This is a genomic window from Paenibacillus sp. FSL R5-0701 (assembly GCF_037973995.1).
Taxonomy (GTDB): Bacteria; Bacillota; Bacilli; order Paenibacillales; family Paenibacillaceae; genus Paenibacillus.
On record NZ_CP150230.1, the window covers coordinates 1 to 115,343 of the forward strand.

Below are 115,343 nucleotides of genomic sequence, written 5' to 3' on the forward strand. Positions count from 1 at the left end.
GTGGACAGCCATACTTCTGATTTATGGCAGCAAATTTTATCAATCATACAAAACAAACTCAGCAAACCCAGCTTTGACACCTGGTTCAAAGCAACCAAAGCCACCAAGCTGAATGACCGTTCAATCGTCATTTCCGCACCAACCACGTTTGCCGTCGAATGGCTGGAGAGCCGTTACACCAAATTGGTTGGCTCGACGGTATACGAGCTGCTTGGCAAGCAAGTCGATGTGAAATTTGTCATCGAAGAGAACAAGCCTGTTGAACCGGATCCGCAACTGCCAGCACCAACGCCTACAGTTGTACAGGAAGAAGCGGTACTCAGCATGCTGAATCCGAAATATACGTTCGATACATTTGTCATCGGGCCGGGCAACCGTTTTGCCCATGCCGCATCGCTGGCGGTCGCTGAAGCGCCCGCCAAAGCTTACAACCCTCTCTTTCTGTATGGAGGGGTAGGTCTCGGTAAAACTCACTTGATGCATGCGATCGGACATTATGTTCTGGAGCATGATCCGGGCAGCAAAGTCGTTTATTTGTCGTCTGAGAAATTCACGAACGAATTCATTAACTCGATCCGTGACAACCGCGGGGAGAGCTTCCGTAACAAATACCGGAGCGTCGACATTTTGCTCATTGATGATATTCAGTTCTTGGCGGGAAAAGAATCAACACAAGAGGAATTTTTCCATACGTTTAATGCGCTGCATGAGGAACGGAAGCAGATTATCATCTCCAGCGACAGACCACCGAAGGAAATTCCGACACTGGAAGAACGTCTTCGTTCTCGCTTTGAATGGGGGTTAATTACGGATATCCAGCCTCCAGATTTGGAGACGAGGATTGCAATTTTGCGTAAAAAGGCACGTGCGGAAAACTTGGATATTCCGAATGAAGCGATGATGTACATTGCCAACCAGATTGACACCAACATCCGTGAACTGGAAGGCGCCCTGATTCGGGTCGTTGCTTATTCTTCACTGACTAATCAAGATGTAACCACTCATCTGGCAGCTGAAGCACTGAAGGATATTATTCCGTCCAGTCGTCCCAAAATGATCACTATTCATGACATCCAACAAAAGGTCGGCGAGTATTATAGCCTTAAGCTTGAAGATTTCAAAGCACGGAAACGGACCAAGGCAGTTGCTTTTCCAAGACAGATTGCCATGTATCTCTCTCGTGAACTGACAGACTTTTCTCTGCCCAAAATTGGGGAAGCATTCGGAGGACGAGATCACACCACTGTCATACATGCTCACGAAAAGATCTCCCAAGCGATTAAAAACGATCAGGATCTCTATAAAGTTATCAACAACTTAACCGAAAAAATTAAGAATCCAACCTGAACAAGTCCCAAGCCTATGCACAACGTATACACATGTGGATAGGCTTGGGTGTACGGGTTTATACCCACTTATCCACATATTCAGTGCCCCTATTACTATTATTACTAAAAAGATCTTAAAGATATCATCTCCAAAATAGCCATTTCGAAGCTTAGCCTTCGGCCTTTGAAAAACACCTTTAAACACCCCAACACCCAAAAAATCAGCTAGGAGTGAAACCATGAAAATCAGCATAATGAAAAACTACTTAAACGATTCCATACAGCAAGTATCCAAAGCGATCTCAAGCCGTACAACGATTCCGATTCTGAGCGGTATCAAATTCGACGTGAATCATCAAGGTGTAACGTTGACAGCAAGTGACACCGATATATCCATTCAATCCTTCATCCCGCTTGAAGATGGGGATAAAAGCGTAGTTCAGGTAGATCAACCCGGCAGTGTAGTTTTGCCAGCCAAGTTTTTCGTGGAGATCATCAAGAAGCTGCCATCACAGGAAGTACACATGGAAGTCAAAGAGAACTTCAACACCTTTATCTCCGCAGGTGCTACCGAGATTCAACTGGTAGGTCTTGATCCGGAAGAATTCCCGGTATTGCCAAGCATCGAAGAAAACCAAACGGTCTCCATTCCAGGAGATTTGTTGAAAAATATGATCAAACAAACGGTCTTCTCCATTTCCACACATGAGACTACTCCAATCCTGACAGGTGTACTCTGGAGTTTGGGTGACAACGAATTGAAATTTGTGGCAACAGACCGTCACCGTCTTGCTACTCGATCAGCAATGCTGGATAATGCAGAAGGTATCCGCTTCAACAACGTGGTCATTTCCGGTAAAACGCTGAACGAGCTCAGCAAAATTGTTCCGGATCAAAATACCCTTGTGGATATCGTTGTTGCAGATAACCAGGTCCTGTTCAAAATCGACCGTGTATTGTTCTACTCCCGTATTTTGGACGGAACATATCCGGATACTTCTAGAATTATTCCAACGTCATACAAAACAGAACTTGTTTTAGATACAAAAAAATTAAGTGAATCCATTGACCGGGCTTATTTGCTGTCGCGTGAAGAGAAAACAAACATCGTGCGTATGCAGACGATGGATTCGGGATCCGTTGAAATTTCTTCAAGCTCTTCCGAGCTAGGTAAAGTAAGAGAAGAAATCGAACCTGCCGAGTTTACAGGAGATCCGTTAAAAATCTCGTTCAACTCCAAATACATGCTGGATGTGCTGAAAGTTGTTGAAAGTGAGCAGCTGATGATCGCTTTTACAGGAGTCATGAGTCCAATTATCTTGAAACCGCTGGATGACAGTCACAGCCTTTACGTGATATTGCCATATCGGACGACCAACTAACGAAAGGAAGATCACAGTGAACCAAGTTACGATTCGTACGGAATATATTAAGCTTGATCAATTTTTGAAACTGGCTGATTGCATCCCAACTGGAGGTATGGCCAAAGCTCTGCTTCAAGAAGGACTTGTACGTGTGAATAAAGAGCCTGAGGAACGTCGGGGACGGAAGTTATACCCTGGGGATATCGTTGAAGTGGACGGAGAAGGCACATTCGAAGTTGCTGCAGAATAAGAAGACCAGTTCGATCCTGCTGCCTCCTGACGGACGGGATAAAAGGGAGGTTACCGCGTGTTTGTGAACAGCATTGATCTGCAGAATTTCCGCAATTATGAACATCTGAGACTGGATTCTTTTGGTCCCGTAAACTTGTTGATCGGGCAAAATGCCCAAGGCAAGACCAATCTTGCAGAGGCGATTTTTGTACTCGCACTCACCAAAAGCCACCGTACATCCCGTGACAAGGAACTGATTCGTTTCGGTGAGGAACGTGCCAGACTTGCAGCAGAGGTCGACAAAAAGTACGGATCGGTCAAGCTTGAACTATCTTTGTCGCAACAAGGCAAAAAAGCAAAGATTAACGGCTTGGAGCAGCGCAAGTTAAGTGATTTTGTCGGAGCGCTAAATGTTGTGATGTTTGCACCGGAGGATCTGGAGATTGTAAAAGGCACACCGGGGGTCCGCCGCCGGTTTCTTGACATGGAGATCGGACAGGTTGCACCAGGCTACCTGTATCACCTGCAGCAATATCAAAAAGTGCTCGTACAACGAAATAATTTGCTTAAGCAGTTATGGGGAAAAGGGGCATCAGCCCAGACCATGCTTGAGGTGTGGAACGAGCAGTTGGTGGAGCACGGTGTTAAAATCGTCAAAAAAAGGAAACAATTCATAAAGAAACTGCAAAAGTGGGCAGAAACGATTCATCAGGGGATCACCGGAGGCGGAGAAGTCTTGCGGCTGGCCTACCTTCCTTCCTTCAGCGAAGCCGCTGAGGAAGATGAAGCTGTCTTAATGGACCAATTTATGATAAAATTATCACAAATGAAAGAGCAGGAGATTCGCCGAGGCACAACCCTTAGTGGGCCGCATCGGGATGACCTGTCCTTTTTCATTAACGATCGGGAAGTACAAACATATGGCTCGCAGGGGCAGCAGCGCACAACGGCGTTGTCCCTTAAACTTGCGGAAATTGAACTGATTCATGAAGAAATCGGAGAATATCCAGTTCTGTTGCTGGATGATGTTCTGTCCGAGCTGGACCCTTTTCGCCAGACGCAGCTGATCGAAACGTTCCAGAGCAAGGTGCAAACCTTTATTACGGCTACGGGGATCGAGAGCCTGAACGTTGACAAGCTCAAAGATGCCAGTATTTATCACGTTCATGCCGGACAGGTTGAACGCTAAGGAGTGAGGGCTTATGTACATTCATCTGGGCGGTGAGAAGATCATCCGTTCTTCCGAATTGGTCGCTATTTTTGATATATCGATTGAAAAATCCTCAAAGATCTCCAAGCAGTATGTCACGCATGCCGAGCAGGAAAAAACAGTGGAACACATCGGCGAAGAGGAAGCCAAGTCCATTGTGGTGACCAAAAACATTGTGTACTACTCGCCTATTTCCTCAGCCACGCTGAAGAAGCGGGCTCACATTTTTCCGGATCTCTAGCATTGTATGGCATAAAAGATATCTCTTTTGCTGCTTGTCTTTAAATTTGGATAGCTGGCTGAAATGAAGGACGTTGCCTATTTCAGCAAACATTATTAGTTAACGCATATTTACGATATTGAATCTATAGAAGTAGGTGAAAGGCATGTCTATGAATCAACCGTCATATGATGCGAATGAAATTCAGGTCCTTGAAGGATTGGAAGCCGTACGGAAGCGTCCGGGCATGTATATCGGTTCCACCAGTTCCAAGGGCCTGCATCATCTGGTCTGGGAAGTAGTGGACAACAGTATTGACGAAGCGCTTGCAGGTTACTGCGACCATATTGAGGTCAGTATCCATGAAGACAATAGCGTAACTGTCGTCGATAACGGACGGGGTATTCCTGTCGGCGAACATACCAAAATGAAACGTCCTGCACTTGAGGTAGTTATGACTGTCCTCCATGCAGGGGGAAAATTTGGCGGCGGCGGATATAAAGTATCTGGTGGTTTGCATGGTGTTGGTGTGTCCGTTGTGAATGCACTCTCTGAAAAAGTGGTTGTAACGGTTAAACGTGAGGGACATATCTATCAACAGGAATATCGCCGTGGAGCTCCACAGTACGACCTGAAAGTGATCGGTACAACCGATGAAACAGGAACAACGGTTAGATTCCATCCGGACCCTGAAATTTTCACGGAAACAAGAGTTTATGAATATGACATCTTGCTGGCCCGTATTCGTGAGCTGGCGTTCCTGAACAAAGGTATTGGTCTTACACTGACGGATGAGCGTACAGGTGCAACCAACTCATTCCTGTACGAAGGCGGCATTATCGAATACGTCTCCTTCCTCAACCAGAAGCGTGAAGTACTGCATGAGAATCCAATTTACGTTGAAGGTTCCAGAGATAACATCCAGGTGGAAGTTGCTCTGCAATACAATGACAACTACACCGAGAATATCTATTCCTTCGCCAACAATATCAACACCCATGAGGGTGGAACGCATGAATCAGGTTTCAAGAGTGCCCTTACGCGGATTATCAATGATTATGCCCGTAAGGCAGGGGTAATCAAGGACAGCACGGGGAACCTTTCCGGGGATGACGTGCGTGAAGGCTTGACAGCTATTATTTCGGTCAAGATTCCAGAACCGCAATTTGAAGGACAGACCAAGACCAAGCTGGGCAACAGCGAAGTGCGTGGGATTGTCGAATCCTTGTTTGCCGAGAAGCTGCAAGAGTTCCTGGAAGAGAATCCTTCCGTATCCCGTCGCATTTTGGAAAAAGGACTGCAAGCAGCACGTGCGCGTGAAGCTGCCCGTAAAGCCCGTGAACTGACACGTCGTAAAGGTGCACTCGAAGTAAGCTCACTTCCAGGTAAACTGGCAGACTGTTCATCCAAGGATGCTTCAATCAGCGAATTGTACATCGTCGAAGGTGACTCTGCAGGCGGATCAGCGAAGCAAGGCCGGGATCGTCATTTCCAAGCGATTTTGCCGCTGCGTGGTAAGATTTTGAACGTGGAAAAAGCCCGTCTCGACCGGATCTTGGGTAATGCGGAGATTAGAGCAATTATTACGGCAATGGGTACAGGTATTGGTGATGACTTTGATATTGCCAAAGCCCGCTATCACAAAATCATTTTGATGACCGATGCCGACGTCGATGGTGCTCATATCCGAACACTATTGCTGACATTCCTGTATCGGTATATGCGCAAAATCATTGAGGCAGGTTATGTATATATTGCACAACCGCCATTGTTCAAGATTGAGCGTAACAAAGTGATTCGTTATGCCGGTTCCGAGAAAGAGCGCGATGAAATTATTGCAACGCTCGGCGAAAATGCAAAATTCAACGTTCAGCGTTACAAAGGTCTTGGCGAGATGAATGCCGGACAACTGTGGGAAACGACGATGGATCCGGAGAGTCGGACCATGATGCAAGTATCGATTAATGATGCCATCCTTGCTGATACCATGTTTGACACCCTGATGGGGGATAACGTTGAACCGCGTCGTGACTTTATCCAGGAAAATGCAAAATACGTGAAAAACCTCGACATTTAACATACTCAAAGAGGCGCCTGTGAGGGCGCCTTTTTTATATTAGGGAAAGTATGGAACAGATAAGTCGTATACTTAGACTTCCGTATCCCTTTGTTATCTGCGTACACGTTTTTTGGCAGACGAAGCCTGTGCTTTAGGGGATGGACGGGAGCTCTTACCCTTTTTGGAGGGCAAACGACCGTACGCAATGGCATATCGTTTGATCTTCCGGTATGCCTCCTTGTCCGGTAATAAGCCAAAGGCATAAATGCCTGGCAGTGTGTTGACTTCAAGAATCCAGGGACGCCCTGCTTCGTCTAGTGCAATATCAATACCGATCTCTTTGAGCCTTGGAAATGATGTTTGCAACTGCACAGCGGTATGAATACCTAAGCGGTACAGCTCAGTACGAAGTTTTTTGAAGCCATCCTGGTGAAGATGGGGGAGTACGAGTTCTTCATACGTGGCCAATCGTCCACCACCATGAATGTTGGTGATGATTTTGCCCGGGGCAGCAACACGTCCCAGAATACCTGTTGTTTCCCAGTTGTGTTGCAGATTTTTCTGAGTTAACACACGCAAGTCAAAAGGTAAATCTCCATGCTTCATCAGCGAGATTCCCTGTTGAATGATATAATCACGTTCCTGAATGCGATCATTCAGTGCTCGTTCGAGTTCGTCCAGGGAATGAAATGATCTCTCCTCTGTACCGTATTGGAGATGATATGTTGTTATGAGATAGGTAGCTCTGGAGATAACAGCACTTGCTTCGGGTTCATCAGGCAGGCTCCGATCATTGGTTTCTTCCGGAACCTCTGCATCTGTGGTGGAATCCTCGGAATGAACGACTGGTTCGTATAGATGGGTTGTTTTCACCCGCATGACCCCATTACCGTAAGTACCACGGTCCGGTTTGATATAGTTAGACTCAAATAACTCAGTCATTCGTTCCAGAGTTTGACGGCTATATTTTAGGGTCACTGGGATATATTCATTCACAATGCGACTGCGTTGTAACACAGCTGTTTTGGCCCATTTGCTGGAGACGCGTTGGATACCCAAGATTCATCAGTCCTTTCATGTTTTGTTCAGTTCTAAAGAGGGACAGACACGGAGAAATCAAAGGACAAGAGACGATTTCAGTGGTATAATAGAGAAATATGGCGTTTTGTGCGATGAGCTGCACAATTTGCAGTTTGATCGTAGGACGGGAATGGCTTTAGCCTCGGTAGGCACAGTACATATGCCGTTTTTCTAGCATTGTATGTGCAATTGGGGAGGAAGGCAGGGCGTATCCCCAGACACGCGGAAGTTCCCGGAAGAAAGGCTATTGCCCAGCGGACGTTTAATTGTGTAACTTTTGTGAAAGTAATATAATAAAGAGTAGCGTTCTTGCGCGGTTTTAGCCTTGTTAGGCTTTTCACATATAATCAATTTTTTTGCATGACGGAATGGAACGTTTGTTGAAGGACAAGAAGGAGGTCCAGCATGGCGGAAGAAATGAACTCTCAGATTACAGATCGGGATATAGGCGTCGAGATGCGTGAATCGTTTATGGATTATGCGATGAGCATCATCGTTAGCCGTGCCTTACCTGACGTGCGTGATGGATTGAAGCCGGTTCACCGGCGTATTCTGTACGCGATGTCAGAGCTCGGCATGACACCCGATAAACCACATAAAAAATCAGCCAGAATCGTCGGCGAAGTTATCGGTAAGTATCACCCACACGGTGACTCTGCTGTTTACGAGACGATGGTACGGATGGCACAGGATTTCTCCCTGCGTTATATGCATGTAGATGGACATGGTAACTTTGGATCAGTCGATGGTGATATGGCCGCAGCCATGCGTTACACCGAAGCACGTTTGTCCAAGATTGCTATGGAAATGCTCAGAGATATCAACAAGGATACAATTGATTTCCAGCCGAACTATGACGGTGAAGAACATGAGCCAATCGTTCTGCCTGCTCGTTTTCCTAACTTGCTTGTCAACGGGGTCGGCGGAATCGCGGTAGGTATGGCCACCAATATTCCTCCTCATAATCTGGGTGAGGTCATTGATGGTGTACAGGCCATGATTCAAAATCCGGACATTACATCCATGGAGCTCATGGATTACATTCAAGGACCAGACTTCCCTACGTCCGGCTACATTTTGGGCCGCTCAGGCATTCGCCAGGCGTATCAGACCGGACGTGGTTCAGTAACGATGCGGGCCAAAACCAACATCGAAGAGAATAACAACAAGGCGAGAATTATCGTTACGGAGCTGCCTTATCAGGTAAACAAGGCGAGACTCGTTGAGAAAATCGCCGAGTTGGTACGTGATAAGAAGATTGATGGCATTACTGACCTTCGTGATGAGTCTGACCGTAATGGTATGCGGGTTGTAATTGAGCTTCGCAGAGACGTGAATCCGGGGGTTGTCCTGAACAACCTGTACAAACATACATCGATGCAATCCACTTTCGGGATTAACATGCTTGCGATTGTTAATAAAGAACCTAAAATTCTGAACTTGCGCGAAGTGTTGTATCACTATCTGCAGCATCAGATTGAGGTTATTCGCAGACGTACGCAGTTTGAACTGAAAAAGGCTGAAGCTCGTGCACACATTCTAGAAGGTTTGCGTATTGCGCTGGATCATATTGACGAGATTATTACGTTGATTCGTTCATCCAGTAATGCGGATGCAGCCAGAGAAGGTTTGATTGAGCGGTTCTCACTCAGTCATGATCAGGCTCAAGCTATTCTCGATATGCGTCTGCAACGACTCACAGGTCTGGAACGCGAACGTATTGAAAATGAATATAACGAACTGATGGTCAAAATCAGAGAGTATCGCGAAATTCTGGCCAACGAGCACCTTGTACTTGAGATTATCAGTACAGAGCTGCAAGAAATTCGTGATCGCTTCAGCGATGATCGTCGTACGGAGATCACTGTAGGTGAAGAAAGTATTCTGGATGAGGACCTGATTCCACGTGAAGAGGTTATCATTACGATTACTCATACAGGCTACGTGAAACGTCTGCCGGTATCCACATACCGCAGCCAGAAACGTGGTGGACGTGGGGTCGTGGGTATGGATACGAAAGATACCGACTTTGTCGAGCATCTGTTTGTGACCAACTCTCACAACTACCTCATGTTCTTCACCGACAAAGGTAAAGTGTATCGTCTCAAAGCTTACGAGATTCCAGAGCTTGGACGTACCGCACGGGGAACGCCGATTATCAACCTGATCCAGATCGAGCAGGGCGAATCGGTCAATGCCGTAATTCCGGTTCAGGAATTCGAAAGTGACAGATACTTGTTCTTTGCTACCCGCCAAGGGGTTGTGAAGAAGACGCCACTTGAGGATTACACCAATATTCGCAAAGGCGGCTTGATCGGTATTTCCTTACGTGATGATGACGTTCTGATCGATGTTAAGCTGACCGATGGATTGCAAGAGATCATCATGGGTACAGCTCACGGAATGTCTATTCGATTCTCGGAAGGTAATGTACGTTCCATGGGACGTAGCGCAACCGGGGTTAAGGGGATTACATTGGATGCACAGGATGCTGTTATCGGCATGGATGTAGTTGATAAAGAGCTTGATGTTCTGATCGTTACAGCCAAAGGTTACGGTAAACGTACACCTGTCAGTGATTATCGGATGCAGACTCGTGGCGGTAAAGGGATCAAGACTATTAATGTCACAGAGAAGAACGGCTCAGTCGTCAGCCTCAAAATGGTTAAAACCGAAGAGGATCTGATGATTATCACGTCCAGCGGTACGTTGATCCGGATGAGCATGGAAGGCATATCCACTATGGGACGATACACGCAGGGTGTGAAGCTGATTCATATTCGTGACGAGGATTCAGTAGCCACAGTCAGCCGAATTGACAAAAATGAAGAGGAACCAGACGATGAGTCGCTTGAAGGCTTGGAAGGCGAGGAGTCCCAAGCTCCGGTAGTAAGCTTGGAAGAAGGCACCGTTTCTGACGCTGAGGTTAATGAAGTTGAGGGTGACGACGATTCCGGTTCGGAAGCATAAAATAGAATTTTATAAAGACTGATCTCTTGGAGATTGGAAGAAGATTGCAAGGGCTCCCATGGGGAGCCCTTTTGTTTGTAAAAAGGCAGCTCCTCTTTTATTCGTCCGAATCTGGGATGTACAGCCTGATTCCTGAGTAATATAATGGGAAATATCATGAAAAACCGGGACTATGGTCTTGTTTGTTATTAACATAGAAGAACGATGAGTGAGGGGAATATACATGGGATTAATCACCCTGTCAGAGGTCAAACCAGGACTCAAACTTGGGAGTGATGTGCAAACACTTCGCGGCAACGTTCTGCTTCAGAAGGGAAAAGTCATTTTACCCAAGGACATGGAAGTGCTCAGAGCCTTTATGATTCAACAGGTAGATATTGAACAAGAAAGATTGGGGTCGAGTAGTACAGGCAGCAAAGGTGCATCTGTGTCAGCAGGAAGTTCTGCCAATGACAACAATGGTGAACGGGCAGGGAAGACAGGGAACGTCACTACAGCTCCTGTAGTAACGTCTTTGCAGGATGAGTATGAGAAGATGGTCGGACTAACGAAAAATGCTTTCCTGTCCTCTCTGGCGGCCGAATTACCGGTCTATGAGTTACGTACACAGTTGGAGTCTGTGTTTGCACATCTCAAACAATATAATGTGCTTACCTTCACTCCACGAGTAATACAAGAACATGATTATGTATATCACCATGCCGTACTGAGTGCAATCACATCCTATCAACTGGCACAATGGATTGATCTCCCCTCCAAGGATTGGATGCAAGTGGCCTTTGCAGGCTTGTTCCATGATATTGGTAACAACAAGGTAGATCCGCAGATTCTCCATAAACCATCCACGTTGACGGCTGCAGAGCAGGAAGAGATTCGTCAGCATACGAAATATGGGTATCAGATCCTTAAACAGGCAAAGGCCATTAATGAGGGAGCCAGGCTTGCAGCTTTGCAGCATCATGAAAAAGTGGATGGATCAGGCTACCCGTTGCAGCTTAGTGGGACGCAGATTCACATTTATGCCAAGATTGTAGCTATCGCTGATATTTTCCACGCCATGACACTGGAGAAGATCTACCGCAAGGCACAATCACCTTACCTAGTCCTAGAACAGATCCAAAGTGAGGCATTTGGGAAATTGGATCCTGCAATTGTAAGAGTATTTGTTCAACGGTCGACCCAGATCCATAACGGCATCCGAGTAAAACTCAGCAATAACCAGATTGGTGAGATTGTATTCTCTGATCGAGATCATCCTACAAGGCCTATGGTGTCAGTAGAGGGAACCATCATTAACCTGATGCAGCAACGGCAGCTTCACATCCAAGAGGTTATCGGATAACAATAGATATTAAAGTAATCTTGATGAGAGGGCCCTTCTTTTATAGAAAGGCCTTTTAAGTGAGATAAATGTGGGAATGTAGAAAAACCAGTAAGATTATAGACAGATATATATAATTACTCGAAAAAAGACTTGCAATGCATATCTGTACATGGTATATTCTAATTCCGGCCAAGAAAACACAGTTTACACGGTGCGGCAAGCGAATGGAATAAGCTTCGAAAGAAACTTAAAAAAAGAGCTTGCAAAGTTGGTTCGGATGTGATAAGATATAAAAGTTACTGAGGAGAACAACACTCGGTAGCAAAATAAGTTTGATCTTTGAAAACTGAACAACGAGTGAGTAAACATTCTGCTTGCAGAATGAACGCGAAAGTTGAAACAAGCCTTGGCTTGAATCAGCTGGAGCACAAATGAGATTTTTAATCTCGTCAGATTCAAAATGAGCTTATCGCTCTTTTCAATACTTTATTGGAGAGTTTGATCCTGGCTCAGGACGAACGCTGGCGGCATGCCTAATACATGCAAGTCGAGCGGAGTTGATAGGAAGCTTGCTTCCTTGATACTTAGCGGCGGACGGGTGAGTAACACGTAGGCAACCTGCCCTCAAGTTTGGGACAACTACCGGAAACGGTAGCTAATACCGAATAGTTGTTTTCTTCGCCTGAAGGAAACTGGAAAGACGGAGCAATCTGTCACTTGGGGATGGGCCTGCGGCGCATTAGCTAGTTGGTGGGGTAACGGCTCACCAAGGCGACGATGCGTAGCCGACCTGAGAGGGTGATCGGCCACACTGGGACTGAGACACGGCCCAGACTCCTACGGGAGGCAGCAGTAGGGAATCTTCCGCAATGGGCGAAAGCCTGACGGAGCAATGCCGCGTGAGTGATGAAGGTTTTCGGATCGTAAAGCTCTGTTGCCAGGGAAGAACGCTTGGGAGAGTAACTGCTCTCAAGGTGACGGTACCTGAGAAGAAAGCCCCGGCTAACTACGTGCCAGCAGCCGCGGTAATACGTAGGGGGCAAGCGTTGTCCGGAATTATTGGGCGTAAAGCGCGCGCAGGCGGTCATTTAAGTCTGGTGTTTAATCCCGGGGCTCAACCCCGGATCGCACTGGAAACTGGGTGACTTGAGTGCAGAAGAGGAGAGTGGAATTCCACGTGTAGCGGTGAAATGCGTAGATATGTGGAGGAACACCAGTGGCGAAGGCGACTCTCTGGGCTGTAACTGACGCTGAGGCGCGAAAGCGTGGGGAGCAAACAGGATTAGATACCCTGGTAGTCCACGCCGTAAACGATGAGTGCTAGGTGTTAGGGGTTTCGATACCCTTGGTGCCGAAGTTAACACATTAAGCACTCCGCCTGGGGAGTACGGTCGCAAGACTGAAACTCAAAGGAATTGACGGGGACCCGCACAAGCAGTGGAGTATGTGGTTTAATTCGAAGCAACGCGAAGAACCTTACCAGGTCTTGACATCCCTCTGATCGATGCAGAGATGTATCTTTCCTTCGGGACAGAGGAGACAGGTGGTGCATGGTTGTCGTCAGCTCGTGTCGTGAGATGTTGGGTTAAGTCCCGCAACGAGCGCAACCCTTATATTTAGTTGCCAGCACTTCGGGTGGGCACTCTAGATAGACTGCCGGTGACAAACCGGAGGAAGGTGGGGATGACGTCAAATCATCATGCCCCTTATGACCTGGGCTACACACGTACTACAATGGCCGGTACAACGGGCTGCGAAATCGCGAGATGGAGCCAATCCCAACAAAGCCGGTCTCAGTTCGGATTGCAGGCTGCAACTCGCCTGCATGAAGTCGGAATTGCTAGTAATCGCGGATCAGCATGCCGCGGTGAATACGTTCCCGGGTCTTGTACACACCGCCCGTCACACCACGAGAGTTTATAACACCCGAAGTCGGTGGGGTAACCGCAAGGAGCCAGCCGCCGAAGGTGGGATAGATGATTGGGGTGAAGTCGTAACAAGGTAGCCGTATCGGAAGGTGCGGCTGGATCACCTCCTTTCTATGGAGAATCGTTTCCCGAGTGGAAACATTCAAAACTGCAGCTTAGCTGCAAAACACTCACTCGTTGCTCAGTTTTGAGAGCTCAAACTCTCAAACAGCTTGCTTTTGCATGGAGCTTGTTCTTTGAAAACTAGATATCGAAACGAAACAAACGCGAATTAGAACATTCCTTTTTAGCTGAACTTGTGTTAAACAAGTTTAAATAAAAACGGTAGTTAAATTGCTTTTGTGATGGTATTGAATGGGAGTGACTTTTGGCTTTGCGCAAGCAAAACAAGGGAAGCGAGCAGTCAAAACCGGAACAAAATGGTTAAGCTACTAAGAGCACACGGAGGATGCCTAGGCGCTAGGAGCCGATGAAGGACGTGGCGAACAACGAAACTGCCTCGGGGAGCTGTAAGCAAGCTTTGATCCGGGGGTGTCCGAATGGGGAAACCCAGCTGGGGTAATTTCCAGTTACACCTAACTGAATACATAGGTTAGTGTGAGGCATACCAGGGGAACTGAAACATCTAAGTACCCTGAGGAAGAGAAAACAATAGTGATTCCGTCAGTAGCGGCGAGCGAACGCGGAGAAGCCCAAACCAAAGAGCTTGCTCTTTGGGGTTGTGGGACGTCTCACATGGAGTTACAAAGGAACCGGTTAAGCGAAGAGGTCTGGAAAGGCCCGCCAAAGAAGGTAAAAGCCCTGTAGTTGAAAGTCTGTTCCCTCCGAGACGGATCCCGAGTAGTGCGGGGCACGTGAAACCCCGTATGAATCCGGCAGGACCATCTGCCAAGGCTAAATACTTCCTAGCGACCGATAGTGAAGCAGTACCGTGAGGGAAAGGTGAAAAGCACCCCGGAAGGGGAGTGAAATAGAACCTGAAACCGTGTGCTTACAAAAAGTCAGAGCCCGTTTTAGGGGTGATGGCGTGCCTTTTGTAGAATGAACCGGCGAGTTACGTTCCCGTGCAAGGTTAAGGTGAAGAGCCGGAGCCGCAGCGAAAGCGAGTCTGAATAGGGCGACTTAGTACGTGGACGTAGACCCGAAACCGGGTGATCTACCCCTGTCCAGGGTGAAGGTGCGGTAACACGCACTGGAGGCCCGAACCCACGCATGTTGAAAAATGCGGGGATGAGGTGGGGGTAGCGGAGAAATTCCAATCGAACTCGGAGATAGCTGGTTCTCCCCGAAATAGCTTTAGGGCTAGCCTCGGAAAACAGAGTCGTGGAGGTAGAGCACTGATTGGGTGCGGGGCCCGCAAGGGTTACCAAGCTCAGTCAAACTCCGAATGCCATAGACTTACTTCCGGGAGTCAGACAGTGAGTGCTAAGATCCATTGTCAAAAGGGAAACAGCCCAGACCATCAGCTAAGGTCCCCAAGTGTGTGTTAAGTGGGAAAGGATGTGGAGTTGCACAGACAACCAGGATGTTGGCTTAGAAGCAGCCATCATTGAAAGAGTGCGTAATAGCTCACTGGTCGAGTGACTCTGCGCCGAAAATGTAACGGGGCTAAACACACCACCGAAGCTATGGCTTGATGCTTTGCATCAGGGGTAGGGGAGCGTTGTATAAGGGTTGAAGGTGTACCGTAAGGAGCGCTGGACATTATACAAGTGAGAATGCCGGTATGAGTAACGAAAAGATCAGTGAGAATCTGATCCGCCGAAAGCCTAAGGGTTCCTGAGGAAGGCTCGTCCGCTCAGGGTAAGTCGGGACCTAAGGCGAGGCCGAAAGGCGTAGTCGAAGGACAACAGGTCGAAATTCCTGTACCACCGTAAGCCGTTATGAGCAATGGGGGGACGCAGTAGGGTAGTGACGCGGACTGATGGATGTCCGTCTAAGCAGTGAGGCTGATGTGTAGGCAAATCCGCACATTGTAAGGCTGAGCTGTGATGGGGAGCGAAAATTGTAGTAGCGAAGGTCATGATCTCACACTGCCAAGAAAAGCCTCTAGCCAGGTGATGGTGCCCGTACCGCAAACCGACACAGGTAGGCGAGAAGAGTATTCTAAGGCGCGCGGAAGAACTCTCGTTAAGGAACTCGGCAAAATGACCCCGTAACTTCGGGAGAAGGGGTGCCCCGGTAGTGTGAATAGCACGAGGGGGCCGCAGTGAAAAGGCCCAAGCGACTGTTTAGCAAAAACACAGGTCTGTGCGAAGCCGTAAGGCGAAGTATACGGGCTGACGCCTGCCCGGTGCTGGAAGGTTAAGGGGAGTGGTTAGGGAGTAATCCCGAAGCTGTGAACCGAAGCCCCAGTAAACGGCGGCCGTAACTATAACGGTCCTAAGGTAGCGAAATTCCTTGTCAGGTAAATTCTGACCCGCACGAATGGCGTAACGACTTGGGCGCTGTCTCAACGAGAGATCCGGTGAAATTTTAATACCTGTGAAGATGCAGGTTACCCGCGACAAGACGGAAAGACCCCATGGAGCTTTACTGCAGCTTGATATTGAATTTGGGTACGATCTGTACAGGATAGGTGGGAGCCTTTGAAGTGTGAGCGCCAGCTTGCATGGAGGCAACGTTGGGATACCACCCTGATCGTATCTAGGTTCTAACCTGGTACCGTAATCCGGTGCGGGGACAGTGTCAGGTGGGCAGTTTGACTGGGGCGGTCGCCTCCTAAAGAGTAACGGAGGCGCCCAAAGGTTCCCTCAGAATGGTTGGAAATCATTCGAAGAGTGCAAAGGCATAAGGGAGCTTGACTGCGAGACCTACAAGTCGAGCAGGGACGAAAGTCGGGCTTAGTGATCCGGTGGTACCGCATGGAAGGGCCATCGCTCAACGGATAAAAGCTACCCTGGGGATAACAGGCTTATCTCCCCCAAGAGTCCACATCGACGGGGAGGTTTGGCACCTCGATGTCGGCTCATCGCATCCTGGGGCTGAAGTAGGTCCCAAGGGTTGGGCTGTTCGCCCATTAAAGCGGTACGCGAGCTGGGTTCAGAACGTCGTGAGACAGTTCGGTCCCTATCTGTCGTGGGCGTAGGAAATTTGAGAGGAGCTGTCCTTAGTACGAGAGGACCGGGATGGACGTACCGCTGGTGTACCAGTTGTTCCGCCAGGAGCACCGCTGGGTAGCTATGTACGGACGGGATAAACGCTGAAAGCATCTAAGCGTGAAGCCCCCCTCAAGATGAGATTTCCCAGTATGTAAGACCCCTTGAAGACGACGAGGTAGATAGGCTGGGGGTGGAAGTGCAGCAATGCATGGAGCTGACCAGTACTAATCGGTCGAGGGCTTATCCAATAGCAAGTGATAATTCGCATGTTTCGTTTCGAATCTAGTTTTCAGAGAACAACACTCTGAAATGTAAGCTACGCGTTTGGTGGCGATGGCGGAGGGGTTCCACACGTACCCATCCCGAACACGACCGTTAAGCCCTCTAGCGCCGATGGTACTTGGACCGCAGGGTCCTGGGAGAGTAGGACGCCGCCAAGCAAAGAACCACTGCCGATGTTATTCGGTGGTGGTTTTTATTTGTTTACAAGGATTAAATATGATAAGTGGAAGCTCTGACATGATCGATACTGGAAGGTAACATTTTTGTTACGGATAACAGCGGCAAAACCAGTATAATAGGACTATGTTAAATATGCTAAAAGTACCTGACCACAGAGCTGGAATGTGCAGCTGTGAAAAGGAGGGTGTGTGTGTTAAGTTGGCGGAGACTTGGACTACAATCATTTCTGTTGCTTTGTTTGACCGTTGTTCTGGCAGGATGCGGTGAAGCTTCAGGATCTGTATGGACTTCATATGAAGGTGCGGTGAACGAGAAGAGTTTTCCGGTACCTAAAGTAGCGAATAAATCTGACCAGTCTGAAAATAATTCGGATATGGATTATGTTCGATATACGCTGTCTGGTATTAGTGAAAGTACTAGCTTGCCTGAGGTATATCTAGACGAGATTAAAAGCTGGGGTTGGACAGAGAGGCAAGCCAAGGGTACATCCAATGAATCCAGTACCTTGCGTGTATTTGCAAAGGAAGGACATACTGTGCATTTAGCAGTACATGATGGTTCCTTTACACTAATGGTTCCTAGAAATGATGCTACTCAAGCGACAGTTAAATCATTGGCTGAAGACGATTGAGTTGTTGCGGGTAAGGTTGTATATGATTAATTAACGTTGTGATGTTCCTTATAATATAGTAAAGCTCCCGTGTACTTGATCGGGGGCTTTTTGTTATTTGGAGAAGTAGGCTTTAGTAATGATGGGAGAACCTATGACGTATGGTGGATCAGAGGTCATACAGGTTCAGAAGGAATGAGCAGTTTCTTTGGTACACGTAAAGGTGGTATGGGTGCTTGAAGCATAGGGGAGTGTAGAGCGTTAAAAGTAGAGGGGGAGAGAGATAAGTTGTATAAAGGTATTGAAGTAATGAACGGCTGATGGAAAGCAGCTAGAAGACATATAGAGCTTAGAGTGAGCAATAGATCGCTCAAAGGTGCAAGATCTACGAGATATCTGGGGTTATGAGGATATGGAGCAGCGGGAGGAAAAGAGGAGAAGAACGGAGCCTCGAGTGGGGATAACTCATTTTAATATACCCATACTGTGGATAAGGGATAAGACGGGGACGAAAAATAAAGGTTATCCACAGTGGATAACCTTTATTTGAGCATGTGAGGCTGAGTCAACTGAACGATACACGATCATGATTTTGCACCAGATTATTCGAAGGACTCAGCGATTATGTATTACAGGTAAGTAAGGTACATTCAGTATTGCATAAATGAGGGAGCGTTATTGCAGATAGTATGAGACATCTTGTTCATTCAATTTGATGAGTCCATCTTTGCGCTCACGGGAGAGTACCATTACAACATACAAGCGAGGACCCAGCAACCACAAATGCCAGAAGATCAGCGAGAGGGTGAAGGACAATGGGGACCATATCAAACATACTGTAATGATACATAGTCCAATCCAGCTCATATTAAGATGTACCCGGACAAACATACGGAAGCTGAAATGCTGATCAGGGATATAACCTAACCAGGGCATACGCAGATTCCAGCGCCAGCGCTTGGCGTAAGAGGTACGGACCAGCAGTAATATCGTTCTGGCGATGACATAATGAATCCAGATGGTGATTGGACCTGCCAGTACAAAAAAGAAGAGGCCAGTCCAGGAGAAGGCGAGTAGATTGAATAAGAGCATGATGACCGGCAGACACAGATAGCTGTAAATGACACTGCGGGCGATAGCCTTTTTTTTCAGAAGCCGGTATTGATAAAATGTTGCTTTATTCTCCGGTTCGGCGATCATACGATTATATATCCTCCTTCGGATTCACGTTTGTGTGGGTATTCGTTTTCTTACACGAGTAAAAGGAAATGAATCATGCATGTATGTATATATGAACCTTGTATCTCACGCCATGACAATTGTACAAGTTATTGAGATTCGACGGAACTTATCTCAGTATACTCCCGAATACACGGACTGTCAGGCTTTGATATCGTTATCATGTATTATATATCGGCTGAGATTCCAAGTTTTTTTAAGGAAATTGAATATAAGTTTGATTCAGACCAAGGGATACGTGATGTTGAGGTAAATGCAATGGAATATAGGATAACTGTATATACATAAGCAGGAGATATTCTTGTAGGGGGAATGAACGTATTTTTCGGTACAGACACCCAAGAGGGGGTGGGCGAATATATATATTTTATAGAAAGAAAGCACTATGAAAATGTTTAAAATAATAGAAACTGTGCAATACTGATAGTAAACGTAAAACAAGGTGGGATGGTTCATGGAAGAACATGCCGAACACACATGTATTATCTGCGAGCAAAGAAAAAGAGAAGGCATTTTTATTGTATCTGAATTCATATGTGACACTTGTGAAGCAGAAATGGTTCATACCGACGCGCAGGATGCCAAGTACAATTATTTTATTCATCAGATGAAACAGATTTGGGTACAAAAGAACGCATAATAAATGTTGCTAATAGAAGTAGAAGCGAAACATCACATTGTTAACGATGCTGATGTGTATAGAGGCCCAATGGGCCTTTTTCTGTTTGTATGAGGAGGAGTGTCTTGTTTGCCATCTTGGGAAGGCGTATGCTGATATAATGGTATAGATCATTTGTAGTAGAGCGTGTGGAGATGGGGAAGAAGGGCGTCCCTTGGATTAGAAAGCATTTTGGAGCGCATAGGGTGCACATTATATATGTACAGGATGGTTATTTCATGGATCATAAAAATAAATCAAGTAGAGCCCCTTTATATGAAGCGTTGCTTGCGTATCGTGATTCGAAGCAGCGTTCTTTTCATGTGCCTGGGCATAAGAATGGACAAGCTTACCGACATTTGCTGGACCAAGCAGAAGCAGGGCAATTTCCCTCTAAATATATCGTCAATGAGGAACATCAACACAACGGAGAGATTCAGAGCGATGCAGGGGGGGACGTTAACCGAAGGATAGAGCAATTCAGCTCGATGGATGAACATGGGACTGATCTGGAGAGCGAGAGACGTTTTGATGGCGAAGGGAATCTGTCGGAAATAGGATTGGTGCCGGATCGTTCATTTCTGGAGATGATGGAGATGGATGTTACGGAGATTACGGGCACCGACGATTTGCATCATCCGGAAGGTGTGATCCAGGAAGCACAGGAGCTTGCGGCAGATTGTTTTGGTGCTGAGGAGAGTTTCTTCCTTGTGGGAGGCAGTACAGCAGGTAATCTGTCCTTACTGCTCACCGTATGTGATGAGCCAAACAGTATTGTACTGGTGCAACGGAATGTGCACAAATCCGTTATTCACGGGTTAATGCTGGCGGGAGCAAGAGCTGTATTTCTGGAGCCGTGGGTTGATCCTGTGTCTGGACTTGCGGTCATGCCGTCGGTGGAGACGGTTCAGGCTGCTGTCCAGTCCTTTCCTGAGGCAAAGGGCGTGTTAGTTACTTTGCCTAATTACTACGGCATGGGCGCAGATCTGACGCCCATAGCCGAGGTGTGCCACCCTGCTGGCATGCCATTGCTCGTGGATGAAGCGCATGGCGCGCATTATGGGCAGCATTCGGAGCTGCCTGTCTCTGCATTGTCATGCGGAGCAGACGGTGTCGTGCAGTCGACGCATAAGATGCTGACGGCTTTCACCATGGGTGCCATGCTGCACATTCAGGGATCACGGTTAAACCGGTCCCTGTTAAGGCAGCGCCTGGCCATGGTGCAAAGCTCAAGCCCATCATACCCAGTGATGGCTTCGCTTGATCTGGCGCGCCAGCTGCTGCACGTGCAGGGCGCGAACACCTTCACGGCGGGGCTCGCCGCCGTGAAGGCCTTTAAGCGCGGCCTCGCGGAGCTGCCGCGCTTTCAGTTGCTGCAGCCTGCACAGCCGCTGCAGCCAGAACCGCCAGCCGGAACAGCGAAGCCGGCTGGCATGTCCGTGTCCGCTGCGCAGCAGACACGGGAGGGCCTGACCGCGGCGGCGATGCCAGCTGCCGCGGGGTATACCGCTCAGGACCCATTCAAGGCCGTCATCTATGACGGCGCAGGGGTGCTGAGCGGTTATGGGCTACAGCAGCAGCTGGAAGCATGCGGCTGTGTGCCTGAGATGAGCGACGAACGGTATGTCGTCTTGCTCTTCAGCCTGGGCTCAACGGTGCAAGATGCTCAGCACCTGTTGCAGGCTTTACACCATATCAGCTCTGCCAACAGGCATGAGCAGGTTCAATCTAATGCAGAGTCATCGCAACAGCTTGCGAAAGACTCGGCCCATTATATTTCCACGTGGAACAATTTACAAGAAAACACTCGCTACTCGGAACCAATCTCCTTTACACTGCAACCGATTGTGGAGACGGATACGATCAATGTCCCGATAGAAGAAAGCGCGGGTTGTCGATCAGCCGAGATGGTTATTCCATACCCTCCAGGGATTCCGCTTGTATATCCGGGTGAGCGTATTAGTCCATCGATGGTGGCTCGTATACAACTCCTGCGGGATGAGGGTGCAAAGTTTCATGGGGTATCCGATGCATCTCTACAGTCATTGAGGGTCATGAAGGATTGAAGGACAGATGAAAAACTGAATTGCATTCACCAATAGGTAGTCTATATGCCAATACGGATAGCGATACCGGACCCTACACATGTGTGGGTCTCTTGGTCATTAATCTAGTTGCTAGGGTGTGTCTTCAAAATCAGGCATGCAATACGTTGAAGGATGTCAGGGTCCAACATCTTGAAGTCAAGGATTGCTGATTCTGGCGAATTGTCCAGACGATTTTCTAAGGAAGCGAGGACGTCTTATTTAGCTTTCGAGTCCTCCTTTTATTTTGTAAGGAACCTGAGACACATTATTAACCAAATTCACCTAACAAACACGCTGTAAAGGCTGGTTTTCCAATATACCGTGTTTCAGATTCCTTAGATTGCTGCGGGCGCTTCAAATCGCTGAATAAGACGTCACAGGGTCGTTAGCGCTCCCGCTCCGTGCCTTGCTCCAGACACGTTCAGTTTGAAGACACGCTTTAGTTCAACTTATAGAGATAGACATAAGAAAGAAGGGAACACTTTGGGTATTCCGCTAAAAAAATATACAGGAATAGTCCTGCAAGTTTTGTTGATGTACGGTTTTTATTGGATTGGAAACTTGATTCAAGCTGTATTACATCTGCCGTTAACAGGCAGTATTGTGGGCATGCTGGTATTGTTTATCACCATTCAACTGGGATGGATCAAAATGAGCTGGGGAGCAGAGGGGTCAACGTGGCTTCAATCTCATCTGCAATTGTTGTTCATCCCGCCAACTGTGGGCATTATTAATCATTTTGATTTTTTTCGAGCTAACACATTATTATTGGTTCTGGGTTTGATCGTTAGCACATTAATCACATGTCTGATATCTGCCAAATTAAGTGAGTGGCTCATGACATGGAGATCGTCTCATTCAGGCAAAAGGGAGGCGATTACTTGTCAGCATTCATCCTCGGAATTGGAATGATCGCGCTAACCATCGCTGTATATATTCCAGCCACTCTTCTATATAAAAGGTTAAAATGGCCGATACTGATGCCTGTACTCACAACGACTGCCATACTGATCCTGATCTTGGTGATCTCCAATATAAAGCTGGATACATACATGCTGGGTGGCAAATGGATACAGGAGCTCTTGGGCCCAGCAGTTGTATCTCTCGCTTTTCCCTTGTCCAGACATCTGAATGTGCTGAAGCAAAATATCATTCCAATTGTGGGTGGAACAATCGGAGGCAGTATTACAGGTGTCTCCACAGGTGCTTTAATCGCCATTCTGCTTGGCTACCCTCAAGAGATGGTCATCGCTTTATTGCCAAAATCAGTGACAACTCCTGTGGCTATTCAACTCGCTAATCAGGTTGGAGGGAATGCCTCATTCACATCGCTGTTTGTGATGATTGCAGGATTCTCAGGGATATTATTGGGGCCGATGCTCTTGAAATGGGCCAAAGTCCGCAGTAAACATGCCTATGGAATTGGATTGGGTTCTGCATCTCATGCCCTCGGCATGGCAAGGTCTTTTGAATATGGAGAGAATGCGGTAGCCCTCAGTTCAGTTTCCATGATTGTCAGTGCCATTGCCGGATCAATTATGCTTCCATTATGGGTATGGATTATCTACGGTTGAACGCTTTACTTTGTTGTTCATGTTGGAGTAACTGCTGACCTATAGTATTATAGAAAGAAACAAGCTTGTATGATCCTGGTGTTATTAATACGTACCGATATAGCTGTAGTTATACACCTCTGGGCGGGGGATATCATATCTTGTAGCAAGAGGGTCTAAGCATATTCCATTACAGCAGCAATAGATGCAATTATCGACATAGAAAGCAGGGAAGCATATGCAGGGCAGAGGTAAATTCATTACGCTGGAAGGGGGAGAGGGTTCCGGTAAAACAACGATGATCGGTAGAATAGGTTCTTATTTTGAAGAACGGGGTATACCTTACGTAGTTACGCGAGAGCCTGGCGGAATTGAGATTGCGGAGAAAATACGTTCAATTATCCTGGACCCTCTTCATACGGCAATGGATGCTCGAACCGAAGCGCTATTGTATGCAGCTGCACGCAGCCAGCATCTGGCGGAGAAAGTAGAGCCTGCGCTGAGAGCTGGAAAAGCAGTCATCTGTGACCGATTTGTCGATAGCAGTCTGGTCTATCAAGGCTACGCCCGTGGACTCGGGATAGAGAATGTATGGGCCATTAATCGCTTTGCGATTGGTGATCTCATGCCGGATGTGACCTTATATTTGGACATTGAGCCTGAAGTGGGGCTTGGCCGGATCGATGCTCATGATGGCCGGGAAGTGAACCGTCTGGATCTGGAAAATCTGGAGTTTCACCGTAAAGTCCGAGAGGGTTACTTCCTATTAAAAGAGCAGTTCCCGGAACGGATCAGGGTTATCGATGCTTCCATGAAGCAGGAGGATGTCTTGGCAGCAATGATTTTGTCGCTGGAAACAGGGATTTTGAAGGATTTTGACGAGTAATTGTCTAATATATAGACAGGGCATTTGATAAAGGTGCTTATTCTAAAGGAGGTTATGCAGGATGAAACTGATTGTTGCGATTATACAGGATAAAGACAGCAACCGATTATCCAGCGCATTGGTCAAAGCAAACTTTCGGGCAACGAAGCTTGCCAGTACGGGCGGATTTTTGAAGGCAGGCAACACGACGTTTATGATCGGTGTCGATGATGGTCAAGTCGAATCCGTAATGAACGTCATTCGCAGCAGCTGTAAGGTTCGTGAACAGCTCGTGACTCCGGTCACACCGATGAGTGGAACAACCGACTCTTACCTGCCGCTACCTGTTGAAGTTCAAGTAGGCGGAGCTACTGTATTTGTTCTCCCGGTAGATCGCTTCGAACATTTCTAATTATACCTATTGCATGGATCCCATGAGGGTCCTTCATGATCGATAGCATGTAGGAAACGATGGATGCAAGAAGAGTTAACAGAGTTCGTGCGTGCCACTTACGGAGCGCCTTTCTTGATGAGAAGAATCAGCATACTCTTTCCGGATGAGCATTTCCCAACTGAGGAATGGTTCATTTCGGGAAGAGGTTGACTACAAAGAACAAGTCCTTGATGGTGATGTGTATCTACCATTATATATAGAGTGTGATCAGCATATATAAAAGCCTCATTCTCACGCACAGGCGCAACGCGCACTGTGCTGATGGGCGATTGGCTAACTATGATAGAAAGCGGGCGTATCCATGAAAATCAATCCTGGATTCAGACCGATTCAGAGCGGGATCAGTACTACTGATTCAGGTTCCAAACCGGTTCAATCCAAAAATTTCTCTGATATGATGAATCACCAGGGGGAACGGGCCTCACAAGCTGAACTGAATCGCCGGTTTAGTGAAATCCAGCTTCAGGGGGATCGCTTGGCACGTTCCATGACGATTCGTGAACTGAAGGCGTATAAGCAACTTGTTAAAAGGTTCCTGGAAGAGACCGTTCGTCGCGGTGTATCCATGAAAGAGACAAGGGGTTGGGATCGTCGTGGCAGAGGCAAGCGGTATAAGCTGATTGATGAAATTGACTCCGCTCTGTTATCCATGGCTGATGAATTGCTGGATACAGAAGAAGGAAAAATCTCTCTATTACAACAAGTAGGCGAAATTCGGGGGATGCTTATTAATTTAAGCTTCTGAGGAGGAAGTATGTCCTTTCAACAGATTATGGGTCAACAAGCGGCCAAGCAAATGTTACAAAGCAGTTTAAGACGTCATGCAATAAGCCATGCGTATTTGTTTAGCGGTCCAGCTGGTAGCGGGCAACGGAAGACGGCAATTACCTTTGCCAAGGCAATATTCTGTACAGAGCTTGAAGATGACGCTTGTGGGCAGTGTCTTGAATGTCGTAAGGTGGATCATGGTAACCATCCGGATCTAACCATACTTGCGCCAGATGGAAACAACATTAAAATAGATCAAATCCGGGATCTGCAGCGTATCTTTTCATACCGATCAGAGGCAGGTCATCCCAAAGTATATATTATAGAACAAGCCGAGAAAATGACGGTGCAGGCAGCAAACAGTTTGCTCAAATTTCTGGAGGAACCGCAGGTACCAGCAGTCGGCATCCTGATTACGGATAATGGACAGGCCATGTTGCCAACGATCCGCTCACGCTCCCAATTGGTGCCGTTCAGTGCACTGAATCCGGAAGATATGCTGCAATCTCTGATCGAGGAAGGGCACCCTGCCAATCTGGCTCGCTCTGCCGTCCATTTAGCGTCAGGATTGGAAGCATGTAGAGAAATTCTCCAGCAGAATTGGTTTGCAGAAATTAGAAACGTAATGTTACAATTAGGGAAGGAGTCCCTGGGTAGAGGAAGCACATCATTGATCTCTGCACAGCAGAAGCTTTTTAAAACCGGACTCTCTGAACATCTGGACATGTTGCTTAGTTTGTTCCATCTATGGTTTAGGGACATGCTGTATGTTCAGTACGATAGGCATGAACATATCGTTTTTATAGATCAGTTAGACATGTTATCTCAGTTGGCACATACCCGCAGCACAGAGCAGTGGGTCTCCTATATGGATATGGCCGCAGGATGCAGAAAAAAATTGCGTTTCAACGTCAATGGCCAGCTTTGTCTGGAGCAATTTTTGATCGGTTTGGCATAAGACTGGGAGAGGGCAGAGTTAGCTCCAATCATATGCAAACGGTTATAACTTCGGCCGGTTCCCTAAGAAGACAGGGCTTCAGACGAAGTGGGGTTGGCTTACAAGGGGGTTAATTTTTTGTACAGTGTAGTGGGTGTCCGTTTCAAAAAAGCGGGCAAAATTTATTACTTCGATCCCCTGGACCTTCCCATTGAGAAAGAAAACTGCGTTATCGTGGAGACAGCGCGGGGGGTTGAGTACGGTAAGGTTGTCGTAGGTAAGAAGGAAGTGGGCGAGTCCGATGTGGTGTTGCCGCTGAAGAAAGTCATCCGCGTTGCGGGCGAGACAGATGCTCGTGTGGTTGATGAGAACAAGCGTGCAGCCAAAGAAGCATTCGGTACTTGTTTAAATAAAATCAAAGACCATGGCCTCAAAATGAAGCTGGTCGATGTGGAATTTACGTTTGATCGCAATAAAATTATATTTTATTTTACAGCTGAAGGAAGAGTTGATTTCCGGGAGCTGGTCAAGGATCTGGCAAGCATATTCCGGACACGAATCGAGCTGAGACAGATTGGTGTACGTGATGAAGCGAAGATGCTTGGCGGAATCGGACCTTGCGGCCGTGTGTTGTGTTGTTCTTCCTGGCTGGGAGACTTTGAGCCGGTATCAATCAAGATGGCTAAAGATCAGAGCCTGTCACTGAATCCGACGAAAATTTCAGGGTTGTGCGGAAGACTCATGTGCTGTCTGAAATTTGAGCATGATAACTATGAAAGTGTGAGAGAAGAACTGCCAGCTGTAGGCAAATTGGTCGTCACCTCATTGGGTGAAGGAAAAGTTGTCGGAATTAATGCCGGTAGCCGCACAGTCCATGTTCAACTGTTCGACATCAGTAAAGTCAAAGAACTTCCGCTGGATGACGTCGTTATCAAGTAAACCATAAAGGTTGCTTCGGGGTGGAAACTTGGAAAAGAAAAATCTGTTTACGCACATTCATGAAATGGAAACCCAACTGGGTCAGTTGCACGGTGATTTAGGAGAGTTAAAAATGATTGTGAAGGAGCTGCTTGAGGATAATCAGCGGCTTACCATCGAGAATGAGCAGTTACGTAAACTGCTCAAACGTGAGGCTCCGGCAGATCTGCCAATCTCCTCAGCACTCGCTCCTGTAGCAAGGCCAGCAGGTCCGGCTACAGGCGAGGATGTTGTGGGTGAAGGGTATGATAATCTGGCTCGGTTGTATCACGAAGGCTTCCATATCTGCAACGTCTATTATGGACATTTGCGGACGGAAGGCGATTGTCTGTTCTGCCTGTCTTTTTTGAATAAATGAAGTGACCGTAGGGATCCCCTACGGTTTTTTTTCAAGGTTATAAACCTAAACTAAACGAACATGAGATATAGAGTACCGGAGGATGAGCGTAACATATGAAAGCAAATGAAGTTGTGTTACATGAGTCAGAGCGGATTGATGATCTGCTCTCTCATGATCTGAGAATCATTCAAAGTGATGAAGTGTTTAGTTTTTCGATGGATGCCGTATTATTAGCCCGGTTTGCTTCCGTACCTAAACGGGGGCGTGTACTTGATTTGTGTACGGGTAACGGGGTGGTTCCCATTTTGCTTACAACGCGTACGCAGGCCAATCTGGAAGGGATCGAGATTCAGCCACGTTTGGCTGATATGGCGCGTCGAAGTGTGCAATTGAATGAACTGGACGAGTCGATTATGATTCGTGAAGGTGATTTGCGAGAATTGGTGAAAGAAACAGGACATGCTGTATACGATGCAATAACGGTTAATCCTCCATACATGCCTTTGAATGGCAGTGATCTTAAAATGAACACACATCAGGCCATGGCACGTCATGAGATCGGATGTACGCTGGAAGAAGTAATTCAGGCTTGCAGTCGACTTGTTCGTAATGGCGGAAAAGTATCGATGGTTCATCGTCCACAACGCCTTGCAGAGATTATCTCGCTCATGCGCGAATATAAGCTGGAACCCAAACGGATTCGGATGGTGCATCCCCGTGCTCATTTGGAAGCCAACATGGTATTAATTGAAGGAATGAAAGATGGTAAACCCGAAGTTAGGATGCTTCCTCCACTCATTGTCTACAATGAAGAGGGGACATACTGCGAAGAGATTATGGATATTTACTATGGTCAGCAACATGCTGAGCGTACTACGAAAGGAGGGCTTTAGATGACTTTGCATATTCAAAAAAGCTATGCGGAGCAGCCTGAAGGATCAGGCAAGCTATATCTGGTTGGAACACCCATTGGTAATCTGGAGGACATGACCTTCCGGGCGATCAAGACATTGCAGAGTTGCGACATCATTGCAGCAGAAGATACACGCCAGACCCGAAAGCTGCTTACGCATTTTGAAATTACACCTTCGATGCTGTTTAGTTATCATGAGCATAATAAGGGGGCGAGTGGACCTGAACTGATACGCTATATAATAGAAGGAAAAAATTTGGCACTCGTCAGTGATGCCGGTTTGCCAGCCATTTCGGACCCTGGTTCTGACCTTGTACAGCTTGCACTGGAGGCCGGAATAACGGTCATTCCCATCCCTGGACCCAACGCTGCGTTGTCTGCTCTGATCGTGTCCGGATTACCGACGGAGCGTTTTACATTCGGCGGTTTTTTGCCGCGGGAGAAAAAGGACATGCGAAAAGTGCTGGAGGCTTTTGACGAATCCAACGGGACTTTGTTATTCTATGAATCGCCTCACCGTATTCGGAAAACATTAGTCCACCTCGAAGAGATTCTGGGTGATCGTTCGATTGTCCTGGCTCGTGAACTAACCAAGCGTCATGAGGAATTCGCAAGGGGCACCGTGAAGGAATGTATAGACTGGCTTGAAGAACATCCGCCTCTTGGCGAGTACTGTTTGCTGGTAGAAGGCATTAAGGAAGAGGAGCGTAAGGCTGAGCGCGAAGCATGGTGGCAGCTCATGTCACTCGCGGATCATGTCAGCCATTATGAGGATGAAGGACATAACCGCAAAGATGCAATGAAAAAAACGGCTACTGATCGCGGTCTGACGAAGCGTGATGTATATAATGCATTAATTGAGCAGTAATCTAACCAAATATCTTCTGTTGTGGGGAACATAACCTGAAAAGAAGCTTATAACCAACCTTAGTGGAATATTAAAAAGAGCAGAGTGACTCAAAAAAATTTCATCGTTTCTTCCGGTTCTCGTGTGACAGAATTATTTTGGATAATGGAACCCATAACAAGGCAAAAAAATACCTTCCTCGGTGGGGTTCACACCGGGAAGGTCATTAAGGAATATTAAAAAGGTTAGAAATAACAATTTAGATAAGTCCAGTATACCTGTATTTTTTATTTTGCTACAGGTGCAGGGATTTCGGAAATACATTCGTTACAAACAATTTTACCTTTGAAGTAAGTAACGTTCTCTGCATTACCACAGAAGATACAAGCAGGCTCGTATTTTTTCAACATGATGCGCTCGCCGTCAACGTAGATTTCCAGAGCATCTTTTTCACCAATACCGAGCGTACGGCGCAATTCAATTGGAATAACTACCCGTCCCAGTTCGTCCACTTTTCTTACAATACCTGTTGATTTCATCATTATAATCAGTGCTCCTCTCAGCTAACTATCATTGTCATTATTCGACATTATTTTATGTTTTATGATACTCATCATACCAACGATTCCCAAATCAGTCAACCTTAAAATTAGCTTAAAATTAAGGCTGTTTTTCACAAGGTTACGGGTGGTAAGGGATTGGAAGCTGTTTTTCGCATTTAAACCTCAATGTCAGCTTTGTCGATTTGGAAAACGACAAAACTACTTCATTCGACAAAGTTCGTCATGTTGTGTCGAATCCTAGGTGAATCGTAGAGCTCAAAGCGTTAATATAAAAGAAATTAAAGGAGTGAGTCGACATGGAACAACGTTTAACGGAAGAGAAAGTATTCAAAGATCCGGTACATAATTATATCCACGTGCAAGATCCGGTTATATGGCAGTTAATTAACACCCCGGAATTTCAGCGTTTACGCCGGATTCGTCAGCTGGGTACTTCTTACCTTACCTTTCACGGAGCAGAGCATAGTCGGTTCTCACATTCACTAGGTGTTTATGAGATCACACGCAAGATCATCTCTCAATTTGAAAGAAGTCATTATTCGGATTGGCCGAAGGAAGAAAAGATTGTAGCTCTGTGTGCAGCTCTGCTTCATGATCTCGGGCATGGGCCATTCTCTCACTCCATCGAGGAAGCTTTTGACATGAATCACGAAGATTGGACTTGTCGCATCATTACAGGTGATACCGAAGTAGGGGCGATCTTAAGACGGTATGCTCCTGATTTTCCTGAGAAAGTAGCATCTGTCATTCAAAAAACGTATGAAAAGCCGATTGTTGTGAACTTGGTGACCAGTCCGCTTGATGCAGACCGAATGGATTATTTGCTCAGGGATGCCTATTTTACAGGTGTAAATTACGGCACGATTGACCTTGATCGTATCCTTCGGATGCTGCGTCCTTATCATGGGCGGATTGTAGTCAAGGAGTCAGGCATGCATGCTGTGGAGGATTACCTAATGTCTCGGTATCAGATGTATTGGCAGATTTACTTCCATCCGGTAACTCGTAGTTCTGAAATTATATTGCGGCAAATATTCAAGCGAGCGAAAACACTCATACAACATGGTTTTCAATTCCGCTTCATGATTGATCCACTCCCTCAACTATTTGAAGGGGAATTATCCGTAGATGAATATTTGCAGTTGGATGAAGCATTAATTCAGACGGCATTTACGCAGTGGCGCAAGGAGGACGATACTGTTCTGAGTGAGTTATGCGAACGTTTTATGGATCGCAAGTTATATAAGTATGTAGAGCTTGAACAGGTCGACTTGACAATGATGGAAGAGATTCGGGAAGCTTTTGTACAGGCTGGCCTCGATCCCGAATATGATCTTGAAATTGATTTTCCTTCGGATAATCCGTATGATGTGTTTCGTCCGGATGAATCCACAGATAAGCAGATTCTTCTTCTGGATCGACAGGACAATTTACGTGAGTTGTCAGAAGTATCTGACATTGTCCGTTCCATCAGTGGGCTTCACCGAGGGAAACATCATTTGTATTACCCGCAAAACAAGGTGGATGCGATTATTCACGAATTACCGTCACATATACGCCCCTATTTCTTGTAATCGTGTGGGTATAATCCGATGAAGAATTTTGATATCAAAACACTTTCCAAAAGAGCTATTTTCCATGATACAGTAATCTGCTTTAATGGGGAGTATATGTAGATCGACATAATTTTGTAAATGCAAGTTGGTAGAATGAGCCTAATCAGCAATATATAGATCAGAATATCTGTATATCTTCTATATATTGTAGTTGTGAAGAAACAAACGTGATGATGTAATACACAGATTACCCAAAATGTTTTATGTACGAGTCATTAAATTATTGGATTTTACAAATTGAATTTTCAAAAAGAAGATAGTCGTTATTTCGACATGAAGGGAGATACAGACATGATGCTGTTCGACACACATACACATCTGGATGCACCACAATTCGACGAGGACCGCGAGGACATGATTCAGCGTGCTGTGGATGCAGGAGTTGGTCGCATGATCAACATTGGCTTTAACCGGGAGACGATTCCAACCACAATGAAACTCGCTGAAACATATGATTTTATATATGCAGCTGTAGGGTGGCATCCCGTAGATGCGATCACAATGCAGGAGGGCGATTTGGAGTGGATTGCATCTTTATGCAAGCATGAAAAAGTGGTTGCGATTGGTGAGATTGGATTGGATTATCACTGGGACACTTCACCAAAGGAAATACAGCATCGCGTATTACGACAACAAATTGCTTTGGCGCGTGAAGTGAAGATGCCGATTGTCATCCATAATCGGGATGCACATGAGGATATTATAAGAATTTTGCGTGAAGAGAAAGCTGGTGAGGTTGGTGGTGTGATGCACTCCTTCTCAGGCAGCTGGGAAACGGCAAAAAATTGTCTCGATATGGGCTTCCATCTCTCCTTCGGAGGACCAATCACATTCAAAAATGCAAAGCAGCCCAAAGAGGTGCTGGAGAAGGTTCCTATGGACCGGTTTTTCATTGAAACAGATGCTCCATATTTGACACCTCACCCTTATCGTGGGAAGCGAAATGAGACAGCGCATGTACGTCTGGTTGCAGAGGCAGCTGCGGAAATTAAAGGCATTTCGGTGGAGGAAATTGCTGCAATAACAACCAAAAATGCCATGGAACGATTTGGAATTCGTTAAAAAAACGAGTAAATGAGGTGAAAAAGGCAGGTAAGCGGAGTTAATTTGCCCTTTGATCCAAATAAATCAAGAATATTACAATATTTTAACCAAATATTCAGAAAAACGTACTTGATCAACGCTTTACAACATGCATCAAAACAGGATATCATCTTTTCAGTGAATTGTTGTGCGGAAAATTGGACAGATGTTCGGGGGATGAACAAAGGGACACTTTCCGATGAAACAACATTACTTTCATGAATCAGTCTCGCTGAGTCTCCGTTAACGGAGAGCGGGGGAACCAATAGGGCTTAAACATCGGTGTATTTGGCCGATGCGCAACGTTCGCTGACCCAAAAGCAGCGAAGGGAACTGCGAAGCCGTATTTGATTTCTTCTTTGGGTCTCGGGGTGAATTCAAGGGCGTCCGCCATGAGCGGGTGACCCAAGATAGGGCGGCTCTCTTTCGCCCGAACCCGACAGCTAACCTCGCAAGCGGAAAAAGAGAGGCAACCTCGTGCATGAATTTCCGATATTCAAAATCATTCGGAAGCCACGAAAGAGTTCCTCTTACACTCTTTCTTTGGCTTTTTTGTTTTTGAATAAAAGAAATATTGTCATCATACGGTAGGTATTCAGGAGGATGACATCATGTTGCGAAGATTGATTCATGGTGCAGAACCGGATTATGTTGGTCCAATCTGTGTTCTGTAGAAAATTTGGTATAGTCACGTCAAAGACATCATGCATTACTTTAGACGGCGAGGCTATGAAGGAGGACGGAGAAGTGGGCACATTCCAACCAGAAGAGACCCATGAGTCACGATCATCCAGTAAGTCTTTCGCGTTGCGGTGGAAGCATGAGAACATGCGTCAAATGGCATTGATCGCGATTTTCTCAATTGCGCTTACAATCATGATCTTGTTAGTCGTTTACGGTCAGGCCGGGAAACAAATTTCGCTGGTTATTGATGGCAAAGCTCAGGTGGTAGAGACTCGTACAGGAATGCTTCAGGAAATGCTGGAGGAGCAGTCGATCACAGTCAGCCCTCACGATAAGGTATCCATGTCCATGAATGGGGCGATTACAGATGGAGACCGAATCGTTATTGAGCGGGCCGTTCCAGTTAACATTACGGCAGACGGAGACACCAAGACTCTGTATACAACCGATTCATCGGTAGAAGATGCAATTCAAAAATCAGGTATTCAAGTTGAAAGTAATGATAAAGTGTATCCGGCGCTCGGAACTGCGATCAAAGCGGAGATGAAGATCCGTGTAGTGCGCGTAACAAAGCGTACAGTGGAAGTAGAGCAACCGATCGCTTACAAAGTTATTAAAACGGCTGACCCTAGCTTGTACAAAGGGGATAACCGTGTCGTTGTAAACGGCAAAGAAGGCACACTTGTACAGCATATCGAAAAGGTATTTCAGGATGGAGAATTGGTCTCCAAAAAAATGGTCGGCAAATCTGTCGCGAATAATCGTGTAGATAAAGTGATCGCTGTCGGCACCAAAGCAAAACCGGTCGTGAAAGAACCTGAGATTCAGACCGTATCGGCTCAAACTTCAACAACCAAAAAGGCTACAACAACGAACTCGAAGAAAACATCTGCCTCGGGCAGCAAAGTGATTACCGTATCCGGGACTTCTTTTAAATACTCCAAAGTACTTAAAAATGTATCCATGACTGCCTACTCTTCCGAAGAGCCTGGCATTGGTACAAAAACAGCTTCCGGTACTCGTGTAACGGAAGGTCGCACCATTGCGGTTGATCCCAAAGTCATTCCAATTGGCTGGTGGGTATATATCGAAGGTCTGGGATTCCGTCGTGCAGAAGATACAGGCGGTGCCATTAAAGGCAACAAAATTGATGTATATTATGACAGTGTGAAGCATGCCCTGAATTTTGGACGTAAGAAAGGCAAGACGGTCTACGTGATCGGTCCGGTGAAGCCGGAAGCGAACTAAAATCGTTTTACTTTGAAATGGGAATGCTATAAAATAGTTGCATGAATGGTTCATGCGGAATATGCGGCGGAGGAGTCTGAATTCAGTCTCCCCCGCCGTTTGGCAGAGAAGAGGATATTCCTCTTCTTTTTGCGTTAGAAAGGAAGAAATGGAACATGATAAAAGAAGTCATTGTGGTGGAAGGCCGTGACGATACGGTAGCTATCCGTCGGGCCGTTGAAGCCGATACAATAGAAACAGGTGGATCAGCAATCAACCAACGCATTCTGAAGCGAATTGCGCTTGCTCAGGAGAGACGGGGAGTCATTGTACTGACAGATCCGGATCATGCTGGCGAACGCATTCGTAAAATTATTGCAAACAAGGTGCCTGGCTGCAAACATGCCTTCATTCCGGAAGCCGATGCAACGCGTAAAGGGGACATTGGGGTGGAGAATGCCTCACCTGAAGCGATCCGTCATGCTCTGGCGCGCGTACATACTTCATACGAAGGTGCTCCGAGCCTGATCGATTGGGAGGACCTGATCGCGGCAGGACTTATCGTGCATCCGCAGGCTGCTGCACGTCGCATGGAGATGGGCAATCTGCTGGGCATCGGTTATTGTAACGGTAAGCAGTTCCACAAACGTCTCAGTGTATTTCAGATTACACGGGAAGAGTTCTCTACAGCATTAGCGCAAATTGAACGTGAAGGAATGTGAGCATATGAAGGATATGGAAGAGACGATAGAAATTGCAACGCCCAAACGAACCAAAGAGATTATTCAAAGACACGGATTCTCATTCAAGAAAAGTCTGGGTCAGAACTTTCTGATCGATCAAAATATACTGAACAAAATCGTTAATGCAGCCGACCTGGACGAGTCCAAGGGCGCGTTAGAGATCGGGCCGGGTATTGGAGCCCTTACGGAGCGACTGGCTCGGGTAGCAGGTCCTGTCACAGCCGTAGAGATTGATCAGCGCTTGATCCCAATCCTGGGAGAAGTGATGCAGCCTTATTCGAATGTACGTGTTCATCATGGGGATGTGTTGAAGCTTGATCTGGCTGAATTGTTTAATACGGATTTTGCATCCGTGGACAAAGTCAGTGTCGTGGCTAACCTGCCTTATTATGTAACGACTCCAATCATGATGAAACTGTTGGAAGAGAAGCTGCCGGTAGACAGTATTGTTGTCATGATCCAAAAAGAAGTGGCTGAACGCATGGCTGCTGCACCAGGATCAAAAGACTACGGCAGTCTGAGCATCGCAGTTCAGTACTACAGTATGCCGGAGCTTGTGTGTATTGTGCCGCCTACGGTCTTCATTCCGCAACCTAATGTGGAATCAGCTGTCATTAAGCTGAAAGTGCGTGAGCAACCACCAGTGGAGATTCCGGATGAAGCACACTACTTCGAAGTGGTACAGGCTTCTTTTGCCCAACGGAGAAAAACAATCTCAAACAACTTGAAGGCACGTTTCTTCACAAAGGAGAACCGGGAACAGGCAGACATTCTGCTGGAGCAGGCAGGTATTCAACCGTCCCGACGTGGAGAGACGTTGAGTCTGCAAGAGTATGCCACACTCAGCACCGTAATGTGGGAAGCAGGGGTACGTGCAGCGCTGTAAAATTTGAATGAACCAAACCGGGTCTCTGCCCATACGATGGGGTAGAGGTGATTACGTTGATGAATATCGGAGACTTGGTCGTTCGGAAGTCATACGGCGGCGATGTGACTTTTCGGGTGGAAGGCCTCCAGTTGGATGCTGCGGTCATTAAAGGGACTGAGTTCCGGCTGATTGCCGATTCCCCGGTGGATGATTTGATACAGGTTCCTTACGAACCACAAAGCGCCAAGACTAGACAGGCGCATATTAAAGCACATCAGACCCTGTCCCGTCTGCAGCAGAATCGTATGGAACAGGCTGAGCGGAATCGGGAAGGTCTGGTACAGGATTGGTCTGCTCAGCAGGAACCGGCTTATTTTGAGATGCCTGGAAAGGTGCTTCATCTGGATGGAGATCCGAACTATTTGAAAAAAAGTATGGATCTCTATGAGCAACTTCGCGTGCCCGCAGAGGGACAATATGTCCATGAATCGGCAATGGCAGATACCCTATACCGTTTATTACCCAAAGTACGTCCGGATATCGTAGTCATTACGGGTCATGATGGGGTCCTAAAGACACGTCAGCCCTATGACTTATATAGTCTTGGTAGCTACAAGAATTCGCAAAATTTTGTGTCGGCCATTCAGGTGGCCAGACAATATGAACGCCATCTGGATGCACTGACTATTGTGGCAGGGGCCTGTCAGTCCCATTTTGAGGCACTGCTGCGCGCTGGAGCGAACTTTGCCAGTTCTCCAGGCAGAATTCTCATTCATGCACTTGATCCGGTCTATGTGGCTGCCAAGGCCTCCTTTACCTCTGTGCGGGATACGGTCAACATGAGTGATGTTCTGCACAATACCATCAGTGGCAGCCAGGGTGTGGGTGGTGTCGAGACACGGGGGAGTTACCGGGTAGGTCTGCCTGGGCTGAATGATTTATCTACGCTAAAAGTGAACCCCTCGGCAGTCTGATGTAGGCCATTTAAAGTCCCAATTTGGGGCTTTTTTTGTTTGCAAAAAAATTCATTGACAACAACTTTTTGATGCTGATATAATAATTAGTTTTGATTTGACAATGACTGTAAAAACCGGTATAATGGACAAGAAAAGAGGTGGTCGTCGACAATGGCTAAAAACACGCTGTTGGATATCAAACGCAATCTCGATGCACATATTGGTCAGAAAATTATGTTGCGGGCTAATGGTGGCCGCCGTAAGACCATTGAGCGTACGGGTGTATTGGAAGAAACGTACCCTTCTGTTTTTATTGTTAAGCTTGATGAGGAGCAAGAAACCTTCAAGCGAGTTTCTTATAGTTATGCGGATATACTTACGGAGTCGGTGGAAGTCATGGTTTATGACCCGGGCAGCCAGACGCATAGCTCCTATATGGAGACGTAAGTATCGATTTACAGGCGATTCGCCCCACAAGGCGGGTCGCTTTTTTGTTTTTTTAAAATCAATTCGCCCTCTAACGTAACCCATACATACTCAGGAATGAGCAAGGAACGGTCGCGGCATACTATATGGACAGGGTAAAGATTCAGTTTCTGAAGCAATGCAGGGAAACTGAATTTGGCCTGATGGCAAGATGTCCAAAACGTGAACGAACTCATCACATTATGAAGGATACTTTGGAGGAGGATGGTTTCATGAGTCGCAGAAGAAGAAGTGTCATGTCAGAGGATCTGAAGAATGAACTTGCGAAAGACCTGGGCTTCTACGATACGGTCCAACAGGAAGGCTGGGGTGGAATCAAAGCCAAGGATGCAGGAAACATGGTGAAAAGAGCCATTCAACTCGCTGAGCAGGCTGCCCGCAAATCTTAATCTGGTTCAAGCTGACAGAAAAGCGGGGGAAATCCATCAGGAACTACCCCGCTTTTTCCCCTTAGATGCGGAATAGAAATGACTTGACAGCCCCATTTTGATATAATATGTTAAGTTGTCTTAGGGAAAAGGTGAGGACGGGTGAACGCCTTGAAAATTTACGAAAAAGCGCCTGCTAAAATTAATTTGATGCTGGACGTTTTACATAAAAGAAGCGATGGATTCCATGAAGTTGAAATGATCATGACCATGGTCGATCTGGCTGATCGGCTGGAAATGTCGGAGCTGCCGCGAGATACTATTTTCATCTCCAGTCAGGCGGGGTATATCCCGCTCGACGAGAAGAATCTGGCTTTCCAGGCAGCTCGGCTTATTAAGGAACGCTATAACGTGCGCACGGGAGTTCATATTCATCTGGACAAAAAGATTCCAGTTGCAGCTGGACTTGCAGGCGGTAGCAGTGATGCAGCAGCAACTCTGCGCGGATTGAACCGTCTCTGGCGGCTCAATATACCGGATCACGAACTACAGGAGCTTGGAGCTGAACTTGGTTCGGATGTTCCATTCTGTATCACAGGAGGGACAGCGCTCGCTACAGGACGTGGTGAGAAATTGACGCCCATGCCTAATCCGCCGCAATGCTGGGTTATTCTGGCCAAGCCTCCTATTAATGTGTCTACAGCCGATGTATACGGACGGTTTCGTAGTGACAAGATTGTTCGGCATCCGAGTGCGAAGAAAATGGAGCAGGCTATTCGTGACCAATCATTTACGGATGTATGTAACCAGATGGGCAATGTGCTTGAAGATGTAACGTTGAAGCTGTATCCGGAAGTTCAGCATCTGAAGGATGCCATGATTCGTCTGGGTGCAGACGGTGTGCTGATGTCAGGCAGTGGTCCAACGGTATTTGGTTTGGTGTCGAAAGAATCCAAGGTTGCCCGGATATACAATGGTCTGCGCGGCTTCTGCAAAGAAGTGTACGCTGTACGTATGTTGACGTAAAATTCGCTTTTATAATGTACAAACACGTATAAAGGTGGTATATTTTTAAATAATTATTCGGATTTAGATGTTTCCGTGATCGTGAGGATGGATCTCTGTGAAGAAGTTAAAACGAAGCGCAAGGCTGGTTGAAATGACGCAATACTTATTGTCCAGACCGCATACGGTTATTCCGCTCACCACATTTGCCGAACGCTATGGAGCCGCGAAGTCTTCGATTAGTGAAGATTTGGCGATTATCAAGGAAGTGTTCGAAGAAGGTGGGTCAGGAGAACTGAATACACTGGCTGGAGCAGCCGGGGGAGTTAGATGGATTCCGAAGGTGTCCCGAGAGCTGGCATTGGCTTTTGCAGAGCGACTCTCGACCCAGCTCGCGCAGCCTGATCGGATCTTGCCTGGAGAATACCTGTACATGTCTGATCTGCTCGGACAGCCCGCATTGATGAATGAAGCCGGCAAGATCTTTGCAACGGCCTTTGGCAACATGAATATTGATGTGGTTATGACGGTAGAAACCAAGGGAATTCCACTGGCTTATGCGACCGGAGCCCAGCTCAACCTGCCTGTTGTGCTCGTACGCAGGGACCATCAGGCTACAGAAGGATCGGCCGTAAGTATCAATTATGTATCGGGGTCCCATAAAAGTCTGCACACCATGTCCCTGTCTCGCAGGGCGATGCGTGAGCACTCCAGAGTACTTATTGTGGATGACTTCATGAAGGCTGGGGGTACGGTGCAAGGAATGATCGATCTTTTGGCCGAGTTTAATGCTACGGTAGCCGGGGTAGGGGTACTGGTTGAATCTGGTTCTGTAGATTCAGAAGAACGCCTGCTAACAGATTACGTATCTCTGGCGAAACTGACAGCGGTTGATGCCAAGAGCAGACAGATTTCCGTCAAGCCGGGCAACTATTTTGACCTGTAGAAAGATGACGAATGTTATGTCGTTAAAAGGTCTTTTCCATCGACCTGGCACTAACGTTGTCGAATTGTGTATTAAATAAAAAAATTCCTGAAATTAGGAAATTTTTGTGGTTATAAAAAGAAGGAGTTCGTATATGCTGTGTGGAATTATACACCAAGTTCTGATGGAAAAAGGTGGTGAACACACACATGCAAATTACGGATGTCAGACTCCGCCGTGTTAACTCGGAGGGGAGAATGAAGGCTATCGCATCCATTACCATCGATAACGAATTCGTCGTTCATGACATTCGTGTCATTGATGGTAACAACGGAATGTTTGTTGCTATGCCGAGCAAGCGTACTCCTGATGGAGAGTTCCGTGATATCGCCCACCCGATCTCTTCCGGTACGCGTGAGAAGATTCAGGCAGCAGTTTTGACTGAATACGATCGTGCAGCAACTGAGGAAGAAGTCATTGAAGAAGGTGCCTGAGAACATTATTGGGGTTCGAAGGAAAAGAGAGCCATGTCTTATGGCTCTCTTTTCTTTTTGACCGGAATAAGATATATTCAGTATTGAGTTTATTAGCAGAGAACAAAAAGCGCATCGTGCGCTTGGTGGCAGGGCGGCATCTTAGGAATCATTGGGATTCGGTTAAGCTCGCAGGTACACGGCGTATACATATAGGTCACGATTCGTTGGTGTCCGCGTTGTTACGTGTGATTACAGAGACAGCAGGCGATGAACAGGACCGGCTTGAAGCCGGCTGAACGATACTCATTGGATATGGATCAGCAATGCATTTCAATGGGATTTTCAGAACAGGAGGTCGTTAATTTTGAAACGAATGGCAATCGTTCTTGCCGCAGGGCAAGGGAAACGAATGAAATCAAAATTGTACAAAGTACTGCATCCCGTATGCGGTAAACCTATGGTTGGACATGTGCTGGATGCAGCACTCAGCGCAGGCGTTGAACGCAGTGTAGTTGTAGTCGGTCATGGTGCCGAAGCGGTGCAGTCATTTTTGGGTTCCAGAGCAGAGTATGCACTCCAGGCAGAACAACTGGGTACAGGTCATGCAGTGAAGCAGGTTAAATCTTTGCTTGGCGGCGAAACAGGCTCTACAATTGTGGTCTGTGGAGATACACCGCTTGTAACCAGTGAGACGTTGGAAGGTCTGATGAAGCTCCATGAGAGTAGCGGAGCAGCAGCGACAGTTCTTACGGCTCAGTTGGACAATCCCAAAGGTTATGGCCGCGTTATTCGCGGAGAAGATGGATCTGTACAACGGATTGTGGAACAGAAGGATTGCACGGAGCAGGAAGATGCTGTGAATGAGATTAACACGGGCACATACTGTTTCGATAATGCAAAATTGTTCGCTGCCCTGGAGAAAGTGACGAACCAGAACGCTCAGGGAGAGTATTATCTCACAGACGTAGTTGGCATTTTCCGCAATGATGGAGAAGTAGTTGAAGCTTACATGTCGGATGACATCGCAGAATCCATCGGGGTTAATGACCGACTCGCACTTTCGCAAGCCGAAGCCTTCATGCGTGAACGTCTTGCCGCACGTCATATGTTGAACGGTGTTACGATCATTGATCCGTCATCGACATATATCGGAGCGGATGTTACGATTGGATCAGATACAGTTTTGTATCCGGGGACGATTCTCAAAGGCACAACTTCCATTGGTGAAGCATGTCATATTGGTCCTCAGGCAGATGTGGAAGACAGCGTTATTCAGGACGGAGTTACGATTAAACATTCGGTAGTATCCAATGCCGAGGTTGGTTCTGATGCAACGGTTGGTCCATTTGCTAATTTGCGTCCAGGGACTAAACTGGGTCGCAACGTAAAAATTGGTGACTTTGTTGAAGTGAAAAATGCTACAATTGATGAAGGTTCCAAAGTATCTCATCTCAGCTATATTGGAGATGCCAAAGTAGGGAAAAACGTAAATGTTGGATGCGGGGCAATAACTGTCAATTATGATGGTTATAATAAAGCTGTGACAACGATTGAAGATGATGCTTTTGTAGGCAGCAACGTCAATCTGATTGCACCGATTACGGTAGGAAAAGGCGCTTATGTGGTTGCTGGCTCCACCGTTACCCATTCCGTTCCCGAGAATGATCTGGCCATTGCTCGTCCACGTCAGGAGAATAAACCTGGTTATGCGGAGAAGATTCGCGGACGTGCCAAAGCCAAGAAACAAAATGCCAAACCCCAATAAGGGGTTTTGATAACAAGATTGCCTCCCGAAAATCGGGGAGGTGCCGACATGTCGCAGACGCTTATTGATTCCAATGAACCAGCACGGAGGGTTTTTATTTTATGACTTATTTTGATTCGAAATTAAAAATATTTACTTGCAATTCTAACCCCAAGCTTGCCCATCAAATTGCTGATTATATCGGGATCCCTATGGGTGAATCTCACACAACCAGCTTTAGTGATGGCGAGATTCAAGTGAAACTCTCCGAGAGTGTTCGGGGTTGTCACGTTTATATCGTGCAGTCCACTTGCTTGCCGGTTAATGATAACCTGATGGAAATGCTCGTTATGATTGATGCACTCAAACGGGCATCTGCCAAGACGATTAACGTCGTTATTCCTTACTATGGCTATGCAAGACAGGATCGCAAGGCACGTTCGCGTGACCCGATTACAGCGAAACTGGTTGCCAACCTTATTGAAAAAGCGGGTGCAACCCGTGTCATCGCGATGGACTTGCATGCAATGCAGATCCAGGGATTCTTCGACATTCCGGTTGACCATTTGCTCGGCGTGCCAATTCTGGCTCAATATTTCCGGTCGAAACAGATCGAAAATCCAGTTGTTGTGTCGCCTGATCACGGTGGCGTAGTGCGCGCACGTAAACTGGCTGATTTCCTGAATGCGCCCCTGGCGATTATCGATAAACGTCGTCCTGAGCCAAATGTGAGCGAAGTGATGAACATTATCGGTAACATCGAGGGTAAAACAGCCATCCTGATCGATGACATTATTGACACGGCGGGAACGATTGTACTGGGAGCGAATGCTCTGATGGAAGGCGGCGTAAAAGAAGTATACGCGTGCTGTACTCACCCGGTATTGTCCGGACCTGCGATGGAACGTTTGGAGAATGCACCGTTGAAGGAAGTCATCGTAACGGATACCATTCCAATTACGCATGCTAATCCGACAAGCAAACTCAAAGTGTTGTCTGTAGCGCCTTTGCTCGGAGAAGCGATTATCCGGGTTCATGAGGAATTGTCAATCAGCAAGCTGTTTGAAATTGAATAAGGATGTCTGCATAAAGTAGTAGAGGGGTTACGTTTTCCGGTTCAATGGAAAATGTAACCCCTGTCGGCGTGCCGTTTTATTAAAAGTGAAACAGACGCTGGTCAGTCCATATAATTTGAACTACTAATTTACACAATAATGGAGAGGGCAGAAAAGAACTGAAGAAGTGAAGTTAAAAGCTTTCTGAAAGAAAGCTGCTTCGAAGCATATGCTTCGACTTAACAGCGATCGGAAGATGTTTCTGCACGCGCAGTAATCCAGTGTAAAATGGTTCGTTCATCTTATATGGTTAATACCCGGGGCGGGAGATAAATCGGAAACGACGCCGATGAAAAAGCGTGTCAGCAATTTCGACGAATTGATTATCGAAACGTGTGATTAGACCAATCTCAATATGGGTGTCGCGGTCGTATACCTGTACAGGTACGTGATATTCGAGATGATAGATAAAATCGCTATGTTGAGTCAGTTGTCCATTGTCTTCGCGCAAAACCCGCTCACCTTCCTGGGTCGATAAAATATTAACTGTGAACACTACAGTAAATCGATCTTTACTTTCTTGATATTATATGAAATATAACATTCGAAGTCTATGCCTCACCTCAGGCTAATCCGAAGGAGGGAACAAGATGAAGTGGATTGTTGGACTTGGAAATCCAGGCTCGAACTATGCCAAAACTCGTCATAATATCGGTTTTATGGCATTGGATCGGTTGGCTAATCGTCATAATATCTCCATTACACAGAATAAATGTAAGGCGCTGATTGGAGAAGGCAATATTGGCGGTGTGAAAACCGTACTGATCAAACCAATGACCTATATGAACTTGTCTGGTGAATCGGTTCGAGCCTATATGGATTTTTATAAAGTTAGTCTTGAAGATCTGATTGTTGTGTATGACGACATGGATACAGAGATTGGCAAAGTCAGATTGCGTTATCAAGGTAGTGCAGGCGGACATAATGGAATCAAGTCCATTATTCAGCATACCGGTACACAGCAGTTTAACCGGGTACGCATGGGAATATCCCGGCCCGAACCAGGACATGCCATTGTTGATTATGTACTGTCAACATTCATGAAGAAAGAAAAAGAAGCCCTGGATCAGACCATTGAGCAAACGTGTGATGCCTTGGAGCATAGCTTGACTCATACGTTCGAACAAACAATGGCGAAGTTTAACGGTTAATTTTGTAAGACATACTTGGTAAAATGATCATAAAAGACGGGTTCGATTCAGCCATACTGGACATACTGGATGTATAAACCATGTTCAGGAGGCATAAACATGTCAGTGAATTACGTATGTAGGCATTGCCGTACCTTTATTGGACGAATCGATTCTGCCCAGATAACGGAAGTAGAGCTCGGCTTTCATTTCTTGACCCCCGACGAGCGGAGGGATATAATAGCGTATAATTCCGGTGGTGACATTACCGTTCGGATTACATGTGATTACTGTAAGGAAGCCCTGGAGCATAATCCGGAGCTTAGCCTGCTCGCGAGTCCGCTTCAGTAGACATCGCCTGCACAGGATCGAATGACAGTTGAGGGTGGTTGCGTAATAACGCTCCACCTTTTATAGCCTTGGCAGCCTGCTGAGGCTTCTTTTCAGTTGGCATGAAAGCCATAGCTATCTCGAAATCAGGCTCAGCCGCATCAACAGATGTGGCAATGTTGCGAGTAATCCGATATGATGAAACAGGACAAAAAGGAATTTGTATCCATTTTAATAGTGATGCTACGCGTATGCGTGAGATAATCAAGTAAGTTATAAGAGAGGTGCCCCTTTTGTTACAAGCACTTATACAGGCTTTTTCCAAAGATCCGGACTTCGGGTCCATTACAGCCGGAATCAAGTCCGGCATGAAGGAACAATTGGTTTCGGGTCTATCCGGCTCGGCGCGTCAGATTATGCTGGCTGCTCTGCATCAGGAAATGAACCGACCATTGCTCGTAGTAACACATAATATGTTTTCAGCTCAAAAAATTGCAGAAGATTTACAGGAAGCGCTTTCACCTGATCAGGTGTTGATCTATCCTGCCAACGAACTTGTCGCTGCTGAAGCTGCTGTTTCCAGCCCGGAAACATTGGGTCAGCGCATTGATGTGTTGGTCCGCTGCGCCCAGGGATTCAGGGGCGTTGTTGTTATTCCTTTTTCCGGGGTAAGACGTTATGTTCCGCTTCCGGAAGTGATGGCCAATGCTCGAATTTTGATTAAACAAGGCAACACACTTCAACTGGACTCCTTCCTGCTGGAGATGGTAAAGCTCGGATATGAGCGTGTGGAACGCGTGGAATCTCGTGGTGAGATGAGTGTACGCGGAGGTATCATCGACTTCTATCCGGTTACTTCATCGATCGCATATCGGGTGGAGTTATTTGATGATGAGATCGACTCCATTCGGACATTTGATCCAGCAGATCAACGTTCGATTGAACGGATTGAAGAAATTACGGTTTTACCATGCAAGGAGTTAATTGCAGATCGTGAACGTATGGAAAAGGCTGCCGATGCGGCTGCTCTTTTGCTGGAGCAACAGCTGGAGAAAATGACGGACCGGCAGGCGAAGCTGCGTCTTCGTGAAGAAATTCACCGGGAGATCGAGCTTTTGCGGGAACACGTGTATTTCTCCGAAATGTACAAATATATTTCTCCGCTCTATCCGGAGAACAAAACGATCTACGACTATATGCCGGAAGATACCCTGCTGGTACTAGATGAGCCTGCCAGACTATCGGAGACATCGAAACAACTGGACCGTGATGAATCGGAGTGGAACCTGCATTTGATGCAAAACGGAAAAACACTTCCGGATCTTCCATTATCCGCAGAAGGTGATGAACTCTTGTATGAGCGTCCATTCCAGACGCTGTTTATGTCGATCTTTTTGCGCCAAGTTCCACACACTCAACCACAAAACATTCTGAACTTCATCAGTCGTGGCATGCAGGATTTCCATGGACAGATGAACGTACTTAAGGCAGAGATGGAGCGTTGGCAGAAGGCCGGAGTCAAAGTGCTCATGCTGGCGAACGGTGAAGAGCGACTCGAGCGGATGCGCCGGGTACTGATGGACTATGATATTCCAGAGCCAGAGATGATGATCGGTAATTTGCAAACGGGATTTGAAATGCCGTCCATTCATTTGGCTGTTGTGACCGAGGGCGAGATGTTCTCGCAAAAACAGCGTAAAGTACGCAAACCGATTCGGAATGTAGATAATGCTGAACGGATCAAATCCTATAGCGAGCTAAAAGTGGGCGATTATGTCGTTCATCAGAACCACGGGATTGGTAAGTACCTTGGGATCGGCACGCTCGAGGTTGGCGGTATTCATAAGGACTACATGCATATTCTCTATGCGGGTGGAGACAAACTGTCTGTACCTATTGAGCAGATCGATCTGATTCAGAAATATGTTGGTTCCGAAGAGAAAGAACCGAAAATATATAAGCTGGGCGGCAATGAGTGGACACGGGTTAAAAATAAAGTCCGCACATCCGTACAGGATATTGCTGATGATCTGATTAAGCTGTATGCAGAGCGTCAGACCTCCAAAGGTTTTGGATTCGACAAGGATTCCGCGGAGCAGCAGGAGTTTGAGGACATGTTCCCTTACGATGAGACGCGTGATCAGGTACGTGCGATTGAAGAAATCAAGAAGGACATGGAACAAAACCGTCCAATGGATCGTTTATTGTGTGGGGATGTTGGTTACGGCAAAACTGAGGTCGCTATTCGAGCTGCATTTAAGGCAGCTATTGAAGGTAAACAAGTGGCTGTACTTGTTCCAACAACCATTTTGGCACAGCAGCATTTTGAGACATTCCGTGAGCGCTTCTCCGGTTATCCGTTCAACATTCATGTGCTTAGCCGGTTCCGCTCCCGTAAAGAGCAGAATGAAACAGCCAAAGGCATCAAGGCAGGCACAGTGGATATTGTCATCGGGACGCATCGATTGCTGTCGCAGGATCTGGTGTTCAAGGATCTGGGACTACTCATTGTTGATGAAGAACAGCGCTTCGGAGTAACTCATAAGGAAAAACTGAAGAAGCTGAAAACCAATGTGGACGTGCTGACGCTGACGGCAACGCCGATTCCGCGTACGCTTCATATGTCCATGCTGGGTGTGCGTGATCTGTCCGTTATCGAGACTCCGCCAGAGAATCGGTTCCCGGTACAGACCTATGTGGTTGAACACAGCCAGGCGCTTGTCCGCGAAGCGATTGAGCGTGAACTTGCCCGTGGTGGGCAAGTGTATTACCTCTACAACCGTGTTCAGGGAATCCAGGAGATGGCTGCCGAAATTTCTGAACTTGTGCCTGAGGCCAAAGTTGGTGTGGGACATGGTCAGATGTCGGAAACAGAGCTGGAGAAAACGATTCTCGACTTCCTGGATGGTGAATATGACGTGCTTGTGAGCACAAGTATCATCGAGACCGGGGTAGATATTCCGAACGTAAATACACTGATCGTACATGATGCGGATAAAATGGGACTCTCCCAGCTGTATCAGCTGCGCGGACGTGTGGGTCGTTCCAATCGTATTGCGTATGCCTATTTTACGTACCAACGGGATAAAGTCCTTACTGAAGTTGCTGAGAAACGTCTGCAATCAATCAAAGAATTTACCGAACTGGGTTCAGGATTCAAAATCGCCATGCGTGACTTGTCGATTCGTGGTGCGGGAAATCTGCTAGGAGCGGAGCAGCATGGTTTCATCGCTTCCGTCGGGTTTGATCTGTATTCCCAGATGCTCGCAGAGGAGATCAACAAACGCAAAGTTACGATGCTTGGCGAAGAGCCGGTACTTTCAGACCAGTGGAACACAACTCTGGATCTCAGTATCGATGCCTACTTGCCGTCCGATTATATCTACGACAGCATTCAGAAGATTGAGATCTACAAAAAAGTGGCGGTCATTGCATCCTTCGACGATGCGATGGAGTTGGAAGACGAATTGGTTGACCGATTCGGTGATCTTCCGGAGGCCGTTATCAACCTGCTGGCTGTTGCACGGATGAAAGTATACGGCAAGATCTACGGTATTGAGTCGATTTCCCAACGTGGTGAGGACATTACCGTGAAGTTCTATGAAGGGCGTGAACATGCCTTTGAACTCTCGAAAATCGCGCACATTGGAAATCAGTTCGAAAGACGTGTACAATTTGAACAAGGACCCCATATGCTGATTCACGCTAAAGGCAAGGGGCTTGGGGATAAGCAACTGATGGAGCTGGTAGAGAAAATTCTGGAGTCCATGAAAACTGCTTTTAAATCAAAGGGGGAACTAAAGGATGTTACCAAAGTATAAAAAAGTAGGAAAAGTACTGTCTGTGAGCATGGTCGCAGTACTATCCTTATCACTGCTTGCTGCATGTGGCAAGAAGGAAGAAGCAAAAGCACCTGAATCGACGGATACAAGTGCTGTAGTCGCTACGTATGATGGTGGTACCATTACAGCCAATGAATTCGACATGGAGCAACGTGTCATGAAATTCCTTTATCCGGAGTATGCACAAATGATGGATATGGATGATTTCAAAGAGTATCTGGTGAAACAGGAAGTTGCTTATGAATATCTGAGTGGCAAAGCAAGTGAAGAAGCCAAAACAGCAGGTACCAAAACAGCAACCGAGCAATTTGATAAAATGAAAGCTTCTGTTCAGGCAGATCAATGGACTGAGATGCTGAAAGCTCAGAACCTGACTGACCAGAACATTAAAGATTATATGACTCGCATCATGACGGTAATCAAAGACAAAGAAACAGGCGTTACGGAAGATGCCATCAAGGCTGAGTTTGAGAAAAACAAAGATCAGTTCACTACGGCTTCCGTTCGTCACGTGCTGATTAACTTCACAGATCCAAAAACGCAAAAAGAACGTAAAAAAGAAGATGCACTTAAAATTGCAAAAGAAGTAAAAACCAAGTTGGATGGCGGAGCTGATTTTGCTGAAATTGCAAAAAAATATTCCGAAGATCCAGGTTCTGCTGAAAAGGGTGGACTGTATGAAAATACACCTGTAGGCAGCTGGGTAGAGGCATTTAAGGAAGCTGCAAAAACATTGCCACTGAACAAAATCAGTGATCCAGTAGAGACAGAGTACGGTTACCACGTCATGAAAGTGGAAGCTCGTACAGAAGCTGACTTTGCCAAATTGACGGCTGAACAAAAAGAAAGTTTGAAGAGCCAATTGGCTGCAGCCGAAATCGATACGTTCATGCAAAATGAATTGGACAAAATCGTAAAAGAAGTTAAACTGCCAAAAACAGAAAAAGCTGAAGAAGGTAAGACTGAAGGCACAACTGAAGGCACTACGGGTACAGGAACTGAAGGAGAGAAAACAACCGAACCAAAAACGGATGACTCCACAGGTACGGATACCAAGACTGACCAAGGTACGACTGGAACAGACAAAGATGCAACTACAGATGAAGGTACAAGCAGCAAGTAAGCTGGTAAAATTGCTGTGTTAGCATACGTTCAGGGGTTAAATTTGCCCGAATGAATGCTTTGTATGACGCAAATATGGACAACCATACAGAGAAGCAAGGGGAGGACTTAGGACCTCCTTCTTGCTTCTTCTTTTATATATTCAAGTCGTATGGGTACATGGTCGCCTTCTTCGAAAGTTACACAACTATATTCTCCGAAGCATGTATAAGGAAATGGGAACAGATGAATACTATGGTCAAGATATCACACTAAACGTTCTGGGACTTTCCTCTACCCATTAAGGAACAGTAGTTGAAAAATCTTCTCGAGAAAGTGGGGCAACATGTGAAATGAAAGCTACTGGTATTGTCCGCCGTATAGATGACCTTGGTCGTGTGGTCATTCCAAAAGAAATCCGCCGTACGTTACGTATTCGTGAAGGTGATCCACTGGAAATTTTCGTGGATCGTGATGGAGAAGTTATCCTTAAAAAATATTCGCCAATTGGTGAACTTGGTGATTTTGCCAAAGAATATGCAGAATCCCTGTATGAAAGTACAGGACATGTAACGATGATTTCGGACCGTGATACTATTATCACGGTGGCAGGAGGCTCCAAGAAAGAATATTTGGACAAACAGGTGGGTCAACTGTTGGAAGGTTGTATGGAAAACAGAAAGACCATTTTGGAAACAAACAATGGTTCTTATGAGCTTAGCAAAGATCATGACGAGACGTTATCCTCTTTTGTTATTGCGCCGATTATTTCAGGTGGTGACCCCATCGGAACGGTTATTTTGTTCAATAAGGACGAATCAGTTAAGATGTCTCAAATGGAAGTGAAGATGTCTGAGACGGCTGCTGGTTTCCTTGGCAAGCAAATGGAACAATAGACCGCAGACCAACTCCTGGTGCCCTGTCTTGGGCATACGGGAGTTTTTGCATTTTAAAGGTACAAAGAAGTAGATCCGGCTGATTGTGATGGGGAAGGGTTAGTCTGTGTGCCTTCAGGCAGGTATAATAGCAAGGTATGCTTAAAAGGATTACGCAGGAGGGACTTATGAAACAGCCGTCTACAGGCTCAAGGCTGCTACAGGGTGCATTTATACTTGGGTTTGCTGCCATTATCTCTAAAATTATTGGTGCTTTTCAGAAGATTCCGCTGCAGAATCTGGGGGGAGACGGTGTATTTGGCATCTACAATACGGTATATCCGTTATATATGCTCATTATCACACTTGCTGCTGCAGGACTGCCGCTGGCCGTATCCAAATTCGTAGCAGAACAGAACGCACTCGGAAGACCAGACGAGAGCAGAAGAATTATTCGATTATCTTCCCTTCTGCTCGGGGGAATTGGAATTATAATGGCGCTCTTGATGTATGCAGGTGCGCCGCTGATCGCTGACATGATTGGCAACCGTCATGTGGTTCCATCGATTCGTGCAGCTTCATGGGCCTTGTTGTTCGTACCGGTGATGACAGGGCTGCGTGGATATTTTCAGGGATTACAGCAGATGGTGCCAACAGCGGTATCACAAGTGGTGGAGCAGACGATACGTGTTACCGTCATGATTGTTCTGCTTCTGTGGTTGATGAGACGGGACGCTTCGCTTGAGACTATTGCCGCTGGTGCCATGATGGGCTCTGTTGCTGGTGGAATGGTTGGTCTGTTAACCATGTTAGGGTACATGGCCCGACATCGGCGGAAAGACAAGGAAGTGGTCACAGGGCAATTGAATTCGGAATGGAGCAGCAACGTTGGAGAGGTTGGATCAGATAGGCATGAACGTCAGGAGCATAGGTCGGTTACGCCGCAGAAGAAAACGGTAAGTACTATTAATCCCGCTCTGGGAGAACGGTCACGATCCAACGGGGAATGGATCAGGACGTTGCTCATGTATGCCATTCCAGTCTGTCTCGGTTCACTGGCTGTGCCGCTGATGAATCTGGTGGATACTTTCACCGTGCCACGGCTGCTGCGGGGAGAAGGACTGGATGAGCTTCAGTCGATGGTTTCCTTCGGCATCTACAACCGTGGATTGCCGCTGGTTCAACTGGTGACGATGCTTGCCACGTCACTATCTGTGCTGTTTATTCCGGCGATGGCGGAAGCCCGATTAAAGGGCGGGCCAGAAGCCGTCCGGCAGCAAGCAGGCCTCGCGCTGCGCTGGTTCTGGTTGATCGGCCTGGCGGCATCCGCGGGTCTCGCGGTGCTGGCGGAGCCGATTAACCGCATGCTGTACGGAGATGCCGCAGGCACCGAAGCACTGCGGTACATGGCGCTGACGGCTGCGGGCAGCACCGTCAGCATCATTGCAGCGGCGCTGCTGCAAGGCCTCGGCGCCGTGCGTGCACCCGCGTTCAGCATGCTGGCCGCCGCAGGCGTCAAGGCGATGCTGAACGTCATGCTTGTGCCGGCGCTGGGCATCAGCGGTGCGGCTCTTGCAGGCGCAGTCGCCTACATGCTGGCGGCTGGCCTGAATGTGGCGCTGCTGGCGCGACTTGTCGCCCTGCGCCCTGCCCCTGGCGCCGTCCTGGCGAAGCCAGCGCTGGTGATCGCCGCCATGAGTCTGGCGGCGGTAGGCACGGCCTGGGCCGCCGAAGCGGTACTCGGCGGCATGGGTATCGCGGCTGATCGCAGGCTGGCCGCGATGGGCGTGAGCCTGCTGGGCATTGCCGCAGGCTCGGCCGTGTTCTTGCTGGCGGCGGCCCGGACAGGGTTACTGACCGCCGCGGAGCTGGCGGCTGTGCCCAAGTTGGGGCCTCGCCTTGCCAAGCAGCTGCGCAGACTGCGTGTGCTGCGCTAGCTCCATGCTCACGGTGCTTCTACACCTGGCACAGCGAATATGCAATTATAGGATATCGAATGATTCTGGTATAATACGTGTAATTAGTCCTGTTCAGACACGATGATTATGAGCCTGGACAGGATAGTCCGGATGGAGGTTTACGTAATGAGTGCAGCTTTAACCGTAGTGGGTCTTGGATCTGGAGATGCAGACCAACTGACCGTAGGTATTATCAAAAAAATGAAACATGCAGCTACACTGTATGTACGTACCCTGGATCATCCCGTATTGAATGATCTGCAACAAGAGGGGCTGGAGATGACATCATTTGATGCTATCTATGAGGCGAAGTCCTCCTTCCCCGAAGTATATGATGAGATCGCGAATCAACTGATAGAAGCCGCTCGCAAGGGGGAGGCCGGAACGGAGATTGTGTATGCCGTACCCGGTCACCCGATGGTGGCAGAAGCAAGTGTACGCCTGCTCAAAGAACGTTGTCCGCAGATGGGTATCTCATTGCGTGTCATGGGCGGGGAGAGCTTCCTAGATGAAGCTTTTATACGACTTGGATTCGATCCAATCGAAGGGTTTCAACTTCTGGATGCCAGCAGCTTGAACACAGAACTGGTACAACCACAGCTACATACGTTGATCGGACAAGTCTACGATGTGTTCACTGCTTCGGATGTGAAGTTATGCCTGATGGAGGTTTACCCGGATGATTATCCCGTATTTGTGGGTCACGCGTTGGGTGTGCAGGGTCAGGAGGTCATTCACAAGATCCCATTGCATGAACTGGACCGGATTGAAGGATATGGAAATCTGTCACTGATCTATGTACCGAAGAACACCGATGATGCCTTGCGTCGCAGATCCTTTGCGCGTTTGCATGAGATCGTCAATATTCTTCGCAGTCCGGGTGGCTGTCCATGGGATCAGGAGCAGACACATCAATCCATTCGCAAAAACCTGATTGAAGAGACCTATGAGGTCATTGAGACGATCGATGAGGATGACCCCGACCATATGAAAGAAGAGCTGGGTGATCTGCTGCTGCAGATTTTATTGCATTCCCAGATGGAAGAAGAAGTCGGCACATTTAATGTGTATGATGTCATCGAAGGTTTGAATGATAAGCTGATCTTCCGCCATCCACATGTTTTTGGTGATAATCAGGCAGAAGATGCGAATGAAGCTCTTCAGAACTGGGAACAGATGAAGGCAGAGGAGAAGAAGCGCAAAGGCCAGGATCAGCAGAGGGTTTCCGTGCTGGATGGTATACCGCGTGACCTGCCTGCATTGATGAAGGGATACAAGTTACAGAAGAAAGCAGCCAAAGTAGGCTTTGACTGGGATGATGTTGAAGGTGTGTTTGCCAAGATCGAGGAAGAACTGGCAGAGTTGAAAGAAGCGGTGCAACAAGGCCAGTCTGCAGAAGAACGGAAGCTCGAACTGGGTGATTTATTATTTGCAGCTGCAAACGTTGCAAGATTCATCGATACGGACCCGGAAGAGGCACTTGCTGCGACCAACCGCAAGTTCGTCGGGCGGTTCCAGTACATCGAGGAGCGTTTACGTGAACAGGGAAGAACACCAGCAGATAGCAATGTAGAAGAGATGGAGCAATTCTGGCAGGATGCGAAGAAGGCAGGATTATAACGGTCTCAATTTTCTGGGAAATACCGATAAACCTTATTCCATCATGTTATGCAGTGTGTTATGATAATACGAACATGTGTTCATCTGTGTAAACTGAGGTTGGTGTTTAGCGACAGATGGTTTCGGGTACTGGTCTTAGACTGTCCCCTGCGGACCATCGACAAAAAGCTAAAAAAAGTCGCGGACTAAGGCAGGATTTCAGATACCAAGCCAGAATACATGTGTAGTGACCTAACGCGAATCAGCGGCAATCAATGTATTGTCAGGAATCGCAGATACTTTTTTTTCAATTTGGGAGGCTTTTAAAAATGAACAAAACAGATCTGATTAACAACATTTCAACCAAAAGTGGTTTGACTAAAAAAGACGTTGAGTCCGTATTAAACGGCTTTTTGGGAGAAATTACAGATGCACTTGCCAGCGGAGACAAAGTACAATTGATCGGCTTTGGCACTTTTGAGACCCGCAAACGTTCCGGTCGTACCGGACGTAACCCACAAACAGGGAATGAAATTGTGATTCCTGAGTCCACTGTTCCTGCATTCAAAGCAGGCAACAAACTTAAAGAAGCCGTAAAATAATGCGTCTTGATAAATTCCTGAAGGTCTCCCGGCTAATCAAACGCCGCACTGTGGCCAAGGACGTCTCTGAACAGGGACGTGTTCTGGTGAACGGACGTGAAGCAAAGCCCAGCGCCGCTGTCAAAGTGGGCGATGAGCTGACGGTTCAGTTCGGTCAGAAACTGGTCACCGTGAGGGTGGAACGAATTGCCGAGAGTACCAAGAAGGATGAGGCGAGCAGCCTCTACACCTTGGTGAAGGAAGAGCCGATCGCCAAGGATAACGGAATGAACTGGTAACAGTACATCTGGTATTAAATATTCATTCAATGCAAGTTGAATCGAAACGTCCTCCTGTAACAGGGAAGGGCGTTTTTGTTTTTACTAGATGCTGGGTTATTTGTTCAACAACGCTGGTTCTATTCCAACCTCCACACCCATAAGCTAGGTGTAAGAAGGAGGGGTACATGCCATGGTTGAGCACGGTAAGGCCAAACAGCATCATCTGAGCATGCAGAATCGGAAACTGCTGGATCTGACGGGTGTCTCCAACGTGGAGAGCTTCGACAGTGAGGAATTTTTGCTGCAGACTGAACTTGGGCATCTGACCATCCGGGGGCACAATTTACATATCAAAAACCTGAGCCTGGAGGAAGGTTTGTTATCCATTGAAGGCACAGTCAGTTCGCTCCAATATCTGGACCCCGGTTCCCAGCCCAAAAATGGTAAGGGCCTGTTTGGCAAGATGTTCCGATGAGTCCGGATACTCAATGGATCACATTGATGTGGATGCTTACCTCGGGGGTCGTGATGGGAATGGCCTACGACAGTTACCGGGTACTGTCCGGACAGCTGCGGTTTCCGAGATGGAGTATTCACACGCTCGATCTGTTGTACTGGGTTGCTTCCGCGCTGTTCGTTTTTCGGATGCTATACGCCGGAAACCACGGACAGTTGCGGTTTTATGTCTTTTTGGGGCTGATTATAGGGGTTTGCTTCTATTTTTGGCTTTTAAGTGTTACAACCCAGCGTTTTGTGGTAATGTTAATTAAACTCGCAAGAACGCTGATTCATTGGTGTGGACATATCCTTAACATCCTGATCGTTATGCCGGCTAAAGGAATTTATAAGTTAATTCGCGTATTATTCGGTTTTGTAATTGCGATACTACTATTCCTGGGCAGGCTGGTGCTGCAGTGTTTGGTACCTTTCGGCAAGTTGTTCCGCTGGATGTTTAGGCCGCTCCTGAAACATTGGGTAACGCCACGCTTCATGATCCGTGTGGGTACAAGAATTGCAGCGATATGGAAACGCTGGTTTTAAGGAGGTCCGTAATGGGTAAAACACCTGTGGGCAGATCAAAGGCTCCAACTAACCAAGGAAAATCTGCCGGTGCAAAAAGGCGCCTCATGCTTTGGATGACGTTTATGATTGTATTTGTAATATGGGCAGGATATACATTCCTTGTGCAGACTGCACAAATTTCGGACAAGAGTTCTCATCTGGCCACTCAGCAAGCTTCAAAGGAAGATACGTTGAAGAAGCTGGAACAGTTGAAGTACGAAGTCAGCCGGTTGAATGACCCTGAATACATAGGACAGCTGGCACGGAAAAAAGGATATTATCTTCCTGAGGAAACGCCGATCCAGGTTGAAGAGTCAGGGAACTGATGGAATTCGGTCCATTACCGAGCTAGGTTTGTTATCCGTGTGTCTGAAGCCGTTAAACCGGAAAAAATAGGCTCTCTGACGGGGTAGTGTTCAGTTGACCTTGGTTTACGGCATAAGGTATAATTACATTAGCGCAGCATTGATTTTGGCATTCAAAAAATCGGGTTGTATATTTTTAAGGGAGGATCATTTTATTCTATGGCAATTGAAGTGGGCACCAAGTTAGAGGGCAAGGTGACAGGAATCACGCATTTTGGAGCATTTGTGGATCTGTCAGGAGGTGTCACGGGTCTCGTTCACATCTCGGAAATCGCCGACAATTACGTCAAAGATGTCAACGACCACCTGAAGCTGAATGACCTCGTTACAGTGAAGGTTATCAACGTTGACAAGGATGGCAAGATCGGACTTTCCATTAAGCAAGCTGTTGACAAACCGGTTGAGCAACAAACCCAATCTAGACCCCCGAGAGCTCCTAGACCGGAACGCAGTGGAGGAGATCGCGAACGATTCAGCGGCGGAGGCCCAAGTGGTGGCCAAGGTCGTGGTGGTGGTGGCGGCGGTGGATTTAACCGTGGTGACCGCGGAGGCCGTTCTTTCAAGCCCGCAGCAGGCAAACCTTCATTTGAGGATAAAATGTCACGCTTCCTGAAAGATAGTGAAGAGCGGATCTCTTCGCTTAAGAAGAACACAGAAGGCAAACGCGGAGGCCGCGGAGCCAAGCGTGTGTAATCTGTCTCAACCTCAACCTGATCTAAACATATAAGTAAAACCGTTAGCCCATGGGCTAACGGTTTTTTTGCGTTTCTATCACAGATAAGGAGTTGGATAGCTTTTTTTGTAAGGTGAAGCTCCATATCCCCAGTTTTTCTGCACGGCAAAATGGAACCATAAGAACATTTGTCGTCTACCATTTTTTACCGACAGGTTTCCGTGGCATTCCACAGTTATCCTGCTCAAATGATGGCGAGACCAAACCATCGCCGGTTCAAAATCAGACATTCCGATTGTCGGAATCAAGTAGGAGAATGAATGAAACCACAATAAGGCCGGGGGTTTCGCTCCACCGCGCCAGGCTTGTTTCTTTTGTCGTAAACTTTTTGGACCCTGCCCACCTATTCTGACAAACTACGTCTTCTAATCTATCTATAATCAGAACCATCGAGAACGAAACACGAAAATTCAAATTAATCGAATGGGGTGCCTTGAGGATGATGGAAAAGTGGAATGTCATTCAATTTCCGGGAATGAAAGCAGGTAAAGGAGGTACGGAAGCTCGGGAGGAGCTGTCGGTACGTCTGAAACATTGGCTTGGCTCCCGCAAGGCTGTCCAGATGGTTGCTTCCCGCAAATGGGTACTGCTGCTCACATTCATGGGATTTCTGCTCGGAAAGGCGATGATCCTAAATGAGTTATCTCCCTTTGCCATTGCTTATTTCGCTGTAATTGCTTTCATGCGCAGGGATTACATCATTCCGGTAGGCGCTGCACTTCTCGCAGGCAGTCTCTTTGCACCGTTTCCGGTACCACTCATTGTTGCATCGGAGATCGCCATCTTTTATCTGCTCTTCCGTGGACTGGAATCGTATGATCGTGCTGAATTATCTTATGCGCCAACGATGGTGTTTACGACTACATTTATGGTCAAATTATTCGCGGTTGTGATTGGACCATCCTTCAGCTGGTACGCGATGCTGATGCTCACGATGGATTCGATATTAAGTTTCGTGCTCACCCTTGTTTTTATACAAGCCATACCGATCTTCACCTACCGCAAAAAAAAGTTCAGCCTAAAGAACGAGGAGATCCTCTGCCTGATCATATTGCTCGCTTCCGTTATGACGGGAGCCGTAGGGTGGACCATTCAGTCCTTATCCGTCGAGCATATGCTCTCCCGTTATCTCATATTAATCTTTGCGCTGGTGGGCGGAGCCCCCCTCGGAGCCTCAGTTGGGGTTATTACCGGCTTGATTCTGAGTCTGGCTGACATGTCAGCGGTGTATCAGATGAGCCTGCTTGCTTTTGCCGGGATGCTGGCGGGTATGCTTCGAGAAGGCAAACGTGCGGCGGTTGCACTAGGCATGCTGCTGGGTTCGTCCATTCTATCCATATATCTGGGCGGACCGGGTGATGTTATGAACTCATTATGGGAGACGTGTGCAGCTATCGTACTATTCATGTTAACACCTAAAAGCCTGATGACGGCGATATCCAAATATGTACCGGGTACGCAGGATCATACGAAATCCCAGCATGAGTATGCCAAACGTATACGGGATATCACGGCAGAACGGGTAACCCGGTTCTCGCAGGTATTCCGTCAATTGTCACGCAGCTTTGATCAGATGTCCGGTGCAGGGGAGCAGGTACAGAAAGAAGGTGGAATGGACCATTTCATGAATGCGGTTGCCGAGGGCACATGTGCAAGCTGCTTCAAGCGTACACAATGCTGGGATGCGAAGTTTATTCAAACCTACAAATATATGACGGACGTGATGAGTACAATTGAAGGAAACCCGGAGATCTCAGGCAAGCAGATTCCAGTGGACTGGAACAGGGTGTGTGCAAAACCGGAAGAGGTCCTTGAAGTCATGCGTGCCCAGTATGGACTGCATCAACATAACATGCAATGGAAGCGTCAAATTATCGATAGCCGGCAGCTGGTTGCAGAGCAATTGTCCGGTGTATCTCAGGTCATGGAGGACCTGGCCAAAGAAATTCAGCGGGAAAGTGATGAGATGGTTCAGCAGGAGGAGCAGATTCGGGACGCACTGGAGTCATTGGGCTTGTCCATTCACTCCATTGAGATCATCAATCTGGAAGCGGGCAATGTAGAGATTGAGATTGTACATGCATATACACGTGGATTCGATGAGTGCCGTAAAATGATAGCTCCGCTGATCTCGGATGTACTGGACGAGCATATTGCTGTCTTGCATGAGACCATGACTGATCCTCGTCAGGGATTGGCGACCGTTACGTTTGGTTCAGCCAAAACGTTCGAGGTAACCACGGGTGTTGCTGCCGCCGCAAAAGGGGGAGATGTGATGTCAGGCGACAGCTTCAGTACGGTTGAGTTAGGCAACGGTACATTCGCGGTGGCGCTTAGTGATGGAATGGGCAATGGGGAACGGGCACGCATGGAGAGCAGCGCGGCTCTGAACATATTGGAACAGTTGTTACAGTCCGGCATGGATGAGAAACTGGCGATCAAATCCGTGAACTCCGTTCTGATGCTGCGATCCCCTGAAGAGATGTATGCCACAGTGGATATGGCGCTGATCGATGAATATACGGCAGAGACCACGTTTATGAAAATCGGATCGACGCCAAGTTTTATCAAACGAGGACAGGAGGTTATTCAGGTTTCGGCCAGCAATTTGCCAATCGGTATTATTAAAGATATTGAAGTGGATCTGGTAACGGTACAGCTTCAGCCGGGGGATATCCTCATTATGATGACGGATGGCATCTATGACGCACCGGGGTATGCGGTGAACAAAGAGTTATGGATGAAAAGGCTCATTCAAGAGATTGATACAGAGGATCCGCAAGATTTGGCCGATTGCCTGCTTGAAAGTGTTATAAGATATCAGCAGCATGAGATTTTGGATGATATGACCGTTGTTGTTGGAAAAGTAGAGCATTTCCGCCCTGAATGGGCCACACTGCGTGTGCCTGGCATCAACCGGATGGAGCGTCCACGGACCGTCAGTTAATTGCATATTCTTCTGTTTGAAGTCTCTTCATTCTGGCAATGCTAGTCATAGAGTTGGAGAGTAACGAATAACGGAGGGATATCGGATGAAGCAAATCTTATTGATCACCGACGGTTGTTCCAATGTAGGACCAAGTCCGGTGCTGGCAGCGGCCGAAGCGCTGGAAGAGGGGATTACGGTTAATGTGGTTGGCGTGATTGATTATGGAACCATTGGTGAGCTGGGTAGTCGGGAGATTGAGGATATTGCCAGAGCCGGAGGTGGAATCAGCCAAATTGTAGGTACACGTCAGCTTGCCCATACCATGCAGATGATGACAAGGAAAACGGTGGTTCAGACTATTCAGCAGGCGGTTAATAGAGAGTTAACACAAATTTTGGGAGAGAAGGAGCCCAAAACGGTAACGGATCTGGAGCCTTCACAACGCGCCCGGGTCGTGGAAGTGATGGATGATATGGCTGAAACTACAGCCTTACAGGTTATATTGTTAATCGACGTAAGTGCCAGCATGAAGCCCAAACTGGCTGCGGTAGAAGAAGGCATTCGTGATTTAATGTTAAGTTTGCAGGCGCGTATAGGTCAGAGCAAGCTTTCCGTATTTCATTTTCCGGGGCGACACAGTGGCGAAGATGCGGTAATGGATATTGACTGGACAACGGATCCAGGCCGTGTTCGGTCCTTGTTTGGAAGGTTGCAGATGAAGGGTGCAACGCCGACAGGTCCTGCAATTCAGAAGGTGATTGATTTTTACCGTTATGGTACACTGGAGAAACAGCAGGAAATAGAAGGGAACTATCGCATTGAAAGAGAAGGGATGCTCGGTGACAACGTTGTCTGACGCCTCTTTCCCGCCAGGAACAGTGGTTACAGGGAAATGGAATCGCAGTCGTTACACGATTCGGAAACTACTGGGCAAAGGAGCTAATGGCATCGTTTTTCTTGTCCAACGGGGTGAAAATGGCAAACACTACGCGCTAAAAATGGGATTTGATCCGGTTGATCTGCAATCGGAAGTTAATGTACTCAAATCCTTTCAACTACAGCGTAATCATGAGGCCCTTCGGCAGAGCGGCATTCCTTCCTATCTTAAAGATGTGGATGACTATGCCGTTCGTGGCCGGGATATTCCCTTTTATGTGATGCGTTACGTTCGAGGTGAGGCACTTCATCACTTCATTCGGCGTCAGGGAACAGACTGGACACTTCTGGTGGGACTTAGACTCTTGCAGAAGCTGGCACAGTTGCATCAGGCGGGATGGGTGTTTGGTGATCTCAAACCTCAGAATGTGTTGGTATCCGACTATGGGCAGGTGGAATTGATCGACTACGGCGGAGTTACGTCGATTGGTCGAAGCGTCAAACAGTTCACCGAATGGTATGATCGGGGCTTCTGGAATGCAGGCAGCCGTACGGCAGATGGTACCTATGATGTATTTGCATTTGCATTATTATTGATTCATGTACTTGAAGCAGACGCGCTCAAGGCACTGGCGGCCGAGGGATTACCGCAACTGCGAAGTGTGAATCAGCTCGTAGCGCTGGTGGAGCGCAGTGAACGACTGGGTCCTTTTCGCAATTGGACGACTCAGGCATTACGAGGTCAGTTTCGTGATGCAGGTCATGCGGCACAAGGGTGGAAGGAAATGATGGCACGCCCCACGCCTCTCCGCCGTCGTTCCAAAAGTACAACACCGCGCTGGCTTAAAAATGCATTCGCTGTATCTGTGATATTACTTATTGGAGTGCTCATCTATGCACTACTTTTCTGATCTGTGAGAGTGCATATACATAACGCAAGGAATGAGGAACAGGTATGGAGGCTTTACGCTGGAACATGCTGGTGAAGAATGTGCTGGATGCAGCGGAAGAGCATCAGTTATGGGTTCCCGGGGATCGGATTGTTGTCGCAGTATCGGGCGGGCCGGACTCGGTAGCTTTTTTGCATATCATGCACGAGATCAGCAAGCGGCATGTGCCACTTGAATTGATCTGTGCCCACGTGCATCATGGCTTCCGGAGTGAATCTGATGATGAAGCGGAGAAAATGATGGAACTGGCACAGCAGCTTGGTATTACATTTGAATGGACCAAGGCCGATGTACCTTCATATATGGAGCTTACGGGTCAAGGACCACAGGAAGCGGCACGCAACAAGCGATATGCCTTTCTGCACGAAGTGGCTTCCAAATATAATGCGGCAAGCATCGCTTTGGCACATCATGCCGATGATCAGGCGGAGACGGTCATGCTTCATTTGCTTCGTGGAACCGGCTTGTCGGGACTCTCAGGAATGAAGTTTAAAAGACGAGAAAAAAATGTGGAACTTATTCGTCCATGCCTTCGTATAAACAAGACAGACCTTGTAGAAGCTTGTAATACCCAGGGTTTTATGTATTTCAATGATGAGAGCAACGCCCTGCGTAAATATCGGCGTAATGCCATTCGCTTGGATGTGCTTCCTTTTTTGGGGCAGTATAATGGACAACTCACGCCGTCATTGAATCGGCTTGCCGAAATTGTGGGTGATGAAGACGATTTCATGGAGCAGAGTGCATATGACACATACAGGTGTCTAGTGCAGGTGAACGGCGGAAGGCAAACCTTTGAGGTGCCTTCCTTCTTGAAGTTACATGTCGCTTTACAACGAAGGTTGATTAAACTAATATTGAATTATCTGCCTTTGGACAGTGATTTTGTCGACTTTACCCGTATAGAAACCATTCGACACAAGGTCATGGAGACCCATGTGACGACCTGGAGCCTGGATATAGGACAGACACTCGCCTGTACTCGGGAGTATAATCTGATTTCTTTTGGCATACGGACGGACGTACAGGATCAATCTTACGAGTATCGTCTTGCGCAATGGAGTGGAACTTATGAGCTTTCACTCACCCCAATTAATCGGTATATTCGGTTGATGACGGTGAGTCCCGAGGACTATCATGTACCGGAATCGGCGGATCAAGCCGCGTTTGATGCGGATCAACTGCTTATGCCGCTGGTTGTGCGTTCACGGTTACCTGGAGATACCATGAAAGTGATGGGATTAAACGGAAGCAAAAAGGTGAAAAATATTTTCATCGATGAGAAAATCCCCCCATCTGTCCGTCCACGTATTCCTGTGGTATGTGATGGAGCAGGTCAGATCATCTGGTTACCGGGTGTTCGACGGTCCAATGTGGCTCCTGTCAGGGAGGGCACTTCCGCAATCCTGTACATGACTGTAGGCGATTCAGCGATTCAGGGGTAGTGGTTATGGTTCAGGTAAGGCTTTCATAGTATAACTTAGGAGGTTCGCACAGTTGCAGAACGACATTCAGGAAGTATTGATCAGTGAAGAAGAAATTCAGAGTAAAGTCAAGGAATTAGGCGCAACACTAAGTGCCGAATATGCAAATCGCAATCCTTTGGTCATTTGTGTGCTCAAGGGTGCGTTTATATTTATGGCTGATTTGGTTAAAAACATAACGGTACCTGTTGAAATGGATTTTATGGCGGTATCCAGTTACGGCGCTTCCACCAAGTCATCAGGTGTTGTCAAAATCATTAAGGATCTGGATGTATCCGTTGAAGGACGGGAAGTTCTGATTGTCGAAGATATTATCGACAGCGGACTTACACTCAGCTATCTGATTGAACTGCTAGAAAACCGCGGTGCTGAGTCGGTGCGTGTGGTTACGCTGTTCGACAAGCCTTCAGGCCGTAAAGTTGAGTTGGAAGCTCATTACACAGGCTTTGACATTCCTGACGCGTTCATCGTTGGTTACGGTTTGGATTTTGCCGAGAAGTACCGGAACCTGCCCTATATCGGGATTTTGAAGCCGGAAGTCTATAGTAGCTAATATCCTGCCCGACCCAAGCCTTGAGCTGTTCTTGGCTTCTGTTGAGAAGCCATGTCGGGCTATGTTAAAATAATTAAAGTGTCTCGAGAGGAGGTAGGGGATGAATCGGTTCATCCGGAATTCTGGTTTTTATTTGATTCTTTTTTTAGTTGTGGTGGGGATAGTCCAGTTCGTCAGCAATGGCGGCGAAGCCACCGATAATCCTAGATATGATCAGTTGCGTGCAGCGATCAAAGCCAACAATGTCTCTGAATTGACGGTTCAATTCAACGGTCAAACGTATCTCGTGACCGGTCAATACAAGAAGGCACCTGATGGCGCCAAATCAGAAAATTTCTCAACGTATATTCCTCCTACGGATGAGGCAATTAGTGAGCTTGTAGCTGCAAGTGAAACTAACAATTTCCAATATCATCAGGAGCCAATGAAAGGTGACAGCATCTGGTTGACGTTGCTGACTTCCTTTATTCCTTTGATCATTATGTTCCTGCTGTTCTTCTTCCTGTTTAATCAGGCTCAAGGCGGCGGCGGTAAAGTAATGAACTTTGGTAAAAGCCGTGCTCGTCTCTACAACGAAGAGAAGAAGCGGGTTACATTTGAAGATGTTGCGGGTGCTGACGAAGAGAAACAGGAACTTGTTGAGGTTGTAGACTTCCTCAAGGACCCTCGTAAATTCGCAGCAGTAGGTGCGCGGATTCCTAAGGGCGTATTGCTCGTAGGGCCTCCAGGTACCGGTAAAACATTGCTCGCTCGTGCCGTAGCCGGTGAAGCGGGTGTACCATTCTTCACAATTTCAGGTTCCGACTTCGTGGAAATGTTTGTCGGTGTCGGTGCATCACGTGTTCGTGATTTGTTTGAAAATGCGAAGAAAAATGCCCCATGTATCATCTTTATCGATGAGATTGATGCTGTAGGACGTCAGCGTGGTGCTGGTCTCGGTGGTGGTCACGATGAACGTGAACAGACACTCAACCAGTTGCTTGTTGAGATGGACGGATTCGGAGTTAACGAAGGTATTATCATCATAGCCGCAACAAACCGTGCAGATATTTTGGACCCTGCCTTGCTGCGTCCTGGACGTTTTGACCGTCAAATTACGGTTGACCGCCCTGATGTAAGAGGTCGTGAAGCTGTCCTGAAAGTACATTCCCGTAATAAACCACTGACCAAAGATGTGAAGATGGATATTATCGCGAAGCGTACAACGGGTTTCTCTGGTGCGGATTTGGAGAATCTCTTGAACGAAGCGGCATTGCTTGCAGCGCGTCGTAACCGTAAAGATATTTCCATGAAGGAAGTTGACGAAGCGATTGACCGTGTCATCGTTGGTACGGAGAAGAAAAGCCGTGTCATCAGTGATCGCGAGAAACGAATCGTTGCTTATCACGAAGCAGGTCATACCATTGTAGGATACTTCCTCGAACATGCTGATATGGTACATAAAGTGACCATTATTCCGCGCGGACGTGCGGGTGGATATGTAATCATGTTGCCAAAAGAAGACCGTATGCTGGTTACCAAGCAGGAACTGCTGGATAAAGTAACCGGACTTCTCGGGGGTCGTGTAGCTGAAGAATTGTTCATCGGAGAAATTGGTACTGGTGCATACAGTGACTTCCAGCAAGCGACAGGTATCGTTCGCAGCATGGTTATGGAATACGGTATGAGTGAGAAATTGGGACCTATGCAATTCGGAAGTTCACAAGGACAGGTATTCCTTGGTCGGGATATCGGTCATGAACAGAATTACTCGGATTCCATTGCTTACGAGATTGATCAGGAAATGCAACGCTTTATCAATGACTGTTATGAGAAGTGTAAGGACTTGCTTGTTAAACATTCAAAAGAGATGCACCTGATCGCTCAAACTTTGCTTGAGGTTGAGACTTTGGAAATGGATCAGATCAAGCAATTGATCGAAACAGGTTCTTTGACTCCAAAAGCAGAGAATGACAATGATGGTGAAGGCACACCAACTGAAGGCGGAGAGCCAATCATCGACACCATCGGTGATGTGCGTGTTCGTATTCAAGGTAAAGATGAAACGCCTGAGCCACCAGCCGGAGATATTCCAAACGAAGCTCCGAATCTGGAAAAGGGTAATAACAATAACCCGGATGATGGCGGAACGAAGCCAACGTCTTAATGCACAATACATCTGGCTATGATAGCAGGTGAAATCAAGAGAGCCCTCGAGGCTCTCTTTTTTTATCCATTATTTTAAAAGAGGATAGATAAAGATAAACGGGAGTTAGATGGCGAACCAGTTAGCAAACAGGTGGTTACAGCGGTGTTCCGGGTCTTTTTCATTTATTGACAGAGTCGTGAACGTTGTGTAAATTAGTTGTTAAACCGCTTGTGATTCGTTTCTCAAGCGAAGATAACGACTTAGGTTAGCCCACGAAACAGCGCATGACGCTGTCCCGATAAAGGAGAGGATCACAGGTGGAAGCTCTGGCTTTAGAGCGCAAGGCTGAGATGAACCGCGAGCTGCGTGCGCGGCTTATGGAGTTGAAGAAGGAACGTAACGCCATTATTCTTGCCCATTATTATCAACGTGACGAAGTACAGGAGGTTGCCGACTTCCGTGGAGATTCGTTTCTATTAGCCCAGAAGGCAGCCCAAACAGATGCAGATGTGATCGTTTTCTGTGGTGTTCATTTTATGGGTGAAAGCGCTAAAATTCTTGCGCCAAATAAAACAGTTATTATCCCGGACGAACGTGCGGGCTGCCCAATGGCAGATATGGTGAATGTGGATGGACTACGCAAATTAAAAGCACAACATCCTAATGCCAAGGTGGTTACGTATATCAATTCCTCTGCTGAGATCAAGGCAGAGACTGACATCTGTTGTACATCGGCGAACGCAGTCCGGGTTATTCAATCGGTGGATTCCGACGAAATTATCTGGGTACCGGATAAAAATCTTGGACATTATGTACAGCAGCATACAGACAAGAAAATGATTATCTGGGAAGGTTACTGCAACACTCATGATATGCTTACAGTCAAAGATGTGGTAGAGATGAGAGCTAAGCACCCCAATGCAGAGTTTGTTGTCCATCCAGAGTGTCGCCCTGAGGTTGTGGAAATGGGTGATTTTGTAGGCAGCACAACAGCTATTCTGGAGTATTGCAAAAATTCATCAGCGAAGGAATTTATCGTAGGTACCGAAGATGGTACAGGATATCAGCTTCGTCTGGATAGTCCGGGTAAACAGTTCCACTTTGCTACCAAGTTCCTCGTATGTCCCAACATGAAGGTGAACAACTTGAAGAAACTGGTGAAATGCCTGGAAACGATGAAGCCGCAAATCTACGTGCCACCGGCCGTTGCCGACAAAGCCAGAGAATCACTAGAGCGCATGTTGTTGGTAAAGTAGGATGCGCTACTCTTGCTCCAAGACAGGTGAATAACATGATACCGCAATATTTAGTTGATTTTGATCTGTCTGCGCTACCCATGGTAGAGACGGATGTACTGGTTATAGGCTCTGGGATTGCTGGTTTGTTTACTGCCATTAAGGCAAGTGAACAACAACGTGTATTAATGATCACGAAGAAGTCATTACTTGAAAGTAACACCAGATATGCGCAGGGAGGCATCGCTGCGGTTATTGCTGAGGATGATTCACCTGCTTACCACTTGCAGGACACACTTGTAGCAGGAGCGGGCTTATGCCGCTCCGAAGCGGTAGAGGTATTGGTGAATGAGGGTCCGGACGGAGTGAAGGAACTGATTCGTTTGGGTACTTTATTTGATCTGGAGAACGGCGAGTTGGCGTTGACGCAGGAAGGTGCGCATAGCCACCGCCGTATTTTGCATGCCAATGGAGATGCAACGGGATATGAGATTGTACGTGCGCTTGCTGTTGAAGTGAATGAGCATCCCGGGATTGAAGTATGGGATGAGCATTTTGTTGTTGACCTGATTACAGATCGAGATCGAGGGGAGTGCATTGGCGCTCTGGTTCAGAAGGATGACGGATCACAAGTGATCGTGAAGGCACAGGCAACTGTTCTTTGCTCTGGTGGGGCAGGACAACTATACCGATACACGACGAATCCCGATGTAGCTACTGCCGATGGTGTAGCCATGGCCTATCGGGCTGGGGCTATTGTTCGTGACATGGAATTTATCCAATTCCACCCTACCTCTCTTTGTTACCCGGGGGCCCCGCGTTTCCTGGTGTCAGAAGCCGTACGCGGCGAAGGCGCATATTTGCGCAATGTGAAGGGCGAGCGCTTCATGGATCGTTATCATGTCCAACTTGAACTGGCCCCACGCGATATCGTGGCACGAGCGATTGTTAGTGAAATGGAGTCCACCAACAGTACCTTTGTGTACTTGGACATTACACATGAACAGCCAGAGATGATCAAGCATCGGTTCCCTACCATATATGAGACTTGTATGCGTTATGGATTAGACATGACAACGGACTGGATTCCCGTTGCACCTGCTGCCCATTACATGATGGGTGGAGTGAAAACGGATTTAAGTGGAGAGAGCAGCATCTCCCGATTATTTGCTTGTGGCGAGGTATCTTCTACAGGAGTGCATGGAGCCAACCGCCTGGCAAGCAATTCTTTATCAGAAGCGATTGTATTTGGGCGGAGAATTGTTGATCGTATTCAATCTCTCCCTCCGCTTGGTTTATTACAAGCAAGAGGAGGGGCGCCTTCGTCTGTGGATATGAATAACAAGATCAATAAGATCACGGAAGAGCAAAAGCCGGTATCCGAAAGACGCTTACGGTTACAGAAAATGATGGTTCGTCAGGTAGGCTTGCGCCGGAATGGTGAGGATTTGCAGAAGGCTATGGACAAGCTGCAACAGGAATTGCAATTTTTTGATCAGACTCTCACTCATAAGGAAGAGCTGGAGTATGCCAACCTTCTGACCTGTGCCTGGTTAGTTACCAGCGGTGCATTACATCGCGAGGAGAGTCGGGGGGCTCACTATCGTGAGGATTTTCCGGCACGTGATGATATCGTGTGGCAGAAGCATAGTCTGCAGCAGCGAGAACAAGCGATTGTGGAGGAATTGATGTCATGATACTGAATGGATATAATGAAGGGCTTATCGAATCAATCAAAAACTGGCTTCGTGAAGATGTTGGTGCAGGTGACGTTACAACAAGTGTGACGATTCCAGCAGGCAACCAATCCAAGGCCATTATACACGCCAAAGACAATGGTGTTATTGCAGGCATGACCGTAGCTAAACTTGTATTTCAAGTCGTTGATCCTGATCTTGTATTTACACCGAAGGTAACAGACGGAGACAAGGTTACACATGGCACGATTTTGGCCGAGGTAGAGGGAAGTACACATTCACTGCTTACGGGGGAACGACTGGCACTTAACTTGCTGCAACGTATGTCCGGAATAGCTACGCGTACGCGTGCCTACGTGGAGGTGCTGGATGGTCTTGAGACCAGGCTCGTGGATACACGTAAGACAACGCCGGGCCACCGACTACTTGAGAAATACGCAGTGCGCGTGGGTGGCGGAGCGAATCATCGATTTGGACTGTACGATGCCGTTATGATTAAGGATAACCACATCAAGGGTGCAGGCGGAATCACCGAGGCGGTACAGCGTGCGCGAACCGTTATCCCACATACGATGACGATTGAAGTGGAGACTGAAAATCTGGAGCAGGTGAGAGAAGCCTTGCAAGCCGGGGCAGATATCATTATGCTGGATAACATGCATCCAGAGCGGATGCGTGAAGCGGTTGAACTTATTCGTGAACAGGCTCCTCATGTGAAGGTTGAAGCATCCGGTAACGTGTCTCTTCAGACCATTCGTGGCATTGCAGAGAGTGGTGTGGATGTAATTTCGGTTGGCAGGTTAACCTATTCCTTTGAGAGCCTGGATATTAGTCTGGATTTAAATGAAAAGAAAGAGGGGTGAACCTCTTTGATTCTAGTTGTAGACGTGGGGAACAGCAATATGGTGCTCGGCGTATATCAAGGCCGGGAATTGCTGCACCACTTTCGTCTGAGTACATCACGTCAGTCAACAGTGGATGAATACGGCGTATTGATTTATAATTTATTTCATATGTCCGGCATCAGGGCAAGTGACATCGAAGGTGTCATCATCTCATCTGTGGTTCCGCCACTGGTGAATGTAATCGAAGCGATGTGTGAGAAGTATGTAGGCAAAAAAGCCTTGCTCGTTGGGCCTGGTATCAAAACTGGCTTGAATCTGCGATACGAGAACCCTCGTGAAGTGGGTGCAGATCGTATTGTTAATGCAGTGGCAGCCGTTGAGAAGTATGGCGGTCCTCTCGTCGTGGTCGATTTCGGTACTGCAACGACCTTTGACTGTATTGACGAGAAAGGTCACTACCTGGGGGGAGCTATTGTACCCGGCATTCAGATTGCCACTGAAGCGCTCTATGAGCGGGCATCCAAGTTGCCTCGTATAGAGCTGGAGAAACCTAAAAAGGTCATTGGCCGTAATACTATTCATGCCATGCAAGCGGGTATTATATTTGGCTATGCAGGGCAGGTAGATGGTATTGTAGAACGTATTCGCGAGGAGATGGGGGCGAAGCCCCGAGTTATCGCGACAGGTGGTCTCGCTACACTTATCGCAGAAGAAACCCGTAGTATAGAGGAAGTTGATCCGCTGCTTACGCTTGAAGGGCTGCGTATTATATATGAGCGGAACCGGGAAAGGTGAGCATAGTGACGGCATACAGCGGGCTGAGATTACAGCTTAAGTGTTGTGCCGTTTTTTCTGTGTTACGACTATTATGGCGATACGCCAAAGGAGGCTGAATGACTTGGAAAACAACAACAAGCATGACCGGTTAATTCGTGGTACAGCAATGAATGGAAAGGTAAGAGCCTTTGCTATCCAGACTACGGAACTGGTTGAGGAACTACGCAGAAGACACGATACGTTTCCCACGGCTACAGCTGCCATGGGGCGTACGGTTACAACAGCAGCCATTATGGGTGCAATGCTCAAAGGTGAAGAGAAGTTAACGGTACAAGTCAACGGTGATGGGCCCATTGGACAGATTGTAGCTGATGCCAATGCGAAAGGCGAAGTACGAGGATATGTTTCTAATCCGCATGTACATTTGCCAAGCAATAGTGTGGGAAAACTGGACGTTGCAGGCGCAGTTGGAACGGAAGGTTTCATCAACATAACGAAGGATTTGGGACTGAAAGAGCCATATCGTGGCAGTGTGCCTATTATTTCAGGAGAACTGGGCGAAGACTTTACGTACTACTTTGCTCAATCGGAGCAAACCCCTTCTGCTGTAGGCGTTGGTGTGCTCGTTGATACGGATAATTCCGTTATTGTCTCAGGTGGATTCATTATGCAGCTGTTGCCGGGATTGACAGATCCAGAGATCACGGCGATCGAAAACGCCATTAGTACGTTGCCGCCAGTGACGACGTTGCTGGAGCAGGGACTTGAATTGGAAGAGTTGCTTCGCCGATTGTTGCCAGATGTACAAGTGATGGAAGGATTGGATATTCATTTTAGCTGTGAGTGTTCACGTGAGCGGGTAGAGAAGACACTAATCAGCCTGGGCCAAACGGAGATGGAGCAATTAATTGAAGAAGAGGGCCAGGCTGAAGTGGTCTGCCAATTCTGTAATGAAGCCTATGACTTTAACAAAGAACAACTTGAGACCATCCTAGAGCAAGCCAAGAACTGATCTATGCGGGGACGGGATGCGGAATGACAAGACAGGAAAAAGGGTTGTGGACGGCTGTAATTGTCTTGACGCTAGGTATGCTGGTCATGGGTAGTGTGATGGCTATGCATGGTCTCAGACAGGGCAAAGACGAGGCAGATGCATCCCATGATGCTAATACGGAAGAAGGAAGCACCGTAGCGACGATCAACGGAGAAGTTATCACGGACAAAGAGTGGACCGATGCGCTGAAACGACGTTACGGCAGTGAGTTATTACTCCAGATGTTAAACCGTAAAGCAGTATATGCCGAAGCAATCGAACGCAAGCTGATCGTCACTCCCCAAGAGATTGCAAGAGAACTTGCCGCCGCGATGGATGGGTATGATTCAGAGAAATCATATTTTGACGAAATGAGGTCTCAATTGGGCCTGTCGAAACAGGAACTTGAGTTGGAAGCCGGCTACAGGCTGCTGCTTGAGAAAATCGCAACGATCGGCATACAGATCAAGGATGCAGATATTGAGCATTACTGGACTGAACACCGTGAGGATTACGTTTCCCCCGAGAAATATGACTTGTCCATCATCGTAGTGAAGGAAGAAGATGAAGCCGATTCCTTACTGGATGCGTTGGAGAAGGGGGAGGACTTTGAAGAAGCTGCTCGCAAGCAATCGACAGACAGCTTCTCTCGTGATGCTGGTGGGAGGCTGGGGTGGATTGAGCGGAATGATCCATTCCAGTCAGAAGAAATCCTTCAACTTGCTGCCGGGCTGGATGTAGGCGATATTGCCGGACCGGTTCGAGTGGAAGAAGGCTATGTTATTATCAGACTTAATGATAAAGAAGAACGCCAGGTGCAATCGGCCGAAGAAGTCCGTGAGGAGATTCGAATGGAACTGGCTCTGAGTCAGGCTGATCCGTTGCCGCAGGTAGAGCAAATGCTGCGTAACAAGTATGAAGCCGTCATCCTGTCCGAGATTCCTGCCTCCTGAATGCAAAGGAAAAGATTGTATCGTACTGCTGCATCTTAATAAAAATACTCTGTCTGCGGTCTTAGGGCCAAAGGCAGAGTATTTTTTTGAGTACTCATATTGACAATAAGGGTTAACGTTGATAAGATGAAAATAATAAATACCTACTCGTTTACTCGGATATAAAAGATTTATTTATGAACAAAGAAACTTTCGGAAACCTCCGCCCTGCTAGAAATCTTGGCAGTAAGGGATAGGATCAACAGGATTTCCGCAGTTCTTCTATAACAGCTAGAGGCTATCGGCCGCACAGTATAGGTTAACAGGACTCAAGTTTTATTCATCCACTAAGGAGGGCATTCATATGGCTAAAGTAGTTAATAACGTAACAGAACTCATCGGAGGTACTCCGCTTGTTCGTCTGAACCGTATCGTACCTGAAGGCAGTGCTGAAGTATTCGTGAAGCTGGAGTACCAGAATCCAGGTTCAAGCGTGAAAGATCGTATCGCAATTAGCATTGTGGAAGAAGCGGAAAAAGAAGGCAAGCTAAAACCAGGTGATACCATTATCGAAGCAACAAGTGGTAACACGGGAATTGGACTCGCGATGGTGGCTGCAGCCAAAGGCTACAAGTCCGTTATTGTAATGCCTGAGACGATGAGCTTGGAGCGTCGCAACTTGCTTCGTGCGTATGGTGCCGAGCTTGTGCTTACACCTGGAGCCGAGGGTATGAATGGTGCTGTTAAGAAAGCCGAAGAACTGCTGAAAGAAAACCCTTCCTATTTCATGGCTGAGCAATTTAAAAATAAAGCCAACGTGAAGATCCACCGTGAAACGACTGGCCCTGAGATTGTTGAAGCAATTCAATCTGTAGGCGGTACGTTGGATGCTTTTGTTGCGGGAATCGGTACAGGTGGAACAATTACAGGTACAGGCGAAGTGTTGAAAGAAGCTTTTGCTGGTATTAAAATTGTTGCAGTTGAGCCAGCAGCTTCGCCAATTTTGGCGGGCGGCAAACCAGGACCACATAAGATCCAGGGGATTGGTGCCAACTTTATCCCTGAGATTCTGGATCAGGAAATCTATGATGAGATCATTCACATTGAGAATGATGATGCATTCGAGACGGCTCGTCAGGTAGCGAAGGAAGAGGGCATCCTGTCCGGTATTTCTTCCGGTGCGGCGATCCGTGCAGGTCTTCAGGTTGCGAAACAGTTGGGTGAAGGCAAGCGCGTTGTGGTAATCGTGCCAAGTAACGGCGAACGTTACCTCAGCACACCTCTTTACAACTTCGAAGGCTAAGTCTACAAATGACAAAACCAATCCTCCTTGCCCGTATGACGGGTATGGAGGATTTTTGGCGTAATGCTTTTAAAAGGCGCGACGCTTTAGTATACTATCAGACAATAGAACTAGCGACAGATGGAGGGCGGCACACCGCAATGACACACCTGATGACAACATACGCCGACTGGATGGAGTGGGCTGAACAAGGCTGGACCATGATGCCTTATATCACCAAGTCGGATGAGGGGCCGTATCATGGCGGTTTACCGTTATCGTGGGAGGCAGCCTGGGAGCAGGCGTCACCATACGCAATTGTGCTGGAGAATGGCAAAGGCGGGAGATATACATTTCTGGGGTTAGACCCCGTATCCGTTATTTCCGGTAAAGGTCAAGAAGCGGTTATTCATGATGTGACGCAAGGAACCACCTCGACGGACAGCGGCAAGCCGCTTGATGTATTGAAGAGATGGACTGCCCCGTATAACGCACCCAAGGTTAATGGGGCTCCGGACTTTGGGGGTGGATACGCAGGTTATCTCAGCTACGATGTAGCAAGATCATTGGAGAAGCTCCCAGATTTGGCTGAAGATAATCCGTCCCTACCGGATTATTGGTGGATGCGTTTTGAAGAAATATGGGCTTATGACCATGAGCAGCAGGCGCTTTTCTGCATGGTTCATCTGGCTATAGAGCCTAACCGGAACGAAACTGATATCCGTAGTCTATATTCAGCGGCAGAAGCACGAGCGACAGCGATGCAGCAACGTTGGCTTCACATTATGGGATTTGCACAGGCCGAGGAACAGCAGCAGGCAATGGAACGTCGCAACAAGCGGGTCAATCGTACCCCGCAGCCTGAAGATGCGGAAAGGGAATCGAAAGGATGGGAGACCTCCTTTCCCCAGGAGGACTTTGAACAGGCTGTACGCACGGTGCAGGAATATATCAGGCAGGGTGACGTGTTCCAGGTGAATCTGTCCTTGAGACAGGAGAAGCGGCTTCATTCGAGCGCTGAGCATATTTATGAATGGCTGCGCCTTGTGAATCCATCGCCGTATATGGGTATGCTGCGTAGTCCAGACTTCCAACTGGTAAGCGGATCTCCCGAGCTTCTGGTCAAAGTGGAGAATGGCAAAGTCAGTGCACGTCCCATTGCAGGGACCCGAAGAAGGGGCCGGGATGAAGCAGAAGATAAGGCTATGGCGGATGAACTGCTCAGCAGTGAGAAAGAACGGGCGGAGCATATTATGCTCGTTGATCTGGAACGTAATGATATCGGACGGATTGCGGCCTATGGTTCGGTTCATGTACCTGAATTGATGACCATCGAGAAGTATTCCCATGTCATGCATCTCGTTTCCCAGGTGGAAGGCAGGCTGGCAGAAGGGTTATCCGTATTTGATGTGATCGCTGCGACATTCCCGGGTGGAACGATTACCGGAGCGCCGAAAGTCCGCACCATGGAGATTATCGAGGAACTTGAGCCTGTACGGCGTGGGCCTTATACGGGTTCCATCGGGTGGATGGATTACAGTGGGAATATGGAATTGAACATCGTCATTCGTACACTTGCCATTAAGGGCGGTATTGGTTATGTACAGGCCGGGGCAGGGATTGTTATTGATTCCGATCCATATCGGGAATACAAGGAATGCCGCAACAAGGCAAGAGCCATGATGAGAGCTGTGAATTACAGCGAAGAGGCGGAAGCTGTTAAACTAAAATAAAACGAAGCAACCGTCACTTGCATTGACGGAAGATGAGGAGGAGCAGGCATATGATACTGGTTATCGATAATTACGATTCCTTCACGTACAACCTGGTTCAATATCTGGGTGAACTGGGTGAGACGGTGGAAGTTCGCCGCAACGATGAGATTGATCTGGCAGGCATAGAGGCACTGGCACCTGATCATATTCTGATCTCTCCGGGCCCGTGTACACCGAATGAAGCAGGCATTAGCTTGGCAGTCATTGATCATTTCAAGGGAAGCATTCCGATCTTTGGTGTTTGTCTGGGGCATCAGTCCATTGGACAAGCGTTTGGTGGCAATGTCATTCGTGCGGAGCGCATGATGCACGGCAAAACATCCGATATGCACCACAATGGAACATCGGTATTTGCCGGATTGCCATCCCCATTTACAGCTACCCGTTATCACTCCCTGATTGTCGAGCGCAGCAGCTTGCCTGACTGCCTGGAGATTACAGCGGAGACAGCTGAAGGTGAAATTATGGGTCTGCGCCACAAAGAATATGCGATTGAAGGTGTTCAGTTCCACCCGGAGTCCATTATTACAGACCATGGTCATCAGATGCTTCGTAACTTTTTGTCCCAACAAGTGAAGGTATAACATGCAATATGCCGCGATAAATGGAGAGTTGGTCAATATGGCGGCGGCCGTGGTTCCTGTAACGGATCACGGCTTTTTGTACGGACTGGGACTGTTTGAGACGTTCCGGACGTATCGAGGTGTCCCATATCTTTTGGAACGGCATCTGGAGCGCATGGCCTCGGGGTGTAAGGAACTGGGCATTCCTTTTACAACGACCGCGGCAGAGGTGACAGATTGGATTCAACGTTTGATAGATGCGAACGGACTTCGGGATGCGTATGTACGTTATACGGTATCAGCCGGTGAAGCACCGCTAGGCCTACCTTCTGGTGATTATTCGAAGCCAAATCATATCGTACTGGCAAAAGCATTACCTGAACCATCTCCTTCTTTATATGAGTGCGGCAAAATGCTTCAACGGTTGTCTACACCTCGCAACACGCCCGAAGGGGAAGTTCGGTTCAAGTCGCTGCATTACATGAACAGCATTCTGGCAAAACGGGAGCTTAATGGGTACGGGAAGCATGTGCAGGGTGCGGAAGGGTTACAATTAACCCGGGATGGTCATATAGCGGAAGGGATCGTCAGCAATGTGTTTTGGGTACGGGAAAATGTGCTCTACACGCCAGCACTTTCAACCGGCATTCTGCCGGGTATCACGAGAGCTTTGGTACTGGAAATTGCCTCGCAGCAAGGAATCCCCTGTATAGAAACGTTAGATGCCTGGGAGGATCTCCTGCAAGCAGATGAAATATTTCTAACAGGCTCGGTGGCTGAACTGGTTCCGGTGACAACTCTGCGGGATCAGGACGGAGCCGAAACGATAATTAGCAACGGACATATTGGCCCGGTTACAGCAGTCCTTCTGGGTATGTACCGGCAGGAAGCGGGGTATACTTCATGACACTTACACCTGTCATCTATGAACGGAAATATGCATGGGGGCCAGCTGAATTAAAGCTGGGTACAAGAACACAGATTATGGGCATTCTTAACGTCACGCCTGACTCATTTTCAGATGGTGGAAGTTATACCAACGTGGAGCGGGCGGTTGCCCATGCCAAGCAGATGATGGAGGATGGAGCGGACCTGATTGATATCGGCGGGGAGTCTACCCGGCCAGGTTCAGATGTCGTGAGCGCCGATGAAGAGCTTAGCCGGATTATTCCGGTTATTGAAGCATTGCATCAGCAAGCCCCACACATTCCGATATCGGTAGACACGTATAAAGCCGATGTTGCACGTCAGGCTATTCTGGCAGGTGCTCATATTATTAATGATGTGTGGGGTGCCAAGGCAGATCCAAATATGGCCCGCACGGCAGCAGAGCTGGGGTGTCCCATCATTCTGATGCATAATCGGCAGAAGCGAAACTATACCGATTATCTGAGTGATGTCGTCAGTGATTTGCAGGAGAGCATACAGATTGCATTAACAGCCGGCGTGAAAGCAGAGCAAATTATCCTGGACCCGGGCATTGGTTTTGTGAAGGATCTCGGAGAAAATCTGAAGCTCATGTCATCGCTCGGTTTGCTCAATGAAATGGGGTATCCCGTTCTGCTAGCCACCTCACGCAAAAGATTCATCCAGAACACCCTGAATGTCGGGGCGGATGATGCGCTGGAAGGAACGGCTGCCACCGTTGCATTTGGCATTGCCCAGGGCTGCCAGATGGTTCGGGTTCATGATGTGAAGCCGATTCGGCGGACGGCAGACATGTGTGATGCCATGTTGTATGCTTCTCCGGGTCTACGGAGGAAATAATGCTGGGGGATCCGAGTGACCCGTCCAGTGAAAGCGAAGCGTTTTTCAAAGGCGAAGCTAAGGGATGACTTCAAATAGATTAAAATTTCAATATATATAGAGGGCAGGCGGACGTATGGATAGAATGGTATTGCATCGTATGGAGTATTACGGATATCATGGCGTTTTTGCAGAAGAACGGAAGCTTGGGCAGCGGTATTATATTGATCTGGAGATTGATATGGACCTGGGTGAGGCTGGACGTAACGATGATCTGACCAAAACGATTAATTATGCGGAGATCCATGAGCTGGTAAAACAGATTGTAGAGAATAAATCATTCCAGTTAATTGAAGCTTTGGGCGAACATATTGCATCTTCTTTACTAGACACTTATACTATTATCAATGCATTGACAGTCAAGGTGACGAAGCCACATCCGCCATTCGATATTCATTTTGAGGGCGTAACGGTAGAGCTTCGCCGCACAAGAAAGTGAGAACCGATCATGATTGCACATTCGACCTCTGAATTCTCAGAGGCTTATATTGCTTTAGGGGCCAATTTGGGTGACCGGGAACAGACGCTGTTTGAAGCATTGTCTTTGCTGGATGAACACCCTCATATATCCGTTCTGCGTTGTTCTGCACTATATGAGACGGAGCCTGTAGGATATGTAGATCAGCCTGCGTTTCTGAATATGGCAGTCGCCGTACAGGTGATGCTGACACCAGAGCAATTGCTCACGGAATTACTGGATATCGAGAACCGGCTTGGACGTGTTCGTGATATTCGCTGGGGACCGCGCACCGTTGATCTGGATCTGCTCTGGATGCAAGGTGAGACGCGAGATATCGAATTACTTCAATTGCCTCATCCCCGTATGGGAGAACGCGCTTTTGTACTGGTGCCACTGTCGGATATCGTGCCGGAAGGCGAGATTTCAGGTTTGTATACCTTTGTACACTCATCGTTGTCTGTACTGGATGGAAAGGATGGAATTCAGCTTTGGAAAACATGCAATTGGCCAATCGAATCCGGGCATTCCGGAAGCTGAAAGGTTTAACACAACATGAACTTGCGGCCGAGACCGGCATCTCGCTGGCCATTCTGGGAACCATTGAACGGGGAAACCGTAAGGTATCACAGCAAGAGCTCGATCGAATTGCTGGTGTGCTGGCAATCAGTATCGAGGAGTTGCGGGGCAACTAGGACCGTTTCGGTTCCTCATGTTACAACAACCAAGACACTGATCGAACTTAATATCGTGATATATACAGAATTAAAAAAGGAGTGGAACGACTACCGTGCTTAACATTGGTGGCATTGAAATGAAAAACCAGGTCGTACTTGCGCCGATGGCTGGCGTATGTAATCCGGCTTTTCGTTTGATCGCAAAAGAATTCGGAACAGGCCTCGTATGCGCGGAGATGGTGAGTGGCAAAGCCATTGTCCATGGCAACCAGCGTACACGTGAGATGTTGTTTGTAGATGAGCGTGAGAAACCGCTGAGCCTTCAAATTTTTGGGGGAGATCGTGATTCCCTCGTAGAAGCAGCCAAAATCGTGGACCAAGAAACCAATGCAGACATCATCGACATTAACATGGGATGCCCTGTGCCAAAGGTAACGAAATGTGATGCAGGCGCACGTTGGTTGCTTGATCCAAAAAAAATCTATGAGATGGTATCGGCTGTCGTGGACGCAGTTGAGAAGCCGGTGACGGTCAAGATGCGCATCGGCTGGGATAACGAGCATATCTTCGCGGTGGAGAATGCGCTCGCGGTTGAACGTGCTGGTGGACAGGCGGTAAGTGTACATGGACGTACGCGTGAGCAACTCTATACAGGCACAGCGGACTGGTCACACATCAAAGATGTAAAAGAGGCTGTCTCTATTCCGGTGATCGGCAATGGTGATGTCCATACACCAGAGGATGCACGCCGTATGCTGGATGAAACGGGTTGTGACGGAGTTATGATCGGCCGTGCCGCCCTGGGTAACCCCTGGATGCTGTATCGTACCATTCAATACTTAAGCACGGGTGAATTGCTTCCTGACCCGAATGGCGAAGAGAAGATCCGTGTTGCCATCCTGCATATGGATCGCCTGATCGCATTGAAGAATGAGACGGTTGCTGTACGCGAGATGCGCAAACACTTGGCTTGGTATTTGAAAGGCTTGAAAGGATCTGCTCGCATCAAGGACGTTATTATGGAAGGTACCAAGCGTGATGAGATGGTACAGATTCTGGAGAACTTTGTGAGTCAGCTGAAAAGCGAAGGCAATTTGGAGTCAGAACCGGTAATTGCCGGAAGTGCATCGTAATTAAGACTGTAAAACGTTTACAGCTATAGAGGACGTAACATTGACTTTTCGAGATCGTTCCCCTATACTTTCACAGTATAAATTCGCCATGTGCGTTAATTAAAGGCTAGTCATCAGGAGGAATATTCTATTTCTCTGGAGAACTTCATATAGTTTTGAAGATGTATGCGGGCGGAGCTATGTAAGTAGCACTGATTCCGTTGCCGTACAATCCAAATTATTCCCATGACAGGAGAATCGGTTGAGATGAGCGACAAGGAAGTTATCCTTACACCAGAGGGACTTAAGAAGCTGGAAGAAGAACTGGAAACATTGAAATCAGTGAAGCGCCGCGAAGTGGCTGAACGGATTAAGGTAGCCATCGGGTATGGAGATATCAGTGAGAACTCTGAATACGAAGATGCCAAGAACGAACAGGCTTTCATTGAAGGTCGTATTATTACTTTGGAGAAAATGCTTCGGAACGCACGCATTATTAACAGTGATGAGATTGACACCGATGTCGTTAGTGTAGGTGCAACAGTTACTGTGGAAGATTTGGAATTTGGTGATATCACAGAATATACAATTGTAGGTTCTGCTGAATCTAACCCGCTTCAGAACAAGATCTCAAACGAAAGCCCTGTTGGTAAAGCGATCCTGGGCAAGAAAAATGGTACAGTGGTTGATGTAAGTGTGCCTGCTGGCGTAATTCAATATAAAATTGTAGATATTAAAAAGCTATAGTAACGAAGCAGTTGGGCACGGTAAACAAAAGCTTCCCTTGGGAAGCTTTTTCAACATTTGAGGAAGAGTGTCCTCACGGGATGCCTGCAATGTAAATAAGGAGATGAATACAGATCATGACGGATGAAGTCTTGAATCAGGAAACCGAACTTAGCGAGCTTTTACAAATTCGCCGTGACAAATTGGACGAGCTCCGCAAATTGGGAATCGACCCTTTTGGCCAAAAATACGTACGTACCGAAGAAGCCGGCTCCATTCTGAAGAAGTATGAAGAACTGACCAAGGAAGAGCTGGAAGAGAAGCACATCGAAGTCAGTATTGCCGGACGGATTATGGCGAAGCGGGGAATGGGTAAAGCAAGCTTCGCACATATTCAGGACCTGAGCGGCAGAATCCAGATCTATGTTCGTCAGGATAGCGTGCCTGAAGACAAGTATGCGGCATTTAGCCTGCTGGACCTTGGCGATATCGTTGGGGTAACGGGTGTGATCTTTAAGACCAAAACAGGTGAAACTTCTGTCAAAGTTAAAGATCTTGAAGTGCTGTCCAAATCGCTCTATCCGCTTCCGGATAAATTCCATGGTCTCACCGACGTAGAGCTGCGTTACCGCCAGCGTTATGTTGACCTGATTATGAGCCCGGACGTACAACAGACCTTTATCGCACGTTCCAAAATCATTCAATCGATGCGTCGTTATCTGGATTCCCTTGGATATCTGGAAGTGGAAACACCTACGTTGCATACCATCGCAGGAGGAGCGGCAGCACGTCCGTTCATCACACATCACAACGCGCTGGATATGGAACTGTACATGCGGATTGCAATTGAACTTCACCTGAAACGTCTGATTGTTGGCGGACTGGAGAAGGTATATGAGATCGGTCGTGTATATCGGAATGAAGGTATGTCCACACGTCACAATCCGGAGTTCACAATGATTGAATTGTATGAGGCATATGCCGACTACAAGGATATTATGCAATTGACGGAGAATTTGGTTGCTCATATTGCACAGGAAGTACTGGGTACGCAAGTGATCCAGTATGGAGATTATGAAGTGGATCTTACGCCGCAGTGGCGCCGTGTTACGATGGTGGATGCAGTTAAGGAAGTTGTGGGTGTAGACTTCTCCGTACACATGACGGATGAGGAAGCACATAACTTGGCGAAGGAACATAAGGTTCCGGTTGAGAAACATATGACATTTGGTCATATCCTGAACGCGTTCTTTGAAGAGTTTGTAGAAGAAACGTTGATTCAACCGACGTTCATCATGGGACATCCTCTTGAAATCTCACCACTGGCGAAGAAAAATGATGTAGATCCACGCTTCACGGATCGCTTCGAATTGTTCATCGTTGGACGCGAGCATGCCAATGCCTTCACAGAGCTGAATGATCCAATCGATCAGCGTCAGCGCTTTGAAGCACAGATGCTGGAGAAAGAACATGGGAACGACGAAGCTCATGAGATGGATGACGACTTCATCCGTGCGCTCGAATATGGTATGCCACCAACAGGCGGATTGGGAATCGGAGTTGATCGTCTGATCATGCTGCTTACTAACTCCCCGTCGATTCGTGACGTACTGCTCTTCCCACACATGCGTCCTCGTACGCAAGATTAAATAAGGAACGTAGAATACGTTCATAATAGAAGAGGAACCTGCCGTTCAGTATCATGCTGGGGCAAGTTCCTCTTTAGGTTTACATAGACGCTAAAAATAAAGTTTGTCAGATGGCCCTTGCTCTCAGCACACCATTAGGGTAACACCGCGTCTTGAATTTGTTAGATTAACCTGTTCGTATTTTGTTAAAAGAGGTGCCCTTCATGAAGTTCAGGCTTCACTTTGCCAAATTCTTATCTCCTCCGTTAATTCTGGTCGGTGGTTTTCTGCTTATCATTGCGATGGGAACGGTGCTTCTCATGTTGCCAATCTCCAACCAAAGCGGTATGCATTTGGCGTTTATTGATGCGCTCTTTACATCAACCTCTGCCGCTTGTGTGACTGGACTTGTCGTTGTGGATGTAGGGACGACCTTTAATTTGTTTGGTCAGATCGTCATTATGGTATTAATGCAGCTTGGTGGACTCGGCTTCATGACTATGGCTACTCTCTTTGCGCTAGTGTTGGGCAAACGAATCTCGCTCAAGGACAGGCTGTTGCTCAAAGAAGCCATTAATGCAGACAGTATGGAAGGGATAGTACGCATTATCCGCAAAGTTTTGATTTTCTCCTTTACCATTGAAGGGGTGGCTGCCGTCATACTGGCGCTGCGCTGGGCAACGGAGATGTCATTTGGTCAGGCTATATACTATGGAATATTCCATTCCGTTTCCCTGTTTAATAATGGCGGATTTGATCTGTTCGGCAACAGCTTCCAATACTACACCGGAGACTGGCTATTCAATGTGACTGCTTCTGTGCTCGTTATCTCTGGTGGACTTGGATTTGTAGTATTGAATGATCTATTTGAGTATCGCAAACGCCGCCGTCTGTCTCTTCAGTCGAAACTGGTGCTGTCTGTATCTGGAGGACTGATTGGTATAGGAGCGATTGTGTTGTTTGTTTTCGAATTCACCAATGGACATACACTGGCTTCACTCACCTGGAGCGAGAAGATCTATGCGTCCTTCTTCCAGTCTGTCTCTACACGTTCGTCGGGAACAAGTACAATCGATATCACGGAGATGAGGCAGGCTACCCAATTTTTCTTCATTCTGCTGATGTTTATCGGGGCTTCCCCGGGATCGACAGGGGGTGGGATCAAGACGACTACATTCCTGATCATGATTGGTGCAGTGTATGCCATGATTCGGGGAAATAAGGATATTGTGTTTTTCCGCCAGCGTGTTCCGAAAGAACTACTAATGAGGGCGCTGACCATTATTATGGTTTCTCTGATCATATTCATGATCGTGGTGATGCTTCTGCTTACGACAGAGGATGCGCCATTCCTTTCACTGATGTTTGAAGCTGCATCCGCAATCGGTACCGTGGGTCTTTCTGTAGGAGTGACTGATGAGTTGACCAATTGGGGCAAAATCATTATTACCTTTACCATGTTTGTAGGTCGGATTGGGCCATTAACCATCGCGTATGCCCTTCGTCCGCGCAAAGAGAAGAAACTGTATCGTCATCCGGAAGGCCGGATCATTATCGGATAAAAAGAAAAACCGCCAGACATTCAGAACTAACTCCTGTTATCGTAACGGGCCTTAGTCACAACGAATGTGCTGCGGTTTTTTTTGGTTTAACGACACAAGGAAGCAAGATGTAAGGTGAGAACATCGTCCATGAGCCTGCCATTCATCTGATCTGGTCTAAGCACGGTATGGATACCCAAGCCATCCACCAGTGCATACAATCTCTCGATCTCCAGTTCTTTGTCCAGATCAGGTTTGGAGAGATCGAGTTTAATCAAGTAGGTGATAACAGAACCTACAGCTTTTCTAAGTTCATCATATACGGTATTAGCAAGTCCCTTGAGTGCAGGATCGGTTTTCGATCTGGCTGTAAAAGCGTACCACACCTCCATTTCGGCCAGTTTTTCTTCCGTGTTTGGTAAGAACTCGAGCAATAAGCATTTCATATTGTCCATGGGAGAGCCGGTGAAGGACATTTGTTGGACTCGATGAGACACCCGTTCAGATACCAAATTCATAGCATATAGTAGTAATTCCGATTGAGTAGAAAAGTAGTGACGCATCGAACCGACCGAAACTCCAGCTTCTTCAGCGATATTCCGAACAGAGGCTTGTTCCATGCCATCTCTCCGTATAATACGCCATGCTGCCTCGGCTACGAGCATACGCTGTTTATCGTGATCAACAATTTTAGGCATAGGCATAGTATATCACTGTTGATTATTATAGTACACACGTGCTAAATTATATTTAATACATTTGTATCAAAAAAAGGAGAGGCTGAAATGATTGGTTATTTCATTATAGGTTGTGAGATTGCCTTTTGGGTGTTTGTGTTCACGGGTCTGAGTGTAAGGTATCTCCTTGGTATGAAGCGGTTAGGTATCGGTTTGTTAATGGCGACGCCGGTTATTGATCTGTTATTGCTGGTAGCTACAGTTATGGATCTACAGCGAGGAGCTACAGCAAGTATGATTCATGGCATAGCTGCGGTGTATATAGGAGCAAGCATTGCTTATGGTCACCAGATGATCGCTTGGGCGGATCGATATTTCCTATATTGGTTCAAGGGTGGAGAGAATCCTCGCAGAAACAAGTTATATGGTAGAGAACATGCGAGTCGTGAGCGTAGTGGATGGTTTAGACATCTATTGGCTTGGGCTATAGGAAGTGCTTTTCTATTCGCCATGATATGGTGGATCGGAGATGCTGAACGTACAGCTGCCTTCGATAATCTGATCAGAGTGTGGGGAATAATACTCGGAATCGATTTTCTGATAAGCTTTAGTTATAGTTTATGGCCAAGAAAGGTTCCTGCTAGAAATGTTAAACATTAAAAAGCTGGGTGAGCGTGCATACGAACTGGCTAAGTTGGGAGAATCCCGTATGTACGCCCCGTATTAAATCGAACCGATTGTTAATATAGATTCAAAAAAAGACTTGCAATGCAAATCTGTACATGGTATATTCTAAATCTGGCCAAGAAAACACAGTTTACACGGTGCGGCAAGCGAATGAAATAAGCTTCGAAAGAAACTTAAAAAAAGAGCTTGCAAAGTTGGTACGGATGTGATAAGATATAAAAGTTGCTGAGGAGAACAACACTCGGTAGCAAAATAAGTTTGATCTTTGAAAACTGAACAACGAGTGAGTAAACATTCTGCTTGCAGAATGAACGCGAAAGTTGAGACAGGCCTTGGCTTGGATCGACTGGAGCACAAATGAGATTTTTAATCTCGTCAGATTCAAAATGAGCTTATCGCTCTTTTCAATACTTTATTGGAGAGTTTGATCCTGGCTCAGGACGAACGCTGGCGGCATGCCTAATACATGCAAGTCGAGCGGAGTTGATAGGAAGCTTGCTTCCTTGATACTTAGCGGCGGACGGGTGAGTAACACGTAGGCAACCTGCCCTCAAGTTTGGGACAACTACCGGAAACGGTAGCTAATACCGAATAGTTGTTTTCTTCGCCTGAAGGAAACTGGAAAGACGGAGCAATCTGTCACTTGGGGATGGGCCTGCGGCGCATTAGCTAGTTGGTGGGGTAACGGCTCACCAAGGCGACGATGCGTAGCCGACCTGAGAGGGTGATCGGCCACACTGGGACTGAGACACGGCCCAGACTCCTACGGGAGGCAGCAGTAGGGAATCTTCCGCAATGGGCGAAAGCCTGACGGAGCAATGCCGCGTGAGTGATGAAGGTTTTCGGATCGTAAAGCTCTGTTGCCAGGGAAGAACGCTTGGGAGAGTAACTGCTCTCAAGGTGACGGTACCTGAGAAGAAAGCCCCGGCTAACTACGTGCCAGCAGCCGCGGTAATACGTAGGGGGCAAGCGTTGTCCGGAATTATTGGGCGTAAAGCGCGCGCAGGCGGTCATTTAAGTCTGGTGTTTAATCCCGGGGCTCAACCCCGGATCGCACTGGAAACTGGGTGACTTGAGTGCAGAAGAGGAGAGTGGAATTCCACGTGTAGCGGTGAAATGCGTAGATATGTGGAGGAACACCAGTGGCGAAGGCGACTCTCTGGGCTGTAACTGACGCTGAGGCGCGAAAGCGTGGGGAGCAAACAGGATTAGATACCCTGGTAGTCCACGCCGTAAACGATGAGTGCTAGGTGTTAGGGGTTTCGATACCCTTGGTGCCGAAGTTAACACATTAAGCACTCCGCCTGGGGAGTACGGTCGCAAGACTGAAACTCAAAGGAATTGACGGGGACCCGCACAAGCAGTGGAGTATGTGGTTTAATTCGAAGCAACGCGAAGAACCTTACCAGGTCTTGACATCTGAATGACCGGTGCAGAGATGTACCTTTTCTTCGGAACATTCAAGACAGGTGGTGCATGGTTGTCGTCAGCTCGTGTCGTGAGATGTTGGGTTAAGTCCCGCAACGAGCGCAACCCTTATATTTAGTTGCCAGCACTTCGGGTGGGCACTCTAGATAGACTGCCGGTGACAAACCGGAGGAAGGTGGGGATGACGTCAAATCATCATGCCCCTTATGACCTGGGCTACACACGTACTACAATGGCCGGTACAACGGGCTGCGAAATCGCGAGATGGAGCCAATCCCAACAAAGCCGGTCTCAGTTCGGATTGCAGGCTGCAACTCGCCTGCATGAAGTCGGAATTGCTAGTAATCGCGGATCAGCATGCCGCGGTGAATACGTTCCCGGGTCTTGTACACACCGCCCGTCACACCACGAGAGTTTATAACACCCGAAGTCGGTGGGGTAACCGCAAGGAGCCAGCCGCCGAAGGTGGGATAGATGATTGGGGTGAAGTCGTAACAAGGTAGCCGTATCGGAAGGTGCGGCTGGATCACCTCCTTTCTATGGAGAATCGTTTCCCGAGTGGAAACATTCAAAACTGCAGCTTAGCTGCAAAACACTCACTCGTTGCTCAGTTTTGAGAGCTCAAACTCTCAAACAGCTTGCTTTTGCATGGAGCTTGTTCTTTGAAAACTAGATATCGAAACGAAACAAACGCGAATTAGAACATTCCTTTTTAGCTGAACTTGTGCAAACAAGTCAAGTGTATAAAGGTAGTTAAATTGCTTTTGTGATGGTATCGGGTGAGAGCGACTTTTGGCTTTGCGCAAGCAAAACAAGGGAAGCGAGCGACCGAAACCGGAACAAAATGGTTAAGCTACTAAGAGCACACGGAGGATGCCTAGGCGCTAGGAGCCGATGAAGGACGTGGCGAACAACGAAACTGCCTCGGGGAGCTGTAAGCAAGCTTTGATCCGGGGGTGTCCGAATGGGGAAACCCAGCTGGGGTAATTTCCAGTTACTCATAACTGAATACATAGGTTATGTAGAGGCATACCAGGGGAACTGAAACATCTAAGTACCCTGAGGAAGAGAAAACAATAGTGATTCCGTCAGTAGCGGCGAGCGAACGCGGAGAAGCCCAAACCAAAGAGCTTGCTCTTTGGGGTTGTGGGACGTCTCACATGGAGTTACAAAGGAACCGGTTAAGCGAAGAGGTCTGGAAAGGCCCGCCAAAGAAGGTAAAAGCCCTGTAGTTGAAAGTCTGTTCCCTCCGAGACGGATCCCGAGTAGTGCGGGGCACGTGAAACCCCGTATGAATCCGGCAGGACCATCTGCCAAGGCTAAATACTTCCTAGCGACCGATAGTGAAGCAGTACCGTGAGGGAAAGGTGAAAAGCACCCCGGAAGGGGAGTGAAATAGAACCTGAAACCGTGTGCTTACAAAAAGTCAGAGCCCGTTTTAGGGGTGATGGCGTGCCTTTTGTAGAATGAACCGGCGAGTTACGTTCCCGTGCAAGGTTAAGGTGAAGAGCCGGAGCCGCAGCGAAAGCGAGTCTGAATAGGGCGACTTAGTACGTGGACGTAGACCCGAAACCGGGTGATCTACCCCTGTCCAGGGTGAAGGTGCGGTAACACGCACTGGAGGCCCGAACCCACGCATGTTGAAAAATGCGGGGATGAGGTGGGGGTAGCGGAGAAATTCCAATCGAACTCGGAGATAGCTGGTTCTCCCCGAAATAGCTTTAGGGCTAGCCTCGGAAAACAGAGTCGTGGAGGTAGAGCACTGATTGGGTGCGGGGCCCGCAAGGGTTACCAAGCTCAGTCAAACTCCGAATGCCATAGACTTACTTCCGGGAGTCAGACAGTGAGTGCTAAGATCCATTGTCAAAAGGGAAACAGCCCAGACCATCAGCTAAGGTCCCCAAGTGTGTGTTAAGTGGGAAAGGATGTGGAGTTGCACAGACAACCAGGATGTTGGCTTAGAAGCAGCCATCATTGAAAGAGTGCGTAATAGCTCACTGGTCGAGTGACTCTGCGCCGAAAATGTAACGGGGCTAAACACACCACCGAAGCTATGGCTTGATGCTTTGCATCAGGGGTAGGGGAGCGTTGTATAAGGGTTGAAGGTGTACCGTAAGGAGCGCTGGACATTATACAAGTGAGAATGCCGGTATGAGTAACGAAAAGATCAGTGAGAATCTGATCCGCCGAAAGCCTAAGGGTTCCTGAGGAAGGCTCGTCCGCTCAGGGTAAGTCGGGACCTAAGGCGAGGCCGAAAGGCGTAGTCGAAGGACAACAGGTCGAAATTCCTGTACCACCGTAAGCCGTTATGAGCAATGGGGGGACGCAGTAGGGTAGTGACGCGGACTGATGGATGTCCGTCTAAGCAGTGAGGCTGATGTGTAGGCAAATCCGCACATTGTAAGGCTGAGCTGTGATGGGGAGCGAAAATTATAGTAGCGAAGGTCATGATCTCACACTGCCAAGAAAAGCCTCTAGCCAGGTGATGGTGCCCGTACCGCAAACCGACACAGGTAGGCGAGAAGAGTATTCTAAGGCGCGCGGAAGAACTCTCGTTAAGGAACTCGGCAAAATGACCCCGTAACTTCGGGAGAAGGGGTGCCCCGGTAGTGTGAATAGCACGAGGGGGCCGCAGTGAAAAGGCCCAAGCGACTGTTTAGCAAAAACACAGGTCTGTGCGAAGCCGTAAGGCGAAGTATACGGGCTGACGCCTGCCCGGTGCTGGAAGGTTAAGGGGAGTGGTTAGGGAGTAATCCCGAAGCTGTGAACCGAAGCCCCAGTAAACGGCGGCCGTAACTATAACGGTCCTAAGGTAGCGAAATTCCTTGTCAGGTAAATTCTGACCCGCACGAATGGCGTAACGACTTGGGCGCTGTCTCAACGAGAGATCCGGTGAAATTTTAATACCTGTGAAGATGCAGGTTACCCGCGACAAGACGGAAAGACCCCATGGAGCTTTACTGCAGCTTGATATTGAATTTGGGTACGATCTGTACAGGATAGGTGGGAGCCTTTGAAGTGTGAGCGCCAGCTTGCATGGAGGCAACGTTGGGATACCACCCTGATCGTATCTAGGTTCTAACCTGGTACCGTAATCCGGTGCGGGGACAGTGTCAGGTGGGCAGTTTGACTGGGGCGGTCGCCTCCTAAAGAGTAACGGAGGCGCCCAAAGGTTCCCTCAGAATGGTTGGAAATCATTCGAAGAGTGCAAAGGCATAAGGGAGCTTGACTGCGAGACCTACAAGTCGAGCAGGGACGAAAGTCGGGCTTAGTGATCCGGTGGTACCGCATGGAAGGGCCATCGCTCAACGGATAAAAGCTACCCTGGGGATAACAGGCTTATCTCCCCCAAGAGTCCACATCGACGGGGAGGTTTGGCACCTCGATGTCGGCTCATCGCATCCTGGGGCTGAAGTAGGTCCCAAGGGTTGGGCTGTTCGCCCATTAAAGCGGTACGCGAGCTGGGTTCAGAACGTCGTGAGACAGTTCGGTCCCTATCTGTCGTGGGCGTAGGAAATTTGAGAGGAGCTGTCCTTAGTACGAGAGGACCGGGATGGACGTACCGCTGGTGTACCAGTTGTTCCGCCAGGAGCACCGCTGGGTAGCTATGTACGGACGGGATAAACGCTGAAAGCATCTAAGCGTGAAGCCCCCCTCAAGATGAGATTTCCCAGTATGTAAGACCCCTTGAAGACGACGAGGTAGATAGGCTGGGGGTGGAAGTGCAGCAATGCATGGAGCTGACCAGTACTAATCGGTCGAGGGCTTATCCAATAGCAAGTTGTCATTCGCATGTTTCGTTTCGAATCTAGTTTTCAGAGAACAACACTCTGAAATGTAAGCTACGCGTTTGGTGGCGATGGCGGAGGGGTTCCACACGTACCCATCCCGAACACGACCGTTAAGCCCTCTAGCGCCGATGGTACTTGGACCGCAGGGTCCTGGGAGAGTAGGACGCCGCCAAGCAAAGAACCACTGCCGATGTTATTCGGTGGTGGTTTTTATTATATAGTTATATTATGCAGTATGGGATTAAAATACAGATTGAATTAGGTAATTTATCAGCACAATAGTATGTATAAAAGTAACGTTATTCGATAAGAATAGACGTTTTTTTGCGTAATAACTAGACTTGTCCGCTCTGGAAAAACAGTTGTGTTCATCAGGCAATACACCTGATATAACCAAGTACTTTTCCTTGACAGTCTAAATATCGCTTTGCTAAGATGGCAATAATAAATTTTTCAGAAAACGTATTTTCGGCGTAAAATACAGCCTGGAATCTTCGGGTTTTGGACCGTAAAGCTGAGCAAACATAAGGAGGAACACTTGCGTGTGGGAAGATAAATTTGGTAAGGAAGGCCTCACCTTTGATGATGTATTGCTAGTGCCACGGAAATCCGAGACACTGCCTAAAGAAGTAGATGTATCTATTCGTTTGAGCGATACTGTAAAGCTAAATATTCCTTTGATCAGTGCGGGTATGGATACGGTAACTGAAGCGACATTGGCTATTGCCATTGCACGTGAAGGCGGTATCGGTATTATCCATAAAAATATGTCGGTTGAACAACAGGCAGAAGAAGTAGATCGTGTTAAACGTTCGGAGAGTGGTGTTATTACGAATCCATTCTCACTGACAGCAGATCATCTGGTATCTGATGCGGAAGCAGTAATGGCGAAATATCGGATCTCCGGTGTACCTATTATTGAAGGAGATCAGAAGCTGGTTGGTATTTTGACCAACCGCGATTTGCGTTTTATCCATGATTACGGCATCAAAATTAGCGAAGTCATGACTCGTGAGAATCTGGTCACCGCTCCTGTTGGCACCACATTACAAGAAGCTGAAGGTATCCTTCAGAAGCACAAGATTGAAAAACTTCCATTAGTTGATGAGACGAACACATTGAAAGGTCTTATCACCATTAAAGATATTGAAAAAGCCATTCAATTCCCTCATGCAGCCAAAGATGCTCAAGGCCGTTTGTTGGTTGGTGCAGCGATTGGTATCTCCAAAGATACATTCGAACGTGCAGATGCTTTGGTACAAGCTGGTGTCGATCTGATTACGGTAGACTCGGCTCACGGACACCACATCAATATCATTGAAGCTGTACGTCAGCTTCGTGAACGTTTCCCTAGCCTGACCATCGTTGCAGGTAACGTCGCTACTGGCGCAGCCACTCGTGACCTGATCGAAGCAGGGGCCTCAGTAGTCAAAGTGGGTATTGGGCCAGGTTCGATATGTACAACACGTGTAATCGCTGGTATTGGTGTACCTCAAGTAACTGCAGTCTACGACTGTGCAACAGTGGCACGCGAATATGGAGTTCCGATTATCGCGGATGGCGGAATTAAATATTCTGGTGAGATTACGAAGGCGCTGGCTGCAGGCGCACACGCGGTGATGTTGGGAAGTTTGTTTGCCGGCACAGCGGAAAGCCCGGGGGAAACTGAAATCTTCCAAGGACGTAGCTACAAAGTATACCGCGGTATGGGTTCAATGGCTGCAATGAAACAAGGTAGTAAAGACCGTTACTTCCAAGATGATGACAAGAAACTGGTTCCGGAAGGAATCGAAGGTCGTGTCGCTTACAAAGGACCACTGTCTGATACAATCCACCAACTGATTGGTGGTCTGCGTTCGGGTATGGGATACTGTGGTACAAGTAACTTGGAGCAACTTCGTAACGATACAGGCTTTATCCGAATTACAGGTGCGGGACTGCGCGAAAGTCATCCCCATGATGTACAGATTACCAAAGAAGCACCTAACTACTCGTTGTAATCGGAAGAGAGTTAATCATTTCCAGGACAGGCTCGGTGATTTTCACCGGGTCTGTCTTTTTTTGCAGATACCCCTGTGATAGAATAGAACAAGCGGTGACGATCCAAGGGTGGATTAAGGCGTTGCGGCGGCTATTTGACGTTAATCTATGAATATGGTTTTGAAAAGCAAATGCAGTGCCAGAAAAGGCTGCCAGTTAAACAGAAGCGCGGACGTCCTTTTACATAAGCATTTGCAAAATGCGGACTAAGTGACAATCGATAACGAACTTTAGGAGCAATAATATTGCTCGTTCGATACAGCGCATATAGTACACATCTCATACATCAACCACGCAGGTTAGGGAACAAGAATATCGCAGCATAAGCTGCACTGAAGCAATTAACAATGCTTTGGATCGAAGGGAGTATTCATCATTGAAAGCCAAACACATGAATAAAAAGAAACGCCAAATGCTCAAAAAGAGCGTAGCCTCGGTAATGCTAATTAACATGCTTTGCATGTCTGCAGTAATGCCGGTCATGGCTGCTGCCGATAACTCCGGTCAGGTTCTGACTGCTGCGGCAACAACAACGAAGACGGAGAAAGCTGTGCAAGTCCCTGGGGTAGACTCACTTGGGCTTGAAGTTAGATCAGCGGTGCTTATGGAAGCCTCAACGGGACAGATTCTACTAAATGTTGATGCGGATAAAGCGATGCCACCTGCAAGTATGACCAAGATGATGACAGAGTACATTGTCGCAGAACAGGTCAAACAAGGTAAATTCGGCTGGGACGATATTGTAACTGTCAAAAAGAATGCTGCACAAAGTATCGGGTCGCGAATTTTCCTCGCGGAAGGTGACCAGCACACAGTTAAGGATCTCTATATTGCTATGGCTGTTGGCTCTGCCAATGATGCTACGGTTGCTTTGGCTGAACATGTTGCCGGTTCGGAAGAAGCTTTCGTGAAAATGATGAATGATGAAGCGAAGCGTATGGGCATGAAGGATACGTTCTTCATCAACTCTTCCGGTCTGGATCGAGCAGATATGCCTGCTGATTTCCGCCCAGCTGAAGATAAAGAAACAGTGATGTCCGCTCTGGATGCTGCAATTCTATGCCGATACATCATTATGGATCACCCGGACTACAAAGATTTTACAACCATTCAATCCTACAAGTTCCGTCCCAATGATAAAGCCCCAATTATCAATTACAACTGGATGCTGGAAGCGAATAAAAATATAACCAATTTCAAAAGCTATGCCTATGAAGGTCTGGATGGAATGAAAACAGGCCATACCACGAACGCAGGTAATAACTTTACAGGTACAGCAGAACGTAACGGTATGCGTCTAATTAGTGTTGTTATGGGCACAGATTCGGAATCCGCACGTTTCAGAGAAACTAAAAAGGTATTGGACTATGGATTTAACAACTTTGAAGTGAAGCAGGCTGTTGCAGGCAAGACCAAAGTGACGGGCTGGGAAGCGGTACCTTTGAAAAAAGGGAAAGAAACAACGGTTCCTGTTGTAACAGATAATGCGGTAAGTTTCGTTGTTCCCAAAGGTACTCAGAACCTGGATGTGACGTTCAAAGCCAACGTAACTGAGGCTGACAAGCTGGTAGCACCAATCAAGGCAGGTACAAAGGTTGGTACAGTAACGTACACGTATAAAGCAGAAGGAATTGAATCTCAGGAAAAAACAGTGAACTTGATCACTGCTGAAGAGGCTGAAAAAGGCGGATGGTTCCGCTTGTTCTTCCGTGCTGTGAAAGATTTCTTCGTGGATCTCTTTGACGGAATCAAAAATCTCTTTTAGTCCATATTTCCGACCGGATGGATTGTATATTTACGATTTTTCCGGTAAAATATCAAGTTAGAATTCACGTATGATGAAATAAAAAAGTACAATGTTCGTTTACCATATGCAAGATCGTGGCTGGTAAAAGAAGGGGAATGAGCGTATGAAGATCGGCGTTTTAGCACTTCAAGGAGCTGTAACAGAGCATATTCGAAGTATTGAACGTGCTGGAGCAGAAGGTATAGCTATCAAACAGGTCCAGCAATTGGAGGACTTGGACGGTCTTATCCTTCCTGGCGGGGAAAGCACAACGATCGGTAAACTGATGCGCAAGTATGGGTTTATGGATGCCATTCGCGCGTTTGCTGCTGAGGGCAAACCGGTATTTGGTACCTGTGCTGGCTTGATCGTTATGGCTAAACACATTGCTGGGCAAGAAGAAGCTCATTTGGAGCTAATGGATATGACTGTATCCCGAAATGCATTTGGACGGCAGAGAGAAAGTTTTGAGACGGATTTGCCAGTCAAAGGCATTGAGGAAACGGTAAGAGCTGTATTTATACGGGCACCCTTGATCGAGAGTGTCGGAGACCAGGTCGAAGTTCTCTCCACATACAAGGATGAGATTGTTACGGCTCGTCAGGGGCATTTGCTGGCTTGCTCCTACCATCCGGAATTGACGGATGACTATCGTCTGCATACTTATTTTGTAGACATGGCCAGATCCTACAAACATACGGTAGACTCTAAATAATACATGATGTACAACCTATGATCTCCCGGTCATCGGATCACTTCCCCAGAAGCCTTGTAAGGCCACTGGATGGCAGTTGCATCTGAACGGATGCCTGATGTTGCCTGTATCTGCTTCAAAGCGGGAATCGCAGCGGAGGGTGACACCGGGGATATAGGTTGTTTTTTGGGTTACAGGTTCCGATAAGTATATAGTAAGGTATGTACAGTAAAGTTTTGAGAATGGAATTAACATAAGGCTTCACGTTGTGAGGTTATTTAGGAGGGGTATATCGTGCTTGATGTGAAAATATTGCGGAATGAGTATGCACGTGTAGAAGAAGCATTGACTAAACGTGGCAAATCGCTGGATCTTATCGCTGGATTTACCGAGATGGATGCCAAGCGTCGGGAATTGCTTCAAGAGAGTGAAACGCTGAAGAGTCGTCGGAATACAGTCTCCGCGGAAGTTGCTAGACTGAAGAAGAATCGTGAGAATGCTGATGATCTGATTGTGGAGATGCGCGAAGTCTCTGATCGAATCAAAGCTATGGACGAAGAAGTTCGGGAACTGGAAGTGAAGATCAATGATCTCACAATGGCGATTCCGAACATTCCTAACGAAACTGTACCTACTGGAGCTTCTGAAGACGACAATGTTGAGATTCGTCGTTGGGAAGAGCCGAAGTCATTTACTTTTGCACCGAAAGCACACTGGGAAATTGCGCAGGATCTCGATATTCTTGATTTTGAGGCGGCTGCCAAAGTAACAGGTTCCCGTTTTACCTTTTATAAAGGTCTGGGTGCGCGTCTGGAACGTGCATTGATTAACTTCATGATGGATCTGCACAGTGATCAACATGGATATGAAGAGATTCTGCCTCCATACATCGTTAATCGGGACAGCTTGTTTGGAACAGGTCAACTGCCTAAGTTTGAAGAAGATCTGTTCAAGTTAAAAGATACTGAATATTATCTGATCCCTACTGCTGAAGTTCCGGTAACGAACTACCATCGCGAAGAGATTCTGAATGTAGATCAATTGCCTAAGCACTTTGTGGCATACAGCTCTTGTTTCCGCTCTGAAGCCGGCTCCGCTGGACGGGATACACGTGGATTGATTCGTCAGCATCAGTTTAACAAAGTAGAGCTGCTCAAGCTCTCTACTCCAGAGACTTCGTATGAAGAGCTGGAGCAAATGACTCAAAATGCGGAGCGTGTGCTTCAATTGTTGGGCTTGCCGTATCGCGTTCTGACATTGTGCACGGCTGATATGGGCTTCACTTCAGCTAAAACGTATGATATTGAAGTATGGTTGCCTGAGAGCAATACCTATCGTGAGATTTCTTCGTGCTCCAACTGTGAGGACTTCCAGGCCCGTCGTGCCAATATCCGTTTCCGCAGAGAGCCAAAAGCCAAACCGGAATTTGTTCATACATTGAACGGGTCAGGATTGGCCGTTGGACGGACGGTAGCTGCTATCCTGGAGAACTATCAACAGGAAGATGGTACGGTTGTTATTCCTGAAGCATTGCGTCCTTATATGGGCGGCACAAGTGTAATTGCACGTCGCTCTTAAGCGTTAGTTAACCACCCTCATCAAGAGGAATACAAATTCAATCCGTCATTTCTGAATGGCGGATTGGAGTGTTTTGTATAACGGAGGCAGTTGTCTGATACAGGATCATCATTTTTAATATAAAAAAGGTTGCATTATAATGTCGAGATGTGGTATGATACTTTTCGTGGCAAGTTTATAAAAGTTAATTCCCTGGAGAGGTACCGAAGCGGTCATAACGGGGCGGTCTTGAAAACCGTTAGGGGGCAACTCCACGTGGGTTCGAATCCCACCCTCTCCGCCATACTACACTTATAACAAGGACTCGAGCGATCTCGCTCGGGTCCTTTTTTGCGTTGTGAGTTTGTTAAACGTAGTGAGTATACAGGTTGGTGACTGATGTATACGTTGCACAGTACAACGTTATATTTTGAATAAGCTTAATATGTATAAAAACATCCTCATCGCCGCACTTTATAGGAGTGGAGGTGGTAAGATGAACCGCGAGTTAAACATCAATCAGACAGAGCTTGTAGGGGCTTGGCAAGAACGTTTGCCTCAAGTCCTGAATGTTGGAGACCAGGCTCAGGTAATGGCCGATGAAGCCGATCAGCAGGCGATTCGGATACACATTGCTACAGCTGGGCACGAGATGTACTCTTTTGATTTCAAATGTGCATATGTTGATTCCCGTGAAGTCAGCGTACAGCTGATTGATGTGGAACGGGATGGACGAACGACGGATGAGCGTACAGAACCGATTCAGGAACTGGCTCACGATTATACACGGCACATTCATGAATGCGCCCAGTCGTTACAATCCCAGACGAGATAATAGCCTGAAATCTGAAGGAGTGAACTCAATTGACTAAAGCCAAAGCGGGAGTAGACAAAAACCTGCAAAATGTAGTCGATGATCTGGAGCAGCCTGCCGTAAACAGTCATCATGCCCAGCAAATTCAGCAAGATATCAATGATCGCCGTCATCAGGATGCACTGAATCATGACAAAACGGAAGATAGGGACCCATCCCATTCCTAACAATGATGAGGGGGCAATAATATGAGCAAACCAAAAACAATTCCCGTACCGGAAGCGCAAGCATCCGAACAGCATCGTCATTCATCCAAACGCTCTTCCATGCAGGAACCATTATCCGGTTCCAAAAAAGTAAAAAATCAAAATCATGTGGATCATTTGAATCCCCAAGGTTAATAGAAGAAACATATTCACGCAAAAGTCCCTTGTTACCTAACAGGGGGCTTTTGCGTATTCATACATATATAAAGACAAGGACATGCTTATTCCCAAAGCTGACATAGGTCTTTGTAGCCATTTTAAAGAGGAAAGATCACATTTTTCCCAAATTAGGTTTCGGTATCTGACGATATGGTATATCATTGATATTGAATTACTTTTTTTGGGGTTATCACGAGAGGAGAGAAACAAATGACTAAACGTATGGGGGCGCTTCTTCTTACGTTGCTGTTGACCGTATCTATGGCATTGACAGCATGTAGCAGCAAGCAGGAACCAAAAGAGGCATTGAAGACGGCTGCGGCCAATGCTTCCAAATTGACTTCGTATGAAATGAGTTCCAACTTTACAATTAATGAATTGAGCTATAAACCTGGGGACACTTCACAAACTGATCCTACTATGACTCAGTTTATGAGCATGCTGAAGGATGCTCAGTTGAATGTAACAGGTGTATACCAAAGTGAGCCAATGCAGACCGAGATGACTCTTGGCATCGAGCTTAAAGGTGATATGGGTATGACCTTTAACATTCCAATGGTGATGACGGCAGAGAAACTCTATGTGAAAGTGCCGAATATTCCGTTCTTCCCGATTCCGGAGAATGTTGTAGGCAAATTCCTGGAACTTGACCTGAAAGAACTGGCTGAGCAAGAGGGTACGGAATGGAACCCGGATGCTATGGACGCAGCCAAAACGCAAAAGCTGAGCAACGAAGTCATGGACGCAGTGCTGAGCGAGTACGATCAAGCTAAATTCTTCAAAAATCTAGACACCAAAGATGCACAACTTCCTGAAGGTGTAGATGCGAAGCAGGTTGTACAATTCTCGGTGAATAATGACAATGTTAAAGAAGCAGTTACTGTACTGGTAACAAAAGCTATGCCTAAAGTATTGGATATTCTGTCCAAAGAGGAATATCGTGAAATGCTGCAAATGGATCAGGCTGATATCGACAAAGCTAAAGAAGATCTGAAGATCACTGAAGCAGATCAGGCTGAAATGGCTAAAGACTTGGACAAATTGAAAGATGTTCTGACAATTAACCAATTCAACATCGATTTCGCATTGGACAAAAACGACTTCCCGGTATATCAAAAGATGGTCGCTGATGTGCTGATCAAGCCAGAAGATACAAAAGACGAAGTGAAATTGGCATTTACCGGTTCCAATACGTACACCAAGATTAACGAAAAAGCAGCATTCAAAATCAACATCCCTACTGGCGATGACGTAATTACTATGCAAGAGTTCGAAGAACTGATGAACGCTTCATACGGATACTAATCTCGCTGAGTTCAAACCGTCTGTGATTCAAGTGAGGGATAATCTCCTTCCGCTTGGGTACAGGCGGTTTTTTTTGCTACACAGCGTAAGGGGATATCCGCAAAATAATTGATCTTTGAAGTTGAATCGTGGCTGGTGATCTATACAAATAAAACCGCACCCTCTTCTACATAACTAGAGTAGTGCGGTTTTGTACATTAAATTTTTATATTGTTGAATTGGAAATGCAGACCGTTGTGCGGGGAGCTCCTAAAATTAGTTTGTAAGTTCATCCAAGTCTTCAGCAAGTACAGCGTAGATCTGATGATCCTGATATTTGCCGTTGATCTTGAGGTATTTGCGAGCAGTACCTTCAAACTGGAATCCGTTCTTCTCCAGTACGCGCTGTGAACCTTTGTTGGAGGGCAATACCGCAGCCTGAACCCGATTTAACTTCAGTGCACGGAAACCATAAGCTACGGCCAGTTTAACCGCTGCTGTCATTCGTCCGCCACCCTGATAATCTGGATGGATAAAGTAACCCATATCCGCATAATTGGCAACGCCCAGTACGACATTGTTGATACTTACTTGTCCAATCAGCAGACTGTCTTTAATGGTATAGATTCCAAATTGATATCCTGTACCTTCTTCCGCTGCCTTGACCCGATCCTCAATCCGCCGAGTCTGAGCATCCAGTGTATAGAATTCATCGTCTCGCACGGGTTCTACAGCCTGGTATGGGACGCGTGTGACCTGAATCAGGTCCAGATAGGACTGTGTATCCTGGGGTGTGAGCAACCGAAGGCTTATGCCGTGGGCTGTATCATAGAGTGTTAGTGCCATTACAGCACACTTCCTTTCCGATTGGAATGTCGATATTCAATGATTAGTGTTATTTTTTACGCAGACGTCTGAAAAATTGAGTTAGCATCGTGGAGCATTCAGGCTGAAGGATATCCGGGATCACCTCAGTGCGATGGTTAAAACGAGGCTCCTGTAGCAGGTTCATCAGTGTACCTGCACAGCCTGCCTTGGGATCAGCCGTTCCATAGATTACGCGGGGGACCCTGGATTGTACAATTGCACCTGCACACATCGGACAAGGTTCCAGTGTGACGTACAGAGAACAATCCAACAAACGCCAAGCTCCGATGGTCTCACTGGCCTGACGAATAGCCACCATCTCTGCATGGGCGGTGGAATCCAGTGTAGTTTCACGCAGATTGTATCCCCGACCGATAATTTGGTTATTTTGTACGATTACAGCTCCAATCGGCACTTCCCCAAGAGCCTCAGCTTTGTAGGCCTCGGCAATGGCCTCCCGCATCCAGTGCTCATGTTGAGCCTCCTCCGATAAATTCCCAAGATAGGGCTGGAGAGAATGGTCAGTCATTACTATATAACTCCTTCCAAAATCGTTTATTCAGCGAACAAGTATTCGGGTTGTTAACATGTTGTGTATAGAATTGTGGATAACCGTGTAGTTGCTCACATAGTTATAAACAAACTATCCACAAGCCTGTGGGTATGTGGATAAATATAGTGATTCATTTCATTGTAGAGTTCGAAAATGCAAAAAACAACGAATTTCGAGCTTTTCAGTCATTCGGTAACTTTTGGGCACAGGTCAATTATCCTTTTCAAAAAGACATACAAGCGTTATGATGGAGATAGGTTTTGCCATATATCGCCAGAGGGTACAAGCCGAGAGGTGAACAAAAAAACTTGTCTATTAAAACGAAATTATCCATGATTATGTCGTGCTCAGTGCTCGTTATTTTAGTGTTGAATATCGCACTGAGTTATTATACTACAGAAGAGAATCTGAGGCAGGACAGTGAAAACAAGATGGTGCTCACTGCAAAGCAGATTGCAATTTCTGTCGAACAGAATCAATACAGTTCGGATTATGTAAAACGGCAGATTGGAAACAATCTGTGGCTTGCTGCTGTCATGGCAGCGGAAGAGTTGGACCCGGATATTAATAATATCACAAATGAAGAACTTGTACGCTTGAGCCAAAAGGTCGGCGTCTCACATATATCGTTAATGGAGCAGACGGATGATGACATCGTTGTTAGCCGCTCTTCGGATCCGAGAGAAATCGGGCTGTCCACCAAATCCATGACCTATTGGTATCAGGCCTTTAAGCAGTTGTTTGAAAAACAACAGGTGACGATTCCCCAAGGGCAGAAGTTGGAGCATTTCTGGTCAGATGGATTCGAATATTCAACCTCCAGTCCTTCGGATATTGATATCTGGGGTTACTACCATGATGGAAAGAGAAACTACATAATCAATCCTTTCTATAATAATACGGAAGTTGATGACTATGTGAAAATCTCTAGTTCGGATGAGATTTTAAATAAAATTCGTGAGGTCAATCCCTCCATTCTGGAGATTACAGGCATCAATCCGTTGACTTTTGGCAGCCCGAACATGGGTGATGACGGAAGAGATTCGAACTTTAGCAAGTTGAATAACAGACCGATTCGTTTTGGTACATACCAGTATGGTTCTACGGATGAGGATCATCGTGCTGTGGTGCGCGCCATTCGAACAGGGCAAAATGTATCTTTTGTCAGTGAAACGCACGAACAGAAGGTATTGAAGAGTTTTATTCCCATATTCACACCCAATCAGTCTTCCTATGTGATCAGTATTGTCATGGACTATAAGCAAATATCCTCCATGGTATCTGAGCAGTTGGTGAGCCATGCCTCCATATCCTTGGTTTTGCTGGAGATCGTGATCTTTGGCAGCTATCTGCTCGCAGGGTATATTACGCGTCCGATCCAATCCATACTGGGCAAAGTGAATGATGTAGCGGAAGGGCACTTTGATTTCCGTCTGAAAGTCCGGAGGAAGGATGAACTTGGTCAACTGGCCAATCGTATTAATGCCATGATTCGTAATCTAGGCCATTATACGAGCCGTCTGAAACAGATGTATGAAGAGAATCGGGCGGTGAAAGAACATCTGGAGTCCATTATCAATCAGACAGCGGATGCCATTCACATTACGGATCTTGAAGGAAAGGTGCTTCGGGTTAACCGGGCATTTGAACAATTATATGGATTTCGAAGTCGTGAAGTGGAAGGTCGTAATCTGAAGATCATCCCGCCAGAAGCAGAAGAAGAAATGAAACGTCAGCATGCCCAACTCGTTGAAGGGATGTCCATTACGTCCAACGAAACCACCTGGATGAAGAAAGACGGGACCCGAGTAGAGGTCAGTGTCAGTACGGCTCCGGTGCGAGACGAGGCTGGAGAGATTACCGCGCTGATTAGCGTCTCCAGGGACATTACAAGTCGTAATCGGATGGAAGAGTTGCTCAGGCGTTCTGAGAAGCTAACAACCGTGGGCCAGCTTGCAGCAGGTGTGGCACATGAGATTCGTAATCCACTGACCACGCTGCGTGGATTCCTACAGTTACAGCAAGAGAGCAACAAGCTGAATCATCGTCATCTGGATCTGATGTTATCGGAGCTGGATCGAATCAACCTTATTGTTGGTGAATTTCTGATTCTGGCAAAACCGCAGGCGGTTCATTTTCAGAATCGGGATATTCGTTTTATTCTTGGCGATGTCATCTCATTACTGGATAGTCAGGCGCATCTGCATGGTGTAGAATTTGTACTGCGTGCCTCATCCGATTCGGCTATGGTACACTGTGAAGAGAACCAATTGAAGCAGGTATTCATCAATTTGCTGAAAAATGGTATGGAGGCCATGCCAAATGGAGGAAGCATCCATATCAAGCTCAAGCATGACGAGCAGTTGAAACGCGTCAGAATTGAGATCAGGGATGAAGGCATTGGTATCCCGGAAGAGATGATGCCCAAGCTTGGGGAGCCTTTCTTTACGAACAAAGAGTCTGGGACAGGGCTTGGCCTGATGGTCAGTCAGCGCATTATTCAATCACATAAGGGCATGATGGATATTAAAAGCATCATGAACAAGGGAACAACGGTTATTATTGAACTGCCTGCATCCGAGCAACAACCGGAAGTTATTGAGGTAGATCAGATAACGGATGAACCATTTACAGATGAAGAGAAATAGATGAGGTGAGATTACCTTTTGCGTATTAATAAATTTATTAGTGAAACAGGTTACTGCTCCCGGCGCGAAGCAGATAAGTTGGTGGATAGTGGTCAGGTAACCATTAATGGAGTTAAGGCTGAACTGGGCAGTCAGGCAGAAGAAGGCGACGATGTACGAATCAACGGCAAGCCAATCAAGGAAAAGAGAAAACACGTATATATCGCGCTGAATAAACCGATCGGGATCACAAGCACAACCGAGCAGCATATTCAGGGCAATATCGTTGATTTTGTCGGACACGATGAACGTATCTTTCCAATTGGGCGCCTGGATAAGGACTCAGAAGGTTTGATCCTGATGACCAATGATGGTGATATCGTTAACCGGATTCTTAGATCAGAAGGACGCCATGAGAAAGAGTATATCGTTACTGTTGATCGATCTGTAACCCCGAGTTTCCTTAGAGGTATGAGCACTGGGGTGAAGATCCTGGGTGAAATGACCCTGCCTTGTACAGTGACCCGGATGACGGATCGAGTATTCCGTATCATCCTGACTGAAGGAAAGAACCGTCAGATTCGGCGGATGTGTAGTGCCTTTGGCTACGAGGTTCGTAAGTTGAAGCGTGTTCGGATCATGAACATTCATCTTGGAGAAATGGCGACAGGTTCATGGAGAGAGCTTACCGCTGCTGAAAAAGCGGAGCTGGGCGGTCTGTTGGACTATTCACTGGAATAGTTGATTCGACTTTGACTAAATACTGATTGAAGCCCTGCTTTCCGAAAAGGAGCGCAGGGCTTTTTGGTATAGGGTCAATGACGACAGGTGAATCTTGCAAATAGTGTGAAAAAATGTAGAGATAAACCAAAGCATAAGCATTATATAAACCAAAAAGGCCGTTCTCCTTGTACCTGGAGAACGGTCTTTGGTTAATGAATCGCTGCAGGCCGCTAGTTTCCTTCGCCAACGGCTTTTACATTTGTATTGTTACTTTGATACTTCCGAATGATAGATACCTCTACACGGCGATTCTGTGCCCGTCCGGTATTGGTGTCATTGCTGGCAATCGGGTGATACTCTCCATAACCACTTGGTGTGAATTTGGAAGGGTCCAATTGCGTGTTCAGCAACAGGATTTTCAGGAAGTTGAGCGCACGATCTGCGCTTAGATCCCAGTTATCCTTATATTGGTTGTTCGAAATGGGAATATTATCGGTATGACCGGATACAACCACTTCATATTCAGGGAACTCCTGCAGCATGCTTGAGATTGCTTTGGCCAGGGATCGTGATTCAGGCTTCACATCTGCTCGGCCTGAGGAGAACAGGGCGTTATCACTGATGGTGATCTTCAATTCAGACTGATTCAGCTTGGTGTTCAGCTGGTCCGAGAGCCCGTTCTTCGAGATATATTTGTCGAGTCGCTCTTTGAGTTTCTCCAGGTCTTCTTGTTCTTTCTTAGCCATCTGTGCATCTGTAATCTGAGCTGGTGTTTTCTTGGTGATTTCTGTAGGTTCCTGTTTGTTCTTACCCAAATCAGCACCTGGCGTATCCGGATTCATGGACGAATGGTCCAGAATTCCGGAACCTCCATTTAATGCACTGTTTAGTGCGGAAGCCATCTGCTCAAACTTAGCTGCATCGATTGAACTCATGCCGAACAATACAATAAACAGAGCGAGCAACAAGGTCATTAAGTCGGAATAGGGAAGCAACCAGCTCTCGTCTATATGCTCTTCATGTGGTTCGTGCTTCTTAGCCTTTTTCACCTGATGATCCCTCCTTCTCTTCCAGTTGTTTACGTTCGGAAGGTGTCAGGAATACGGATAACTTTTGGTTGATGGCGATGGTGGAGACACCGGATTGTATGGATAACAGTCCTTCAACCATCATCAGCTTGATCTCCATTTCTTGCTTGGACATCCGTTTCAGCTTGTTAGACATCGGGTGCCATAACACGTAACCACTAAATATACCAAGGAGTGTTGCGATAAATGCTGCCGCAATCGCATGGGAGAGTTTCTCCATGTCACTGAGATCGGCAAGTGCTGCGATGAGACCTACAACGGCCCCGAGAACCCCGAGCGTTGGTGCGTACATCCCCGCCTGAGCGAAGATCAAGGCACTGCCACGGTGGCGCTCCTCTGTAGCATGAATATCTTCCATGAGTACATCACTTACAAATTCCTGATCGTTGCCGTCTATAATCATACGCATACCGCCACGAAGGAACTGATCGTCAATCTCTTCTACTTTTGATTCCAGTGCAAGCAAACCTTCACGACGGGTAGTGGAAGCCCAATCCATAAATGTGCCGATCAGGGATACGCGATCAATAAGTACTTGATTTTTGAAAACAATCCCGAAAAGCTTAGGGATTTTTTTAACTTCAGACATCGGAAATGCGATAAAGATGGTTCCTGCCGTACCAACAAAGATAATAATGTAGGCTGCGGGATTGTTAACCAGGTTGATTAAGGGCGCACCCTTCAAGAACATACCAAATACAAGGGAGACCAGCCCCAAAATTAGTCCAATAATCGTTGAAATGTTCATCATACACCTCATCCATGAGATAAAATTGAATCCTTTCAAGCGGCCGTGTTCGGGCTTCCGGACGAATTTTTGGCCGCAATCCGTTCAATGTTAGGCATTCCTTACGGTTGCTAAAACAGTTAAAACGGTCATATATGTATTTATCGACCAGAAGGCCTTTTTTTTTAAGGGCTATTTTCAGGTATAATAAGATCAAATCCGCTCCTTAGGGGCCGAATAGGAGTGAAAAGCCAATGGGCGTAAAGCATGGACGGGATTATGAAGGAATTTTGACAGATCTGACAACGGCAATCGGGCGCATACCGGATCGGTATGTTTTCTTTGAAATGGACTCGGAAGAGTGGGAGAGACTGGCTGCAACTGACCAACTTGAAGTGGATGAGGCATTGGCGGAGGATTTGTTCTATGCGCTGGGCGAGGAGTCTGTTATTCCGGTTGGAAGTGGCGTGGTCATCCATGATAAGGAGCAGCACCGCATTCATATTTTGATCGGGGAAGAAGAGTTGACGTTTGTACCTTTAATTTAGTATGTTTATATGCATTTTCAGGGGTATAAATGGAACTGGAGTTTTCCTCAAAGCCTTATGGTTATTGGTTCTATGCCATGTAGGTGATTGGATTTTGAAGCTTGTCCGTGGTAAGATGTTAGTCGTGAAATGGGCCAACCGCATGGCGGTGAGCCTGGCCTTTGAGGTTGCTGTTGATCGCACCGAAGGTGTCGGTGGTTATACGGAGATACGTCTGTAATGTACCATCCTATGGGGAGGAAGATAACGCATGGTTTTTTCGCAAGAGGAAGTCGAAGCTCATCTAGGGAGGCTGGAAGGCTGGGAACTGGAAGAGGGACGGTGGATTGTACGTAAATTCGTGTTCTCCAACTACATGAAAGGGATTGCATTTGTGGATGAGGTCGCTGCGATCTCGGAAGCATTCAATCATCATCCTTTTATTACGATTGACTATACAACGGTTACGCTGCGTCTGACGTCATGGGATGCGGGTGGTATCACATCTGTAGATATCAAGGAAGCAGGACAATATAACGAAGCTTATGACAAAATGAGGTCGGAATAACGAGGTCAGTTATTATCGCGCGGCCAGAAGTGAGTGAACCATACATGTCAGACTATAATCAGAAACAACCTCTCATTGCTGTCGTAGGCAGTCTCAATATGGATCTCGTGGTGAAGACAGACATGATTCCGGAAGAGGGAGAGACGGTGAGCGGTGAGGAACTGCATTATCTCGCTGGTGGCAAAGGGGCCAACCAGGCTGTTGCTGCTGCGCGTCTGGGTGGACAGACTACGATGATTGGTGCGGTGGGATCGGACGGTTTTGGCGAACGTCTGCTGCACAGTCTGACGGAAAGTGGTGCAGATGCCTCGCAGGTTCGCGTATTGGAAGACACGGTTACAGGGACGGCGTCCATTTGGCTCTCTAGGGGAGACAACCGGATTATTGTTATTCCTGGTGCGAATGGGCAAGTGGTGCCTGAGATGCTGGAAGAGGCGGATACGGTAAAAAGCCTGACTGCAGCCGCAGCGGTGCTGCTACAGCTGGAGATCCCGCTGCCAGCGGTTACCCGCGCCGCCCAACTGGCGGCTGAAGGCAGCGCACTGGTGGTGCTCAACCCGGCTCCCGCGGTGCCGGGTCTGCCCCAGGAGCTCCTGCGGTGCGTCGACGTTGTCACGCCGAACCGCAGTGAGCTTGCCGTGCTTACCGGCCGGGATCATCTCCGGCCGGAAGACCTGGATGCGGCAGTCGCAGAGCTCGCCGCATCCCTCGGGGCCGCTGTCGTCACGACGCTCGGCCCCGAGGGGGCTGTATACGCGGCGGCGCCTGGTGGCCGCGTACAAGCAGGGCGTGCCGGCGCGTGCCGTGCGCCCGGCTACGCCGTAAGCGCCGTCGATACGACCGGCGCGGGCGATTGCTTCAACGGCGCGCTGGCGGTAGCCCTCGCGCGCGGTGAGACTTTGGACGCGGCCGTAGGCTTCGCCATGGGTGCGGCCGCGTTATCCGTGACGAAGCTCGGCGCCCAGTCCGGGATGCCGTCCGCAAGTGAAGTTGAGGCCTTTCTGGCTGAGCACGCGGCAGATGCCTAATAATTGGTATAACAAAGAGGCTCTTATTCTCCCAAAAGGGGATTAAGGGCCTCTTCATTATGTAGTTCGTGCAGAGATTATTTCTTCTCTGACAGCCACATGGCGATATTTGCAATCTCTTCATCCTGCAGTTTGCCCTTGAAGGAAGGCATACCACCTTTACCTTTGACAATCGTAGAATAGATCTTCTCCAGATCATCCTGACTGCCGATGTTTGCCAGAGCAGGTCCTACGCCACCTTGAAGCTGATCCCCGTGACAGGAGATACAATTGGCTTTGACCAGTGCCTCAGCCTGTCCGGCATCCAATGTTACTTCCGGCATGGTTGGTTTGGCTTCTTCAGCCACTTCTTCTTTCCCTGGAAGCGTAAACATTAAAACAATAGCTAAAGCGCATGCTGCAAAAAATACTCCGCTCATGATCCATTTGTGCATCCCTTATGTCCCCTCCAGAATGAAAGATCATCTAACCTGAAACTATCCATATCATTATAACGGAACCTGTACTGACATCATAGCATTTTGTGGGAATTTTTTGAACTAATCACATAACAAGGGGCAAATTTGGTTGTTTTGCAATGGATTCTAACCGCGAGGCCCTTCATAAACCATACAGTGAAAGGGCTTCAAGCCGCTTGGGGTCTGTCGTTCGTATGTATCCTGGGTGACAAATCCACTCTTCAGATAGACTTGAATGGCACGAGCATTCCAAGTGAGTACTTCCAGATCAATCTCATTCGTGGGATTTCGGCGAATGGCTTCCTGTACAATGGCAGTGACAAAAGCTGTCCCTTGACCCTGACCACACAGCTCTGGATGCATGCCAAGGCCAATCCGGGTTACCCCTTGAAGTGGGAAGTATTGAGCGAACCCGAATATACGATCGTTCTGATCCAGGACGATTGCATATTGCTCCTGCCGCAGCTGTGCATCTCCGAATTCGACTTCCAGAGCTTTCATCTGCTCCCAGGGGAGCCAGCTGTAGATATTGTAAGGCGGATCATACTGCCAACTGCAGATAAGCTCCGCATGTTCTTCTCGCATGGGTACAACGTGAAACGTCACAGGGGTTTCCTTCATACACCTGCATGCTCCTTTCCTTGAAACAGAACTCTTTGTCCACTCTACAAAAGTGATGTTCATTTAGCAAGTCTTCCTTCCCTAGAAAAAAATGAAACAAAAGTTCCGGTAATTTCGTTTATATTATAACGGGATGGGTAAAAACATCATAAGGGCACGGACGAACGAACGCAAAATGAACCTGTTGATGTCGCAGGATATGCCCCGAGTATAACTTGCAACATGAATAAGGATTGAAGCACAAAAAAACCGCCGGATACATTCCTGCGGAGAATGTACCGGGCGGTTCTGTTATGCTTCTTGCTTCGTTCCAGTATGGTTAATGGTTACAGCATCATGTTGCTCAGCTTGTCCCTAGTCAAGGGCCAGTGATTCATATGCGTCCGTGCTCATAATCCGTTTCGCGCCAACATAACGATTGGCCCAATAGTTTTCACTCAATGCACTGATCGTAACGCCTTTGGAAGAAGAGGAGTGTGCAAACTTTCCATCCCCTACAAAGATTCCTACATGAGATACGCCTTTACCTGTTGTATTAAAGAACACCAGGTCCCCAGCTCTCATTTCCATGCGGGATACGGAATCGCCCATGTCGAATTGGGAACTGGATTGGCGTGCCAAATCAATACCCAACTTGTCGAATACATACCGTGTAAATCCGGAGCAGTCAAAGCCGTTAAGCGTTGTTCCCCCACTTTTGTATGTAGTTCCCATTGCTGAATCAATTACTGTGTCCATCTTTGAATCTGCGAATGCGCTACCTGCACCAAGTGATAATGCGAATGTGATGCTAAGTACAGCTGCGGTTAATTTCTTCTTGAACAAGAGATATTCCCCTTCCAACGCCTGCGAGGTTAGCTTAAGGATTCGGTTGAAGGTCCCCTATGACCCCTCTGTAGCAAGATCAATTCACCCATAACTGGTTCCCCCGCTTCCCAGGTGCCAGGAATTTGGCTATGCTAGTTATGCACCTGCGAAATCAAGAAATGACGATTTAATTTTAAGTAGTTACAAATATGAATGTAAAGATTACAAAGTTGTTACTAAAAACTCACTGCGATTATTGTAACAGAGGAGTACGGCTTTGGCAACGTTTAGCAACAAATTTAGCAAAAAAAACCTCGACCTTTGACGGGGAAAGGTTGAGGTTTGCCTATTTATAAGTGCATTTTAGGCCATGAGTTTAACATGTGATGGTAACAATTTTTAAACTATCTGCTCTCACCTTTGGATATTTTGGACTGCCATAATCGAAAATGGCTGCATATTTTCCACAGACTCAATAGACATCTGGCAAGTGGATACGTCTGTTGTAGTATAAGTCCGGTAAGTCCCGTTAATAACCATGAGGCTGAAGTGAAGGCCCCAAAGACGAGCAGGTGTACTCCGCCCAGCAGGAGTGCAATGCCGATTACAGCGATGAGATGACGCATTGCAATCCAGAGTGCTTTGAGGGTACCGTGAGCCCCGCCTTCTCCTTCTGGTGCCGACACACCGAACTGCATGTAGAGTATGGCATGGTGGATGATCCAACCATATACAATCCAGGCAGCAACATAAGGTATACCAGGCAACAGTAATTGAAGGGAATGAAATCCGTCCATGAGAATGGAGTAGAGCTTCGGTATGAGCCAGTAGGCGGGCAGAAGTATCAATAATGTACGTATAGTGTGGAGAAGCAGCATCGGTTTCCACAGATTTTTGATTCCGCGGACAAAGGGGATGCGCTCTTCTGTAGAATTAAAGTGCTGAAGTGAGTAGAGCAGTCCTGCCTGAATGAGGGGGCTGATCAACATGCGAACTAGCAGCATGCCCCCTAGAATCCATAGATAACGATGAACCTCCGGATGGGTAGACAGGTTAAGTTGACTTTCCATTTTGAACAAAAGTGTACTCAGCTCACCGGCATCAGCATCTGGATAGCGAAGGAGTAGTGGGATGACCGCCGACTGTACCATTCGATAGAAGAAATATCCCCAAATGAGTTGATAGAGAAATAAGAGTGCGGCAATGAACATATGCTGACGGACGAGAAACCAGCCTTCACGTATTTTCGCTTTCACCGTTTCCACCTCACCATGACAGACCTCCGAATATGGCTTCTATTAGTTTGGTTACACTCATGCTCCAGCGGGACTTTGCCTGCTCATCCAGTCCGGATTTCAGGAAATTGTTCATATGGCGGTTCTCCAGCACGATCGAGTACAGGGGATCGGTCATGGCCCAGGATACGGGGGATGTGTGAGTTAATTTATACGTGATGCGATCTTCTTGTCCATTCCATTGCTTGGTGAGGATATGCCCGTCTTCAAAAGCAATGCGAACAGGAACGGCGCTGTAATCACTGCCCTTTTTTGCGATCGTCACGGATGACTCGTACAATGTTTGACCGTCTTTCTGTACGGGCGTAACACGAATCTTCTCTACAGCAAAGTCAGCCATCCCGTTACCATAGACGTATTGATCAAAATAATCAGACCAGGAAGTGCGGGTCACTTGTTCCACAACGTTCTGGAAATCAGCCGAAGTGGGATGTTTGAAGCGGTATTTCTTCACATAGGTAGAGAGAATGCGTTCCATCTTTTTGGCACCGACTTGATGTTCGATACCAAGCAATACAAGCTTGCCACGTGTATAGACATTGGCGGCGTACTCATTCTGTGAATCGAACTTCCAAGATTCTTGTGTTAAGGATGAAGGAGACGTAATCAGTCCCGATTGTACCGGCAGATTCGGAATCAATCCGTATTCCTGCTCCATCAGTTTGTCTTCTGCATAAGAGGTGAATCCCTCATCCAGCCAGGCCTCCTCGAATTCGTTGCTGGCAACCATGCCGTAGAAGTACTGGTGTCCGATCTCGTGGATTACGGTACGTTCCAGGTCATAACCTGGCGTAGTGTCATCGGCTCCAAAGGCCGTAACTAGCGTAGGGTATTCCATACCTCCAGCACCGTTCCCCGCTTTGGGTGGAACTACGATGGATAAGGTAGCGTAAGGATACGGGCCAAACCATTTGCTATAATTGGCTAGAGCGGCCTTCGCAGCATGGAAATAACGTTCTTTCAGATCCTGATGAGCTGGGTCCAGATATAACTTGATTCGTACACCAGGCACATTGGGTGCGGAGAATGGCTCCTCTGCGTACACAAAATCGGGTGAGGCTGCCCATGCGAAGTCATGCACATCATCGGCGTAGAATTGATAGACTTTTTCTCCGTTCTTCACCACGGCTTGCTGCGTCGGAAATCCGGTAGCAGCCACTTTGTATGTTTCAGGCACCCGAATACGCACACTATATATACCGAAGTCGGCGTAAAACTCTGAATTGCCATGGTATTGGTGCAGATTCCAGCCTTCTGTTGTTCGTCCACGCCTGCCTACAGGTTCATAGGCACTTAATTTGGGAAACCATTGACCTGCCATGACAAAATGATCAGCAGTTCCCATCCGGGCAAAAATCTTTGGCAGATTCACTTCAAATCGGGTGTGGAGTGTGATACTTTCCCCGCCTTTGACGGGTTTGGGCAGGCGTACTTTAATGAGGGTGGTGTCCTTGATATTTCCGTCATCTGGTTGCACATACTGCATCCGGTGCAGGAGAGAGAGCCCGTCCTCCGTTTTCATTTCGGTAATGTTCATGGAGCCGTAACCATTGGTAGGCATGACATCACCCCGAAGCTTTCCGCCGGATTCCTTCATAAAGGTGGTGTCAGCAGAAGAGAAGGCGTTGGGATACATATGAAAGTAAAGCTCGTTGACGGTTTTTTTGCCTGGATGAGTCCAGGTGATCGTCTGAGTCCCTTCCAATACGTTTCCTTCGACCAGCTTCACATCCATGTGGTATTCCACAACACGGTTGCTGTACACTTCGGCTGTAGGGGTCTGTACACTCTCTGGAGGTGCTGGAATTGGAGCTATTGCCTTGGGCTTGCCCGATTCGGGGGCGAGTACTGGCAATTCGGAATGAGTTGAGCGATTATAACCCAGAGTGATCCATATCCCTCCGGCAAGTACACACAGGGCCAGGGATGCAGTGAGCCAGCTCTTGGCGCGTCGTGGAATCATCGTTAAATACCTCCCGTTGACAAGCATCTACAGCATGTATATGTTTGCAATGGGGCAATTATTAGTTAAAATATTTGTATCAACCCTTGGAGGCTATAAACATGGACCAAAACGAGCAAAACGGCAAAAAACAGATTGCCTTGAATATCGTTAGTGCAAAAAGCAAGCATAAAGGCTTCGGTGCAGGTTCCATTGAACTGAATAACCTTTCCCCGGTCATTATTGATAATGGCGAAGCCAAAATCGATATTGGTGCGATGCATGCGAAGAGCAAAGTGGAACGCAATATCAAGTTCTCTACCAATCGTGAGGATGTGCCCAACGGACGCCAGGTATGGCTGGTGTGGGTAGCTGTCGATCGCACGGAGGAAGGCCAACTGTATGGTGGAGCAACGGCATGTGAGATGTGGATTGATACGGAAGCAAGACGCGGATGGAAACTGTTGGCGGAACATGTGAATCGCATGGATTATGCCTTGAAGCGTCGCTTCATGCTGGATGAGCTTGGACCTGAAGCTCGAGCTGCACTTAAGACACTGTTGATCTCACACAACGAAGACTGGTGGAATGCTTCTCCGGACGTATTGAAGGAAGCACTTGCCTAAGTTAGATCATTCAACACAGTATAAAAGAAAAAAAGCAAAAGGCCCTTTAACCGGAAAATTCGGTTGGGGCCTTTTTGCTTGTTCATTAACAGTATTCATCGATCCGAATAATTATGAGTTTTCATCCGAAGTGAATTTCCAAATGATCAATATAATCAGAGGTCAAAGGTGACGTAACTAAGTCATCGCGTATTTGCGTCATTCTACCCACCAACGTTTGAAATCTCCCCACCAGGAATGTTTCTCTTCCTGTATGCCTTGTTGATTCTGTACCTGACGGGTCTTCTCATCTTCTCCAGAATCCGAATCATCCGCCGTACCATGACATACCTCTGTCGGTTCAGTGCCATCAATAAAAACTTCCAATCGTTTCTCTTCACAACCGTTGCCTGCCAGCTTGCCGGATTCCGGATCAATATAGACACTTACGACATGATCAGGTACGGTGAAAATTTTGGGTGGTACGCTCGCAAGAGCCTGCTCTGTGAATTGGGCAAAGATCGGCGCCGCCCGGCGACCATCCGAAGTCGAGATGGCTTTGCCTTGGTCGTACCCTACCCATACAGCGGTGGAGAGCTCGGGTGTGAACCCAACCAGCCAGGCATCCGTATTGGTCGTTCCCGTCTTTCCGGCAACCGGACGTTTGATCGCCTTAGACACCCGGTTACCCGTTCCTCCATTTTCGAAGACACTTTCCATTAAACGAGTCAGGACATAAGCTGCTGCAGGTTCCACGACGGTCTCAGCCTTGGTTTGAGGCGATTCATAGAGTACACGTCCTGCGGCATCTGTTACTTGCAGAATGGCGACAGGTGGCGTCCGTTGTCCACCAGCAGCAATGACGGAAAAGGCTGACGCCATCTCCAGCGGACTGACAGGTGACGTTCCCAGTGCAAGAGAAGGTACGGCGCTCAGGTTGCTTGTAATGCCAAGGTTTTTCGCCATACTCACAACCTGTTCAGGACCGATCTGCATAATGGTGTTCACCGCATAGATATTATCTGAAGCGGCGATCGCTTGTCTTAGATCAATCTCACCCAGATACTTGTCTCCAAAGTTGCCGGGTTTATAGGTTTTGCGGTCATTGTCATAGTGAAAAAGGGTAGGTTCACTGTTAAATATGGATGCGCTGGTGAGCTGCTTGGATTCCAGGGCTGCCAGATACATAATGGGTTTAAACGCCGAACCTGGCTGGCGTGTGGTCGCCAGTACATGGTTAATCTGATTGGTGCGGTAATTCTTGCCGCCTACCATGGCTTTGATGTAGCCTGTACGAGGGTCGATGGACACGAGAGCCGTCTCCAGCTCGCTTTTGGCATCCATACCCTTCGCTATGGCGTCTTCAGCTGCTTTTTGTACACGCAGATCCAGGGTGGTGTAGATATTTAATCCCCCATGATCCAGCATCGCTTCACTGATTCCCAGCTCTTTGATGGCCAGACTCCGGATATAGTC

Annotated in this window: 103 protein-coding genes, 1 tRNA gene, 6 rRNA genes and 2 riboswitches (1 of these 112 running past the window's edge); of the genes, 95 read left to right on the forward strand and 15 right to left on the reverse strand. The window is 47.3% G+C overall.

The features are described 5' to 3' along the window. The 6 genes from dnaA to gyrB all read left to right on the forward strand — a co-directional run bounded on the left by dnaA (position 1) and on the right by gyrB (position 6,430). On the forward strand, positions 1-1,347 hold the full coding sequence (gene dnaA / locus MKZ13_RS00005; RefSeq protein WP_062327668.1) for a chromosomal replication initiator protein DnaA: 1,347 nt from the start codon (positions 1-3) through the stop codon (positions 1,345-1,347). Positions 1,348-1,567: 220 nt separating this feature from the next. Next, positions 1,568-2,710, forward strand: a complete 1,143-nt coding sequence (gene dnaN, locus MKZ13_RS00010) for a DNA polymerase III subunit beta (protein ID WP_017691408.1) — start codon at positions 1,568-1,570, stop codon at positions 2,708-2,710. A gap of 16 nt (positions 2,711-2,726) precedes the next feature. Continuing rightward, complete coding sequence (yaaA, locus tag MKZ13_RS00015) at positions 2,727-2,942, forward strand: S4 domain-containing protein YaaA (RefSeq protein WP_036611994.1); 216 nt, start codon at positions 2,727-2,729, stop codon at positions 2,940-2,942. A gap of 57 nt (positions 2,943-2,999) precedes the next feature. Continuing rightward, positions 3,000-4,112 (forward strand): DNA replication/repair protein RecF, encoded by a 1,113-nt coding sequence (gene recF / locus MKZ13_RS00020; RefSeq protein ID WP_017691406.1) that lies wholly within the window; start codon positions 3,000-3,002, stop codon positions 4,110-4,112. A 13-nt stretch (positions 4,113-4,125) separates the two neighbouring features. Next, on the forward strand, positions 4,126-4,374 hold the full coding sequence (locus MKZ13_RS00025; RefSeq protein WP_017691405.1) for an extracellular matrix/biofilm biosynthesis regulator RemA family protein: 249 nt from the start codon (positions 4,126-4,128) through the stop codon (positions 4,372-4,374). A 145-nt stretch (positions 4,375-4,519) separates the two neighbouring features. Continuing rightward, the gene (gene gyrB, locus MKZ13_RS00030) at positions 4,520-6,430 is read left to right on the forward strand and encodes a DNA topoisomerase (ATP-hydrolyzing) subunit B (RefSeq protein ID WP_076216622.1); all 1,911 of its coding nucleotides are present in this window, start codon (positions 4,520-4,522) and stop codon (positions 6,428-6,430) included. A 93-nt stretch (positions 6,431-6,523) separates the two neighbouring features. Here the strand turns inward: gyrB and MKZ13_RS00035 are convergent, their stop codons facing one another. Then, positions 6,524-7,471, reverse strand: coding sequence for a YheC/YheD family protein (locus MKZ13_RS00035; protein WP_339180949.1), 948 nt, complete (start codon positions 7,469-7,471; stop codon positions 6,524-6,526). 426 nt (positions 7,472-7,897) lie between these two features. Here MKZ13_RS00035 and gyrA point away from each other — a divergent pair, with 426 nt between their 5' ends. From gyrA to MKZ13_RS00065, 6 genes are all read left to right on the forward strand, one after another. Next, complete coding sequence (gene gyrA / locus MKZ13_RS00040) at positions 7,898-10,462, forward strand: DNA gyrase subunit A (RefSeq protein ID WP_339180952.1); 2,565 nt, start codon at positions 7,898-7,900, stop codon at positions 10,460-10,462. Positions 10,463-10,685: 223 nt separating this feature from the next. After that, entirely contained in the window at positions 10,686-11,804 is a 1,119-nt protein-coding gene (locus tag MKZ13_RS00045; RefSeq protein ID WP_339180954.1) for an HD-GYP domain-containing protein, read from the forward strand. A gap of 468 nt (positions 11,805-12,272) precedes the next feature. Then, positions 12,273-13,825, forward strand: a 16S ribosomal RNA gene (locus MKZ13_RS00050). 310 nt (positions 13,826-14,135) lie between these two features. Continuing rightward, positions 14,136-17,063 (forward strand): 23S ribosomal RNA (locus MKZ13_RS00055). 75 nt (positions 17,064-17,138) lie between these two features. Continuing rightward, positions 17,139-17,255, forward strand: a 5S ribosomal RNA gene (gene rrf, locus MKZ13_RS00060). The 16S, 23S and 5S rRNA genes sit together here, the layout of an rRNA operon. A 212-nt stretch (positions 17,256-17,467) precedes the next feature. Then, positions 17,468-17,908: a hypothetical protein gene (locus MKZ13_RS00065; RefSeq protein WP_221825878.1), complete on the forward strand. Its 441-nt coding sequence runs from the start codon at positions 17,468-17,470 to the stop codon at positions 17,906-17,908. Between the two features lie 654 nt (positions 17,909-18,562). Here MKZ13_RS00065 and MKZ13_RS00070 read toward each other — a convergent pair. Then, a complete protein-coding gene (locus MKZ13_RS00070; RefSeq protein ID WP_076216777.1) occupies positions 18,563-19,087 on the reverse strand; it encodes a hypothetical protein in 525 nt (174 codons plus the stop codon). A 493-nt stretch (positions 19,088-19,580) separates the two neighbouring features. Here MKZ13_RS00070 and MKZ13_RS00075 point away from each other — a divergent pair, with 493 nt between their 5' ends. The 12 genes from MKZ13_RS00075 to rsmI all read left to right on the forward strand — a co-directional run bounded on the left by MKZ13_RS00075 (position 19,581) and on the right by rsmI (position 29,547). After that, a complete protein-coding gene (locus MKZ13_RS00075) occupies positions 19,581-19,766 on the forward strand; it encodes a sigma factor G inhibitor Gin (protein WP_017691396.1) in 186 nt (61 codons plus the stop codon). Positions 19,767-20,023: 257 nt separating this feature from the next. Further along, positions 20,024-21,850, forward strand: coding sequence for an aminotransferase class I/II-fold pyridoxal phosphate-dependent enzyme (locus MKZ13_RS00080; protein WP_339180958.1), 1,827 nt, complete (start codon positions 20,024-20,026; stop codon positions 21,848-21,850). A 555-nt stretch (positions 21,851-22,405) separates the two neighbouring features. Then, entirely contained in the window at positions 22,406-22,783 is a 378-nt protein-coding gene (locus MKZ13_RS00085; RefSeq protein WP_339180961.1) for a CidA/LrgA family protein, read from the forward strand. Next, the gene (locus tag MKZ13_RS00090; RefSeq protein ID WP_339180964.1) at positions 22,753-23,445 is read left to right on the forward strand and encodes an LrgB family protein; all 693 of its coding nucleotides are present in this window, start codon (positions 22,753-22,755) and stop codon (positions 23,443-23,445) included. The genes MKZ13_RS00085 and MKZ13_RS00090 overlap by 31 nt, the downstream gene beginning before the upstream one ends. Positions 23,446-23,662: 217 nt before the next feature. Further along, complete coding sequence (tmk, locus tag MKZ13_RS00095) at positions 23,663-24,310, forward strand: dTMP kinase (protein WP_221825861.1); 648 nt, start codon at positions 23,663-23,665, stop codon at positions 24,308-24,310. Between the two features lie 61 nt (positions 24,311-24,371). Next, positions 24,372-24,701 carry a cyclic-di-AMP receptor gene (locus MKZ13_RS00100; RefSeq protein ID WP_017691391.1) on the forward strand — a complete coding sequence of 110 codons (330 nt, stop codon included), beginning with the start codon at positions 24,372-24,374 and terminating at the stop codon, positions 24,699-24,701. Positions 24,702-25,044: 343 nt separating this feature from the next. Beyond that, a complete protein-coding gene (locus MKZ13_RS00105; protein ID WP_076216772.1) occupies positions 25,045-25,488 on the forward strand; it encodes a YaaR family protein in 444 nt (147 codons plus the stop codon). A gap of 9 nt (positions 25,489-25,497) precedes the next feature. Next, the gene (gene holB / locus MKZ13_RS00110; RefSeq protein WP_339180967.1) at positions 25,498-26,469 is read left to right on the forward strand and encodes a DNA polymerase III subunit delta'; all 972 of its coding nucleotides are present in this window, start codon (positions 25,498-25,500) and stop codon (positions 26,467-26,469) included. Between the two features lie 117 nt (positions 26,470-26,586). Then, positions 26,587-27,387, forward strand: coding sequence for a stage 0 sporulation family protein (locus MKZ13_RS00115; protein WP_053778939.1), 801 nt, complete (start codon positions 26,587-26,589; stop codon positions 27,385-27,387). 28 nt (positions 27,388-27,415) lie between these two features. After that, positions 27,416-27,784 (forward strand): DNA replication initiation control protein YabA, encoded by a 369-nt coding sequence (gene yabA / locus MKZ13_RS00120; protein ID WP_017691386.1) that lies wholly within the window; start codon positions 27,416-27,418, stop codon positions 27,782-27,784. A 95-nt stretch (positions 27,785-27,879) separates the two neighbouring features. Next, positions 27,880-28,659, forward strand: a complete 780-nt coding sequence (locus MKZ13_RS00125; protein WP_237178562.1) for a tRNA1(Val) (adenine(37)-N6)-methyltransferase — start codon at positions 27,880-27,882, stop codon at positions 28,657-28,659. Then, positions 28,660-29,547, forward strand: coding sequence for a 16S rRNA (cytidine(1402)-2'-O)-methyltransferase (rsmI, locus tag MKZ13_RS00130; protein ID WP_221825848.1), 888 nt, complete (start codon positions 28,660-28,662; stop codon positions 29,545-29,547). Between the two features lie 266 nt (positions 29,548-29,813). Here rsmI and MKZ13_RS00135 read toward each other — a convergent pair whose 3' ends face one another. Continuing rightward, the gene (locus MKZ13_RS00135; protein ID WP_017691383.1) at positions 29,814-30,068 is read right to left on the reverse strand and encodes an AbrB/MazE/SpoVT family DNA-binding domain-containing protein; all 255 of its coding nucleotides are present in this window, start codon (positions 30,066-30,068) and stop codon (positions 29,814-29,816) included. 317 nt (positions 30,069-30,385) lie between these two features. On the opposite strand from MKZ13_RS00135, the gene MKZ13_RS00140 reads away from it, so the two are divergent. The 14 genes from MKZ13_RS00140 to MKZ13_RS00205 all read left to right on the forward strand — a co-directional run bounded on the left by MKZ13_RS00140 (position 30,386) and on the right by MKZ13_RS00205 (position 43,346). Beyond that, positions 30,386-31,663, forward strand: a complete 1,278-nt coding sequence (locus MKZ13_RS00140; protein ID WP_237178564.1) for an HD domain-containing protein — start codon at positions 30,386-30,388, stop codon at positions 31,661-31,663. A gap of 333 nt (positions 31,664-31,996) precedes the next feature. Continuing rightward, positions 31,997-32,767 (forward strand): TatD family hydrolase, encoded by a 771-nt coding sequence (locus MKZ13_RS00145; RefSeq protein WP_339185273.1) that lies wholly within the window; start codon positions 31,997-31,999, stop codon positions 32,765-32,767. A gap of 241 nt (positions 32,768-33,008) precedes the next feature. Then, a riboswitch (cyclic di-AMP (ydaO/yuaA leader) is annotated at positions 33,009-33,262 on the forward strand. A gap of 273 nt (positions 33,263-33,535) precedes the next feature. After that, positions 33,536-34,720: a ubiquitin-like domain-containing protein gene (locus MKZ13_RS00150; RefSeq protein WP_339180974.1), complete on the forward strand. Its 1,185-nt coding sequence runs from the start codon at positions 33,536-33,538 to the stop codon at positions 34,718-34,720. Between the two features lie 155 nt (positions 34,721-34,875). Next, the gene (gene rnmV / locus MKZ13_RS00155) at positions 34,876-35,421 is read left to right on the forward strand and encodes a ribonuclease M5 (RefSeq protein ID WP_076216767.1); all 546 of its coding nucleotides are present in this window, start codon (positions 34,876-34,878) and stop codon (positions 35,419-35,421) included. A 4-nt stretch (positions 35,422-35,425) separates the two neighbouring features. Beyond that, positions 35,426-36,328, forward strand: a complete 903-nt coding sequence (gene rsmA / locus MKZ13_RS00160) for a 16S rRNA (adenine(1518)-N(6)/adenine(1519)-N(6))-dimethyltransferase RsmA (RefSeq protein WP_272907837.1) — start codon at positions 35,426-35,428, stop codon at positions 36,326-36,328. 59 nt (positions 36,329-36,387) lie between these two features. Then, a complete protein-coding gene (yabG, locus tag MKZ13_RS00165) occupies positions 36,388-37,284 on the forward strand; it encodes a sporulation peptidase YabG (protein WP_017691377.1) in 897 nt (298 codons plus the stop codon). A 153-nt stretch (positions 37,285-37,437) separates the two neighbouring features. Next, positions 37,438-37,713, forward strand: coding sequence for a Veg family protein (locus tag MKZ13_RS00170; protein WP_017691376.1), 276 nt, complete (start codon positions 37,438-37,440; stop codon positions 37,711-37,713). Positions 37,714-37,964: 251 nt separating this feature from the next. Then, positions 37,965-38,141: a small, acid-soluble spore protein, alpha/beta type gene (locus MKZ13_RS00175; protein ID WP_017691375.1), complete on the forward strand. Its 177-nt coding sequence runs from the start codon at positions 37,965-37,967 to the stop codon at positions 38,139-38,141. Between the two features lie 150 nt (positions 38,142-38,291). Next, positions 38,292-39,146 (forward strand): 4-(cytidine 5'-diphospho)-2-C-methyl-D-erythritol kinase, encoded by an 855-nt coding sequence (ispE, locus tag MKZ13_RS00180; RefSeq protein WP_339180979.1) that lies wholly within the window; start codon positions 38,292-38,294, stop codon positions 39,144-39,146. Between the two features lie 97 nt (positions 39,147-39,243). Then, the gene (purR, locus tag MKZ13_RS00185) at positions 39,244-40,071 is read left to right on the forward strand and encodes a pur operon repressor (RefSeq protein WP_076216765.1); all 828 of its coding nucleotides are present in this window, start codon (positions 39,244-39,246) and stop codon (positions 40,069-40,071) included. Positions 40,072-40,259: 188 nt separating this feature from the next. Then, a complete protein-coding gene (spoVG, locus tag MKZ13_RS00190) occupies positions 40,260-40,544 on the forward strand; it encodes a septation regulator SpoVG (RefSeq protein WP_017691372.1) in 285 nt (94 codons plus the stop codon). An 83-nt stretch (positions 40,545-40,627) separates the two neighbouring features. Further along, positions 40,628-40,822 carry a hypothetical protein gene (locus MKZ13_RS00195; protein ID WP_124118801.1) on the forward strand — a complete coding sequence of 65 codons (195 nt, stop codon included), beginning with the start codon at positions 40,628-40,630 and terminating at the stop codon, positions 40,820-40,822. A gap of 68 nt (positions 40,823-40,890) precedes the next feature. Then, positions 40,891-42,291 carry a bifunctional UDP-N-acetylglucosamine diphosphorylase/glucosamine-1-phosphate N-acetyltransferase GlmU gene (glmU, locus tag MKZ13_RS00200; RefSeq protein WP_339180982.1) on the forward strand — a complete coding sequence of 467 codons (1,401 nt, stop codon included), beginning with the start codon at positions 40,891-40,893 and terminating at the stop codon, positions 42,289-42,291. Positions 42,292-42,392: 101 nt separating this feature from the next. Then, the gene (locus tag MKZ13_RS00205) at positions 42,393-43,346 is read left to right on the forward strand and encodes a ribose-phosphate diphosphokinase (RefSeq protein ID WP_017691370.1); all 954 of its coding nucleotides are present in this window, start codon (positions 42,393-42,395) and stop codon (positions 43,344-43,346) included. Between the two features lie 289 nt (positions 43,347-43,635). Here the strand turns inward: MKZ13_RS00205 and MKZ13_RS00210 are convergent, their stop codons facing one another. After that, entirely contained in the window at positions 43,636-43,836 is a 201-nt protein-coding gene (locus tag MKZ13_RS00210) for a hypothetical protein (protein WP_024633712.1), read from the reverse strand. Between the two features lie 139 nt (positions 43,837-43,975). On the opposite strand from MKZ13_RS00210, the gene pth reads away from it, so the two are divergent. The 37 genes from pth to MKZ13_RS00395 all read left to right on the forward strand — a co-directional run bounded on the left by pth (position 43,976) and on the right by MKZ13_RS00395 (position 84,269). Beyond that, positions 43,976-44,536 (forward strand): aminoacyl-tRNA hydrolase, encoded by a 561-nt coding sequence (pth, locus tag MKZ13_RS00215; RefSeq protein ID WP_221825843.1) that lies wholly within the window; start codon positions 43,976-43,978, stop codon positions 44,534-44,536. A gap of 99 nt (positions 44,537-44,635) precedes the next feature. Beyond that, on the forward strand, positions 44,636-44,866 hold the full coding sequence (locus tag MKZ13_RS00220; RefSeq protein ID WP_210110415.1) for an anti-sigma-F factor Fin family protein: 231 nt from the start codon (positions 44,636-44,638) through the stop codon (positions 44,864-44,866). A gap of 272 nt (positions 44,867-45,138) precedes the next feature. Continuing rightward, the gene (gene mfd / locus MKZ13_RS00225) at positions 45,139-48,666 is read left to right on the forward strand and encodes a transcription-repair coupling factor (RefSeq protein ID WP_339180986.1); all 3,528 of its coding nucleotides are present in this window, start codon (positions 45,139-45,141) and stop codon (positions 48,664-48,666) included. Further along, positions 48,650-49,810 (forward strand): peptidylprolyl isomerase, encoded by a 1,161-nt coding sequence (locus MKZ13_RS00230; RefSeq protein WP_221825827.1) that lies wholly within the window; start codon positions 48,650-48,652, stop codon positions 49,808-49,810. The genes mfd and MKZ13_RS00230 overlap by 17 nt, the downstream gene beginning before the upstream one ends. Positions 49,811-50,141: 331 nt before the next feature. Then, entirely contained in the window at positions 50,142-50,684 is a 543-nt protein-coding gene (spoVT, locus tag MKZ13_RS00235) for a stage V sporulation protein T (RefSeq protein ID WP_036606123.1), read from the forward strand. A gap of 167 nt (positions 50,685-50,851) precedes the next feature. Next, positions 50,852-52,600, forward strand: coding sequence for a polysaccharide biosynthesis protein (locus MKZ13_RS00240; protein ID WP_339180991.1), 1,749 nt, complete (start codon positions 50,852-50,854; stop codon positions 52,598-52,600). 147 nt (positions 52,601-52,747) lie between these two features. Next, on the forward strand, positions 52,748-54,241 hold the full coding sequence (gene mazG / locus MKZ13_RS00245) for a nucleoside triphosphate pyrophosphohydrolase (RefSeq protein ID WP_339180995.1): 1,494 nt from the start codon (positions 52,748-52,750) through the stop codon (positions 54,239-54,241). 308 nt (positions 54,242-54,549) lie between these two features. Beyond that, a complete protein-coding gene (locus MKZ13_RS00250) occupies positions 54,550-54,822 on the forward strand; it encodes an HU family DNA-binding protein (RefSeq protein WP_017691362.1) in 273 nt (90 codons plus the stop codon). Further along, positions 54,822-55,100 carry an RNA-binding S4 domain-containing protein gene (locus MKZ13_RS00255; RefSeq protein WP_017691361.1) on the forward strand — a complete coding sequence of 93 codons (279 nt, stop codon included), beginning with the start codon at positions 54,822-54,824 and terminating at the stop codon, positions 55,098-55,100. Before MKZ13_RS00250 ends, MKZ13_RS00255 begins: the two co-directional genes overlap by 1 nt. A gap of 172 nt (positions 55,101-55,272) precedes the next feature. Continuing rightward, positions 55,273-55,557 carry a sporulation protein YabP gene (gene yabP / locus MKZ13_RS00260; RefSeq protein ID WP_076216757.1) on the forward strand — a complete coding sequence of 95 codons (285 nt, stop codon included), beginning with the start codon at positions 55,273-55,275 and terminating at the stop codon, positions 55,555-55,557. Beyond that, positions 55,554-56,123, forward strand: coding sequence for a spore cortex biosynthesis protein YabQ (yabQ, locus tag MKZ13_RS00265; protein WP_237178573.1), 570 nt, complete (start codon positions 55,554-55,556; stop codon positions 56,121-56,123). The genes yabP and yabQ overlap by 4 nt, the downstream gene beginning before the upstream one ends. Positions 56,124-56,134: 11 nt before the next feature. Continuing rightward, positions 56,135-56,470, forward strand: a complete 336-nt coding sequence (locus tag MKZ13_RS00270) for a septum formation initiator family protein (RefSeq protein ID WP_017691358.1) — start codon at positions 56,135-56,137, stop codon at positions 56,468-56,470. Positions 56,471-56,668: 198 nt separating this feature from the next. Next, complete coding sequence (locus MKZ13_RS00275) at positions 56,669-57,202, forward strand: S1 domain-containing RNA-binding protein (protein WP_237178574.1); 534 nt, start codon at positions 56,669-56,671, stop codon at positions 57,200-57,202. 479 nt (positions 57,203-57,681) lie between these two features. Beyond that, on the forward strand, positions 57,682-60,189 hold the full coding sequence (gene spoIIE, locus MKZ13_RS00280) for a stage II sporulation protein E (RefSeq protein WP_339181002.1): 2,508 nt from the start codon (positions 57,682-57,684) through the stop codon (positions 60,187-60,189). Between the two features lie 85 nt (positions 60,190-60,274). After that, complete coding sequence (locus tag MKZ13_RS00285; protein ID WP_221825814.1) at positions 60,275-61,027, forward strand: VWA domain-containing protein; 753 nt, start codon at positions 60,275-60,277, stop codon at positions 61,025-61,027. Beyond that, positions 61,011-61,958, forward strand: a complete 948-nt coding sequence (locus MKZ13_RS00290) for a protein kinase (RefSeq protein ID WP_036668459.1) — start codon at positions 61,011-61,013, stop codon at positions 61,956-61,958. Before MKZ13_RS00285 ends, MKZ13_RS00290 begins: the two co-directional genes overlap by 17 nt. A 44-nt stretch (positions 61,959-62,002) precedes the next feature. Beyond that, a complete protein-coding gene (gene tilS / locus MKZ13_RS00295) occupies positions 62,003-63,442 on the forward strand; it encodes a tRNA lysidine(34) synthetase TilS (protein ID WP_339181006.1) in 1,440 nt (479 codons plus the stop codon). A 52-nt stretch (positions 63,443-63,494) separates the two neighbouring features. Then, on the forward strand, positions 63,495-64,034 hold the full coding sequence (hpt, locus tag MKZ13_RS00300) for a hypoxanthine phosphoribosyltransferase (RefSeq protein WP_017691352.1): 540 nt from the start codon (positions 63,495-63,497) through the stop codon (positions 64,032-64,034). A 100-nt stretch (positions 64,035-64,134) separates the two neighbouring features. Beyond that, positions 64,135-66,180 (forward strand): ATP-dependent zinc metalloprotease FtsH, encoded by a 2,046-nt coding sequence (ftsH, locus tag MKZ13_RS00305; protein ID WP_036606115.1) that lies wholly within the window; start codon positions 64,135-64,137, stop codon positions 66,178-66,180. Positions 66,181-66,479: 299 nt separating this feature from the next. Next, on the forward strand, positions 66,480-67,418 hold the full coding sequence (gene nadA, locus MKZ13_RS00310; RefSeq protein WP_339181009.1) for a quinolinate synthase NadA: 939 nt from the start codon (positions 66,480-66,482) through the stop codon (positions 67,416-67,418). 35 nt (positions 67,419-67,453) lie between these two features. Further along, entirely contained in the window at positions 67,454-69,094 is a 1,641-nt protein-coding gene (gene nadB / locus MKZ13_RS00315; protein ID WP_339185275.1) for an L-aspartate oxidase, read from the forward strand. Beyond that, on the forward strand, positions 69,091-69,957 hold the full coding sequence (nadC, locus tag MKZ13_RS00320) for a carboxylating nicotinate-nucleotide diphosphorylase (RefSeq protein ID WP_221825805.1): 867 nt from the start codon (positions 69,091-69,093) through the stop codon (positions 69,955-69,957). Before nadB ends, nadC begins: the two co-directional genes overlap by 4 nt. Positions 69,958-69,963: 6 nt before the next feature. After that, positions 69,964-70,734, forward strand: a complete 771-nt coding sequence (locus MKZ13_RS00325; RefSeq protein WP_026081372.1) for a type III pantothenate kinase — start codon at positions 69,964-69,966, stop codon at positions 70,732-70,734. A 73-nt stretch (positions 70,735-70,807) separates the two neighbouring features. Further along, positions 70,808-71,728 (forward strand): Hsp33 family molecular chaperone HslO, encoded by a 921-nt coding sequence (gene hslO, locus MKZ13_RS00330; RefSeq protein WP_047844508.1) that lies wholly within the window; start codon positions 70,808-70,810, stop codon positions 71,726-71,728. Positions 71,729-71,751: 23 nt separating this feature from the next. Continuing rightward, the gene (locus MKZ13_RS00335) at positions 71,752-72,702 is read left to right on the forward strand and encodes a peptidyl-prolyl cis-trans isomerase (protein ID WP_339181016.1); all 951 of its coding nucleotides are present in this window, start codon (positions 71,752-71,754) and stop codon (positions 72,700-72,702) included. 343 nt (positions 72,703-73,045) lie between these two features. After that, positions 73,046-73,984 (forward strand): cysteine synthase A, encoded by a 939-nt coding sequence (cysK, locus tag MKZ13_RS00340; protein ID WP_036668448.1) that lies wholly within the window; start codon positions 73,046-73,048, stop codon positions 73,982-73,984. Between the two features lie 140 nt (positions 73,985-74,124). Then, entirely contained in the window at positions 74,125-75,696 is a 1,572-nt protein-coding gene (locus tag MKZ13_RS00345; RefSeq protein ID WP_339181021.1) for an anthranilate synthase component I family protein, read from the forward strand. Between the two features lie 50 nt (positions 75,697-75,746). Next, positions 75,747-76,322 carry an aminodeoxychorismate/anthranilate synthase component II gene (pabA, locus tag MKZ13_RS00350; RefSeq protein ID WP_339181024.1) on the forward strand — a complete coding sequence of 192 codons (576 nt, stop codon included), beginning with the start codon at positions 75,747-75,749 and terminating at the stop codon, positions 76,320-76,322. Position 76,323: 1 nt separating this feature from the next. Then, positions 76,324-77,208: an aminotransferase class IV gene (locus MKZ13_RS00355; protein ID WP_339181027.1), complete on the forward strand. Its 885-nt coding sequence runs from the start codon at positions 76,324-76,326 to the stop codon at positions 77,206-77,208. Then, positions 77,205-78,068 carry a dihydropteroate synthase gene (gene folP / locus MKZ13_RS00360; protein ID WP_221825802.1) on the forward strand — a complete coding sequence of 288 codons (864 nt, stop codon included), beginning with the start codon at positions 77,205-77,207 and terminating at the stop codon, positions 78,066-78,068. Before MKZ13_RS00355 ends, folP begins: the two co-directional genes overlap by 4 nt. 115 nt (positions 78,069-78,183) lie before the next feature. Next, positions 78,184-78,546 (forward strand): dihydroneopterin aldolase, encoded by a 363-nt coding sequence (gene folB, locus MKZ13_RS00365; protein WP_036606103.1) that lies wholly within the window; start codon positions 78,184-78,186, stop codon positions 78,544-78,546. A 9-nt stretch (positions 78,547-78,555) separates the two neighbouring features. Continuing rightward, complete coding sequence (gene folK, locus MKZ13_RS00370; RefSeq protein ID WP_339181029.1) at positions 78,556-79,104, forward strand: 2-amino-4-hydroxy-6-hydroxymethyldihydropteridine diphosphokinase; 549 nt, start codon at positions 78,556-78,558, stop codon at positions 79,102-79,104. After that, a complete protein-coding gene (locus tag MKZ13_RS00375) occupies positions 79,056-79,259 on the forward strand; it encodes a helix-turn-helix transcriptional regulator (protein ID WP_047844502.1) in 204 nt (67 codons plus the stop codon). The genes folK and MKZ13_RS00375 overlap by 49 nt, the downstream gene beginning before the upstream one ends. Before the next feature lie 95 nt (positions 79,260-79,354). After that, positions 79,355-80,374 carry a tRNA dihydrouridine synthase DusB gene (gene dusB, locus MKZ13_RS00380; protein ID WP_076216744.1) on the forward strand — a complete coding sequence of 340 codons (1,020 nt, stop codon included), beginning with the start codon at positions 79,355-79,357 and terminating at the stop codon, positions 80,372-80,374. 246 nt (positions 80,375-80,620) lie between these two features. Continuing rightward, entirely contained in the window at positions 80,621-81,100 is a 480-nt protein-coding gene (gene greA / locus MKZ13_RS00385) for a transcription elongation factor GreA (protein ID WP_076216743.1), read from the forward strand. Positions 81,101-81,216: 116 nt separating this feature from the next. Continuing rightward, on the forward strand, positions 81,217-82,728 hold the full coding sequence (gene lysS, locus MKZ13_RS00390; protein WP_047844500.1) for a lysine--tRNA ligase: 1,512 nt from the start codon (positions 81,217-81,219) through the stop codon (positions 82,726-82,728). Positions 82,729-82,931: 203 nt separating this feature from the next. Next, positions 82,932-84,269: a TrkH family potassium uptake protein gene (locus tag MKZ13_RS00395; RefSeq protein WP_237178589.1), complete on the forward strand. Its 1,338-nt coding sequence runs from the start codon at positions 82,932-82,934 to the stop codon at positions 84,267-84,269. A gap of 86 nt (positions 84,270-84,355) precedes the next feature. Here MKZ13_RS00395 and MKZ13_RS00400 read toward each other — a convergent pair whose 3' ends face one another. Continuing rightward, entirely contained in the window at positions 84,356-84,946 is a 591-nt protein-coding gene (locus MKZ13_RS00400; RefSeq protein ID WP_221825794.1) for a TetR/AcrR family transcriptional regulator, read from the reverse strand. An 87-nt stretch (positions 84,947-85,033) separates the two neighbouring features. Here MKZ13_RS00400 and MKZ13_RS00405 point away from each other — a divergent pair, with 87 nt between their 5' ends. The 13 genes from MKZ13_RS00405 (at position 85,034) to MKZ13_RS00465 (ending at position 99,452) form a co-directional block, all read left to right on the forward strand. Next, on the forward strand, positions 85,034-85,585 hold the full coding sequence (locus MKZ13_RS00405; RefSeq protein ID WP_221825791.1) for a hypothetical protein: 552 nt from the start codon (positions 85,034-85,036) through the stop codon (positions 85,583-85,585). A gap of 439 nt (positions 85,586-86,024) precedes the next feature. After that, a 16S ribosomal RNA gene (locus MKZ13_RS00410) occupies positions 86,025-87,577 on the forward strand. Between the two features lie 309 nt (positions 87,578-87,886). Continuing rightward, positions 87,887-90,814: ribosomal RNA gene (locus MKZ13_RS00415) — 23S ribosomal RNA — on the forward strand. Between the two features lie 75 nt (positions 90,815-90,889). After that, positions 90,890-91,006, forward strand: a 5S ribosomal RNA gene (rrf, locus tag MKZ13_RS00420). Positions 91,007-91,373: 367 nt separating this feature from the next. Then, positions 91,374-92,831, forward strand: coding sequence for an IMP dehydrogenase (gene guaB, locus MKZ13_RS00425; RefSeq protein ID WP_017691330.1), 1,458 nt, complete (start codon positions 91,374-91,376; stop codon positions 92,829-92,831). Between the two features lie 416 nt (positions 92,832-93,247). Next, positions 93,248-94,636, forward strand: a complete 1,389-nt coding sequence (locus MKZ13_RS00430) for a D-alanyl-D-alanine carboxypeptidase family protein (protein ID WP_339181037.1) — start codon at positions 93,248-93,250, stop codon at positions 94,634-94,636. A gap of 145 nt (positions 94,637-94,781) precedes the next feature. Then, positions 94,782-95,372, forward strand: coding sequence for a pyridoxal 5'-phosphate synthase glutaminase subunit PdxT (gene pdxT, locus MKZ13_RS00435; protein ID WP_036671585.1), 591 nt, complete (start codon positions 94,782-94,784; stop codon positions 95,370-95,372). Between the two features lie 273 nt (positions 95,373-95,645). After that, positions 95,646-96,929 carry a serine--tRNA ligase gene (serS, locus tag MKZ13_RS00440; RefSeq protein WP_339181041.1) on the forward strand — a complete coding sequence of 428 codons (1,284 nt, stop codon included), beginning with the start codon at positions 95,646-95,648 and terminating at the stop codon, positions 96,927-96,929. Positions 96,930-97,123: 194 nt separating this feature from the next. Then, positions 97,124-97,212 (forward strand) — tRNA-Ser (locus tag MKZ13_RS00445). 192 nt (positions 97,213-97,404) lie between these two features. Next, complete coding sequence (locus MKZ13_RS00450; protein WP_339181043.1) at positions 97,405-97,743, forward strand: hypothetical protein; 339 nt, start codon at positions 97,405-97,407, stop codon at positions 97,741-97,743. Positions 97,744-97,772: 29 nt separating this feature from the next. Further along, the gene (locus MKZ13_RS00455) at positions 97,773-97,949 is read left to right on the forward strand and encodes a hypothetical protein (RefSeq protein WP_017691325.1); all 177 of its coding nucleotides are present in this window, start codon (positions 97,773-97,775) and stop codon (positions 97,947-97,949) included. A 21-nt stretch (positions 97,950-97,970) separates the two neighbouring features. Continuing rightward, the gene (locus tag MKZ13_RS00460; RefSeq protein ID WP_036607296.1) at positions 97,971-98,123 is read left to right on the forward strand and encodes a small acid-soluble spore protein P; all 153 of its coding nucleotides are present in this window, start codon (positions 97,971-97,973) and stop codon (positions 98,121-98,123) included. 234 nt (positions 98,124-98,357) lie between these two features. Then, entirely contained in the window at positions 98,358-99,452 is a 1,095-nt protein-coding gene (locus MKZ13_RS00465; RefSeq protein WP_150364088.1) for a hypothetical protein, read from the forward strand. Between the two features lie 255 nt (positions 99,453-99,707). On the opposite strand, the gene MKZ13_RS00470 is transcribed toward MKZ13_RS00465, so the two are convergent. After that, positions 99,708-100,277, reverse strand: a complete 570-nt coding sequence (locus tag MKZ13_RS00470; protein WP_221824805.1) for a GNAT family protein — start codon at positions 100,275-100,277, stop codon at positions 99,708-99,710. A gap of 49 nt (positions 100,278-100,326) precedes the next feature. Further along, positions 100,327-100,827 carry a tRNA adenosine(34) deaminase TadA gene (gene tadA / locus MKZ13_RS00475; RefSeq protein ID WP_221824806.1) on the reverse strand — a complete coding sequence of 167 codons (501 nt, stop codon included), beginning with the start codon at positions 100,825-100,827 and terminating at the stop codon, positions 100,327-100,329. Positions 100,828-101,159: 332 nt separating this feature from the next. Between tadA and MKZ13_RS00480 the strand changes: the two genes are divergently transcribed. After that, entirely contained in the window at positions 101,160-103,499 is a 2,340-nt protein-coding gene (locus MKZ13_RS00480) for a PAS domain S-box protein (protein ID WP_339181050.1), read from the forward strand. 18 nt (positions 103,500-103,517) lie between these two features. Beyond that, positions 103,518-104,219, forward strand: a complete 702-nt coding sequence (locus tag MKZ13_RS00485) for a pseudouridine synthase (RefSeq protein WP_221824808.1) — start codon at positions 103,518-103,520, stop codon at positions 104,217-104,219. Positions 104,220-104,431: 212 nt separating this feature from the next. Here MKZ13_RS00485 and motB read toward each other — a convergent pair whose 3' ends face one another. Next, positions 104,432-105,250: a flagellar motor protein MotB gene (motB, locus tag MKZ13_RS00490; RefSeq protein ID WP_237178619.1), complete on the reverse strand. Its 819-nt coding sequence runs from the start codon at positions 105,248-105,250 to the stop codon at positions 104,432-104,434. Further along, positions 105,237-106,037: a flagellar motor stator protein MotA gene (gene motA / locus MKZ13_RS00495; RefSeq protein WP_211085594.1), complete on the reverse strand. Its 801-nt coding sequence runs from the start codon at positions 106,035-106,037 to the stop codon at positions 105,237-105,239. Before motA ends, motB begins: the two co-directional genes overlap by 14 nt. A gap of 233 nt (positions 106,038-106,270) precedes the next feature. Here motA and MKZ13_RS00500 point away from each other — a divergent pair, with 233 nt between their 5' ends. The 4 genes from MKZ13_RS00500 (at position 106,271) to rbsK (ending at position 108,139) form a co-directional block, all read left to right on the forward strand. Beyond that, positions 106,271-106,564 carry a hypothetical protein gene (locus MKZ13_RS00500; RefSeq protein ID WP_339181053.1) on the forward strand — a complete coding sequence of 98 codons (294 nt, stop codon included), beginning with the start codon at positions 106,271-106,273 and terminating at the stop codon, positions 106,562-106,564. 64 nt (positions 106,565-106,628) lie between these two features. After that, positions 106,629-106,784 carry a hypothetical protein gene (locus MKZ13_RS00505; protein ID WP_339181055.1) on the forward strand — a complete coding sequence of 52 codons (156 nt, stop codon included), beginning with the start codon at positions 106,629-106,631 and terminating at the stop codon, positions 106,782-106,784. Positions 106,785-106,814: 30 nt separating this feature from the next. Continuing rightward, positions 106,815-107,111 carry a 4a-hydroxytetrahydrobiopterin dehydratase gene (locus MKZ13_RS00510; protein WP_062838136.1) on the forward strand — a complete coding sequence of 99 codons (297 nt, stop codon included), beginning with the start codon at positions 106,815-106,817 and terminating at the stop codon, positions 107,109-107,111. Between the two features lie 44 nt (positions 107,112-107,155). Then, the gene (rbsK, locus tag MKZ13_RS00515) at positions 107,156-108,139 is read left to right on the forward strand and encodes a ribokinase (protein WP_237178618.1); all 984 of its coding nucleotides are present in this window, start codon (positions 107,156-107,158) and stop codon (positions 108,137-108,139) included. A gap of 77 nt (positions 108,140-108,216) precedes the next feature. On the opposite strand, the gene MKZ13_RS00520 is transcribed toward rbsK, so the two are convergent. The 5 genes from MKZ13_RS00520 to MKZ13_RS00540 all read right to left on the reverse strand — a co-directional run bounded on the left by MKZ13_RS00520 (position 108,217) and on the right by MKZ13_RS00540 (position 113,283). Beyond that, the gene (locus MKZ13_RS00520) at positions 108,217-108,573 is read right to left on the reverse strand and encodes a cytochrome c (protein ID WP_036607288.1); all 357 of its coding nucleotides are present in this window, start codon (positions 108,571-108,573) and stop codon (positions 108,217-108,219) included. 150 nt (positions 108,574-108,723) lie between these two features. Next, entirely contained in the window at positions 108,724-109,218 is a 495-nt protein-coding gene (locus MKZ13_RS00525; protein ID WP_339181058.1) for a GNAT family N-acetyltransferase, read from the reverse strand. Positions 109,219-109,572: 354 nt separating this feature from the next. After that, entirely contained in the window at positions 109,573-110,007 is a 435-nt protein-coding gene (locus MKZ13_RS00530) for a C40 family peptidase (RefSeq protein ID WP_223199955.1), read from the reverse strand. A gap of 39 nt (positions 110,008-110,046) precedes the next feature. Further along, positions 110,047-110,184: riboswitch (cyclic di-AMP (ydaO/yuaA leader) on the reverse strand. Between the two features lie 245 nt (positions 110,185-110,429). Further along, positions 110,430-111,281 (reverse strand): hypothetical protein, encoded by an 852-nt coding sequence (locus MKZ13_RS00535; RefSeq protein ID WP_237178616.1) that lies wholly within the window; start codon positions 111,279-111,281, stop codon positions 110,430-110,432. 10 nt (positions 111,282-111,291) lie between these two features. Continuing rightward, the gene (locus tag MKZ13_RS00540; protein ID WP_339181063.1) at positions 111,292-113,283 is read right to left on the reverse strand and encodes a M1 family metallopeptidase; all 1,992 of its coding nucleotides are present in this window, start codon (positions 113,281-113,283) and stop codon (positions 111,292-111,294) included. A 101-nt stretch (positions 113,284-113,384) separates the two neighbouring features. Here MKZ13_RS00540 and MKZ13_RS00545 point away from each other — a divergent pair, with 101 nt between their 5' ends. Next, the gene (locus MKZ13_RS00545) at positions 113,385-113,888 is read left to right on the forward strand and encodes a YwhD family protein (protein WP_017691308.1); all 504 of its coding nucleotides are present in this window, start codon (positions 113,385-113,387) and stop codon (positions 113,886-113,888) included. A 198-nt stretch (positions 113,889-114,086) separates the two neighbouring features. Here the strand turns inward: MKZ13_RS00545 and MKZ13_RS00550 are convergent, their stop codons facing one another. Beyond that, on the reverse strand, positions 114,087-115,343 hold the 3' portion of the coding sequence (locus tag MKZ13_RS00550) for a PBP1A family penicillin-binding protein (RefSeq protein WP_339181067.1). 822 nt of this gene lie beyond the right edge of the window; only the last 1,257 of its 2,079 coding nucleotides appear in the window; its start codon lies beyond the right edge, outside the window; the stop codon is at positions 114,087-114,089.

Coding starts and splice junctions, on each gene's coding strand:
- nadC (WP_221825805.1), top strand. CDS start 69,091: ATGATACTGAATGGATATAATGAAGGGCTTATCGAATCAATCAAAAAC.
- tilS (WP_339181006.1), top strand. CDS start 62,003: ATGGAGGCTTTACGCTGGAACATGCTGGTGAAGAATGTGCTGGATGCA.
- MKZ13_RS00510 (WP_062838136.1), top strand. CDS start 106,815: ATGGTTTTTTCGCAAGAGGAAGTCGAAGCTCATCTAGGGAGGCTGGAA.
- MKZ13_RS00345 (WP_339181021.1), top strand. CDS start 74,125: ATGACACACCTGATGACAACATACGCCGACTGGATGGAGTGGGCTGAA.
- pabA (WP_339181024.1), top strand. CDS start 75,747: ATGATACTGGTTATCGATAATTACGATTCCTTCACGTACAACCTGGTT.
- MKZ13_RS00170 (WP_017691376.1), top strand. CDS start 37,438: ATGGCTAAAAACACGCTGTTGGATATCAAACGCAATCTCGATGCACAT.
- nadB (WP_339185275.1), top strand. CDS start 67,454: ATGATACCGCAATATTTAGTTGATTTTGATCTGTCTGCGCTACCCATG.
- MKZ13_RS00270 (WP_017691358.1), top strand. CDS start 56,135: ATGGGTAAAACACCTGTGGGCAGATCAAAGGCTCCAACTAACCAAGGA.
- hslO (WP_047844508.1), top strand. CDS start 70,808: ATGGCGATACGCCAAAGGAGGCTGAATGACTTGGAAAACAACAACAAG.
- gyrA (WP_339180952.1), top strand. CDS start 7,898: ATGGCGGAAGAAATGAACTCTCAGATTACAGATCGGGATATAGGCGTC.
- tadA (WP_221824806.1), bottom strand. CDS start 100,827: ATGACTGACCATTCTCTCCAGCCCTATCTTGGGAATTTATCGGAGGAG.
- MKZ13_RS00465 (WP_150364088.1), top strand. CDS start 98,358: ATGACTAAACGTATGGGGGCGCTTCTTCTTACGTTGCTGTTGACCGTA.
- MKZ13_RS00145 (WP_339185273.1), top strand. CDS start 31,997: ATGATGCTGTTCGACACACATACACATCTGGATGCACCACAATTCGAC.
- rnmV (WP_076216767.1), top strand. CDS start 34,876: ATGATAAAAGAAGTCATTGTGGTGGAAGGCCGTGACGATACGGTAGCT.
- tmk (WP_221825861.1), top strand. CDS start 23,663: ATGCAGGGCAGAGGTAAATTCATTACGCTGGAAGGGGGAGAGGGTTCC.
- rsmA (WP_272907837.1), top strand. CDS start 35,426: ATGAAGGATATGGAAGAGACGATAGAAATTGCAACGCCCAAACGAACC.
- MKZ13_RS00230 (WP_221825827.1), top strand. CDS start 48,650: ATGTTACCAAAGTATAAAAAAGTAGGAAAAGTACTGTCTGTGAGCATG.
- rsmI (WP_221825848.1), top strand. CDS start 28,660: ATGACTTTGCATATTCAAAAAAGCTATGCGGAGCAGCCTGAAGGATCA.
- MKZ13_RS00450 (WP_339181043.1), top strand. CDS start 97,405: ATGAACCGCGAGTTAAACATCAATCAGACAGAGCTTGTAGGGGCTTGG.
- holB (WP_339180967.1), top strand. CDS start 25,498: ATGTCCTTTCAACAGATTATGGGTCAACAAGCGGCCAAGCAAATGTTA.
- MKZ13_RS00405 (WP_221825791.1), top strand. CDS start 85,034: ATGATTGGTTATTTCATTATAGGTTGTGAGATTGCCTTTTGGGTGTTT.
- folP (WP_221825802.1), top strand. CDS start 77,205: ATGACACTTACACCTGTCATCTATGAACGGAAATATGCATGGGGGCCA.
- MKZ13_RS00335 (WP_339181016.1), top strand. CDS start 71,752: ATGACAAGACAGGAAAAAGGGTTGTGGACGGCTGTAATTGTCTTGACG.
- MKZ13_RS00250 (WP_017691362.1), top strand. CDS start 54,550: ATGAACAAAACAGATCTGATTAACAACATTTCAACCAAAAGTGGTTTG.
- MKZ13_RS00140 (WP_237178564.1), top strand. CDS start 30,386: ATGGAACAACGTTTAACGGAAGAGAAAGTATTCAAAGATCCGGTACAT.
- yabP (WP_076216757.1), top strand. CDS start 55,273: ATGGTTGAGCACGGTAAGGCCAAACAGCATCATCTGAGCATGCAGAAT.
- MKZ13_RS00025 (WP_017691405.1), top strand. CDS start 4,126: ATGTACATTCATCTGGGCGGTGAGAAGATCATCCGTTCTTCCGAATTG.
- MKZ13_RS00220 (WP_210110415.1), top strand. CDS start 44,636: ATGTCAGTGAATTACGTATGTAGGCATTGCCGTACCTTTATTGGACGA.
- lysS (WP_047844500.1), top strand. CDS start 81,217: ATGACGGATGAAGTCTTGAATCAGGAAACCGAACTTAGCGAGCTTTTA.
- MKZ13_RS00240 (WP_339180991.1), top strand. CDS start 50,852: ATGAAACAGCCGTCTACAGGCTCAAGGCTGCTACAGGGTGCATTTATA.
- folK (WP_339181029.1), top strand. CDS start 78,556: ATGATTGCACATTCGACCTCTGAATTCTCAGAGGCTTATATTGCTTTA.
- motA (WP_211085594.1), bottom strand. CDS start 106,037: ATGAACATTTCAACGATTATTGGACTAATTTTGGGGCTGGTCTCCCTT.
- MKZ13_RS00125 (WP_237178562.1), top strand. CDS start 27,880: ATGAAAGCAAATGAAGTTGTGTTACATGAGTCAGAGCGGATTGATGAT.
- spoIIE (WP_339181002.1), top strand. CDS start 57,682: ATGATGGAAAAGTGGAATGTCATTCAATTTCCGGGAATGAAAGCAGGT.
- dnaN (WP_017691408.1), top strand. CDS start 1,568: ATGAAAATCAGCATAATGAAAAACTACTTAAACGATTCCATACAGCAA.
- MKZ13_RS00500 (WP_339181053.1), top strand. CDS start 106,271: ATGGGCGTAAAGCATGGACGGGATTATGAAGGAATTTTGACAGATCTG.
- MKZ13_RS00395 (WP_237178589.1), top strand. CDS start 82,932: ATGAAGTTCAGGCTTCACTTTGCCAAATTCTTATCTCCTCCGTTAATT.
- ftsH (WP_036606115.1), top strand. CDS start 64,135: ATGAATCGGTTCATCCGGAATTCTGGTTTTTATTTGATTCTTTTTTTA.
- MKZ13_RS00080 (WP_339180958.1), top strand. CDS start 20,024: ATGGATCATAAAAATAAATCAAGTAGAGCCCCTTTATATGAAGCGTTG.
- MKZ13_RS00470 (WP_221824805.1), bottom strand. CDS start 100,277: ATGGCACTAACACTCTATGATACAGCCCACGGCATAAGCCTTCGGTTG.
- rbsK (WP_237178618.1), top strand. CDS start 107,156: ATGTCAGACTATAATCAGAAACAACCTCTCATTGCTGTCGTAGGCAGT.
- MKZ13_RS00105 (WP_076216772.1), top strand. CDS start 25,045: ATGAAAATCAATCCTGGATTCAGACCGATTCAGAGCGGGATCAGTACT.
- folB (WP_036606103.1), top strand. CDS start 78,184: ATGGATAGAATGGTATTGCATCGTATGGAGTATTACGGATATCATGGC.
- spoVG (WP_017691372.1), top strand. CDS start 40,260: ATGCAAATTACGGATGTCAGACTCCGCCGTGTTAACTCGGAGGGGAGA.
- spoVT (WP_036606123.1), top strand. CDS start 50,142: ATGAAAGCTACTGGTATTGTCCGCCGTATAGATGACCTTGGTCGTGTG.
- MKZ13_RS00085 (WP_339180961.1), top strand. CDS start 22,406: ATGTACGGTTTTTATTGGATTGGAAACTTGATTCAAGCTGTATTACAT.
- MKZ13_RS00355 (WP_339181027.1), top strand. CDS start 76,324: ATGCAATATGCCGCGATAAATGGAGAGTTGGTCAATATGGCGGCGGCC.
- MKZ13_RS00045 (WP_339180954.1), top strand. CDS start 10,686: ATGGGATTAATCACCCTGTCAGAGGTCAAACCAGGACTCAAACTTGGG.
- MKZ13_RS00400 (WP_221825794.1), bottom strand. CDS start 84,946: ATGCCTAAAATTGTTGATCACGATAAACAGCGTATGCTCGTAGCCGAG.
- MKZ13_RS00545 (WP_017691308.1), top strand. CDS start 113,385: ATGGACCAAAACGAGCAAAACGGCAAAAAACAGATTGCCTTGAATATC.
- MKZ13_RS00540 (WP_339181063.1), bottom strand. CDS start 113,283: ATGATTCCACGACGCGCCAAGAGCTGGCTCACTGCATCCCTGGCCCTG.
- greA (WP_076216743.1), top strand. CDS start 80,621: ATGAGCGACAAGGAAGTTATCCTTACACCAGAGGGACTTAAGAAGCTG.
- MKZ13_RS00255 (WP_017691361.1), top strand. CDS start 54,822: ATGCGTCTTGATAAATTCCTGAAGGTCTCCCGGCTAATCAAACGCCGC.
- MKZ13_RS00175 (WP_017691375.1), top strand. CDS start 37,965: ATGAGTCGCAGAAGAAGAAGTGTCATGTCAGAGGATCTGAAGAATGAA.
- yabQ (WP_237178573.1), top strand. CDS start 55,554: ATGAGTCCGGATACTCAATGGATCACATTGATGTGGATGCTTACCTCG.
- pdxT (WP_036671585.1), top strand. CDS start 94,782: ATGAAGATCGGCGTTTTAGCACTTCAAGGAGCTGTAACAGAGCATATT.
- MKZ13_RS00075 (WP_017691396.1), top strand. CDS start 19,581: ATGGAAGAACATGCCGAACACACATGTATTATCTGCGAGCAAAGAAAA.
- yabG (WP_017691377.1), top strand. CDS start 36,388: ATGAATATCGGAGACTTGGTCGTTCGGAAGTCATACGGCGGCGATGTG.
- mazG (WP_339180995.1), top strand. CDS start 52,748: ATGAGTGCAGCTTTAACCGTAGTGGGTCTTGGATCTGGAGATGCAGAC.
- MKZ13_RS00285 (WP_221825814.1), top strand. CDS start 60,275: ATGAAGCAAATCTTATTGATCACCGACGGTTGTTCCAATGTAGGACCA.
- pth (WP_221825843.1), top strand. CDS start 43,976: ATGAAGTGGATTGTTGGACTTGGAAATCCAGGCTCGAACTATGCCAAA.
- MKZ13_RS00460 (WP_036607296.1), top strand. CDS start 97,971: ATGAGCAAACCAAAAACAATTCCCGTACCGGAAGCGCAAGCATCCGAA.
- MKZ13_RS00100 (WP_017691391.1), top strand. CDS start 24,372: ATGAAACTGATTGTTGCGATTATACAGGATAAAGACAGCAACCGATTA.
- cysK (WP_036668448.1), top strand. CDS start 73,046: ATGGCTAAAGTAGTTAATAACGTAACAGAACTCATCGGAGGTACTCCG.
- MKZ13_RS00205 (WP_017691370.1), top strand. CDS start 42,393: ATGACTTATTTTGATTCGAAATTAAAAATATTTACTTGCAATTCTAAC.
- MKZ13_RS00135 (WP_017691383.1), bottom strand. CDS start 30,068: ATGATGAAATCAACAGGTATTGTAAGAAAAGTGGACGAACTGGGACGG.
- MKZ13_RS00520 (WP_036607288.1), bottom strand. CDS start 108,573: ATGCACAAATGGATCATGAGCGGAGTATTTTTTGCAGCATGCGCTTTA.
- MKZ13_RS00275 (WP_237178574.1), top strand. CDS start 56,669: ATGGCAATTGAAGTGGGCACCAAGTTAGAGGGCAAGGTGACAGGAATC.
- gyrB (WP_076216622.1), top strand. CDS start 4,520: ATGTCTATGAATCAACCGTCATATGATGCGAATGAAATTCAGGTCCTT.
- MKZ13_RS00525 (WP_339181058.1), bottom strand. CDS start 109,218: ATGAAGGAAACCCCTGTGACGTTTCACGTTGTACCCATGCGAGAAGAA.
- MKZ13_RS00070 (WP_076216777.1), bottom strand. CDS start 19,087: ATGATCGCCGAACCGGAGAATAAAGCAACATTTTATCAATACCGGCTT.